General features: G+C 70.2%; 76 protein-coding genes, 3 pseudogenes and 2 riboswitches. Of the genes and pseudogenes, 34 read left to right on the top strand and 45 right to left on the bottom strand.

Translation table 11 applies throughout. The annotated features are described in order from the left end of the window. A partial coding sequence (locus E1193_RS01945; protein ID WP_243707222.1) for an AMP-binding protein occupies positions 1 to 368 on the bottom strand: 368 nt, incomplete at its 3' end. A 1-nt stretch (position 369) separates the two neighbouring features. After that, a complete protein-coding gene (locus E1193_RS01950) occupies positions 370 to 5,886 on the bottom strand; it encodes a non-ribosomal peptide synthetase/MFS transporter (protein WP_132179600.1) in 5,517 nt (1,838 codons plus the stop codon). Positions 5,887 to 6,025: 139 nt separating this feature from the next. Here E1193_RS01950 and E1193_RS01955 point away from each other — a divergent pair, with 139 nt between their 5' ends. Next, positions 6,026 to 8,941, top strand: a complete 2,916-nt coding sequence (locus E1193_RS01955) for a condensation domain-containing protein (RefSeq protein WP_132179602.1) — start codon at positions 6,026 to 6,028, stop codon at positions 8,939 to 8,941. 37 nt (positions 8,942 to 8,978) lie between these two features. Here the strand turns inward: E1193_RS01955 and E1193_RS01960 are convergent, their stop codons facing one another. The 8 genes from E1193_RS01960 to E1193_RS01995 all read right to left on the bottom strand — a co-directional run bounded on the left by E1193_RS01960 (position 8,979) and on the right by E1193_RS01995 (position 17,311). Continuing rightward, positions 8,979 to 11,372, bottom strand: a complete 2,394-nt coding sequence (locus tag E1193_RS01960; protein WP_132179604.1) for an excinuclease ABC subunit UvrA — start codon at positions 11,370 to 11,372, stop codon at positions 8,979 to 8,981. 168 nt (positions 11,373 to 11,540) lie between these two features. Beyond that, a complete protein-coding gene (locus E1193_RS01965; protein ID WP_132179606.1) occupies positions 11,541 to 11,951 on the bottom strand; it encodes a VOC family protein in 411 nt (136 codons plus the stop codon). Between the two features lie 5 nt (positions 11,952 to 11,956). Further along, on the bottom strand, positions 11,957 to 12,406 hold the full coding sequence (locus tag E1193_RS01970) for a helix-turn-helix transcriptional regulator (protein ID WP_132179608.1): 450 nt from the start codon (positions 12,404 to 12,406) through the stop codon (positions 11,957 to 11,959). A gap of 198 nt (positions 12,407 to 12,604) precedes the next feature. Beyond that, positions 12,605 to 13,048 carry an SRPBCC domain-containing protein gene (locus E1193_RS01975; protein WP_132179610.1) on the bottom strand — a complete coding sequence of 148 codons (444 nt, stop codon included), beginning with the start codon at positions 13,046 to 13,048 and terminating at the stop codon, positions 12,605 to 12,607. 32 nt (positions 13,049 to 13,080) lie between these two features. Further along, positions 13,081 to 13,431 (bottom strand): metalloregulator ArsR/SmtB family transcription factor, encoded by a 351-nt coding sequence (locus tag E1193_RS01980; protein WP_132179612.1) that lies wholly within the window; start codon positions 13,429 to 13,431, stop codon positions 13,081 to 13,083. Further along, positions 13,428 to 13,889 carry an SRPBCC family protein gene (locus tag E1193_RS01985; protein ID WP_132179614.1) on the bottom strand — a complete coding sequence of 154 codons (462 nt, stop codon included), beginning with the start codon at positions 13,887 to 13,889 and terminating at the stop codon, positions 13,428 to 13,430. The genes E1193_RS01980 and E1193_RS01985 overlap by 4 nt, the downstream gene beginning before the upstream one ends. 96 nt (positions 13,890 to 13,985) lie before the next feature. Then, complete coding sequence (locus tag E1193_RS01990) at positions 13,986 to 16,544, bottom strand: FtsX-like permease family protein (protein WP_132179616.1); 2,559 nt, start codon at positions 16,542 to 16,544, stop codon at positions 13,986 to 13,988. Beyond that, a complete protein-coding gene (locus tag E1193_RS01995) occupies positions 16,541 to 17,311 on the bottom strand; it encodes an ABC transporter ATP-binding protein (protein WP_243707223.1) in 771 nt (256 codons plus the stop codon). The genes E1193_RS01990 and E1193_RS01995 overlap by 4 nt, the downstream gene beginning before the upstream one ends. A 145-nt stretch (positions 17,312 to 17,456) precedes the next feature. Between E1193_RS01995 and E1193_RS02000 the strand changes: the two genes are divergently transcribed. Next, complete coding sequence (locus tag E1193_RS02000) at positions 17,457 to 18,671, top strand: histidine kinase (protein ID WP_132179618.1); 1,215 nt, start codon at positions 17,457 to 17,459, stop codon at positions 18,669 to 18,671. After that, positions 18,668 to 19,312, top strand: a complete 645-nt coding sequence (locus E1193_RS02005) for a response regulator transcription factor (RefSeq protein WP_132179620.1) — start codon at positions 18,668 to 18,670, stop codon at positions 19,310 to 19,312. Before E1193_RS02000 ends, E1193_RS02005 begins: the two co-directional genes overlap by 4 nt. 114 nt (positions 19,313 to 19,426) lie before the next feature. Here E1193_RS02005 and E1193_RS02010 read toward each other — a convergent pair whose 3' ends face one another. From E1193_RS02010 to E1193_RS02020, 4 genes and pseudogenes are all read right to left on the bottom strand, one after another. Continuing rightward, positions 19,427 to 20,269, bottom strand: a complete 843-nt coding sequence (locus tag E1193_RS02010) for a methyltransferase domain-containing protein (protein ID WP_132179622.1) — start codon at positions 20,267 to 20,269, stop codon at positions 19,427 to 19,429. A gap of 462 nt (positions 20,270 to 20,731) precedes the next feature. Beyond that, positions 20,732 to 21,778, bottom strand: a complete 1,047-nt coding sequence (locus E1193_RS02015) for a glycosyl hydrolase 53 family protein (RefSeq protein WP_243707232.1) — start codon at positions 21,776 to 21,778, stop codon at positions 20,732 to 20,734. Then, positions 21,770 to 22,231, bottom strand: a pseudogene (locus tag E1193_RS32375) (carbohydrate-binding protein); the annotation flags it as partial. The pseudogene E1193_RS32375 and the gene E1193_RS02015, both read right to left, overlap by 9 nt. A 388-nt stretch (positions 22,232 to 22,619) precedes the next feature. After that, positions 22,620 to 23,618 (bottom strand): PaaX family transcriptional regulator C-terminal domain-containing protein, encoded by a 999-nt coding sequence (locus E1193_RS02020; protein WP_347877004.1) that lies wholly within the window; start codon positions 23,616 to 23,618, stop codon positions 22,620 to 22,622. A gap of 710 nt (positions 23,619 to 24,328) precedes the next feature. Between E1193_RS02020 and E1193_RS02025 the strand changes: the two genes are divergently transcribed. From E1193_RS02025 to E1193_RS02040, 4 genes are read left to right on the top strand one after another with little or no spacing between them, the layout of a single operon-like run. After that, a complete protein-coding gene (locus E1193_RS02025; protein WP_165945588.1) occupies positions 24,329 to 25,453 on the top strand; it encodes an extracellular solute-binding protein in 1,125 nt (374 codons plus the stop codon). A 2-nt stretch (positions 25,454 to 25,455) separates the two neighbouring features. Beyond that, positions 25,456 to 26,412 carry a sugar ABC transporter permease gene (locus E1193_RS02030; protein ID WP_132179628.1) on the top strand — a complete coding sequence of 319 codons (957 nt, stop codon included), beginning with the start codon at positions 25,456 to 25,458 and terminating at the stop codon, positions 26,410 to 26,412. Continuing rightward, positions 26,409 to 27,245: a carbohydrate ABC transporter permease gene (locus tag E1193_RS02035; protein WP_132179630.1), complete on the top strand. Its 837-nt coding sequence runs from the start codon at positions 26,409 to 26,411 to the stop codon at positions 27,243 to 27,245. The genes E1193_RS02030 and E1193_RS02035 overlap by 4 nt, the downstream gene beginning before the upstream one ends. Continuing rightward, a complete protein-coding gene (locus E1193_RS02040) occupies positions 27,242 to 27,823 on the top strand; it encodes a hypothetical protein (protein WP_132179632.1) in 582 nt (193 codons plus the stop codon). Before E1193_RS02035 ends, E1193_RS02040 begins: the two co-directional genes overlap by 4 nt. 50 nt (positions 27,824 to 27,873) lie before the next feature. Here the strand turns inward: E1193_RS02040 and E1193_RS02045 are convergent, their stop codons facing one another. Then, complete coding sequence (locus E1193_RS02045) at positions 27,874 to 30,615, bottom strand: Tat pathway signal sequence domain protein (RefSeq protein ID WP_132179634.1); 2,742 nt, start codon at positions 30,613 to 30,615, stop codon at positions 27,874 to 27,876. A gap of 213 nt (positions 30,616 to 30,828) precedes the next feature. Here E1193_RS02045 and E1193_RS02050 point away from each other — a divergent pair, with 213 nt between their 5' ends. Together E1193_RS02050 and E1193_RS02055 are read left to right on the top strand one after the other, a co-directional pair. After that, a complete protein-coding gene (locus E1193_RS02050) occupies positions 30,829 to 32,727 on the top strand; it encodes a DUF2264 domain-containing protein (protein ID WP_207922509.1) in 1,899 nt (632 codons plus the stop codon). A gap of 66 nt (positions 32,728 to 32,793) precedes the next feature. Next, positions 32,794 to 33,861 carry a LacI family DNA-binding transcriptional regulator gene (locus tag E1193_RS02055; protein WP_132179725.1) on the top strand — a complete coding sequence of 356 codons (1,068 nt, stop codon included), beginning with the start codon at positions 32,794 to 32,796 and terminating at the stop codon, positions 33,859 to 33,861. Between the two features lie 18 nt (positions 33,862 to 33,879). Here E1193_RS02055 and E1193_RS02060 read toward each other — a convergent pair whose 3' ends face one another. Genes E1193_RS02060 through E1193_RS02070 form a run of 3 tightly spaced genes read right to left on the bottom strand, consistent with a single transcriptional unit; the run spans position 33,880 to position 37,425 of the window. Next, on the bottom strand, positions 33,880 to 35,520 hold the full coding sequence (locus E1193_RS02060; protein ID WP_132179638.1) for an extracellular solute-binding protein: 1,641 nt from the start codon (positions 35,518 to 35,520) through the stop codon (positions 33,880 to 33,882). Between the two features lie 28 nt (positions 35,521 to 35,548). Then, entirely contained in the window at positions 35,549 to 36,427 is an 879-nt protein-coding gene (locus tag E1193_RS02065) for a carbohydrate ABC transporter permease (RefSeq protein ID WP_132179640.1), read from the bottom strand. After that, on the bottom strand, positions 36,424 to 37,425 hold the full coding sequence (locus tag E1193_RS02070) for an ABC transporter permease subunit (protein ID WP_243707224.1): 1,002 nt from the start codon (positions 37,423 to 37,425) through the stop codon (positions 36,424 to 36,426). Before E1193_RS02070 ends, E1193_RS02065 begins: the two co-directional genes overlap by 4 nt. 169 nt (positions 37,426 to 37,594) lie before the next feature. Between E1193_RS02070 and E1193_RS02075 the strand changes: the two genes are divergently transcribed. Continuing rightward, positions 37,595 to 38,602, top strand: a complete 1,008-nt coding sequence (locus E1193_RS02075) for a hydroxyacid dehydrogenase (protein ID WP_243707225.1) — start codon at positions 37,595 to 37,597, stop codon at positions 38,600 to 38,602. 362 nt (positions 38,603 to 38,964) lie between these two features. Here the strand turns inward: E1193_RS02075 and E1193_RS02080 are convergent, their stop codons facing one another. From E1193_RS02080 to E1193_RS02100, 5 genes are all read right to left on the bottom strand, one after another. Continuing rightward, the gene (locus E1193_RS02080) at positions 38,965 to 39,855 is read right to left on the bottom strand and encodes a sulfotransferase domain-containing protein (protein ID WP_132179642.1); all 891 of its coding nucleotides are present in this window, start codon (positions 39,853 to 39,855) and stop codon (positions 38,965 to 38,967) included. A gap of 271 nt (positions 39,856 to 40,126) precedes the next feature. Further along, positions 40,127 to 40,969 (bottom strand): ATP-binding cassette domain-containing protein, encoded by an 843-nt coding sequence (locus tag E1193_RS02085; RefSeq protein ID WP_132179644.1) that lies wholly within the window; start codon positions 40,967 to 40,969, stop codon positions 40,127 to 40,129. Then, complete coding sequence (gene cbiQ / locus E1193_RS02090) at positions 40,966 to 41,709, bottom strand: cobalt ECF transporter T component CbiQ (RefSeq protein ID WP_132179646.1); 744 nt, start codon at positions 41,707 to 41,709, stop codon at positions 40,966 to 40,968. Before cbiQ ends, E1193_RS02085 begins: the two co-directional genes overlap by 4 nt. Next, complete coding sequence (locus E1193_RS02095) at positions 41,710 to 42,030, bottom strand: energy-coupling factor ABC transporter substrate-binding protein (RefSeq protein ID WP_132179648.1); 321 nt, start codon at positions 42,028 to 42,030, stop codon at positions 41,710 to 41,712. Further along, the gene (locus E1193_RS02100; RefSeq protein ID WP_132179650.1) at positions 42,027 to 42,710 is read right to left on the bottom strand and encodes an energy-coupling factor ABC transporter permease; all 684 of its coding nucleotides are present in this window, start codon (positions 42,708 to 42,710) and stop codon (positions 42,027 to 42,029) included. The genes E1193_RS02095 and E1193_RS02100 overlap by 4 nt, the downstream gene beginning before the upstream one ends. Before the next feature lie 28 nt (positions 42,711 to 42,738). Next, a riboswitch (cobalamin riboswitch) is annotated at positions 42,739 to 42,911 on the bottom strand. 327 nt (positions 42,912 to 43,238) lie between these two features. After that, positions 43,239 to 43,456: riboswitch (cobalamin riboswitch) on the top strand. A 118-nt stretch (positions 43,457 to 43,574) separates the two neighbouring features. Here E1193_RS02100 and E1193_RS02105 point away from each other — a divergent pair. The 4 genes from E1193_RS02105 to E1193_RS02120 all read left to right on the top strand — a co-directional run bounded on the left by E1193_RS02105 (position 43,575) and on the right by E1193_RS02120 (position 48,934). Next, complete coding sequence (locus E1193_RS02105) at positions 43,575 to 45,965, top strand: ribonucleoside-diphosphate reductase subunit alpha (RefSeq protein WP_132179652.1); 2,391 nt, start codon at positions 43,575 to 43,577, stop codon at positions 45,963 to 45,965. A 44-nt stretch (positions 45,966 to 46,009) separates the two neighbouring features. Beyond that, positions 46,010 to 47,005 (top strand): ribonucleotide-diphosphate reductase subunit beta, encoded by a 996-nt coding sequence (locus E1193_RS02110; protein WP_132179731.1) that lies wholly within the window; start codon positions 46,010 to 46,012, stop codon positions 47,003 to 47,005. A gap of 103 nt (positions 47,006 to 47,108) precedes the next feature. Then, a complete protein-coding gene (locus E1193_RS02115) occupies positions 47,109 to 48,275 on the top strand; it encodes a sensor histidine kinase (RefSeq protein ID WP_132179654.1) in 1,167 nt (388 codons plus the stop codon). Further along, a complete protein-coding gene (locus tag E1193_RS02120) occupies positions 48,272 to 48,934 on the top strand; it encodes a response regulator transcription factor (RefSeq protein ID WP_132179656.1) in 663 nt (220 codons plus the stop codon). The genes E1193_RS02115 and E1193_RS02120 overlap by 4 nt, the downstream gene beginning before the upstream one ends. A gap of 79 nt (positions 48,935 to 49,013) precedes the next feature. Here E1193_RS02120 and E1193_RS02125 read toward each other — a convergent pair whose 3' ends face one another. Further along, positions 49,014 to 49,430: a DUF6223 family protein gene (locus tag E1193_RS02125; RefSeq protein ID WP_132179658.1), complete on the bottom strand. Its 417-nt coding sequence runs from the start codon at positions 49,428 to 49,430 to the stop codon at positions 49,014 to 49,016. Positions 49,431 to 49,764: 334 nt separating this feature from the next. On the opposite strand from E1193_RS02125, the gene E1193_RS02130 reads away from it, so the two are divergent. Further along, positions 49,765 to 50,739 (top strand): hypothetical protein, encoded by a 975-nt coding sequence (locus E1193_RS02130; RefSeq protein ID WP_132179660.1) that lies wholly within the window; start codon positions 49,765 to 49,767, stop codon positions 50,737 to 50,739. 25 nt (positions 50,740 to 50,764) lie between these two features. On the opposite strand, the gene E1193_RS02135 is transcribed toward E1193_RS02130, so the two are convergent. Both E1193_RS02135 and E1193_RS32795 read right to left on the bottom strand, forming a co-directional pair. Then, complete coding sequence (locus tag E1193_RS02135) at positions 50,765 to 51,271, bottom strand: MerR family transcriptional regulator (protein WP_243707226.1); 507 nt, start codon at positions 51,269 to 51,271, stop codon at positions 50,765 to 50,767. Further along, positions 51,249 to 51,440, bottom strand: coding sequence for a hypothetical protein (locus tag E1193_RS32795; protein WP_243707234.1), 192 nt, complete (start codon positions 51,438 to 51,440; stop codon positions 51,249 to 51,251). Before E1193_RS32795 ends, E1193_RS02135 begins: the two co-directional genes overlap by 23 nt. On the opposite strand from E1193_RS32795, the gene E1193_RS02140 reads away from it, so the two are divergent. The 3 genes from E1193_RS02140 (at position 51,369) to ctaD (ending at position 55,831) form a co-directional block, all read left to right on the top strand. Continuing rightward, on the top strand, positions 51,369 to 53,030 hold the full coding sequence (locus E1193_RS02140; protein WP_243707233.1) for an erythromycin esterase family protein: 1,662 nt from the start codon (positions 51,369 to 51,371) through the stop codon (positions 53,028 to 53,030). The genes E1193_RS32795 and E1193_RS02140 overlap by 72 nt on opposite strands. Positions 53,031 to 53,388: 358 nt before the next feature. Further along, positions 53,389 to 53,580, top strand: a complete 192-nt coding sequence (locus E1193_RS02145) for a hypothetical protein (protein ID WP_132179664.1) — start codon at positions 53,389 to 53,391, stop codon at positions 53,578 to 53,580. A gap of 247 nt (positions 53,581 to 53,827) precedes the next feature. Beyond that, entirely contained in the window at positions 53,828 to 55,831 is a 2,004-nt protein-coding gene (gene ctaD, locus E1193_RS02150) for a cytochrome c oxidase subunit I (protein ID WP_132179666.1), read from the top strand. Between the two features lie 125 nt (positions 55,832 to 55,956). Here ctaD and E1193_RS02155 read toward each other — a convergent pair whose 3' ends face one another. The 3 genes from E1193_RS02155 to E1193_RS02165 all read right to left on the bottom strand — a co-directional run bounded on the left by E1193_RS02155 (position 55,957) and on the right by E1193_RS02165 (position 59,552). After that, entirely contained in the window at positions 55,957 to 57,213 is a 1,257-nt protein-coding gene (locus E1193_RS02155) for a cellulose binding domain-containing protein (RefSeq protein ID WP_132179668.1), read from the bottom strand. 11 nt (positions 57,214 to 57,224) lie between these two features. Further along, positions 57,225 to 58,694, bottom strand: coding sequence for an RICIN domain-containing protein (locus E1193_RS02160; protein ID WP_132179670.1), 1,470 nt, complete (start codon positions 58,692 to 58,694; stop codon positions 57,225 to 57,227). A gap of 273 nt (positions 58,695 to 58,967) precedes the next feature. Then, a complete protein-coding gene (locus E1193_RS02165) occupies positions 58,968 to 59,552 on the bottom strand; it encodes a LysE/ArgO family amino acid transporter (protein WP_132179735.1) in 585 nt (194 codons plus the stop codon). Between the two features lie 78 nt (positions 59,553 to 59,630). Here E1193_RS02165 and E1193_RS02170 point away from each other — a divergent pair, with 78 nt between their 5' ends. Then, positions 59,631 to 60,515 carry a LysR family transcriptional regulator ArgP gene (locus E1193_RS02170; RefSeq protein WP_132179672.1) on the top strand — a complete coding sequence of 295 codons (885 nt, stop codon included), beginning with the start codon at positions 59,631 to 59,633 and terminating at the stop codon, positions 60,513 to 60,515. A gap of 55 nt (positions 60,516 to 60,570) precedes the next feature. Here E1193_RS02170 and E1193_RS02175 read toward each other — a convergent pair whose 3' ends face one another. The 3 genes from E1193_RS02175 to E1193_RS02180 all read right to left on the bottom strand — a co-directional run bounded on the left by E1193_RS02175 (position 60,571) and on the right by E1193_RS02180 (position 64,592). Then, positions 60,571 to 62,106 (bottom strand): family 43 glycosylhydrolase, encoded by a 1,536-nt coding sequence (locus E1193_RS02175; RefSeq protein WP_243707227.1) that lies wholly within the window; start codon positions 62,104 to 62,106, stop codon positions 60,571 to 60,573. A gap of 432 nt (positions 62,107 to 62,538) precedes the next feature. Next, complete coding sequence (locus tag E1193_RS31655; protein WP_165945589.1) at positions 62,539 to 62,694, bottom strand: hypothetical protein; 156 nt, start codon at positions 62,692 to 62,694, stop codon at positions 62,539 to 62,541. 296 nt (positions 62,695 to 62,990) lie between these two features. Continuing rightward, positions 62,991 to 64,592, bottom strand: a complete 1,602-nt coding sequence (locus E1193_RS02180; RefSeq protein ID WP_132179674.1) for a DHA2 family efflux MFS transporter permease subunit — start codon at positions 64,590 to 64,592, stop codon at positions 62,991 to 62,993. A gap of 540 nt (positions 64,593 to 65,132) precedes the next feature. Between E1193_RS02180 and E1193_RS31660 the strand changes: the two genes are divergently transcribed. Beyond that, positions 65,133 to 65,306 carry a hypothetical protein gene (locus tag E1193_RS31660; RefSeq protein ID WP_165945590.1) on the top strand — a complete coding sequence of 58 codons (174 nt, stop codon included), beginning with the start codon at positions 65,133 to 65,135 and terminating at the stop codon, positions 65,304 to 65,306. A gap of 311 nt (positions 65,307 to 65,617) precedes the next feature. Here the strand turns inward: E1193_RS31660 and E1193_RS02190 are convergent, their stop codons facing one another. Continuing rightward, a complete protein-coding gene (locus E1193_RS02190) occupies positions 65,618 to 66,226 on the bottom strand; it encodes a class I SAM-dependent methyltransferase (RefSeq protein WP_132179676.1) in 609 nt (202 codons plus the stop codon). Positions 66,227 to 66,546: 320 nt separating this feature from the next. Here E1193_RS02190 and E1193_RS02195 point away from each other — a divergent pair, with 320 nt between their 5' ends. The 4 genes and pseudogenes from E1193_RS02195 to E1193_RS02210 form a co-directional block, all read left to right on the top strand. After that, positions 66,547 to 67,845, top strand: a complete 1,299-nt coding sequence (locus E1193_RS02195) for an extracellular solute-binding protein (protein ID WP_132179678.1) — start codon at positions 66,547 to 66,549, stop codon at positions 67,843 to 67,845. After that, the gene (locus tag E1193_RS02200; protein WP_132179680.1) at positions 67,842 to 68,735 is read left to right on the top strand and encodes a sugar ABC transporter permease; all 894 of its coding nucleotides are present in this window, start codon (positions 67,842 to 67,844) and stop codon (positions 68,733 to 68,735) included. The genes E1193_RS02195 and E1193_RS02200 overlap by 4 nt, the downstream gene beginning before the upstream one ends. Further along, complete coding sequence (locus E1193_RS02205; protein WP_132179682.1) at positions 68,732 to 69,559, top strand: carbohydrate ABC transporter permease; 828 nt, start codon at positions 68,732 to 68,734, stop codon at positions 69,557 to 69,559. The genes E1193_RS02200 and E1193_RS02205 overlap by 4 nt, the downstream gene beginning before the upstream one ends. 398 nt (positions 69,560 to 69,957) lie before the next feature. After that, positions 69,958 to 70,236 (top strand): annotated as a pseudogene (locus E1193_RS02210) (RICIN domain-containing protein); the annotation flags it as partial. A 138-nt stretch (positions 70,237 to 70,374) separates the two neighbouring features. Here the strand turns inward: E1193_RS02210 and E1193_RS02215 are convergent. After that, entirely contained in the window at positions 70,375 to 71,250 is an 876-nt protein-coding gene (locus tag E1193_RS02215) for an NAD(P)-binding domain-containing protein (RefSeq protein WP_132179686.1), read from the bottom strand. A 121-nt stretch (positions 71,251 to 71,371) separates the two neighbouring features. Here E1193_RS02215 and E1193_RS02220 point away from each other — a divergent pair, with 121 nt between their 5' ends. Then, entirely contained in the window at positions 71,372 to 71,788 is a 417-nt protein-coding gene (locus E1193_RS02220; RefSeq protein WP_132179688.1) for a helix-turn-helix domain-containing protein, read from the top strand. On the opposite strand, the gene E1193_RS02225 is transcribed toward E1193_RS02220, so the two are convergent. Beyond that, the gene (locus tag E1193_RS02225) at positions 71,776 to 72,630 is read right to left on the bottom strand and encodes a slipin family protein (protein WP_132179690.1); all 855 of its coding nucleotides are present in this window, start codon (positions 72,628 to 72,630) and stop codon (positions 71,776 to 71,778) included. The genes E1193_RS02220 and E1193_RS02225 overlap by 13 nt on opposite strands. Before the next feature lie 245 nt (positions 72,631 to 72,875). Between E1193_RS02225 and E1193_RS02230 the strand changes: the two genes are divergently transcribed. Next, positions 72,876 to 74,516 (top strand): hypothetical protein, encoded by a 1,641-nt coding sequence (locus E1193_RS02230; RefSeq protein ID WP_132179692.1) that lies wholly within the window; start codon positions 72,876 to 72,878, stop codon positions 74,514 to 74,516. A gap of 36 nt (positions 74,517 to 74,552) precedes the next feature. Here E1193_RS02230 and E1193_RS02235 read toward each other — a convergent pair whose 3' ends face one another. Together E1193_RS02235 and E1193_RS02240 are read right to left on the bottom strand one after the other, a co-directional pair. Beyond that, positions 74,553 to 74,939, bottom strand: coding sequence for a VOC family protein (locus tag E1193_RS02235; RefSeq protein WP_132179694.1), 387 nt, complete (start codon positions 74,937 to 74,939; stop codon positions 74,553 to 74,555). 104 nt (positions 74,940 to 75,043) lie between these two features. After that, positions 75,044 to 75,304, bottom strand: coding sequence for a hypothetical protein (locus E1193_RS02240; protein ID WP_132179696.1), 261 nt, complete (start codon positions 75,302 to 75,304; stop codon positions 75,044 to 75,046). Positions 75,305 to 76,197: 893 nt separating this feature from the next. Here E1193_RS02240 and E1193_RS02245 point away from each other — a divergent pair. Then, positions 76,198 to 76,713 carry a phosphoesterase PA-phosphatase gene (locus E1193_RS02245; RefSeq protein ID WP_347877005.1) on the top strand — a complete coding sequence of 172 codons (516 nt, stop codon included), beginning with the start codon at positions 76,198 to 76,200 and terminating at the stop codon, positions 76,711 to 76,713. Here the strand turns inward: E1193_RS02245 and E1193_RS33635 are convergent. Continuing rightward, positions 76,702 to 77,100, bottom strand: coding sequence for a helix-turn-helix transcriptional regulator (locus E1193_RS33635; RefSeq protein ID WP_132179700.1), 399 nt, complete (start codon positions 77,098 to 77,100; stop codon positions 76,702 to 76,704). The two genes, E1193_RS02245 and E1193_RS33635, sit on opposite strands and share 12 nt — an antisense overlap. A 645-nt stretch (positions 77,101 to 77,745) precedes the next feature. Here E1193_RS33635 and E1193_RS02255 point away from each other — a divergent pair. Both E1193_RS02255 and E1193_RS02260 read left to right on the top strand, forming a co-directional pair. Next, on the top strand, positions 77,746 to 78,351 hold the full coding sequence (locus E1193_RS02255) for an N-acetyltransferase (protein ID WP_243707229.1): 606 nt from the start codon (positions 77,746 to 77,748) through the stop codon (positions 78,349 to 78,351). Between the two features lie 124 nt (positions 78,352 to 78,475). Continuing rightward, a complete protein-coding gene (locus tag E1193_RS02260) occupies positions 78,476 to 79,033 on the top strand; it encodes a DUF4232 domain-containing protein (protein WP_132179702.1) in 558 nt (185 codons plus the stop codon). A gap of 142 nt (positions 79,034 to 79,175) precedes the next feature. Here E1193_RS02260 and E1193_RS02265 read toward each other — a convergent pair whose 3' ends face one another. Next, the gene (locus E1193_RS02265) at positions 79,176 to 80,324 is read right to left on the bottom strand and encodes a GyrI-like domain-containing protein (protein WP_132179704.1); all 1,149 of its coding nucleotides are present in this window, start codon (positions 80,322 to 80,324) and stop codon (positions 79,176 to 79,178) included. A gap of 584 nt (positions 80,325 to 80,908) precedes the next feature. Between E1193_RS02265 and E1193_RS02270 the strand changes: the two genes are divergently transcribed. Beyond that, entirely contained in the window at positions 80,909 to 81,268 is a 360-nt protein-coding gene (locus E1193_RS02270) for a hypothetical protein (RefSeq protein WP_132179706.1), read from the top strand. A 164-nt stretch (positions 81,269 to 81,432) separates the two neighbouring features. Then, a complete protein-coding gene (locus E1193_RS02275; protein WP_132179708.1) occupies positions 81,433 to 83,355 on the top strand; it encodes a glycosyl hydrolase 53 family protein in 1,923 nt (640 codons plus the stop codon). A 613-nt stretch (positions 83,356 to 83,968) separates the two neighbouring features. Here E1193_RS02275 and E1193_RS02280 read toward each other — a convergent pair. Together E1193_RS02280 and E1193_RS02285 are read right to left on the bottom strand one after the other, a co-directional pair. After that, positions 83,969 to 84,730, bottom strand: coding sequence for an isocitrate lyase/phosphoenolpyruvate mutase family protein (locus E1193_RS02280; RefSeq protein ID WP_132179710.1), 762 nt, complete (start codon positions 84,728 to 84,730; stop codon positions 83,969 to 83,971). 211 nt (positions 84,731 to 84,941) lie between these two features. Beyond that, complete coding sequence (locus tag E1193_RS02285; protein ID WP_132179712.1) at positions 84,942 to 85,787, bottom strand: maleylpyruvate isomerase N-terminal domain-containing protein; 846 nt, start codon at positions 85,785 to 85,787, stop codon at positions 84,942 to 84,944. 115 nt (positions 85,788 to 85,902) lie between these two features. Between E1193_RS02285 and E1193_RS02290 the strand changes: the two genes are divergently transcribed. Further along, complete coding sequence (locus E1193_RS02290) at positions 85,903 to 86,841, top strand: hypothetical protein (RefSeq protein WP_132179715.1); 939 nt, start codon at positions 85,903 to 85,905, stop codon at positions 86,839 to 86,841. Between the two features lie 117 nt (positions 86,842 to 86,958). Here the strand turns inward: E1193_RS02290 and E1193_RS02295 are convergent, their stop codons facing one another. The 4 genes and pseudogenes from E1193_RS02295 to E1193_RS02310 all read right to left on the bottom strand — a co-directional run. Next, positions 86,959 to 87,759 (bottom strand): helix-turn-helix transcriptional regulator, encoded by an 801-nt coding sequence (locus tag E1193_RS02295; protein ID WP_165945592.1) that lies wholly within the window; start codon positions 87,757 to 87,759, stop codon positions 86,959 to 86,961. Between the two features lie 734 nt (positions 87,760 to 88,493). Next, positions 88,494 to 89,093: a copper resistance CopC family protein gene (locus E1193_RS02300; RefSeq protein ID WP_132179717.1), complete on the bottom strand. Its 600-nt coding sequence runs from the start codon at positions 89,091 to 89,093 to the stop codon at positions 88,494 to 88,496. Next, entirely contained in the window at positions 89,083 to 89,670 is a 588-nt protein-coding gene (locus tag E1193_RS02305; protein ID WP_132179719.1) for a hypothetical protein, read from the bottom strand. Before E1193_RS02305 ends, E1193_RS02300 begins: the two co-directional genes overlap by 11 nt. A gap of 386 nt (positions 89,671 to 90,056) precedes the next feature. Continuing rightward, positions 90,057 to 90,557 (bottom strand): annotated as a pseudogene (locus E1193_RS02310) (phosphotransferase); the annotation flags it as partial. 214 nt (positions 90,558 to 90,771) lie between these two features. Between E1193_RS02310 and E1193_RS02315 the strand changes: the two are divergent. Continuing rightward, positions 90,772 to 92,262 (top strand): cellulose binding domain-containing protein, encoded by a 1,491-nt coding sequence (locus tag E1193_RS02315; RefSeq protein WP_243707230.1) that lies wholly within the window; start codon positions 90,772 to 90,774, stop codon positions 92,260 to 92,262. Between the two features lie 799 nt (positions 92,263 to 93,061). After that, positions 93,062 to 93,544: RICIN domain-containing protein (locus E1193_RS02320; protein WP_243707231.1), on the top strand; the 483-nt coding region annotated here is incomplete at its 3' end.

Genomic DNA, 93,544 nt, shown 5'->3' on the forward strand with positions numbered 1-93,544 from the left:
TCGCCGTGCACCACGGCGGTAGCCGCGCAGTGGGTCAGCGCGTACCCGAGCTGCCCGGCGGCGAGCTGGTCGGACAGCGGCACGGCGACGCCGCCGGCCCGCAGCACCCCGCAGTACGCCACGGCGAACCGGGTCCAGTCGCGGGCGCCGAACAGCAGGCCGATCCGGTCGCCGTGGCCCAGGCCCCGGTGCCGCAGCGCGGCGGCGACGGCGGTCGCGCCGGCGGCCCACTGGGCGAAGGTCAGCGTCGCCACACCGTGCACCTCGACCGCGACCTGGTCGGGGTGCAGGCCGGCGCGCCAGTCGAGCAGCTCGGGCACGGTGCGGAGCGGGGGCGTGGCCCCGCCGGTGGTCGTCGCGGCGGTCATGTCAGGCGGCCTTCCGTCCGGCGGTGGCGGCCGACGGCCGACGGCCACCGGCGACCCGGGCCCGGCGTTCCTCGATGCCGACCAGGTCGTCCGGCGGCGCGTCGGGCACCTCGTCGTCGAACCGGGCGAGGGTCGGCGTGAGCAGCGACACCAGCGCCGTCAGCGTGATGCACACCCCGAACAGCACGTACAGCAGGCCGTGGCCACGGCCCGGACCGACGCCGATCACCGCGCCGACCGTGGCGGCCAGCGCGCCGTCGGGCAGCAACACCGGCTCGGCGACCCGGGCGGCGAACGGGGCCACGACGCCCCAGCCCAGCGGCAGGGTCGACTGGGCGACCATCTGGTTGAGCGCGAAGACCCGGCCGTGGACGCGCGCCGGCACCTTGGTCTGGATGATCGTGTGGTAGACGCCGTTGACGATGCCGAGGGCCAGGTACATGCCGAACGCGCCCGCACCGATGAGCAGCAGGTTCGGTCGCAGCCCGGTGAGCACGGCGGCCACCCCGATGCCGCAGGTGCCCACCAGCACCGCCCGCATCCGGCGCCGGCGGGGGCCGCCCCAGAGCAGCATCACCAGGCCGCCGACGGCCGCGCCGACCCCGCCGGCGAGCGCGACCCGGGCCACCTCGTCCAGGTCGGCGAAGCCGAGCACCAGCGGGGAGAGCAGGAACAACACCGGGAACAGGAAGAAGTTCAGCGCCGCGAAGAACGCCAGCATGGCGCGGAACTCCCGGCGGCGCAGCGAGTAGCGAAGGCCGGCGACAATCTCGGCGCCGATGCCCTCGCGCCGTCGCAGCGCCAGTGTGCGCGGGAACCGCACGGCCGCCAGGACACCGATGGCGAGCAGGTACGACACCACGTCGATGAGCAGGATGCCACGCAGCCCGACGGCCTGTAGCAGGGCCACGGCCAGCAGCGGCACGGTGAACTGGGTGAGGCCGACGGCGGTCTGGGTGAGCCCGTTGGCGTGGCCGAGGTAGCGCTTGGGCACCAGTTGCGGCACCGCCGAGACGAACGCGAGGCGCTGGAACGCCAGCGCCACCGACAGCCACGCCGTCAGCGGGTAGAAGTGCCACACCTCGGCCCGGTCGGCCAGCACGAGTCCGGCCATCACCGCGTTGGCGCCGCCGGCGGCGGCGTTGGCCAGCAGCAGGACGCGTCGCCGGCTGGAGCGGTCGACCAGCGCCCCGGCCAGCGGCGCGACGAGCAGGCCGGGCAGCAAGCCGAGCACGGCGAACAGCGCGAACCGGGCGAGCGACCCGGTCTGGGTGTAGATCCACAGTGGGATCGCGAAGGTGGTCAGTGCGGTGCCCAGGCCGGAGACGATCTGCCCGGCGGCAACCAGCCCGAAACGGCGCATGCTGGGCGGCGGCGCGGCGTCCGCCGGGGTGTCGGTGCCCGGTGGCGGAGGGCCGGCGGGCCGGCGGGAGACGGCGGCGAGCTGCCAGGCGGGCCGGGTGGCGTCCGGGTCGGTCGGCGCGGGTGGCGGCGCGTCGAGCCGCCGGTGCACGTCGGTGACGATCTCCGCCAGTTCGGCGGCCCGGTACTTGAGGAAGTAGTGCCCGCCCTCGTCGACCACCGCCAGCGCGGTGCGGTCGGTGAGGAAGTGCCACTCCCGGTACCGTTCCTCGTGGTAGTCGGTGCTGCGGTCTCGTTCGCCGACCACCGAGATGACGGGAGCGCGCAGCGGGGTGACCCGCTGGCGTGTCAGCTCGGTGAAGTAGTCCTCGGAGACCTCGGCGTCGTGCCGCATCGCCCGGATCAGGAACCGGACCTCGTCGGGCGCGAGCGACCCGACGGCGGTGCCCTGCGCCTGCAGCCAGGTGCGGTAGATGCGGTCGCTGCGGAGACGTTCGGCCAGTCGCAGCCGCAGCAGCGGGCCGAGCAGCCCGCCGGCCGGTCGGGCGAACGGGAAGACCGCGCCGAGGTACACCGCCAGCAGGTCCCGGCCGGCGGCCTCCAGCCGGCGGGCGACCTCCACGGCCAGCGCGCCGCCGGGGCCGCAGTGTCCGTAGAGGATCAGCGGGCCCGACACCCGGGCCAGGATCTCCGCGACGACGTCGGCGGCGACGTCGGCGATGGGCGCGGGCTCGTCGGCGAGGCCGATGTCGTGGCCGGGCATTGCCACCGACAGCAGCCGGTACCCGGCCGGCAGCGCGTCGGCCAGCGGTTGGTACACCACGGCGCTGCCCCCGCCGTACGGGACGCAGACCAGGGTGGCGACCCGGTCGGCGGGGGATGCCGGCGGGGTCAGTTCGTGCAGCAGCCCGCCGGGACCGTCGCCGGTCCCGGCGACGAGGGCAGCCAGCTCGCGTACGGTGCGGTGGCGGAAGAGGTCCATCACGCTGACCGCCGGCGCGTCGGCGCCGACCACGGCGGGCAGTTCTCGGCGTAGCCGGGCCACCACCTGGGTGGCCAGCAGCGAGTGCCCGCCCAGGTCGAAGAAGTCGTCGGTGGCGCCGAGGTCAGCCACCCCCAGCACGGCCTGCCAGATGCCGGCCACCAGGTTCTCCACCAGCCCGGCCGGGGCCACCCGCTCGCCGCGCGGCGGCGCGTCGGTCGGCTCGGGCAGGGCCCGCCGGTCCACCTTGCCGTGCTCCTGCAACGGCAGCCGGTCCAGAAGCATCCAGCGGGTCGGCACCATGTGCTCGGGCAGCCGGTCGGCGAGGCGGCGGCGCAGGCGCGCCGGGTCCAGGCCGTCCGTGCCGGGCGCCGACTCCAGATAGGCCACCAGCCGGTCGTCGCGCAGCAGCACCGCCGCCTGCCGTACGCCGTCGCAGTCCCGCAGGGTGGCTTCGATCTCCCCCAGCTCGACCCGGTAGCCGCGGATCTTCACCTGGTGGTCGCGGCGGCCGAGGAAGACCAGCTCACCGTCGGCGTTCCACCGGCCCAGATCCCCCGTGCGGTAGAGACGGGCGCCCGAGGGCCCGTACGGGTCGGGCACGAAGCGCTCGGCGGTGAGACCGGGCCGGTTCAGGTAGCCGCGCGCGAGTCGGTCGCCGCCGAGGTACAGCTCACCGGGCACCCCGACCGGCACCGGGCGCATCCGCTCGTCGAGCACGTACACGCGGGCGTGCGGCAGGGGCCGGCCGACCGGCACCGGGCCGGTGCGCGGTCCGTCGGCGACCACCTCACAGGTGGCGACGCCGACGGTGGCCTCGGTGGGACCGTAGTGGTTGAAGATCCGTGCCGGGCCGGCGGCGAGCGGAGCGACGCGCTCCAGGTCGGACGTCTCGCCGCCGAGGATCAGCGCGCGGGCGGGCAGCAGCTCGGCCGGCTCGGCGTCGGCGGTGAGCGCCGCCAGGTGCGACGGGGTGATCTTCAGGTAGTCGATACGCTCCACGCTCAGCCGCTCGGCCAGATCGGCGCCGGTGCAGCGGCGGGGCAGCAGGTGTACCGCTCCGCCGGTGGCCAGCGCCAGGTAGAACAGGGTGACGCTGAAGTCGAACGACATCGACTGCAGCAGCCCGTACCGGGCGGCCGGGACGATCGCGAACCGGTCGGCCACCCCGTCGAGGTAGCGCAGCACCTGCCGATGCGCCACGGCGACGCCCTTCGGCGTGCCGGTGGAGCCGGAGGTGTAGATGACGTAGGCGAGGTTCTCGCCGGTCGCCCCGCTCTCCGGTGGGGTGTCGGGCACCGCCGCGGCCGCGACGGCGAGCTCGCCGAGGCAGGCGACCGGGGCGTCGGTGGGCAGCCGGTCCCGTAGCTCCGCGCTGGTGAGCACCACCGTCGGGCGGGCGTCGGCGAGCATCCCGGCCAGCCGGGCGGCGGGTTGCTCCGGGTCCAGCGGCAGGTACGCGCCGCCGGCGCGGAGCACCCCGAGCAGCGTCGCGGCCAGGTCGACGGACTGCTCCAGCAGGACCCCGACCAGCCGTTCCGGACCGACTCCCCGGGCGCGCAGCAGGTGGGCCAGTTGGTTCGCCCGCCGGTCCAGCTCCCGGTAGGTGAGCGTGTCCGGCCCGCAGACCACGGCCGGCGCGTCGGGCGTGGCGGTGACGAAGGGTGTGATGAGGTCGGCCAGCGTGTCCGCCGAGCGGGTGACGCCGGCGCCGGCGGCCGGGTGGTCGGCATCGCCCCGCCCCGGCCGGCCGAGGGCGAGTACCCGGTCCCGCTCGGCGGGGCCGAGCAGGTCCAGGTCGACGACGGGCAGGTCCGGCCGGGCGACCGCGGCGCGCAGCAGCGTCTCGAGACTGCCGGTCAGCCGGCGAACGGTGGCCGCGTCGAACAGGTCGGTCTGGTAGACGACCATGCCGCGCAGTCCGTCCGTGGTCTCGCTGACGTAGAGCGACAGGTCGAACCGGGCGCTGGCGGCGTCGGTACCGATGCCCTCGGCGTGCAGGCCGACGGGCCAGCGGTCGCCGCCGCGGTCGTAGTTCTGGAGGGTGAACAGCACCTGGAACACCGGGGAGCGGCTGACGTCGCGGGCGACGTGGAGTTCCTTGACCAGTCGATCGAACGGGATCTCCTGGTGGGCCAGAGCCCGGACCACGATGGTGCGGGTGCGCCGCAGCAGGGCCGCGAAGCTGGGCTCGGTGGCCGGGGCGTCGGCGGTCGCCGCGACCGGGGAGAGGTCGGCGCGCAGCGCGAGGGTGTTGACGAAGAGACCGACGAGGTTCTCCAGCTCCGGCACCACCCGGCCGGCGACCGGAGACCCGATGGCGAAGTCGCGCTGCCCGCCGTACCGGAACAGCACGGCCTGCAGGCCGGTGAGCAGGGTCATGTAGAGGGTGGCCCGGTTGGCGCGGCTGAGCCGGCGCAGGCCGTCGGTGAGCTCGGCGTCGAGGGTGAATCGGTAGGTGTCACCGGCGTAGGACTGCACGGCCGGCCGGGGCCGGTCGGTGGGCAACTCCAGCGGCGGCACGCCGGCCAAGGCACGGGTCCAGGACGCGAAGCCGTCGCCGGTGGCCGGGCCGTCGAGCCGGTTCCGCTGCCAGGTGGCGTAGTCGACGTAGTCGAGGGCCGGAGCCGGGGGTGGGACGTCGCCGTCGCGCAGCGCGGCGTAGGTGGCCGCGACCTCGCCGAGGAGCAGGTTCAGTGACCAGCCGTCACTGACGATGTGGTGCGTCGCGAGGTGTACGAGGTGCTCCTCGTCGCCGAGCCGCACGACGAGGGCGCGCAGCAACGGGGCGTGGCCGAGGTCGAAGGGGGTGGCGACGGAGGCGGACACCAGCGCGCGGGCGGCGGACTCCGACGGGGCGGTGGTGACGGTGACCGGCACCCGCACCCGCGGGAGCACGTGCACGACGGGTTCTCCGTTCGCGTTCTCGGTGAACCGCATGCGCAGGCTGTCGTGCCGGTCGGCGGTGGCGTCGAGGGCGGCGCGCAGCAGGTCGACGTCCAGCGGCCCGCGCAGCCGGGTGGTCGAGTAGATGACGTACGCGGCGGTGCCGGGAGTGAACTGCTCGGTGAACCAGATCCGCTCCTGACCGAACGACAGGCAGGGTTCTGCGGGGAGCCGGGGCGCGGTCGACGCGAGGGCGGGGCTCTGCGACGGTACGTCAACGTTGGTCACGCGTGCCTTCTCGCTGCGGTGACGGACGGGAGCCAGTAGTGTGCACGCCGCGACCAGGGCAACGGATCGGCTGATCGGTCCACTGTGGAAGACATGATCGAGCGATCCGGCCGTGCAGCGGTCCGTCGTACGGTCGGGAATGCGATTCACCGACGTGGTGGCACCCGCCGAGTGGGCGTCCGGGGCCCTCGTGCCCGCCGAGTTCACCGGCGCCGGGGCCGGGACGGCACCGTTGACCTGGGCACAGCAGGTGCTGTGGCGGTCGTTCACCCGGTTCGGTTCCAACCACCGCTTCCTCAACCTGCGGCGTACCGTGGCGGTGTCGGCGCGGGCCGGCGTGGACGTGGCCGCCGCGGCACGCGCGGTGGGCGAGTTGGTCGGTCGCCACGGCGCGCTGCGCACCCGGCTGCGGGTAGGCGACGGCGAGCCGCGCCAGGACACGGCGGCGGCCGGGGTGCTGCCGCTGCTGGTGCACGCCGGGGCCGGTGACGGGTCCGGTGCCGCCAGGGAGGCCGCCGGCCGCCTCGGCGACGTCGCGTTCGACCACGCCGAACAGTGGCCGCTGCGGGTCGCGCTGGTCACGGTTGACGACCGGGTACGGCAGGTCGTGGTGGTGTTCAGCCACACCACCGTGGACGCGCACGCCGCCGAGGTCGTGCTCCGCGACCTGCGGCTGATCCTCCTCCGGGGCACCCTGCCCACGCCACCCGGCCCGCAGTCGGCGGAGGTCGCCCGCCGCCAGCACGGGGCTGACCGGCGCCGCTCGGAGCGGGCCGTGGCGTACTGGCTGCGGGAGTTTCCGCGCCTACCTCGCCAGCAGTGGACCCCGATCGGGCCAGGGCTCGACCCCCCGCTGCGCCGGGGTGTGCTGGTCTCCTCCGCCATCGACACCGCCGCCCGGCTGATCGCCGCCCGGCAGCGGGTCAGCGTGTCGGCGGTGCTGCTGGCAGGGTTCACGGCGGTGGCCGCCCGCGACTCGCGCCGCGAGCTGTGCGGCCTGTTCCCGATGGCCCACAACCGGTTCCGCGCCGAGTACGCCGACGCGGTCGCCAACCTCGGCCAGATCGGTTTCTGCGTGCTGGACCTGACCGGGCGGCCCGACTTCGGCGAGCTGGTGTCCCGCGTGTGGGCCGCGTCCCTGGACGGCCTGCGGCACGCCTACTACGACCCGTCGGCGCTGCGCCACGCCCTCACGGCCCGGGGCGTCGACGTCGACTCGGCGTTCCTGCCGCACCACTACTTCAACGACGTCCGGCTGTCCTCCGGCGGCGTCGGCCCGGTGCCCCGGGCGACCCCGGGTGAGCTGCGGGCCGCCATGCAGCGCAGCACCTTCTCCTGGGCCGCCGGCCTGCACAAGGCGTCCTGGCACCTGCTGACCCACGTGGTCGACGAGCCGGCCGGGGTCGGAGTCACACTCACCGCCGACACCCGCCACCTTCCGATGGATGCCGTCGAGCCGTTCCTGCGCGGGCTGGAGGAGTTGCTGGTCGAGGCGGCCTTCGAGGCGGTACCGTGGCCGTGGTCGTCCGCCCGCACGGTTCTTCCGGCTGCCGGCGGGCCGGTCGCTCCGGGCGTCACGGAAGTCCCCGACGTCCCAAGGGCCCCGGCAGTCCCTAACGTCCCGGGCGTCCCGGGCGTCGAGCAGGTGGCGCACGCGCCGTTCCACGGCGGACGCGCCGCGAGCGCACCACTGACCTGGGGGCAGCGCGCCATGTGGCGCACCGTCGAGGAGTTCGACTCCCCCGCCGCGTACCGGGTGCTGGGTCTTTCCCGCACCCTGACGGTCGCCGCACGGGCCGACGTCACGGTGCCCCGGGCGCTGCGCGCCGTCGGCGCGCTGGTCACCCGGCACGAGTCGCTGCGTACCCGGCTCCGCCTCCGCGACCGCGAGCTGCACCAGGAGGCGACAGCGACGGGCCTGCTGCCGGTCCTCGTCCACGCCGTGGCCCACCCCGCCGGCGACCCGGACGGCCACCGTGCCGCGGCCGCCCTGGCCGCCCGGCTACGCGAGCCACGCTTCGACCACGTCGCCGAGTGGCCGCTGCGCGTCGCGCTGGTCACGGTCGACGACCGGGTACGGCAGGTCGTCGCGGTATTCAGCCACTCCGTCGTGGACCTGCACGCCACCGACACCGTACTGCGTGACCTGCGGGTGCTCCTGCTGCGCGGCACGCTGGACACGCCGCCCGGGCTCCAGTCGCTGGACCTCGCCGAGCGGGAACGCCACGTCGAGGCACGGCGCTCGCAGCGGGCGGTGGTGTACTGGGCCCGGCAGCTGGCCGGCCTCACCGGGAGCCTGGCCGACCCGCTGCGGCCCCTGGCGGAGGCCCGCCACCTGCGCGCTTCGCTGGTGTCCGCGGCGCTGCACCACGCGTCCGTGCTGGTGGCGGCCCGACACCGGGTCAGCACCTCCGATGCCCTGCTGGCGGCGACCGCCGCCGTGCTGGACGCGGGCAGCGGGCGGGACGCCTGCGGGATCGTCGTCATGGCCAACAACCGCTTCCAGCCCGGTCACGACCGCGCCGTCGGCACCCTGAACCAGATCGGGTTGTGCCGGGTGGGCCTGACCGGCCGGCCCGGCTTCGCCGAGCTGCTGTCCCGCGCCCGGCGCGCGGCCCTGGACGCCTACCGGCACGCCTACTACGACCCGGCCGCCTGGGAGCGCGCGGTCACCGAGCGGGGCCACGACCACCGGACCTTCCTGGCCCCGTTCTGCTATCTCAACGACGCCCGGCTGTCCCGGCCCGTCCGCCCCCCGACGGCCGGCCCGGACGAGGCCGGTGTGCGGGCCATGGTGGCCGACAGCGTCTTCCGGTGGCTGCCGGAGCTGGCGGAGTTCCCCTGGCGCTGCCGCCTCCAGGTACGCGACGCCCCCGGCGCGATCGAGCTGGTCGTCACCGCTGACACCCGGTACCTGCCGGCGGAGCGGGCCGAGGGGTTGCTGCGCGGCGTCGAGGCGCTGCTGGTCGAGACGGCCTTCGGCGACGTGCCCTGGCCCTGGTCCCCGGGTACGGCCAGCCACGGCGCCGCCGGGGCCACCGGGTCGGCCCGGTGAGGCGTGCGATCCGGTCGCGGACCGACGAGCGGCTCGGTCAGGTGCCGACGTAGGCCGCTAGGTGCTCGCCGGTGAGGGTGGAGCGGGCGGCGACCAGATCGGCCGGGGTGCCCTCGAAGACGATCCGGCCGCCGTCGTGGCCGGCCCCGGGGCCGAGATCGATGATCCAGTCGGCGTGCGCCATGACCGCCTGGTGGTGCTCGACGACGATGACCGACTTGCCGGCGTCGACCAGTCGGTCGAGCAGGCCGAGCAACTGCTCGACGTCGGCGAGGTGGAGACCCGCGGTCGGCTCGTCGAGGAGGTAGACACCGCCCGTGGCGGCCATGTTGGTTGCCAGCTTGAGTCGCTGCCGCTCGCCGCCGGAGAGCGTGGTGAGCGGCTGGCCGAGGCCGAGGTAGCCGAGCCCGACGTCGGCGAGCCGGCCGAGGATGGCGGACGCGGCCGGCGTGCGCGCCTCGCCCGCACCGAAGAACCCCGCGGCCTCGGTCACCGACATCGCGAGCACCTCGCTGATGTCGCGACCGCCGAGCTTGTACTCCAGCACCGCCGCCTGGAACCGCTTCCCCTCGCACTCCTCGCAGACCGTGGCGACACCGGCCATCATCCCCAGATCCGTGTAGCTGACACCGGCGCCGGTGCAGACGGGGCAGGCACCTTCGGAGTTGGCGCTGAACAACGCCGGCCGCACGCCGTTGGCCTTCGCGAACGCCTTACGGATCGGGTCGAGCAATCCGGTGTACGTCGCCGGGTTGCTTCGACGCGAGCCCCGGATCGCACCCTGGTCGATCGACACCACACCCGCGCCGGCGGGGATCGACCCGTGCACCAACGAGCTCTTGCCGGAGCCGGCGACGCCGGTGACGACGACGAGCACCCCGAGCGGGATGTCGACGTCAACGTCGCACAGATTGTGCGTGTCCGCGCCACGGACTTCCAGGGCGCCGGTGGGCTTGCGTACGGTCTCCTTGAGGGTGGCCCGGTCGTCGAGGTGGCGGCCGGTGAGGGTGCCGCTCGCCCGCAGCCCTCCGACGGTGCCCTCGAAGCAGACCGTGCCGCCCACCGCGCCGGCGCCGGGGCCGAGGTCGACGACGTGGTCGGCGATAGCGATCGTCTCGGGTTTGTGCTCCACGACGAGCACCGTGTTGCCCTTGTCGCGCAGCCGCAGCAGCAGGTTGTTCATTCGCTGGATGTCGTGGGGGTGCAGGCCGATGCTGGGCTCGTCGAAGACGTAGGTGACGTCGGTGAGCGAGGAGCCGAGGTGGCGGATCATCTTGGTGCGCTGTGCCTCGCCGCCGGACAGCGTGGCCGACGGCCGGTCGAGCGAGAGGTAGCCCAGCCCGATCTCGACGAACGAGTCGAGGGTCCGCCGCAGCGTGGCGAGCAGCGGCGCCACCGACGGCTCGTCGAGGCCGCGCACCCATTCGGCCAGGTCGCTGATCTGCATCGCGCAGACGTCGGCGATGTTGACGCCGCTGATCCGCGACGACCGGGCGGCCTCGCTGAGCCGGGTGCCGCCGCACTCCGGGCAGGCGGTGAAGGTGACCGCCCGGTCCACGAACGCCCGGATGTGCGGCTGCATCGCCTCCCGGTCCTTGGCCAGGAACGACTTCTGTATCTTGGGGATCAGCCCTTCGTAGGTGAGGTTGACGCCGTCGACCTTCACCTTGACCGGCTCCTTGTAGAGGAAGTCGTGGAGCTCCCTCCTGGTGTACTCGCGGATCGGCTTGTTCGGGTCGACGAAGCCCGACTCGGCATAGACGCGCACCGTCCAGAAGCTGTCCGACTTCCAGCCGGGGATCGTGAACGCGCCCTCGGCGAGCGACTTGGATTCGTCGTAGAGCTGGGTGAGGTCGATGTCGGAGATCGCGCCCCGGCCCTCGCAGCGCGGACACATGCCGCCGGTGATGCTGAAGCTGCGCCGCTCCTTCACGGTCTTCCCGGCGCGCTCCAGGGTGACCGCACCCGCTCCGCTGATCGAGGCGACGTTGAACGAGAACGCCTGGGGTCCGCCGACGTGCGGCTGCCCGAGCCGGCTGAAGAGGATGCGCAGCAGCGCGTTGGCGTCGGTGGCGGTGCCGACCGTGGATCGGGGGTCGCCACCGATCCTCTCCTGGTCGACGATGATCGCAGTCGTCAGCCCCTCGAGGACGTCGACGTCGGGTCTTGCCAGCGTCGGCATGAAGCCCTGCACGAAGGCGCTGTAGGTCTCGTTGATCATCCGCTGCGACTCCGCGGCGATGGTGCTGAACACCAGCGAGCTCTTGCCCGAGCCGGAGACGCCGGTGAACACCGTCAGCCGGCGCTTCGGAATCTCGACGCTGATGTCCTTGAGATTGTTCACCCGCGCGCCGTGCACGCGGATCAGATCGTGGCTGTCGGCACCGTACGGCGCAGACAACCGCGGGTCGGGCCTCGTGGCGATGCTCATCGTGTCTCCATCTGGGCTACCCGGGCCGCTTCGAGTCTCCGTCGGCGTCGCCTGGCTCGATCTGACCAGCTTCGCGCGGCACGTCGGGTTCGCGCGGCACGTCGGGCTCGCCGGCACGCCTTCGCTGGACGTCTTCTGCGCAGGTCATGGCCGCGGCCGCCGGACCGCTCAGCGCAGCTCCTGGATGCGGACCAGGTTACCCGCGGGATCGCGGAAGGCGCAGTCGCGGATGCCGTACGGCTGCTCGGTCGGCTCCTGGACGACCTCGGCGTCGCCGGCCTGCACCTTCTCGAAAGTGCCGTCCAGGTCCCGGGTGGCCAGCAGGATCCAGCCGTAGGTGCCCTTGGCCATCATCTCGACGATGGTGCGGCGCTCGTCCTCGGTCACGCCGGGGTCGGCGGCCGGCGGCGCCAGGAGGATGGAGGTGTCGGGCTGGCCGACGGGGCCGACGGTGATCCAGCGCATCGTGCCCTGTCCGACGTCGTTGCGGACCTCGAAGCCGAGGGTGTCGCGGTAGAAGGCCAGGGACGCCTCCGGGTCGTCATGCGGGAGGAAGCTGGTGTGAATGGTGATGTCCATGGCGATCAGGCTAGGGGCGACCGCACGACCCGCGCTTCTTGATTCCTGACCGGTCTGGTCACCTGTTTCGCCACGCACGCCGGCATCCCCGCCGTAGTCGCTGCGGCACGGCGCCGGAAGACGCTGGGCGGCACGCCGACCAGCTCGGTGAAGCGTGTGCTGAAGGTGCCCAGCGAGGCGCAGCCGACCGCGAAACAGACCTCGGTGACGCTGAGGTCGCCGCGACGTAGCAGCGCCGTCGCGCGCTCGATGCGCCGCGTCATCAGATAGGCGTACGGCGACTCGCCGTACGCGAGCCGGAACCGACGGCTGAGGTGCCCGGCGGACATGTTCACGCCGCGGGCGAGCGCCTCCACGTCCAACGGCTGCGCGTACTCCCGGTCGATCCGGTCGCGCACGCGGCGCAACCGAACGAGGTCGCGCAGGTGCTGCGCCTCGGCGGTTCTGCTGGTCACCCGCGACATGGTGCCATCTCGCCCCGACATCGCCCTCCCGTGACATGCCGTGCCGCGTCCGTGGCGGACCGGCCACCAGCGTCCTGGCTCGTTGATCGGCCAGGGCGCTGGTGGCCTACCGCGGCGGACCCCACCCGACCGGCTGTCTTCCCGGCGTTGCCGGCGCACGGAGTCCCGTTGCGGTGCCCGGCGGGCGCATCAGTGCCAGTCGTCGATCCAGACGTCCCGGGGCGCCGGAGCGCCCTCGCCGGTTTCCACCAACGACTTCAGGCTCATCAGGTACGTGGCCCACTTGGTGCTGCAGTGGTGCATGAACTCCACCGGCTCCCGCCAGCCCCGGTGCGTGAACAGCACGATCGTGTAGTCGCCGTCCTGGCGGAGATCCCAGTCGATCGTGGTCCCGATCCACTCCTCGGGACCGTCGACCACCCGCCACGACACCCGTTCGGACGGCCGCAGCTCGACGACCTCCATGTCGAAGCCCCCGACCGGGAACCGGAACTCGAGGACACCGCCGAGGTCGCCGCTCCCCTTCGTGTCGTCGGTCCACCAGCCGGTGAGGCCCTCGACGGTCGTCAGCGCGTCGTACACCTTCTCCGGCGTCGGGGTCTTAGCCCCGATCCTGTGCAGGATATCCACCATCTCGACTCTCCCTGGTCTCGCCTGTCTCGTGGTCAGTCCTGTCGGGTGCGCTGGATCGCCTCGGCGATCCGCTTGATCCGCTGCAGCCGGGCGTCCCACGCCAGCCCCACCGACGACAGCTGGGCCGCCGCGCGGGCGAGCTGGGCCTCGTCCACCCGGTACCGCTTCTCCCGGCCAGCCGGCGTCGCTCGGACCAGGCCGACCCGGTCGAGGACGCCGAGGTGCTTGGCCACCGCCTGACGGGTGACCGGCATCTGCTGGCTCAGCGTGGTCGCGGTGCCGTCGCCCTCGATGAGCAGCAGATCGAGCATTCTCCGCCGGGTCGGGTCCCCGATCGCGGACCAGAGGTCGTCGTCGACCTTCTCGGCGAGCGCGGCGCTCATTGCCGCACCCCCAGCGTCGCGACGTACGGCGCCAGCCGCGGCAGGTAGAAGTCCCAGCCGGTGTCGTGCTCCCGGTACTGCTGCTCCAGGACAGCGACCTCCCAGCCCATCTCACGGAAGCCGGTCTCGGTCATCCTGAGCAGCGTCCCGCGGCCCGACGGGGTCAGGTCGAAGGTGACCAGCAGCGAGTTGCCCTCCGCCGCGACCTCGTCGGCCGGGTGCGTCCACCGGAACGAGAACGACCGCGGCGGTCGCGCGTCGACGACGGTGAACGGCACCACTGCCCCGCCGGCGTCGCGGTCACCGAACACGATCTCCCCGACCGACCCGGGCGTCTGGTCGTACCGCGCGTCGTCCGGCCACCACTGCCTGAGGTGGTCGGGACTGCTCACCACCTCGAAGACGATCTCGGGCGACGCCTCGACGTAGATCTCGCGCTCGATGGTTCCGAACTCCATGACACCCTCCCGCAACGTTTGGTTGCGCATGACCGTACCCCCGGGGGTCGACCTTGCGCAACCAAACGTTGCGCTTCCGCGGAAACGTCCCGCCGCTCAGCCGTCCGTGGCGAGCCCCTCCATCGGGCTGATCCGTGCGGCGCGGCGGGCCGGGAGCAGTCCGGCCAACCCGGTGAGCGTCGTCAGGACCGCCACGGTGACGGCGAGCTGACCGAAGGGGATCTCCACCGGTACGGTGCTGTCGAAGGTCTTGATCGACATCGCGGCGTACGGCAGCCCGAGCACGACGCCGATCGTGGCGCCCAGCGCGCCGTACAGCGCCGCCTCGGTGGTCAGCATGACGGTGAGCCCTCGGCGGGACATGCCGACCGCCCGCAACAGCCCGGACTCGCGGACCCGCTCCACCACGGACAACGCGGTGGTGATACCCACCCCGACGACCGCCACGACCACCGTAAGGCTGATCAGTGCCAGGAGAACCACGATCAACGCGTTGGTCTTCTCGCGCGTCTGGTCCCTCTGGTCGGCGAGCACCGACAACCGGAGGCCCTGGTCGGCGGGGCTGATGGCCTCCAGCGCCTGGTAGGCGGCGGTGCGGCCCGGCTCGCCGGGGCGTGTCGCATTGGCCAGCAGCCCGGTGGGGCCGGGTGGGACACCGAGCTGGTCCAGGTCGGTCGGGCTGACGATGATCCCGGTCGCCAGCGGGGTGGCGTCGAGGATCTCGGTGACCCGGACGTCGAGCGTGCGCTGGCCCGTCGTGATGGTGACGGAGTCGCCGGGCCGCACCCCGGCCGCCCGCGCCACCGCCCGGTCCAGCGCGGCGTGCCAGGCGTCGACGGTCTTCGGCGCAGTGGCCTCGGCCTCCACCCGGCGCGACTCCGGAGCGGTTCGCGGCTCCGGCTGCGGCCCTCGGGTCGCGAGTTGACGCAGGTCGAGATCGGTGGCCAGGACGTCGGACTTCGACGTGCCGATCCGGACCGTGGCGGTGCGGTACGGCACGACGGCGGTCAGTTCCGGCCGGGTTCGGGCCTTCTGGATCACGCTGTCCGGCACGACGGCGCCGTCGTCGGCGATCAGGTTGAAGTCCCCGGGGGCCATCGAGGTGGCCTGCCGGTCCGTGGCTGCCTGCGTGGTGGCGCCGATGACCAGGGTGAGGGCGATGAGGGTAACGCCGAGCGCGACGACGGTGCTGACGGCCGCGGCGCGACGCGACGCGGCACCCACGCCACTGGCCGCCAACCGGCCGATCGCTCCCCATTTCCGCAGCGGCCAGCTCACCACCGCGAGCACCGGCCGCACCACCACCGGCCCGAGCGTGAGGAGGGCCAGGAACGCCAGGGCGAACGAGCAGAGCACCAGCAGCAGCACCGTCGAGTCCCGGCCGGCGCTGTCGCTGCCGCCGAGGAGGGTCGCGGCGACAGCGGCGCTGAGGACGGCCCCGCCGGCGAAGAGCCCGCCGATGACGGCGCGGACGCCACCGATCCCCCGCCCGCCGGCGGTCGTGCTCGCCGTCCGCAGCGCTTCCAACGGCGCGACGCGGGCCGCCGCGAACGCGGGCGCGAGCACGGTGAGTACCGTCATCAGCACCGTGCCGGCCACCACCGCGAGGGCGGTGCCGACCGGAAAGCCGGGCCGGGGAACGTCGATGCCGAAACTGCGCAGCACCAGGGGCGCGAGCAGTCCCAGCGCCGAGGCGGCGAGCACGCCGAGCACCGCGGCTACCAGCCCGGTGAGGGCCCCTTCGGCGGCGAGGGCCCTGGCCAGTGCGCGGCGGTCCGCGCCGACGGCCCGCAGGAGCGCCAGTTGGCGCAGGCGCTGGGCGAAGACGATGCGGAAGGTGGACGCGGTCACGAGCGCGGCGGCGATGATGGCGAGCGCCACGAACAGCGACATGGCGACGAAGACGGCGTCGATGTCGGCCAGCGCGGCCTCCTGCTCGCTGGCGCGGGCCTGGGCACCCGTCATGATGCTGTCGCTCGCGTCGGCGCCGACCAGCGCCGCCAGGTCCGTCCGCACGGCGTCGACGGACACCCCGGGCGCGACGCGCACGTCGATCTGCGTCCAGCGGTCCGTCACGGCCAACCGGGCGGCGAAGACGTCCGTGGTGTACGCGGTGTCCCAGCCGTCGTCAGCGGTCTCCACCAGGCCGGTGACGGTCGCCCGCACGGTCTCGCGCCCGGCGTCGGGGTCGCTGCTGTCCGGGGCATCAAGCCGCAGGTTCACCACTGCCCCGACGGGCAGCTTCAGCCGGTCGGCGGTCCGCCGGCTGACCGCCAGCTCGTCAGGCGCGCTCGGATACCTGCCCTCCGTCAGGCGCACCTTTGCCATCGGTCCGCTGCCCGGGTCGGCGTTGATTTGGAGGTAGGCGGACGAGATCCGCTCCAGTTGGACGTAGCCGTCCACGCGGCCGACCGCCTCGGCCACGCCGGGCACCGCACGGACCTTCTGGAGCGTGTCGAGTGTCGGCGTGGCCCCCACGACCAGGTTCGTCGCCGCGGGGGTCTGGCTGAGCCGGTCCACGACCACCTGCCGCGCCACCTGATGCGCCAGGACCGTGCCGAAGACGGCGCAGGCCGCGATGGTCAGGGCCAGGCCGGTCAGCAGCGCCCGGGCGGGGCGACGCGCCAGGGCACTCAGTTGGGTACGCAGAATCATGCGGGCACCGCCAGCCGGCGCAGGGCGTCGGTCACCGACCGCGGGTCCGGGTCGTCAATCTCGCCGGCGATCCGGCCGTCGGCCAGCACGACCACCCGGTCGGCGTACGCCGCGGCGCTCGGATCATGGGTGACCATCACGACGGTGTGACCGAACTGCCGGACGGACCGGCGCAGCAGTTCGAGCACCTCCGCGCCGGTCCGGGAGTCCAGAGCACCGGTCGGTTCGTCGGCGAAGACCACGTCGGGCTCGGCGACCAGCGCACGGGCCAGCGCCACGCGCTGCTGCTGCCCGCCGGACAGCTCGCTGGGCCGGTGACCCAGCCGGTCACCCAGGCCCAGCACGGTGACGAGGTCGTCGAAGCGGGCCGGGTCCGGCCGTCGCCCGGCCAGGTCGAGCGGAAGCGTGATGTTCTGCCGCGCGGTCAGCTGCGGCAGGAGGTTGAACGACTGGAAGACGAACCCGATCCGCTCCCGGCGAACCCGGGTGAGCACCCGGTCGGGCAGGACCGTCAGGTCCGTGCCGCCGAGCAGCGCCTGCCCCGACGTGGCCTGGTCGAGCCCGGCCAGACAGTGCATGAGCGTGGACTTCCCGGACCCGGACGGGCCCATGATGGCGGTGAACCGGGCTTGGGCAAAACTGACCGTGACGCCATCCAGCGCCCGCACCGCCGTCTCCCCGCTGCCGTACACCTTCACCAGATCGACCGCGGCGACGGCGCTGCCGGGCCGGACCGGGGATATATTCTTGAATGGTTCGGTCTGCACTATTCCTCCACGTTCTCGGAGTGTTCGCCAGTAGCCTGCCGGCCGATGCGCCGCACCCACATCCGCCAGTGGTCAGGACCCGGCCCGTCCCCCTCTGCCTTTTGGCTGATCCGCAAGCCGACGCACGATGTACGCTGACCCGGCGATGGCACGTGACGACGGCAGGACCTGGCTGTTCTGGCTGACCCGACTGGTGATGCTGCTGGTCGGCGCGGCTCTGATTCGGCACGACGTCGAGCAGCCGCTGACGCTGACGCCCGCCTCCGTGCTGCTCGCCGCGGCCGCCACCCTGGTGTGGGTGCCGCGCCACCAGCACCACGCCCGGCGCCTGACGACCTCGGCCCTGCTGCTGTTCGCCGGCTCGCTGGCGGTCACCGCGCTCTCGCTACTGCCCGGCCTGCGGGGGCTGGACGGCTACTGGGGTGGCGCCGAGGAACTGGGTCTCCTGCTGTCCCTGCTCGTGGTGACCCGCCGAGGGGCCGGGCGGCTCACGCTGGTGGCGGTCGTCGCCGGCGTGGCGGCAATCGCGGCCCAGCCGCTGCGGATCGTGCCCAAACTGGAGCTGCCGGACCCCTTCCACCACAGCGTCGACTACGGCGTGATCGCCGCAGCCGTGGTCGGCGTGGGCAGCTACCTGCGTTCCCTGGACACCGAGCGCAAACGCCGACTCTCCGACGTGCTCCTCCACCAGCGGGCAGAGTTCGCGCGCGACCTGCACGATTTCATCGCCCACCACGTCACCGGCATCGTCGTGCAGGCCCAGGGCGCTCGTCTGATCGTCCAGCAGGACCCGGAGCGGGCCGTCCAGGCGTTGACCCACATCGAACAGGCCGGCGCGGAAACCATGACGGCCATGCGGCGGATGGTCGGCGTGCTGCGCAGCTACGACGACGGGCACCGCCCCGACACCGCCAGCCAGGACGACAACCAGGTGACGCCGATCACCCCGCTGGCCCGCACCGCAGACCTGGCCCCGCTGCTCGAACGGTTCACCGCCTCGGGCGGCCCGCCGGTCCGGCTACACCTGGACGGGACACTGGACGGGCTTCCGGCGGACGCCGACTCCTCCGCCTACCGGATCATCCTGGAGGCGCTGACCAATGTACGCCGGCACGCCCCCGACGCCAGCGCGGTCGACGTGTCCCTGCACCGCACCCCGGACTGGCTCCTGGTGCAGGTCACCGACGACGCCCCGACGGCGACGTCGCGCCGGCCCGGACGGAAGCCCGGCGGTTTCGGCCTCATCGGGCTCACCGAGCGGGCCAGGGCGCTCGGCGGCCGGCTCCACGCCGGGCCGGGCACGACGGGAGGGTGGACCGTGGAGGCAGCGTTGCCGCTGCACACCCGGCCGGGCACATGACCATCCGGGTACTGGTCGCCGACGACCAGGCGATGGTCCGCACCGGCTTCGGCATGATCATCAGTGCCCAGCCGGACATGGAACTCGTCGGCGAGGCCGCCGACGGCGTCGAGGCCGTCGCCCTCGCCCGCAAGTTGCGCCCCGACGTGGCACTGCTGGACATCCGCATGCCACGCATGGACGGACTCGACGCGCTGCGGCTGCTCACCGGCCCCGGCGTCGCCGACCCGATCCGGGTCGTCGTGGTCACCACCTTCGACCTCGACGAGTACGTCCACACCGCGCTGCGCCACGGGGCGTGCGGCTTCCTCCTCAAGGACTCGGGCCCGGCGTTGCTCGTCGAGGCGATCCGCGCGGCCGCATCCGGCGACGCCATGATCAGCCCATCGATCACCGTACGGCTGCTCGCCCACGTCAACCGGTCCACGCTGGGCAACCGTGACACCGGCACGCTGTCGCCCCGCGAACTCGACGTGGTGAAACTCGTCGCCCGCGGCATGACCAACGCCGAGATCGCCGCACAGCTGTTCATCTCCATCGGCACAGTCAAGACACATCTTGCCAGCGTGCAGGCCAAGCTACCGGCCCGAAACCGAGTGGAGATCGCCGCGTGGGCGTGGGAGCGGCATCTCGTCGGGTAGCCGGGTGGCCCGAGACCTCGATCCGGCGTCACGTCCCCTCGTGCGGTGGCTCGCCCGCCCACAGGCTGTTCGTCTCCGGCAGGGTCCGGCGCGCTGCCCGTTCCGCCTTGGCGGTCAGCTGCTCGGGACGCCGGCCCGGGGCACCGCGACGGTCATCCGGACCGCGGTGGTCAGGGTCAGCCCGCCGCCCGGCACCCGAGCGGGCTCGAGGGCCCGGGCCGCGTCGGCGGTCGCGGCGTCGAGACGGTCGGCCGGGATGTGCCGCAGCAGCGCGCGTCCGCCGTGCGACCACATCCACTCCGTCCAGTGGTCGATGTCGCGAAACCGGCTCTCGACCCGGTGTTCGCCGATGGTGGCGACGGTGAGTCCGACGGCGGCCAGGGTCGCGGTGATCGCCTGCTGGTCGGCGAACGGGTCGGCCGCCGGCGCCGGGCGCTGCCAGTCCGGTGGCAGGTGCGCGGCCAGGGCGTCCATGGCAGCCACGAAGGCCGGATCATGGGCGGCGAAGGTGCTGATCGCCAACCGGCCGGAGGGCCGCAGTAACCGCCCGTACGCCCGCAGGGCCTGCTCGGGCTCGGGCAGCAGGAAGACGACCAGCCCAGCCAGGACCGCGTCGAAGCTGCCGGGCGGGAAGTCGGGCCGTTGGGCGTCGCCGACCCGGACGTCGACGTGGGTCAGGCCGGCGCGCGTGACGTCCTCGGCGGTGAGCGCGACCATGGCCGGCGCCAGGTCGATGCCCGTGACACGACCGGTCGGGCCGGTGGCGTCCGCCGCCGGGAAGAGGACGGCTCCCCGGCCGCACCCGACGTCGAGCACTCGGTCACCGGGTCGGATGCCGGCACGGCGGACGAGTTCGGCGCCGAACGGACCGAAGAAGGACACGCCGGTTCGGTCGTAGTGCGCAGCGGCCTGTTCGAACACCTCGGCGGCCGAGTTCGGCTGAACACTGCTCGTCATCGACGCTCCCCTGCTCATGGTCGCGCCCGCCGGGCCGCCGCCGGTCGCGGACCGGCCACCCTCGGGTCGACTGCTGCGGCTCCGGAAACTGGTCATGAAAATCCTACCCGGTACTGCCGGGTGCTCCTCGGACGAGCAGGACGGGCGTCCGGTGGCGGCGCGGGCTGAGGTGAACGAATGATGGCACCGCCCGGTGGGGCGGCGCCATCATCGGGAGGTGGGTCGAACGACCTCCACGGTGGACCGGTGGGGCTGACTCGTCGCTACGGGCTGACGCAGCGGGGTGACCGACGGGCTGGTCGGCGGCGTCGTGGTCGTGGGTGGGCTGGTGGGCGCACCGGGCGGCGTGAGCGGGCACAACGCACGGAGCGCGACCGTCGTCACGACCGCCGCCCGCCTCAACAGCCGACGCGGACGAACCGTGGGCCGGTCGCGCACGGGCCGCCGCCGGCCCGGGGGTGGCTACGGCAGCCAGCGGATGTTGGGGTTGAGGCGGCCGTTGCGGTCGAAGACCGCCATGTTGTCCCACTCGTTGCCGGAGTTGTTGATGTCAGTGGGGTTCCAGCCGTTGCCGGGCACCGCGTACCAGGTGGGCTCCCAGTAGAAGATGCCGATGGCGCCGGCGTTGCGTGCGGTGGTCTGCACCGCGGCGAAGTTGGCCTGTTGCCCGGCCGGCGTGGTCGCGTAGCCCGAGCAGCCGCTGGTGACCACGTTTTGGGTGCTGTCGGCGTTGGCCGTGGTGTACGGGTACGCGGTCTCGGCGATGATGACCGGCTTGCCGTACCGGGACCGCATGTCGGACACCACGTTGGCCATGTTCGACAGGCTGCCGTGCCAGAAGCAGTAGTACGACAGTGCGGTGATGTCCCACTGGACGCTCTGGGCCCGGATGCCGTCGTAGAACCACCGGGCGCCGTCCTCCACCCTCGCGGTGTGGATCACCACCTGGGTGCCGCTGTTACACGCCTTCGTCGCGTTGTACCCGGCCTTGAGCAACCGCCCCAGGTTGGTGAAGTTGCTGTTGACCACCCGGCCGTCATCCCACAACATCCCCGTGTTGATCTCGTTACCGATCTGCACACTGTCCGGCACGGTGCCCTGCGCCTTCAGACTGGTGCACACGTCGTACGTGTAGTCGTAGACGTCCGTGGTCAACTGGTTGATCCCGTGGCTGGCCCACGCCGCCGGCTTGAACTGCTTACCCGGATCCGCCCACGTGTCCGAGTAGTGGAAGTCCACCATCAGCTTCAGGCCCTTGGCCTTCACCGTCCGGGCGTACTGCAACACCTTGTCCTTGTTGTTGTAGCCACTACGTGGGTTGTTCCAGATCCGCAACCGCACATAGTTGACGCCCACGCTCTTGAGAATGTCCAACGCGTCGCCCTGGGTACCGTCGGCGTAGTAGTGCCGCGCGCCCAGATCGAGGGCCCGCTGCCCGGTCGACACGTCCGCACCCTGCATGATCGAGGTGTCGCCGCCGTCGGTCGTGGTGACCTCGAGGTAGTCGATGTTCGCGAGCCCACCGGCGGTCGTCGCGGCCAGCCGCACGGTGTTGGTTCCCGCGGCCAGCTGGACGCTCAGGCTTTTGGTCGCCCAACTGCTCCACGCGCCGGTGGCCTCGAACCCGAGCCCGGTCTGCACCGGCGCGCCATTGACACTGACATCCGCCGGCCGGCTCGCCGTGGTGCCGTTGGCGAACCGGACAGCCAGGTTCGCGGCGCCCGCCGCGGGAGCGTTCACCGTGAACGTGACAGCGGCGCCGACGGCGTTGGGCGTGTCGCAGAAGCCGCTGCCGGAGTAGCCGGAGTGGTTGGAGGCGACGGTGCCACCGCACACCGCGGGTGATGACTCCGCCTCGTAGCGGCTCGTCGCGGCGTGCGCGCTGAGCGCCAACACGACAGCGGTGCCGGACAGAGCCGTTGTCACCGCCATGACTGCCGAAATTCTCGTCAACGGCTTCATCGATGCTCCCTGGAGGTGTCCATGGCGAGGTCCGTTCTCGGGGTCAAGGGGTCCCCGCCCGCGGCGCGACGGCCGGGGCGGGTGGCCGGCATCCGGGGGGTGACGGAACAGCCACGCCGATGCAGCCGATCGCCGTCGAGCCAGATGCCTGCCGTGAGCCGTGGCACGAGGCGCTTCCGGTGGGTGGCCCTGACGGCCACAGGTATCACATATCCTGTCCGGCGGACGTGCGACTGTCAATCGACGGATGTCCACATGATGTGGTCGGCGGCCAGCCGCACAACGGCTCGGCGGCGAGACGCCAGCACCGTGGCCGGCGCTGGCGTGGGTCACCCCGGCACCACCAGAGCGACGTCGAACCCGTCGGGCCGTACGCGGCGGACGCGGGTCAGAGCCGCGCGAGGGCCGCCGCGCTTCCGAGGGCCCCGGCCCGCAACTCGGCGACGGTGTGCGCCCGGATCTCAGGGTGCGGTCCGTCGGCGACCCGGGCGGCGACGGCTCGTACGTGCTCCTGAGCCGGTTCGGCCAGCCCGTCGTACACCGCCACGAACAACTCCCGGGCGCGGGCGCGCGGCCAACCGGACGGCATCAGTTCGACCGGGAGCAGGGGGTCGAGCACCGGAAAGCGGCGGTAGGTGTCCATCACCTCGGTGCGGGCGCGCACCGCCCTGGCGCCGGTGACCCTGCCGGCGGCCATCCGGGGCAACAGGGCGGCCCAGCGCCGGATGAAGGTTCGGTACCGCGCGGCGATGCCCGCGACATCCCAGGCGTCGACCGGGCTGCGGGAGGTCTCCGTCTCCAGTTCGACGTGCCGCGCGCGGAACACGCTCATCGTGCCGAGCGCCACCGCTGCCAGCGCGGCACGCGCCTCCGCCGTCATCGCGTGCGGCGACACCCAGACCCCGTCGTAGAGCGGGGCGTATCCCCGCCACCGCAGGCCATCCCGGAGCGCGCGCCGCTGGGCGCCCTCCTCCTGCGGAATGGAGAAGGCGACCAGGGTCCACGCCCCGTCCCAGCACTCAGGATCCGCGGCGAACGCCGCGATCTCGCCACCTCCGACCGAGAGGTTGGCGGCGGCGGGTTGCGTCAGCCGGTACGAACTGTGTCGCCCCTGCCGACTACCTTCGAGCACCCCCCGCCGGGCCAGCCTGCTGATGGCCGTGCGAGCGGCGCCACTGGTCACGCCGAACTCGCCGAGCAGGGCCACGATCGCCGCGGAGGGCAACCAGGCGCGGGCGCTCACGGTGTAGTCCGCGATCAGGGTCACCGCCAGCCCCTGGGGTGAGCCCGCCTGCCGGCGTGGCAGCCGCACCGATCCGGCAGGCACGTCGGGGAAGATCTCCTCGATGTCGAAGGGACTGACCACGGCGCACACTCCGGCGGGCATCGGGGGCACAGGGTGGCACTGACTGTAGTAGGCAGGGTCGCCTCGCGGCACGGCAGTCTCATTAGGATCGACCATTGTCGAAGCCGGCGACGCGGACGCATCTCCACGGCACTCCCCCGGGCCACTGCTCGCATCGACCAGGCTCTTGACGCCGGTCCCGCAGGCGTGGCACTTTCAGATCACCAGCACATAGAGAACGATGCCTGTTCACCCACGTCGGTAACCGCTATGGTGTGCGCGCCGCGTACGCCGAAGGAGACCACATGACGGCATAGACCCTGGCCGGCCAAACCTACTGAGGCCGGTCAGCGAAATCCGGCCGCGGCTTCAGGATTCGCACCGCGAGTCGTCGAACGCACCCTCGTCAGTTGCTTTCGCTCGACCGCGGAGCGCTGGGGCACACCCGGCCGGGGCCGTCCCGCGTGGAGCACCTTCGGCCACGCGCGCGTCGAGGAGGACGCGGGTCGCCGACCGGGCAGCTCGTCAGGGCGACAGAGGTCCACGGCACACCGCCACGGAGCGCCGGACGGGCGCACCGCTTATAGCAGACGGAGGACCAGATGCATTTTTTGAAACGATTCATAACTGTCGCGGCCGTTGCGTCACTAGCACTGACCGGGGCTGCCTGTGGTGACGACGGGGGCGACTCGACCGAATCCGGTCCCGTCACCTTGCGGTACTCATGGTGGGGCAACGCCGACCGTGCCGCGATGATGCAGAAGGCGATCGACCTCTTCCAGACCAAGAACCCGAACATCAAGATTACGCCCAGCTTCCAGGAGTACGAGGCGTACTGGCAGAAGATGGCGACGGAGACCGCCGGCAACAACGCGCCCGACGTTTTCCAGATGGACTTCTCCTACCTGCGCGAGTACGCCGACCGCAACGCCCTGAACGACCTGAAGAAGCAGGAGGGCGACGCACTCAAGCTCGACGACCTCCTCGAAGGACTCAAGGGCGCGGGCGAGGTCAACGGCGGCCTGTACGGCGTACCGGTGGGTGGCAACACCTGGGGTTACATGTACAACCCGGCGGTGCTCGCGCAGGCCGGCGTGCCGGAGCCGAAACCCGGCTGGACCTGGAACGACTATCGGGCCTCGCTCGCGAGGATCACCCAGGCCACCAAGGGCAAGGTCCACGGCGCGGCCAACTACATCGGCAGCTACTACAACCTGGAGTTGCAGCTGCGGCAGGAGGGCGGGCTGCTGTACACGGAGGACGGCAAGATCGGCTTCGACAAGGCCCGGCTGGCGAAGTTCTTCAACGAGGGCAGGGCCCTCGTTGACGCCAAGGCCGTGCTGCCGATCGAGAAGAGCGTCCAAATCAAGCCGCAGCACGCGCTGGAGCTCGACCTGATCGCCAGCGAGCTGGGCTGGGACAACTTCATGGCCCGGTACGCGGCGAGCACCAAGGCGCAGCTCAGGCTGGGGCCGGTGCCGTCGGACAACCCGAACTCGCAGGGCCAGTACCTCAAGCCCGCCATGCTGCTCAGCGTCTCGAAGAAGACCAAGCACGCGGAGGCGTCCGCCAAGCTCATCTCCTTCATGATCAATGACCCCGAGGTCGGCAAGATCTTCGGCGCCAACCGCGGCCTGCCGGCCACCAACGCGCAGCGCGCCGCGGCCCAGCTGGAGGGCCCGCTCGCCACCGTCGCCGCGTACGAAGAGGGCCTCAAGGACCAGCTCACCAAGGCGCCGCCCGCGCCGCCCAAGGGCGCCGGCACCCTGGAGCAGGCGTTCATCCGGATCTCCGAGGAACTCCAGTACGGACGGATCAGCGTCGACGACGCGGTCAACCAGTTCTTCACCGAGGTCGAAGAGACCCTCGAGTCCTGACGATGACAACGACCACGTCGACCCAGCGTCGCGAGGTCGGCAGCACCGAGCCGGCGGGCCCCCGTAAGCGGGCCCGCCGGTCCGGTGACGGCGTGGCGGGTTACCTCTTCCTCTCGCCGTGGATCATCGGGATCCTGCTGCTGACCCTCGGCCCGATGGTGACCTCGCTGTACCTGTCGTTCACCGACTACGACCTCTTCAACCCCCCGCAGTGGATCGGCCTCGACAACTACCAGCGGATGTTCGACGACGCCCGGTGGCTCAAGTCGGTGCGCGTCACCGCGCTGTACGTGGCGCTCGCCGTGCCGATCAAGCTTGCCTGCGCGCTGGCCGTCGCCATGTTGCTGAACAACGAACGCCGTGGGCGGGCCTTCTACCGGGCGGCGTTCTACGGCCCCTCGCTGATCGGCGCGAGCGTCAGCCTGGCGATCGTCTGGAAGGCGATGTTCAGCGACGACGCCGTGGTCGACCAGCTGCTGCGCGCGGTCGGCGTCAACACCGGCGGCTGGGCCGGCAACCCCGACTTCTCGCTGCTCATGCTCGTCCTGCTGGCTGCCTGGCAGCTGGGCGCTCCGATGGTCATCTTCCTCGCCGGGCTGAAGCAGGTGCCGCGGGAGCTGTACGAGGCGGCCGAGGTGGACGGTGCCGGGGCGTGGCGGCGGTTCCGCAACATCACGCTGCCGATGATCTCCCCGGTGATCTTCTTCAACCTGCTGCTGGAGACCATCAACGCGTTCCAGGTCTTCACGTCCGCGTACATCGTCGGCGGGCCCAACGGCCAGCCGGCCGGCACGACGCTGTTCTACACCATCTACCTCTTCGACCGCGGCTTCGGCGACTACCGCATGGGGTACGCCTCGGCCATGGCCTGGATGCTGCTGGCCGGGGTCGGGCTGGTGACGCTCTTCCTCTTCCGCACCGCACGCGGCTGGGTGTACTACTCGGGGGACAAACGATGAGACCGAAGCTGTCCACCGTCGCATGGCACGTCGGCGCCATCGCGTTGCTCGCCGTCGTGCTCTACCCGATCGTGTGGGTCACGGCGGCGACCTTCAAGCCCACCGAGGACATCATCGGCAGTCTCCAACTGCTGCCCACCCGGATCACGACGATCAACTACGAGCGGGCGGTCGAGGGCATCGCCGGCATCAGCGTGGTGCGCTTCTTCTGGAACTCGACCGTCCTGGCGGTGCTGTCCGTCGTGGGCACGGTGGCGTCCTCAGCCATGGCCGCGTACGCGTTCGCCCGGCTGCGGTTCCGCGGGCGTACCCTCATGTTCGGCCTCATGATCGCCACCTTGCTGCTGCCGTTCCACGTGCTCATCATCCCGCAGTACGTGGTCTTCCAGAAGCTCGGCCTCGTCGACACGTACGCGCCGCTGCTGCTGGGCAAGTTCCTCGCCACCGAGGCGTTCTTCGTGTTCCTCATGGTGCAGTTCATGCGGGGGATCCCGTACGAGCTGGACGAGTCCGCGAAGATAGACGGCGCCGGCCACTGGGCGGTCTTCTGGAACATCCTGCTGCCGCTGTCACGCCCCGCCATCATCACCACGGCCATCTTCACGTTCATCTGGACCTGGAACGACTTCTTCGGCCCTCTCATCTACCTCAGCACTCCAGAGAAGTATCCGCTGCCGTTGGCGCTCCAACTCTTCATCGACGAGACCGCCGGCTCCGACTTCGGCGCGCTCATGGCGATGTCGATGCTCGCGCTGGTACCCGTGATCCTGTTCTTCCTGTTCTTCCAGCGGTTCCTCGTCGAGGGCGTCTCCACGTCGGGCCTCAAGGGATGAGGCGGTTCGCGCTCTTCGGGGAGTGCCTGACGGCCGGGTTGCTGGTCGCGCTGGCGATCCTCCCGGTCGTCACGCTGCTGCCCGCGCTGGCGGCCGGTTGCGCGCACATCCGGGCGCACGTCGATGGCGAGAGCACCGCGATCCGGACGTTCTTCACCCGCGCCGGCGCGGCGTACCGGGGCAGCCTGGGCCTGTCGCTCGGCGTCGTGGCCGGTTACGCGGTCCTGGCCGGCGACGTGCTCATCCTCCGCCGCGCCGGCGTGCCCGGCGGCGGCCTCGTCGCCGCCGCCTGCGTCGTCGCCGCCGCGGCGCTGTCGGTGATCGTCCTCCGCGCCGCAGCCGCATGGTCGCCGGGCGCACAGTGGGCGCAGCTGGTACGCCAGGCCGCCCGCCGCGCCGTCACCGGTGATCCGTCCGGCTCCCTGCTCCTGGTCATGGCGCTCGGCGTGCTCGTCGTCGTCACCTGGCAACTGCTGCCGCTCGTGCTGCCGATGCTCGGCTGCCTGCTCATGGCGGCCGTGGCGGTCGAACGCCGCCACGGCCGCCCAGACTCCGCACTGGGCCAGGCCCCCGTGTGATCCCGAGGTGTCCCACCGGCACGTCATGAGCTGGTCCTGGGCCGCCTTCGTCAGCGCAGGTGCTCGCCGACCAGCGCCAGGCACTGGATCGCGGCGAGGGCGTACTGGGCGCTGGCGTTCGTGGACACGAAGCTGTTCTCGTCGACCGGCTTGAGCACGGCTGGCCCCTCGATCCGCGTGGAGCGGAAGCCGAAATTCCGCGGGTAGCCGGCGTGGCCGGTGTAGAACTCCTGCCAGGCGCGGGCCGCCAGGGTCGCGTCACCGGTCTTCGCGGCGGCGTACGCGGTGAGCCGCGAGTGCGCCTGGCGAAGGTTGAGGTTGCCCAACGACTGTCCGACCTCGGCAGTCTGCTCGGCGGCGGTGCCGTTGTAGAGCCGGCAGTACTGAAGCCAGGCGTTGGTGAACTCGGGCATGTCGGCCAGGCTGATCAGTTCGCTGCAGATCTCGACGAGGCCGAACACCGCGCCGAGCGACCCGACCGACACCGCCGGCGCGGCGGGGGCGAACTTCCCGGTCTCCAGGTCGTAGCGACCGCTGCCCTGGATGAAGCCGTTGGGCATGGCGGCGATGGTGCGCGCGGTGTTGAGCAGTTTCGTCTGGGCGATCGGGTCACCGCCGCGTTCCCATTCGGTGAGCCAGGCCGCGGCCAGGCCACTCCAGTCGGTGCCCGTGCTGATCGACAGCGCGCGCGGGTCCGGCTCGTAGGGCTCGGTGCGGATCTTGCGGATGGGGTCGAGGACCAGAAAGGTCCGATCGGAGTCGACCAGGTCGCGCATCAGGTCACCGACGCGTTCGTCGGCGGTGAGGAAGTAGTAGAAGCGCCGGTACGCCGCGGAGCTGATCCGCAGCTGTTTGGCGCTGTCGGCCCAGTGCAGCACACCGTGGCGGGTGCCGAGGTCCTGGTACTTGCCGAGATGGTAGACATCGACCTCGCCGGTGTGCCGGGTCATGGCCTCGGCGAAGCGGAACACCTCGGCCCGCCCGGAGCGCAGGTACTGGTACCACAGCCACAGGTCGGGCGAGAGCTCGGAGTTGGCCCAGGCGTATCCCCCGACGTCGTACCGCCAGACGTGCCGGTCGCCGTCGTAGCTGTGCATGATGTCGCCGTAGTTCCAGAACCCGTACCACGAGCGCTGCTCCACCTGGTTGCGGTGGTAGTCGAACAGGAAGTCGAGGCGGTCCTCGATCTCGCGGCGGGCCGGGGTGCTGCGGTCGACGGGGCTCCAGTCGCCGAAGACGCCGGCGGCGTGCAGGCTGGCCGGCGGGGCGGCGAGCAGCGGTGGCGTCTGAGCGGCGTCGGCGAGCTGGGCCAGCCGTTCGGCGGACGGCGTGCCGGCCAGCGCCCAGAACGACAGTTCGGTGGTGCGTGCCACGCCGAACGGCCTACCGAAGCCAGGCTCGTAGTCCTCGTACGTGATCTCCAGGCCTTCGAGCTGCTCGGGATAGGTGTCCTGGCCCATCCCGTCGTGGTAGAAGCGCAGGTCCATCGGCGGGGCGTCGGGCGACCAGAGCCAGACGGTCACCTCGGCGGTGTCGCCGGCGGCGCCTCGGATGTCGAGCTGGGTTGGGTGCAGTTGCCAGAAGTCCTTCATGCCGAACGCGAGACCGCCGGAGACGCCGCCGACGTAGCCGAGACCGGCGGCGCGGCGGCCGGTGTCGACCTGGATCCAACCGTGCCCGGCGCTGGTCCGTTTGCGGATGTCGAAACAGCCGTCGGAGAGCTGCCGGAGGCTGTAGTCGCCCCAGGCCGGAATCAGGTGCAGCCGGCTCGACACGCGGGTGTCCCAGGTGGACACGTTCGGCGTAGGGCGGCCGGCGATCTGCGCCTGCCGTACCGCCGCGCCGGGGTCGCGCCGCAGGCCGGTGATGCCGCGGACCGCCTCGCCCAGCACCCCGTCGCCGTCCCCGGCGAAGCGGATGTGCCGGTCGTGGAGCTGGTCGGTCATCGGCACCTCGAAGCGGATGCCGAGGCCGCTGATGAAGTCCTTCTTCTCGTCCCCGTCGAAGACGAACGTGTGCACCATCCGGATGCCGTCACTGCCCGCGAAGAAATACAGCCGCACCGTGAACGGCAACCAGCTGCTGCGGCCACGGAAAACCCGGTGCCGTCCCTCGATACGCACGACCGCACGCACCGGACCGCGCTGTTCGACGGTCACCGTCCGGACCTCGCCGGTGAACCGCTCGGTGCGGACGACGGCCGGGGCATCGTCGGCGTTGTCCCTGCGCAGGCACACGAGCGTGCCGTTCGCGGCGACGGTGCGGCCGGCGCGGACGATCGACGGCACCAGCACGTAACCACTGCGAGCGATCGTGCACTGGACCACGCCGGTGTCCACCTGTATCGCCTTGGCGGTCTCGGTGACCCGTAGTGGCTTGGCCGGCTCGGCGGCCGTGCCGGGGCGCAGCAGGTACGCCTCGGCGGGCGGAACCTCGGTGCCGATCGCGTGGGCGGTCCACTTGACCGAGCCGTCCGGCCAGAAGCCGATCGGCCAGGACTGCACCGGCACCGCCGCGCCCCCGGCGGTGGTCAGGGCCAACTCCTGCCCGCGATTCAGCGTGCCGCGCTTCCAGGGCACGCCCCAGGTCGCGCCGACGAGCGCCGGGGGCGTGCCGCCTTCGAGCCAGCGCAGCGGCACGGCGTCCGGCTCGGCGGCAGCGGCCCTGGCGACGCTGGGTGCGGTGGCGGGCCCCGCCGGCGCCGCGGCAGCAGGCCGGGATAGGGGTAGTTGGGAAGCGGCGCCGACGATGGCGGCGCCCGTCAGGAGACTGCGTCTGGGCAGCTGGGACATAGCGCACTCCACGTGGTCGGGTGCCGCGGTCGAAGGCCGGCTATGGAAACGCTTACCATCTCGTGCAGATAATCAGACGCGTCGATAGGGTGTCAAGACCTCGCGTCGCCGAACGCGTTCCTGTTGGCAGCCACGTTGATCGTCGCGGTGAGGTGCCATATGCTCCAGCACATCAGTACAAACGTTTTAACCAGGCTCCCACCTGTCGATGGTTTGTCATCGCCGTACACCGGGTGGACCAGGGCGCACTGGGAGGCGGTGGCCGACCACCTGCTGGACGCGGTCGCGCCCCACGCGGTGCCGGGTTTCGCCCAGTACCGGCTCCCGGGCCGGCCCGGGAGTGCCGGCCTGACCAGTGACGGCCTGGAGGGATACGCGCGGACGTTCCTGCTCGCCGCCTTCCGTATCGCCGGTGCGGGCGGCGACGTGCCGGCAGAACTCATCGAGCGGTACGCGGACGGCCTCGCCCACGGCACGGACCCCGGTGACCGGTACGCATGGCCGGCGCCGGCCGACTGTTCCCAGCAGATCGTGGAGGCGGCCTCGATCGCGTTGGCGTTGCACGAGACCCGCCGCTGGCTGTTCGACCGACTCGACAGTCAGGTGCGGGAGCGGGTGGTCGACTGGCTCGCCGGCTTCGCGGGCAGGCGGACGTGGCAGAGCAACTGGGTGCTGTTCCCCGTCGTGATCCAGCAGTTCCTGGCCGGCGTCGGCGGGCCGCACGAGCCGGCCGAGATCGCAGCTGGGCTCGACCAGATCGAGCAGTGGTACGTCGGGGACGGCTGGTACACCGACGGCGCCGGGCGGTGCTTCGACTACTACGCCGGTTGGGCGATGCACCTGTACCCCCTGATGTGGGCACGGATGTCCGGCGACCGGGAGCGCGGCTCCCGGTACCGGGAGCGGCTGCACGCCTTCCTGGAGCAGTACCAGCACATGTTCGCCCGCGACGGCGCACCGGTGCACCAGGGCCGGTCGCTGTGCTACCGGTACGCCGCCGTCGCCCCGCTGTGGCTGGGCGAGGTGATGGACGTCAGCCCGCTGCCCGCCGGGCGCACCCGCCGGATCGCCAGCGGCGTGCTGCGACACTTCGTCGAGCGGGGTGTGCCGGACGAGCGCGGGCTGCTGGGCCTTGGCTGGTACGACCACTTCCTCCCGACCGTCCAGCACTACTCCGGGCCGGCCTCGCCGTACTGGGCCAGCAAGGGTTTCCTCGGCCTGCTGCTGCCCGCGGACCATCCGGCCTGGACGGCACGGGAGAGTGCCGCGCCGATCGACGACGGCGACCGGGCCGTCGCGATGCCCGGACCCGGCTGGCTACTGCACGCCACCCAGCACGACGGCCTCGTCAGGGTGGTCAACCACGGCAGCGACCGGGCCCGCCACCTCGCGGCCGACGGGTTGGAGGACCCGCACTACACCCGCTTCGGGTACGCCTCGCACACCGCCCCGGAGGCCGGCGAGGACGCCCGCGTGCGGGCGGTGGACGGTCACCTCGCCGTTGTGGCCCCGGACGGCACGGTCTCACGTCGCCGCCGGATCGAGCCGATCGCCGTGTTCGACCGGTTCGCCGCCTCCGCCTACGAGGACGGACTGCCGGTCGGTCCGGTGCGGGTGGAGACCGCGTCGATCGTGCGCGGGCCGTGGGAGGTGCGCGTGCACCGGGTGACCGCACCGCCGGGCTGCGGGGTACGCGAGGGCGGGTACGCGCTGGCCGACGACCACCCGCCGGCCGACCAGATCGGGCCCGGGTGGGCACGCGTGCGGCGGCCGGACGGGCTGGCCAGCATCGTGGTCGCCCTGCACGGTCTCCGCGAGGCCGCCGTGGCGAGATCGGTCGAGTCGAACGCGTACGGCGCGTGCTCCGCCACCCCGTACCTGACGGCGCCCGAACACCCGGGCGGCAGCGCCTTGTACGTCTCGCTGGTGGCGCTCACCGGCGACCGCGTCGTTCCGGACGCGCTCCGGGAGTCGGTCGTGGCGGCCGTCGACGGGGACCGGGTCGGCGTGCGGTTTCCGGACGGGGAACGGGTCGAGGTGGTGATGGGCGCCGCGCCGGCCTATGCCCGCTATCCGGTGGCCGGCGCGTCGGTGCACTGGTCGCCGGCTTGACACTGCCCAACGCGGAGCCGATTATTTCTGTAACCGTTTTCTGAAAAACAGTCCCTCGGGGTGGCGATGGCGCGGCGGGCGAGCGAAGCTGCGGAAGGCCGGCGGCGGTCCACGATACGCGAGGTCGCCGACCGGGCCGGGGTCTCCGTGGCGACCGTCTCCCGGATCCTGACCGGCAGCTACCCCGCCGCCCCGTCGACACGGGCGCGGGTGATGCGGGCGGTCAAGGAACTGGACTACGTGGCCAACGCGCACGCCCGGGCACTGGCCGGCACCCCGAACAAGAGCGTCGCGATCGTGCTCAACTCGGTGATCTCGCCCCACTACGCCCACGTGGCCCAGGGCGTCGAGGCACAGGCCGCCGCCGAGGGCCGGTTGTGCCTGATCGGCACCACCGGCGGCGACCCGGAGCGCGAACTCGCCATGGTGAAGTTCATGCGGGAACAGCACGCCGAGGCGGTCATCCTGGTCGGCAACGTGGTGGCCGACGAGAGTTACCGGGAGCGGATGGGCCGGTACGCGCGCGCCCTGGCCGCGATCGGCTCCCGGCTGGTGCTGTGCGGGCGCCCGTCGCTCGGCCCCGACGTGCCCGCGGTCGTCGTGGAGTACGACCACGCGGGTGGCGCGTTCGCGGCCACCAGCCACCTCCTGTCCGCAGGGCACCGGCGGATCCTGTGTCTGGGCTACCGCGCCGGCTACACCACGGTCGAGGGGCGACTGGCCGGATACCGGCGGGCGTTGGCCGCGCACCGCGTGCCGCACGACCCCAGCCTGGAGGTCGAGGGCACGATGGAGTGGCACGAGGGCTATCGGATGATGACGGAACGGCTGGCCGCCGGGGCCCGCGACTTCACCGCCGTCTTCGCCGTCAACGACCTCATCGCCGGTGGCGCCTACCGGGCACTCGCCGAGCATGGACTACGGGTGCCCCACGACGTGTCGATGGTCGGCTTCGACGACCTGCCGCCCTCGCTCGACCTCAACCTGACCACCGTGCACCTGCCCCACGAGGAGGTCGGGCGCACCGCCGTGCGCCTCGCGCTGGAGCACGAGGCACGCGGCGGCGCACCGCCACACGTCACCCTCGGCACGCACCTGGTCGTACGCGACTCGGTCCGCCCGCTTGTCTCGTGACGACGCCGCCCGCGCGGTTCACGTGGCCGCGGCGTACTCGACGGCAAACTCCTCGGCGAGCTTGTCGCCGCCGGCCTGCCTCCACTGGGTGACCGCGTCCTTCCAGGCGGACACCGGCTTGCGGCCGAAGACGATGGCCGACACGGCGTCGCCGACGATCCGGTTCAGCTCGGCTGCCTTTGTGCTCTGCGTCGCCGACCGCAGACCGACCGCGGGGTCGGCCACGCTCTTCGGCAGCACCGCCTTCTCCCACTCGTGCACGGCACGGGCCGCCTCGGGCTGCCCCGGCAGGTACAGCACGGCCGGCGCGACCCCGATGTACTTGACTGGCAGGTTGGTGTTGTTCTCCGCGCCGGCCAGCGCGGTGGGCACGATGCCGCTGGCGTTCTTGGTGTAGTGCACTCCTTCGACGCCGTAGTTGGCCAGTTCGTACTCCGCGGTGCCGAACGGCGCGCTGAGGTAGTTGCAGACGCGTAGGAGCAGCTTGATCCGGTCGGGGCTGGCCTTCTTGAAGGCCACGTGGCCGAAGAAGCCGGTGCCGCGCCAGGGCGTCGGGTCCGGTCCGTACGGCCGGCCGAGGTCGAGCTGGAACCGGCCGTTGATCTTGGCAAGGGTGTTGGGGGCCACGGAGCCGAACCCGTCGGTGAGCGACAAGACGGTGCCGCTGTGCCAGAACGTCTGCAGGTCGGTGGCGCTGAGCGTGAGGCTGTCCGGATGGTAGGCACCGGCCTCGGCCAGGCGGCGCATGACTCCGATCGCCTCCTCGAACTGCCCGGTGGTGAGCGTGCTGACGAACTTCCCACCGTCCACCCGCCACTGGTTGGGCGCGCCGAGCGAACCGGCATGGTAGGTGATCGCCCCGACACCCCCGAACAGGGATTTGGAGCCCCCGATGCCCCACCGCCGGCCGCCGGTGACCTTCCGCATCGCGGCGACGTACCCCTCGGTGTCCCACTGGACCGGCACGTCGGCCTGGTTGAGGGCGGTACGGTTGACGAACAGGCTGTTGCCCGGCGCCGGCCGCTCCAGCGGCACGCCGTAGATCCGGCCGTTGATACGGCCCATGGCCTTCCAGGCGCGCGTCGGGATGTTGGCGAGGTTCGGGTAATCCCGTACCGCGTCGCCGCCGACCAGGTCGGAGATGTCGGCGCACTGCGCCTGGATGAACTCGGCCGCACGGGGTAGCGCCAGTTGGCTGAACATGATGATGTCCGGCAGGTCGTCGCCGGAGGCCATCAGCGTGGTCATCTTCTGGCTGTACTCGGCGTCGGGGACGACCACGATCTTCAGGTTGACGTTGAGCGCCTTGTTGACCGCCTGCCAGAACTGGTTGGCCTCCGCCGGTTTGGGCGGGGCGCCGTAGGTGATGACCATCGCGGTGATCTCGGAGCCGTCGCCGACGGTGTCGTTCACCGACCTGGCCACCTGCTGCGGGTAGGTCAGGTACAAGGGCTGCACGCCCTGGTCGTCTCCGGGCGCGTCCGGCGGCGGGCCGGAGAACGGCACGTGCGCGGGCCAGGGCACCAGATCCTTGCCCGCGTTGCCGACATCGCGTTTGGCGCCGTCACCACAACCGGTGAGCAGCGGTCCGGCGACACCGGCCAGCGCGCCCGCGCCGGCCAGCCTCAGCAACGACCGCCGGGGAAGATGAACAGCCATGCGGTCCCTCCTCTCTAGAGGGTGTCAGTCATGCCTTGAGGGCCCCGGTGAGGACACCCTTGACGAAGTAACGCTGCAGGAACGGATAAACGAGCACGATGGGCGCGGTGGCGAGCACGACCACCGCCATCTGTGTCGACTGTGGCGCGGCGGTCGCCACCGCCTCCCCGGTCATGTCGGCTCCACCGGTCACGTACTGCCGCAGGACCGTGCCGATCGGCCACTTCGACTGGTCGTTGAAGTAGATGATCGCCTCGAAAAACCGGTTCCAGTACGCCACCGCGTAGAACAAACCGATGACCGCCAGCACCGCCTTGGACAGGGGCAGCACCACCCGCCACAGGATGGCCAGGTCCCCGGCGCCGTCGATGCGCGCCGCCTCCAGCAACTCGGCCGGAATCGACTGGAAGAAGCCGCGCATCACGACCAGATTGAAGACGTTCACCAGGAACGGCAGGATCAGCGCGGCGTACTGGTCGAACAGTCCGGTGGTACGCACCACCAGGAACAGCGGGATCATTCCCGGCGGGAAGAGAAAGGTGAACAGGATCAGCAGCAGGACCGGCCTGCTCCCGTAGACGCCCGGCCGGCTGAGCGCGTACGCCAGGAAGACCGTGCAGGTCAGGCTCAACGCCGTGCCGACGAACGTGACACCCGCGCTCACCAGCAGGGCGCGCGTCACGACGCCGCCGTCGAGGATCTCCGCGTACGCGTCGAAGGTGATCCGCTGCGGCCACACCACCCAGCCGCCGTTGGCGATCACGTCCTGCGGCGCGGCGAGGCTGGTCGCCACGACAGTCCAGAGCGGGAACAGCACCAGCAGCACGACCACGGCGAGCGCGAACGCCTTCGCCGCCCGGATGGCCGGCCCGGGTCGCCCCTGCCAGGCCGGGTACGAATGCTTCATCGCTGGTACACCCCCTGCTCGCCGAGCCGGTGCGCGACCTTGTTCGCCGTGTAGACGAGCGCGACGCCGATGACGCCCTTGAACAGGCCGGCCGCGGCCGCGTAGCCGAACTCGCCGTTGGCGAAGCCGGTGAAGTACACGAACGTGTCGAGCACCTCCCCCACCTCCGGGCCGACCGCCTGCCGTTGCAGGAAGAACTGCTCGAAGCCGACGTCCAGGAACTCGCCGAGCCGCAGCACGACCAGCAGCACGAGGACCGGCCGGATGCCCGGCAGCGTCACGTGCCACAGCCGCCGCCACCAGCCGGCACCGTCCAACGCCGACGCCTCGTACTGTTGCTCGTCCACCTGCGACAACGCGGCGAGGAAGATGATGGTGGCCCAGCCGCACTCCTTCCAGAGCACCTGCGCGACGACCAGCGGCTTGTACGCGTCCGGGTTGCCGATGACATGGATGGAGCCCAGGCCCAGATCGCCGAGCCATCCGTTGACCACGCCGGCGCCGCCGAGCATGTGCTGGAACAACGCCACGACGATCACCCAGGACAGGAAGTGCGGCAGGTACACCACACTCTGCACGAACCGCCTGACGACGTCACCGACCAGGCTGTGCAGCAGCAGCGCCAGGGCCAGCGGCGCGGGGAAGAAGAAGACGAGCTGGAGCGCGGCGATCACCACGGTGTTGCGGACAGCGTTCCAGAAGCCCGGATCGCCGAACATCTGCTGGAAGTTCGCCAGCCCGACCCATTCGCTGCCCGCGATGCCCAGGAACGGCACATAGTCCAGGAAGGCCAGCGTGTTGCCGAACAGCGCTCCATAGTGGAAGACCACGAAGTAGGCCACGCCGGGGACCATCAACAGCAGCAGCAGTCGATCCCGCCGGATCCGCTGGCGATGGCCCCGCCGCGCCCCGGGTCGGACGCCCCGGTCACCGCGGCCCGCGGGGGCCGTGGGACGCCGCCCGACGTCGGACGACCGCTGTGCATCGATCGCGCTCACGTCGGCGGCCCCTCCCGTGACCGTGACCTTCGTCATCGGCCGTACCAAGGTGGGACGAAGATAAAGCGCTTACGTGTGCGAGTCAACCACTGGACCTTGTCCGCTCTCGATACGTAGGCTCTTCCACGGGTAACCGTTTACATCGACGAGCTCGACCGGAGGTCGGTCCGTGCCGGAACGCCGTGTCGCGCTGCTCGCCATGCAGCCCTGGGCGCTGCCCGACCTCTTCCCGCCGGACCTGCTGAACCGGCTGCGGGCACTGGTGCGGCTCCCGTCGGACACCGCCCTCACGTCGTTCCAGACGGTGGAGGCCACCGCCGCGCTGCGCGACGTGGACGTCCTGGTGACCGGCTGGGGCTGCCCGCGTATCGACGACGCCGTGCTGGCCGCGGCGCCGCGACTCGGTGCCGTCATCCACGCCGCCGGCTCGGTGAAGGGACACGTCGACCCGGTGGTGTTCGCCCGGGGCATCGCCGTCTCGTCGGCCGCGCAGGCGAACGCGGTGCCGGTCGCCGAATACACAGTCGCCGCTCTGGTCTTCGGCGCCAAACGGGTGCTTTCCCGCGCCCACTGGTTCGCCCACGACCGCACCGCCGGTGACTGGCGCTCCGGCGCCGACACCGGGCTCTACCGGCGCACGGTCGGAGTCATCGGCGCCTCTCGCACCGGCCGGCTCGTCCTGGATCGGCTGCGGAGCTACGACGTGCGACTACTCCTGGCCGACCCGTACCTCACCGCCCAACAGGCCCGCGCCCTCGGCGCCGAGCTGGTCGACACCGACGAGCTGTGCCGGCGCGCCGACCTGGTCAGCCTCCACGCGCCGGCACTGCCACAGACCCGCCACCTGCTCGACGCCCGGCGGCTTGCCCTGCTCCGGGACGGCGCCGTGCTGATCAACACCGGCCGGGGGTCGCTGGTGGACACCGCCGCCCTCACGGCCCACTGCGTCACGGGCCGCATCGAGGCCGTGCTCGACGTCACCGACCCCGAACCGCTGCCGATCGACCATCCGCTCCTGCGCCTACCCAACGTGCTGGTCACCCCGCACCTGGCCGGATCGCAGGGACACGAGCTGCGGCGCGTGGGCGAGTTCGCGGTGGCAGAGGTCGGGCGCCTGGTCCGCGGCGAGCCGCTGCTCGGCACCATCCACAGCGCGGATCTGCACCGAATCGCGTAGCCAGGCGATTCCGCCGGGTTCCCGCGCGCCGACAGCTTTGCAAGGTCGCCCTCGGCCACATAGGTCAAGGGCAGTCCGCTCCTCGTCGAGCATCTGCCCTCGATGTCCTCGGGTGCGCTGCTCAACCACGCGAGAGTCGTCGGTTGTCATTCGTCAGTGCTCGGCAATAAACCCCGGGTCTCCGCAAGTGTTACTGACCGAACGGTGGATGCAGCGGGGCCAGCCCATCACCGCGCAGACTCCTCGTGGCGGGGACGATTGGCTGTGCCCAGCCACGCACGAATGGACGTGTCCAGCGGCGACAAGGCCACCGACGAGGTCTTGGCCTGGCAGTGAAGGCCCGCCACGCCTACTGCGCTGATCTATGGCTGCCGATGCAGCCACGCCAAGAGGTCTGGTGGGGCCAGCTGCGCAGTGCGTTCGTGGTAGCTGTTGAGCTCCTCGGCACTGAGCACGTCGCGGCCGGCACCCGAGCGGCCCGCGCGGAAGAAGGCGCGATGGTCTTTGAGCACGCCACCGCTGTCCGGTGCCAGATCGCTGGCCCGCTGCCTCATCCGGTCGAAGCTGGCGGCCCGCACCAGCTCCGGCCACAGGCCGGCGGGCACACCGATGTCCAGCCAGGCCGCGATGCGCTGCATCTCGGCACCCAGGTCGCTACGCAGGTCGTCATAGTGCACCAGCAGTACGTTCGGCTCATGACGGCGTTGCCAGGCGTCCCGCAGGTGCCACATCACGCCGGGCAGCGAGTCCAGCGCCTGGCGCGGATCGGGGTCGCCTGCGATCCAGTCCAGCAGCCACGGATGCAGTGGCCTCCGCACCGGTTCCGGTTCGCTTGGCGGCGGCGCGCCGGTGAGCTGACGCAGGCGGCCACGGTCGATGTTGTCGCCCTGGTGGTACAGCGACACGGCCATGTCCAGAGGGTGGCGCGCCACCACGATGAATGCCACTCGCGCGTCGAACGGTACACCGTCGAGCGGGGTGTGGGTCTTGATGAAGCGTCGATGCTGCTGGGCCGCGAGATGGTCGTAGACCTGCTGCTGAGGAACGACCAGCCAGTCCAGCCAAGGCGACAGGTGCGGCAGTGCCGCTGGCAGGTCGGCGGTCCGAAGGACCAGCAGGGCGCAGATCATCTGCATCCAGGTGGTGCCGCTCTTGGAGCGGGTGCTGATAACGATGTCGCCGGGCCGGAACGCGAAGTCGAGCCAACGGGCGCTGTCCTCGTCGGCGGAGCGATAACGCACTGGGGTAGGCATTTCCAGCAGCCTAGAGAGTCGACACAACAGGCACCGCTCAATATCCGCCTGCCGAAAATCAGCGCCATCGGTCGCGAGTCCGGCTAGCGTCCGGGCGGGTCGCTCGCGGCCATCCGGGCAGACCGGCGACACCCCCATCCAGCGCCGCCTCGCCGGACGCGACCTGCTCAACGAGTGGACCGCCCCGATCGGCTCCGCCGTCTTCGCGATCCCGCCCGGCTGCCCCGAGGGCGGCTGGATCGGCGTGCTCGGGTGGTGCCGGTGCCGGTGGTCAGGTTGCCCGCTCCGGTTCGCCGGTGAGCAGTGCGGCGAGTTCGGCGGCGGTACGGGGCCGGCTTCCGGCCAGGCCGGGGGTCCGGTCGAGGAGCCGGTGCACCAGGGGGGCCCAGGCGGGCGACAGGTACGCCGCTGCGAGCAGGCCCGGGTCGGCCAGTCCTTCGGCTGCCGGCACGGTGCGCACACCACCGCCGGTGACCACAGCCACCGTGTCCGCCCAGCGGAAGGCGAGGTCGACGTCGTGGGTGGACAGCACCACCGTCGTGCCGCCGGCGTACAGGTCGTCCAGGGTGCGCAACAACTCCTCCACGCCGACCGGATCGAGCCCGGCGGTCGGCTCGTCGAGGATGAGCAGCCGGGGTCGCATCGCGACCGCGCCGGCGATGGCCACCCGCTTGCGCTGGCCGTAGGAGAGCAGGTGGGTGGGGCGGTCGGCGACCGAGGTCACGCCGAGCGCCGCGAGCGCCTGGTCGCAGCGCTGCCGGACCTGTTCGGGGGGCAGCCCGAGGTTGACCGGTCCGAAGGAGACGTCCTGCCGGACACTGGCGGAGAAGAGCTGGTCGTCCGGGTCCTGCACCACCAGTTGCACCTGCTGGCGGACCGCCCGCAGGCCGGCCCGCGTGTGCCGCACCCGGCTGCCGGCGACGGCGACATGGCCGGAGCGGGGCGTCAACGAACCGGCCGCCAGCCGGAACAGGGTCGTCTTGCCGCCGCCGTTGGGCCCGACCACGGCCAGCCGCCGGCCCGCCTCGACGCGGAAATCGGCGCCGGTCAGGACCGGTCGGTCCGGCTGGTAGGCGAAGTGCACCCCGGAGAACTCCAGCAGCGGGCCGGTCACGAGGCTGCCCTTACAAGGACGGTGGCAGCGACGATCGTCACCAGCAACCCCACGGTCGACGCCACGAACGACGGCGACACCCGCAGCGCCTCCACCTGCACCGCGAGCGATCCGGTGTAGCCCCGCAACGCCACCCCCTCCTCCAGCCTGCGCGCCCGGTGGAAGGCCCGGACGAACACCGCGCCCGCCTGCCCGGCAAGCGACCGGTAGGCGGTGTGCCAGGTCCGGAACCCGAGCCGCGCCGCCTGCGCCTCGCGGACCGCACGCGCGCTGTCCATGAGCAGGAACAGCATCCGGTACGTCAGCGCGGCGACCTCGGTGACCGCCGGGGGGATCCCCAGCCGGTGCAGCCGGGGCAGCACGTCGGACAGCGGCGTGGTGGCGCTGAACAGCAGCAGGCAGGCCAGCGCCGCCACCGACCGGCCGGCGGTCTGCGCCGCCAGCGCGGGACCGGCCGGATCGACGGACAACCGCGCCGGCGCCGGCATCGTCACCAACAGCGGCACCGTCGAGGTCGCCACGAACAGCAGCGGCACCCGTGCCGCCCGCAGCACCACGGCCGGCGACACCCGGGCGGGCCCGACCAGCAGCACCGCGGCCACCGCGCCGGACAGCGCCGCGCCCGGCCACGGGGGCAGACTCACCGCGCAGACCAGCAGCCCGAGGGCCAGTAACGCCTTCTCGGCCGGGTGCCGCGAACGCCACCGTCCGGTGTGCGCCGCGACGTCGAGGGCGAACATCTACTCGCGGGGCTGCTCGGCTGCGGCGTCCCGCTGCCGCTGCCGGGTCCGGGCAACTCCGAAGTAGTAGCCGAGGAACCCCGCGCCCAGCGCGGCCTGGAGCGCGAACAGCGCCGACTCCACCTCGCCCGACGGGGGTTCGTAGATCGGGGCGAACCAGGGCTCGTAGTCCGGGTGGTCGTCCACGATGGCCTGCTCGGCGAGCGCGTCCGACCCGGCGAAGGGTTCCTTCCCCGCTCCGAGTCCGAGCGCCAGCGGCGTCACCGCCAGGGCAAGCACCGCCAGCAGCAGCAGAACGTTGACCCGGGAGAAGCGCTTCATGCCCGCACCTCGTCCGTCGGCCTCGACAGCACACCGAGCCGGCGCAGGTCGTCTCCGCTGGTACGGGTCAGCAGGCGGATCACCAGCACCGACAGCAGCCCCTCACTGACGGCCAACGGGAGCTGGGTCACGGCGAAGATCCCGCCGAACTTCGCCAGCGCGCCGGCGAACCCGGTCGACGGGTCCGGGAACGCCAGTGCCAGCTGGGCGCTGGTGACGCAGTAGGTGGCCAAATCGCCGAGCGCAGCGGCGGCGAAGACCGCGACGTCCAGACCGCCGCCGGCCCGGCGGATCAGCGCGTAGAGCCCGTACGCCACCCAGGGCCCGACGACCGCCATCGAGAAGACGTTGGCGCCGAGGGTGCTCAGCCCGCCGTGGGCCAGCAGCACCGCCTGGAACAGCAGCACGATGCCGCCCAGCACGCTCATCACCGGTGGTCGGAACAGCACCGCCCCCAACCCGGTGCCGGTCGGGTGCGAGCATGAGCCCGTCACCGACGGGATCTTCAAGGCGGACAGCACGAACGTGAACGCGCCCGCCGCTCCGAGCAGCAGTTTCGTCTCCGGATCCTGCCGGACCTGCCGGACCAGGGCCCGGCTGCCGTGGACAACGAACGGTGCGGACACCGCGAACCACGCCGCGGCCTGCACCGGGGGTAGATACCCCTCGGCGATATGCATCGACGACCTTCCTCTCCAGCACCTCGTGGATGAGATCACCTGTCAAGGCCGGTCTCCTGGCTTCCGGATCAACGCTCGCTCCGGCCTTCCCAGGCCCGGATGGGCCCAGTGGCGTCGTCGGAGATCGCTACCCGGTCACAGTGGCGAGGGCCGCGCCGGTTCCTCACCGGCTTCCCGTGCACCTTGACGGCGAGAGGCTATCGGGCGGTCATCCCCGGGGCAAGCGGCCATGGTGATCCCGGGATGCCGCCGCCCGGTGGTGGCCGCCTCGCAGCCCTGATGAGAGCGGGTCGGCGGACCGTCGGAAGCATAGATCTGCCAGGCCCTCGGGACCGCCAACCGACCGTTCCGGGAGCCGACGGGGACCGGCTGCTGCCCCGCTGTCCCGTCCGGCTGACAGTGGCACCAGGAAGTGCGCCGACCCCGCCTCATCCTGGGTTGAGACACCCGCGACGCCGACGACCGGTGAGACGAAGCCGACACACCGACACGACATCTGGTGTTGTCTGATCGACGGCGGGGGCATATATGGTGTCCCACGCAGCTGGTTCGGTCGCCCCGGTGGGACGGCCGAGGCAAGAGGGAACCCGGTGCGAGTCCGGGACTGCCCCGCAGCGGTGAGTGGGAACGACCGCCGTCACCACGCACTGGGCCCCACCGGGCCTGGGAAGCGACGGCCAGTAGGCGACCGGCGACCCCGGTCTGGCCCACGAGTCCGAAGACCTGCCAGCGCGCCGTGCGCGTTCGCGGACGGCGGTCGGAGGTCGCGCGGGACGACCGACGCCAGCACGAGCCTGCCTTGCCGGCGGTCCGTTGGCGTTCTCCCATGCCCGAAGACCATCGGAGACAGTGCGAGGAGAGGCCATGACGGTCGGGCAGGAAAGGCCGGCGTCCGGTGTGGGCACACCGGAGCAGCGCCGCCAGGTGATGCAGGTGCGCAAGCGCAACGGCGACAGCGAGCCGGTGGACGTCAACAAGATCGTCAAAGCGGTCGAGCGATGGGTTGCCGACCTGGACGAGGTGGACCCGCTGCGGGTGGCCACCAAGACGATCAGCGGCCTCTACGACGGGGCGACCACCGCCGAGTTGGACAAGCTGTCGATCCAGACGGCGGCGGAGCTGATCGGCGAGGAGCCGCAGTACTCGAAGCTGGCGGCGCGGCTGCTGTCCGCGTACGTGGACAAGGAGGTCCGCGGGCAGGGCGTGGCGAGCTTCAGCCAGTCCATCCGGTACGCCCACGGCCTGGGCCTGATCGGCGACGACACCGCCGCGTTCGTGACCCGCAACGCGCGCAAGCTGGACGACGCCGTGGACCCGACGGCTGACCTGCGGTTCGAGTACTTCGGGCTGCGCACCGTCGCCGACCGGTACCTGCTGCGCCACCCCGAGTCCCGGCTGGTGGTGGAGACGCCACAGTACTGGCTGCTGCGGGTTTCCTGCGGCTTGTCCGAGACGCCGGCCGAGGCGATCGGGTTCTACCGGCTGATGTCGTCGCTGGCGTACCTGCCCAGTTCTCCGACGTTGTTCAACTCCGGCACCCGGCACACCCAGATGTCGTCGTGCTTCCTGGTCGACTCGCCCCGCGACGAACTGGACTCGATCTACGAGCGGTACCACCAGGTGGCGAAGCTGTCGAAGTTCTCCGGCGGCATCGGCATCTCCTGGTCGCGGATACGCGGTCGGGGCGCGTTGATCCGCGGTACGAACGGCCGGTCCAACGGCATCGTGCCGTTCCTCAGGACCCTCGACGCCGGCGTCGCGGCGGTCAACCAGGGCGGCCGGCGCAAGGGCGCCGCCTGCGTCTACCTGGAGCCGTGGCACCCGGACATCGAGGAGTTCCTCGAACTGCGGGACAACACCGGCGAGGAGTCCCGACGTACCCACAACCTGAACCTCGCCAACTGGATCCCGGACGAGTTCATGCGCCGGGTCGAGGCGGACGGCGACTGGTCGCTCATCGACCCGTCCGACGCGCCGGAGTTGCCCGACCTCTACGGCGAGGAGTTCGACGCCGCCTACCGGGTCGCGGAGAAGAAGGCCATCCGGACGGTCAAGGCCCGGGACCTGTACGGGCGGATGATGCGCACGCTCGCGCAGACCGGCAACGGGTGGATGACGTTCAAGGACCCGTCGAACCGGCTGTCCAACCAGACCGGCGTCCCGGGCAACACGATCCACCTGTCCAACCTGTGCACGGAGATCCTTGAGGTGAACAGCGACACCGAGACCGCGGTGTGCAACCTCGGCTCGGTCAACCTCGGCGCCCACGTCACCGCCGACGGTGTCGACTGGGAGCGGCTGCGGTCGACGGTCCGCACCGCGGTGCTGTTCCTCGACCGGGTGATCGACATCAACTACTACCCGGCCGAGCAGGCCGCGGCGTCGAACCCCCGCTGGCGACCGGTCGGGCTCGGCCTGATGGGTTTGCAGGACGCGTTCTTCGCCCTGCGCCTGCCGTTCGACTCCCCTGCCGCGAAGGAACTGTCCACCCGGGTGCAGGAGGAGATCTTCCTGACCGCCCTGGAGACATCGGCCGGGCTGGCCGAGCGGTTCGGCCCGCACCCGGCGTACGCCGAGACCCGCGCCGCCCGCGGTGAGCTGCACCCGGACCTGTGGGGCGTCGAACCCACGCAGCGTGAGCGGTGGACGGCGCTGCGATCGACGATCGCGGCACACGGCCTGCGCAACTCACTGCTGGTCGCGATCGCCCCGACCGCGACGATCGCCTCGATCGCCGGCTGCTACGAGTGCATCGAGCCGCAGGTGTCCAACCTGTTCAAGCGCGAGACGATGTCCGGCGAGTTCCTCCAGATCAACACGTATCTGGTCGGTGAGCTGAAGGCGCGCGGGCTGTGGACGCCGGCGATCCGGGACCAGATCAAGCGCGCCGAGGGGTCGGTGCGGGGAATCGCTGACCTGCCAGCCGACGTGCGGGAACTGTTCCGCACCGCGTGGGAACTTCCCCAGCGGGCGCTCATCGACCTCGCCGCCGCCCGCGCGCCGTACGTCGACCAGTCGCAGTCGCTGAACCTGTTCCTGGGCGCGCCGACCATCGGCAAGCTGTCGTCGATGTACCTCTATGCCTGGAAGTCCGGGCTGAAGACCACCTACTACCTGCGTTCGCGTCCCGCGACGCGAATCCAGCAGGCCACCGTCGCGGTCGCCCCGGCACTCGAGCCGCTCGTCGCCGCCGGCGACGACGAGGCGCTGGCCTGTTCCCTGGAAAACCCCGAGAGCTGCGAGGCCTGCCAGTGACCACGACCCACGAACCCCGCACCGTCGGTGCCGGTGAGCGGCACATGCTGCTCCACCCCGGCATGGACCTGACCCTGCGGCCGATGCGCTACCCGCACTTCTTCGACCGGTTCAAGGACGCCATCCGCAACACCTGGACCGTCGAAGAGGTCGACCTGCACTCCGACCTCGCCGACCTGGCCAAGCTCTCCCCCGCCGAGCAGCATCTGGTCTCCCGGCTGGTCGCGTTCTTCGCCACCGGCGACACCATCGTCGCCAACAACCTCGTGCTCAACCTCTACCAGCACGTCAACTCCCCCGAGGGCCGGCTGTACCTGTCCCGGCAGCTCTTCGAGGAGGCCGTGCACGTCCAGTTCTACCTGAACCTGCTCGACACCTACGTGCCCGACGAGAGGGAACGCTTCGCCGCGTTCGCCGCCATCGAGAACATCCCCTCCATCCGGCGCAAGGCCGAGTTCTGCTTCCGCTGGATCGACTCCATCTACGAGCTACGTGAGCTGAAGACCCGCGAGGATCGCAGAGCGTTCCTGCTCAACCTGATCTGCTTCGCCGCGTGCATCGAGGGCCTGTTCTTCTACGGCGCCTTCGCCTACGTCTACTTCCTGCGCTCCCGGGGCCTGCTCAACGGCCTCGCCTCCGGCACCAACTGGGTGTTCCGCGACGAATCCATGCACATGGCGTTCGCCTTCGACGTGGTGGACACCGTGCGGCGCGAGGAACCGGACCTGTTCGACGACGAGATGGCCGGCCAGGTGCGCGACATGCTCGCCGAGGCTGTCGAGTGCGAGGCGCAGTTCGCCGAGGACCTGCTCGAGCAGGGCGTCTCCGGGCTGTCCCTGACGGACATGCGCCAGTACCTGCAGCACGTGGCCGACCGCCGGCTCGCCCAGCTCGGCATCGCGCCGCTGTACGGCTCGACGAACCCGTTCGCGTTCATGGAGTTGCAGGACGTCCAGGAACTGTCGAACTTCTTCGAGCGGCGCGTGTCGGCGTACCAGGTGGGTGTCACCGGCAGCGTCACCTTCGACGACGACTTCTGACCGACGGTCGGGGGTGGACGTCGGCTCCGGCCCGCGCCCGAGCGGGCCGGAGCCGGGGGCCGTCCACGACCACCCCGACGCGCGGAAGACTAGGCTTCGGCGCATGGTGAGCTGGCGGTGGCACGGCCGGGCAGCGGACACCGCCCTGGTGCTGGTGGTCGGCCTGGTGGCCCTCACCGGCCTGATGGTGCAGTCGCGTGGCGTCGACACCGCCGCCGACTGGGCGGCGCTGCTGACCGTGCTGGCATCCTCCGGCGCGCTGTACCTGCGCCGCCGCCATCCGGTGGCGGTGGGCGTGGTGGCGCTGGCCGCCGTCGGCGCGTACGGAGCGCTGCTGCACCGGCCCGGGCCGATCATGCTGGTGTTCGTCGTGGCGCTCTACACCGTCGTCGACGAGGGGCACCTCACGGCCGCCATCGGGCTCGGTGTCGCCTCGGTGGTCGCCTTCGCCGTCGCGGACAGCTACAACCGGACAGCCGACAGCCTGAACGGAGCGACCCTGCTGCACGCCGGTTGGCTCGTCGCGGTCATCGTCGGCGTGACCCGCAACCGCCGGGCCTACCTCGCCGAGGCGCAGGCCCGGGTGCTGGCCGCCGAGCAGAGCAAGGAGGAGGAGGCCCGGCGCCGGGCCACCGAGGAGCGGCTGCGCATCGCCCGTGAGCTGCACGACGTGCTCGGTCACCACCTCTCGCTGATCAACGTGCAGGCCAGCGCCGCGCTGCACCGCCCGGACCCCACCCGGTCCGAGCAGGCGCTGATCGCGATCAAGCAGACGAGCAAGGAGACGCTGCGCGAGTTGCGCACGACGCTCGGGATCCTGCGGCGGGAGGACGAAACGCCGCCCGCGCCCGGTCTGAACCGCCTGTACGAGCTGGTGGCCACGGCCGGGCGGTCCGGGCTGGAGGTTCGCACGGAGCTGGCCGAAATCCGGCCGCTGCCACCGGAGGTCGAGGTGGCGGCGTACCGGATCGTCCAGGAGGCGCTCACCAACGTGACCCGGCACGCCGGTGCGACCGCCGCCGTGATCCGGGTCCGACCCGACGGCGACGACGTCCTGGTGGAGATCGAGGACGACGGCACCGGCGCACCGGGCAGCCCCGGCAACGGGATCATCGGCATGGACGAGCGAGCCCGGGCGCTGGGTGGTTTGCTGACCACCGGTCCCCGCCCCGACGGCGGCTTCCGGGTACGCGCCCGCCTCCCGCTCCGGCCCGCCCCGGTGCCGGCGGGAGCACCTGCACCACGATCGCAGCCGGGGGACGCGGCATGATCCGGGTGCTACTCGCCGACGACCAGACCCTGGTACGCGCCGGATTCCGGTCCATCCTTGCCGGTGAGGACGGCATCGAGGTGGTCGGCGAGGCCGCCAACGGCGCCGAGGCGGTGCGGCTCGCCCGGCAACTACGGCCGGACGTCGTCCTCATGGACATCCGGATGCCCGGGATGGACGGCCTGGCCGCCACCCCGGAGATCACCGTCAACCCCGATGTCCGCGTGATCATCCTGACCACCTTCGACCTGGACGACTACGTCTACGCCGCGCTGCGGGCCGGCGCGAGCGGCTTCCTGGTCAAGGACACCGAGCCGGCGGAGCTGATCCACGGGGTGCGGGTGGTGGCACGCGGGGACGCGCTCATCGCGCCGTCGATCACCCGCCGGCTCATCTCGGAGTTCACCGCCCGCGTCCCACATCCGGACCCGGGGCCGCGACTGAGCGCGCTCACCGGACGGGAGCGTGAGGTGATGGCGCTCGTCGCCGCCGGCCTGTCCAACGACGAGATCGCGGCACGGCTGGTGTTGAGCCCCGCCACCGCGAAGACGCACGTCAGCCGGATCATGACCAAGACCCGGGTCCGGGACCGGGCCCAGTTGGTGATCCTCGCGTACGAGTCCGGCCTGACCGTTCCCGGCTGGCTCGCCCACTCCTGACAGCAGCCTGCGGCGTACGCCCCACCGGGTCGCCACGACCCTCGGGTCGTTCACGGGCACGACCCGCGCCAGGGCCAGGTCAGCCGGTGTGGCGGGAGCGCGCCAGAGCCAGCCCACCGAGGACCACAGCGACCAGCCCCACCGCCCCGGCCACGATGCCCCCGCCCAGGCCGTTGCCGGTGCCCAGACCACCTTCGGCGGTGGCCACGACCAGGCCACCGACAGCCATGCTGATCACTCCCAGCACCAGGGCCGCGACACCCCCGCGTCGACGGTCGCCGGTGCCGAGACGCCCGGCGGAGCGGGCCAGAGCCAGCCCGCCGAGGACCACGCCGACCAGCGCCACCACGCCGGCCACGATGCCTCCGACGCGCCCCGGGCTCATGCTGTGGACACTGGCGGCGGCCGGCTGGACCGAGGCGTGCGCGGCCGGCGGTGAGCCCAGTACGAACCCGCCGACCAGCGCGGCGGCGACGAACACGTGACGGATGGACATCGAGGTTCCCTTCTGTGGCGTGACGAGTACAGCCGGGAGCCTATGTACCGGCATGGTCACGGGTCGTCATGCCGGAGTTGCCGATCGGCCTACCACCCTGGTGGTACGCCTGGTGGCCGCGTACCACTGCGGTTGCGCCGGGCGCACCGGTGCGGGGCCGGGACGTACGAGCCGCGGCCGCCGCGACTCGCGACCGGTGGCCTGCGTGCCTGGGCGCCGCCGCCCTGCCATCCTGGTGCGGTGGCGTCAGGAACCGGTGCCGGCGGACGCGAACAGGCACGGCAGTAGCCTGCGGAGGCTGCCGCTGCCGCACCAACCGATGACAGGGGTTGCCATGACCGGTCGAGCAGCGGCGTTTCTCGTCGGGCTCTCGTTGGCGGTGGCCGGCTGCGCCGGCACGGCACCGCCCGGCGATGCCGTGGCTGCGTCGCGACGTTCCGCTGGGCCGCCGACAGTCCACCCGAGCTGGGAGTCATGCGCCACCGCCACCTCCGGGCAGGAGGCCGACCCGGACAAGAGCATGGCGGCGCTCTCGTTGCCGGTTCTGGGCGACGGGTTCCAGCCGGTGACCGCGGTCGTCTGCCGGGCCGGGCCGCAACAGCGCTCCACCGGCGGCTCGGACCTGGTCGCCGTCGAGGAGCGTGCGCACGACGTGGCCGCGCTGGTGGCGGCCCTTCGGCTGCCGGACGACACGTCGCCGGTGGACGCCTGCACCCTGGAGATGCCGTTCGTGCCGTGGCTGGCGCTGCTGGACACGCACGGTCGCTGGGTACGCCCCGGCGTGCCGACCGACCCCTGCGGGAAGCCCCGCCCGGAGTTCCGCGCCGCCTACGAGCAGCTGCCGACCCGGCACGTCACCACGCGGGTGCTGCGCGAGCTGAAGTCGGATTCGGCCGCCGCCAGCGGGTGCGGCCAGCAGTGGTCGGACATGGTGTGGGCGACGGGCCAGCACGGCGGCGGACAGGACACCACCCCCGGCCCGCTGCCCGCCGGCGACGCGAAGGTTCGGGTCTGCGTCTATCGGGTTCCCGAAGGCGAGCGGGGCGGCGGAAAGCCCGCCGGTGAATTCGAGTCGGGTCGCGAGCTGCCCGCCGCACGGTGGACGGAAATCAGGCGTGAACTGTCCACTGCCGGACCAGCCGCCGAATGCGCCACGCCGGGCAGCCGATTCGCGGTGCTGCACCTGCCCGCCGGGTTCGTCTACGTGCAGGCCGACGGCTGCCGGCGGGTGCTGATCGAAAGCGGCAACGGCCCGGGCGCCATCCGCCAGGGCACGGCCAAGCTGGCGTCCCTGCTCTTCGGCCGGTGACAACCGACAGCCCGCACGGCGCCCCTCACCCCGACGAACGCACGTGGTCACCGCGGCAGCCAGGACTTGTGGGAGGCTCCGGGATCCGGTCGACGGACTCGCAGAGTCTGCCGCCGGATTGCATCTCGGCCAGACAGGCGCGTAGCTCGGCCGTTCGGCGTTCGGCCTCGGCGACCAGCTCGGCGGCCACCCGGCCCCAGTCCTGCGATCGGGGGTCAGGTGGCAGATCGGCGAAGAGATCGGCGATCTCGCGGACGGTGAGGCCGACTCGTTGGGCCAGTTTCGCGACCTTGATTCGGCAGGGTGCGGATTCGTCGAAACGACGTTGGTTTCCGCCGTCGCGCTGGGCGGTGATGACACCGGTTTTCTCGTAGAACCGAACGGCCGACGGCGCGACATCGGCATCGCGGGCGACGTCACCGACGGTGAAAACGGCTTCGAGTGCGGGGATGACGGCATGACTCACGTCACGAGCGTGCCATGCACCGAGACTTGACCTCAACATATGTTCAACCGGCAGCGTGACTGGCATGACCGATCAGAGAACCGCAATGGACGCAAACCGGCCAGAGCCGCTCCGTCTCGTCGTCGTGGTGGCCAGCATCCGTGACGACAGGATCGGCCGCGTCGTGGGCGACTGGGTGATGGAACAGCTCCCTGGGGATGTTCGCGCCCAAATGGTGGATCTCGCCGATCTCCACCTGCCACCTGACTCGGAACTGCAGCCAGGCGGCGGGCAATCGACGCCGGTGTCGGATCTGATGGCCGCCGCGGACGGCTTCGTGATCGTCACCCCCGAGTACAACCACTCCTACCCTGCGAGTCTCAAGCGCTTCGTGGACTGGCACTATGCCGAGTGGCAGTTCAAGGCTGCCACGGTGGTGCCGTATGGCGTACAGGGTGGGCTGCTCGCCGGCGAGTACCTTCGTCCGGTCTTCGCCGAACTCTCCGTGGTCACCACCCGTCGGATGGTCGCGCTCCGCGCGCCATGGGCGTACCTGACGGAAGGCCGCTATGTCGCGCCCAGCGGAGAAGACGACGCGGTACAGGATGCCGTCCGCGAGTTGACCTGGTGGGCCGGCGCGCTGCGGGACGCCCGGCGGCGACGCCCGTTCGGCAGCGTCGGCGACACCGAAAAGACCGCAGACACGACGGCGGTCTCCTGGGTGGCGGCACAGCCCGAGACCGTCGCCCCCGAGGCTGTCGCCGACCTCGCCGCAAACGCCCTCGTCGTCGGGCTCGGCACCAGCACCCGCGAAGCACACGAGACCTTCCAGATCGTGGACCACACCACCCGGGCGCTGATCGACCACGGTTTCCGGATCCTGGCGGTGCTCGACAACCAGCGCGTGGGTGACCTCTACGACCGCTACGTGCGCGGTGAGGACATCGACATCGACTCCTCGCTGCGGCAGGCCTGGGGTCCCTGGCAGACGAGCGAGATGCGGGACGCCCTCACCTGGCTCCGGCACCGCAACGCGAGCCAGCCCGACGATCCGGTACGGGTGATCGCAGTCGGCGGTGCGGGGATGCTACCGAGCGACTACGACCGCGTCCTGGACCTGATCGCGGCCATCGCCCCGGCCGAGGTGCCACCGGTCCGTGAGCTTCTCGACGTCATTCGCACCGCTCACGAGAGTGGCGAGCACGTGCAGCGAGCCCGGGGCACCCATCCCGGCACTCCCTTCGTGGAACTCGCGCGCACGGCGCGGGCGATCGCCGGGCGGCTCGACGGCGGGGCGGAACGCGACGAGGCCGTGCGGCTGCTCGATGGGATCGTCGAGCACCACGCGAACGCGATCGGGTTGGGACACGACGTGGAACGCGAGGAGAGAGCCGCCGCCGAACGAATCCTGGAACGGCACCGACGCACCGGCGATCGGATCGTCCTCTGGGAGGGCAGCGCCCACGTCGCCGCGCACCGCGGTGTCATGCTCGGCTCCCATCTGCGGGAAGCCCTCGGAGAGCAGTACGTCGCCGTTCACGTCACGTTCGGCCACGGTCTGGTCGGCGCCATCGAGATTCCGTCGCCGGCCCCCGGTTCACTCGAGGACCTCATGTTGGCCGCCGGTGGCGAGCGGACGATGATCCTGGACGCTGAGGTCCCGGCCGACGTGGCCGCCCGACTCGGCGCGCCGTGGCGGACGAGGCTGATCTCCGGGATGTACGACCCCGATCACGACGCCGAGCACTACTACGACCTGCCCTCGCTGCGAGACAGCTTCGACGCCGTCGTCTTCGTCCGCACCGTCACCCCGACTCGGCCGCTACCTCCTGGCCCCACGGCCTGACCGTCACGTCGCCTGCCGGCCCGGCGTAACCCTCTGTTGGGCCGGCAGGTTCCAGCCGAGGTGCGCCGGGCAGGCGGTCCTGCGGGGCGCGACGCGGGGGTGAGTCCTCGGGCGTGTCGGCCTCGATCGGGTGGCGTCCGCCAGCGCGCCCCTGCGGGCACTCGACGGTACGTACCGTCGGTGTGAGGCGGCGGAGAGGCTGGCCGCCGTCTCCAGCCCGGCCATGTCGCATCCCTGGTCCACCGGGCCCACCCCCGCCCGCCTGGTGATCAGGCGCCCCCACGAGGAAGGTCTGCGGATGACAGCGTCGGGCCGCAGGAGCAGTGTCACGGGCACGAGGGCTCGCCTGGTCCGTTCGTTGGGGGTCGCGGTCCCGGCCGTACTGGCGATTCTGGTCCTCCGGAGCGCCCGTCGCCACGCGATGGCCAGCACCGGCAGCACCGCCGACATCGACGACTGGTATCCGGTGGACGAGCCGGGCGACCGGCTGTCTCTCGAACCGCAGGCGTTGTCTGCGGGAGAGACCGCCGTCGCAGACACCAGCCGGTAGGGCGACTGCCGTGGCGAGCCGGTGACCAGCGGTGCCCACGGGCCGGCGCGGATCCGGAGGGTCGCGCCGGAACCCGATCGCCCTGCCGATCCGGACCAGATCCTCCTGCGGGTCGCCGCCGATCCGACGGCACGGGTCAGCTACATCCGACTCGCCGGACCCATTTGTGCCGGTACTGTGGCATTACTCCGTTTAATAGCAGAAGGGGCATTCGCCCTATCTCCGACACCACAACGAGGCGAGCGAGATGTCGAAGCGGACGGCGCAGCCGGAGCGAGACCACGGGCCGGCGGTGCTCGTTCCGGCCATGTCCGGCGGCTATCCGGGGCCGCTGCGGCGGCCGGTGCCCGGCGCATCGCTGATCAAGTTCCTGGCCACCACCGATCACAAGCAGATCGGGCTGCTGTACCTGCTCACGTCGTTCGGGTTCTTCGTCGCCGCCGGGGTGCAGGCGATGCTGATCCGCGCCGAGTTGGCCCGCCCGGGGCTGCAGTTGCTCTCCGCCGAGCAGTACAACCAGTTGTTCACCTCGCACGGCGCCGTGATGCTGCTGCTGTTCGCCACCCCGGCGGCGTTCGGGTTCGCCAACTACATCGTGCCGATCCAGATCGGCGCACCCGATGTCTCGTTCCCCCGGCTCAACGCCCTCGCGTACTGGCTGTACCTCTTCGGCGGGCTGATGGTCATGGGCGGGTTCATGACGCCGAGCGGCTCGGCCGACTTCGGCTGGACCGCCTACACCCCGCTGAGCAGCGTCGAGCACTCGCCGGGCGTCGGCGCGAACATGTGGGTCGTCGGGCTAGCCGTCTCCGGTCTGGGCACGATCCTCGGCGCGGTCAACCTGATCACCACGATCCTGACCCTGCGCGCCCCCGGCATGACCATGTTCCGGATGCCGATCTTCACCTGGAACATGCTGGTCACCAGCCTCCTGGTGATCCTGGTCTTCCCCCTGCTCGCCGCCGCCCTGCTGGCGCTGATGGCCGACCGGCTGCTCAACGCCCACGTCTACGACGCGGCCACCGGCGGGCCGATGCTCTGGCAGCACCTGTTCTGGTTCTTCGGCCACCCCGAGGTGTACATCATCGCGCTGCCGTTCTTCGGCATCGTCACCGAGATCATCCCGGTCTTCTCCCGCAAGCCGTTGTTCGGCTACAAGGGTATGGTCGCCGCCACGATCTTCATCGCCGGCTACTCCATGATCGTCTGGGCGCATCACATGTTCGCCACGGGACAGGTGCTGTTGCCGTTCTTCGCCGCCACCACCTTTCTCATCGCCGTGCCGACCGGGGTGAAGTACTTCAACTGGCTCGGCACTCTGTGGAAGGGGCAACTGACGTTCGAGACGCCGATGCTGTTCTCGATCGGCTTCCTCGTCACCTTCCTGCTCGGCGGGCTGACCGGCGTGCTGCTGGCGAGCCCACCGGTGGACTTCCACATCCATGACAGCTACTTCGTCGTCGCGCACTTCCACTACGTCGTGTTCGGCACGGTGGTCTTCGCCCTCTTCGCCGGCATCTACTTCTGGTTTCCCAAGATGACCGGCCGGCTCATGGACGAACGCCTCGGCAAGATGCACTTCTGGACGATGTTCGTCGGCTTCCACGGCACCTTCCTGATCCACCACTGGCTCGGAACGCAGGGCATGCCCCGCCGCTACGCCGACTACCAGCCCCAGGACGGCTTCACCTGGATGCACATGCTCTCCAGCGTCTCGTCGTTCGTGCTCGGCGCGTCCACGCTGTTCTTCATCTGGAACGCCTGGAAGTCCTGGCGATACGGCGCCAGGGTGGCCGTCCAGGATCCGTGGGGCTTCGGCAACTCCCTGGAGTGGGCCACCAGTTGCCCACCCCCGCTGCGCAACTTCGACTCGATGCTGCGCATCCGCTCGGAACGGCCCGCCTTCGACGCGAAGTACGGATCGCACGTCGCGGACCTCGGCCGCGACCTGCCACAACGCGACGTCAAACCCCGGCAGACACTGCGCGAGGAACTACACCACGAGGAAGAGGTTCCTGAGTCGCCCAGCGCGCAGGGCGCGTACGGTCCTCGCGAGGCGACCGACTACCGACCCGCCCCGGAGTCCGGCGCCCGCCCGGTGGAGGTGCCCGACCCCGACGACATCCGACGGCCCAGCTTCGACCAGACCGACGAACCCGACCGCGATCCGTGGGGTGGACAACGCAGCCCCACGGATCCCGACGACCGATGGCGACGTCCAGACGGCGACGCCGGCACCGAAGGGCGATAGCACCCGACGGGCGACGCCGCCATCGGCCGCTGCCGGGTGCGGGCCGACGTGAACCCGCAGGCGAACGGCCGAGACGGTGATCGGATGAGCTCCGCCGGGACGGGTGCCCGTCCCGGCGGATCCCGTCATCTCAGGTAGGCGGCGAGGCCGAGTTGCTGGTTGCGCAGCGCGGTGGACACGACGCCGGCGATCTGACGGGCGCCCGCAGCCTCGAAGTGGGTGTGGTCGTTGCAGAAGAACGCGCCCACCGCACCCCGGGTGTAGTCGCCGTTGTTCGGGCACAGGCCGAGCCTGTTGTAGAGCGTGTAGCTCAACCGGTGCAGGTCGATGACCGGCACGTTGCCGTTCGCGGCGGCCGCGTCGAACGTCTCGGTCAGGAAGCCCCGGTTGCCGACCGCCGTGTTCCCGTTGCACCTGATCGCGGCGACGGGCGTGAGAAAGACCGGGTGGGCGCCACGCTCGCGGGCCGCCCGGGCCATGACCCCCAGCAGTTCCTTGTACCGGGCCGACCCCACGTGCCGGGGGCAGGTGCTCGTCCCGTCGTTGATGCCGAACTGGATGAACAGGTAGTCGCCCGCCTTCATGCCGGTCGACCGGTCGAGCATGGCCCGCCAGCGGCTCGAATAGGTGGCCGGGCTGACGATGCACTCACCGGCGGAGTTCTTGTTGCTGGTGACGTTCGGGTCGTACAGCCAGGTTTGGATGCTGCGGCCACCGACCGCGCTGTTGACCACCGTGACACCGCTGGTGAAGTACGGCGCGAACTGGCCACCCCAACCGGCCGGGCAGGTAGCGCCGCCGGACGGGTTGGCCATGGTGGAGTCGCCGGCCAACCACACGGTCACCCGGCCCGACGGCGGAGAGCTGCTGGGCGACGCGGGTGGGCTGCTCGGCGACGCGGGTGGGCTGCTCGGCGACGCGGGTGGGGTCGACGGCCCGGCGCACGGCGACACGGTGGGCGTGGGCGTGCCCCCGCACACCGTGCCGTTGAGCGCGAACGTCGACGGCACCGGGTTCGTCGTCGTCCAGGAGCCGTTGAACCCGAAGTTCACCGTCGCGTTGGTCGGGATGGCGCCGTTGTGGCCGGCGTTCGTGGCCGCCACAGCGGTTCCGCTCTGGGTGACCGTGGCGTTCCACGCCTGGGTGACGCCCTGGCCCGTGGCGAAGGCCCAGGTGAGCGTCCAGCCGGTGATCGCGTCGCCGTAGTTGGTGATGGTGACGTCGGCACCGAAGCCGCCCTGCCACTGGTTGGTCACCCGGTAGTCGACCCGGCATCCGGGTGCGGCCGCGGCCGCCAGCGAACCGGTCACGACGTAGCCGCCGGCCAGGGTCACCAGCACGGTCACGATCAGTGCCGCGGTACGTCGTATCGACACTCGCATAGCCGTTCCCCTCACCCTGCGACCAGTTGCCAGTGCTGGTGCATGCGGCCGTTGTCGCTCCACTGCGCCAGAGCGGCGCCCTCGGCTGTGGACCCGCCCGGCACCTCGAGCACCTTGCCGCTGTTACGGTTGACGAGCTTGCTGAACCCGCCCCCGGCGTCCACGATCTGCCAGTGCTGGTTGGTGCCGCCGTTGTCGCGGTACTGGATGACCGCCGCGCCGTCGCTTGTGGATCTGGCGTTCACGTCGAGCACCTTGCCGCTGGCGACGTTGACCAGCTGGCTGAAGCCGCTGCCGGCGTCCACGACCTGCCAGCGTTGGCCGGTAGCGCCGGTGTCGGTGGCCTGGACCGCCGCCGCGCCGTCGGCGGTGGAGTTGTCGCTGATCGCCAGCACCTTTCCGGTGCCGCGATTGACCACTTTGTACTGACGGGTGGGCACGGTCGTGCCGAGGCGGGCGGCGACGATCGGGGTGAGTCGGTCGGCGATCATCCGGTGACCGAGGTCGTTGGGGTGCACGGCGTCGCCGAGCCCCTCGGCGGTCAGCCAGCCGTCGGTGTTGATGAAGTGGACGTTGCTGTCACCGGAGTTGTTTACCGCCCGCACGGCGGCCTGTGTCTCCGTCACGTACCGGCCGCGGAAGGTCTTCAGCGCGAGGATCGCCGCGTTGGGATACTTCGCGCGGATGTTGCGGATGAAGGTTGTGTACGAGGCCTGGAACGTAGCGCCCGACACGCTGTGCCCGACGTCGTTCGTGCCGAGGTTGACGACCACCGCGTCGGCCCGGTAGCGGGAGAAGTCCCACGGGGTCGAGCTGCCGGCGTCGAGGTTGAAGTACCGTCTTTCCATTCCCCAGCAACCGTCCGGCGCGGCAACCAGGCAGGCTCCGCCAATGGCGATCTGGGTGTGTTCCACGCCGAGGCGTTCCCCGACCAGCCACGCGTAGTCCGTCAGGGCCAGTTTGGAACTGCCCGTGCCCGCGGTGATCGAGTCGCCGACGAACTCGACCAGCTTCGGCGCCACCGGGAGCGCGTACGTACGGGCGCCAGCGTCCAGCGTCAGCCCGGTGAACACGGCGTCGCCGTTGTACGAGCCGGCCCGCTGCCGATAGGACACGACCAGCGTGTGGTTGCCGGCGCGCAGCGGGGTGGGGGTCAGGTTCACCGTCCCGCTGACATTGCGGTAGTGAACGAAGGGGCCGCCGTCGATGCTGGCCCAGAACTCCACCGCGTTTCGTTGCTTGAGCCGCACGGTCGTGCCGGTGAAGCCGGTGCGCAGGTACGCCCCGGCCCAGTTCGACGCGAACGCGGCGGTCGAGCTGCGGTCCCAGCGGCCGATGAAGGAGATGTTCGGGTCCGACGTGGACCCGTCCCCAGGCGCGGCGTGGGCGGGGGCCACCGCCGCGACCGCCGCGGCGGCCGTGACCGCCAGGGCGACCACGGTGGTGGTGATGGTACGGAACAGGCGTTTCGATGACCGCATGTGATCGTCCTCCCGATGCCCTCCGGAAACCAGCCGGAAAGCGCTTGCCGTACGATAAATAGCGACGCCGATCGATGTCGATCGGATGGTCGCCGGGCGGTCGATTCGTTGCGCCGGACGGCATTCGCGCGCTGGGTCGACCTGCGAGCGGTCGGCGGCACGCACCGACGATGACCGCCCCACCCGGACCGACCCCGACGCGGACGGTTCGGGCGGGCCGCGTCATGCCAGCAGCTCGCCCGAACGCTACGTCCGCCACAGTCGAACGTGGTTTCACCCGACTGCCAGCGACACCCCGAGCGCCGTCATCACCGTGGCGACCGCCCCGTCCACGACCCGCCACGCCGCCGGACGGGCGAGCAACGGCGCCAACCGGCGGGCACCGAGCCCCAGACCGGCGAACCACAGCAGGCTCGCCGTCGCCGCTCCGGCTCCGAACGCCCACCGGTTCGGGTCATGGTGGGCAACCGTTCCGAGCAGCACCACCGTGTCGAGGTAGACGTGCGGGTTGAGGAACGTGAATGCCAGGCAGGCCAGCACCGTCGCGCGCAGGGTGGCCGGCGGGCGGTCGAGCGGGGTGAGGGCGGCGGGTCGCAGGGCCCGGCGCGCCGCCAGCACCGCGTACCCGAGCAGGAACGCCGCACCGCCCCACCGCACCGCGGCCAGCACGGCGGGCGCGTCCGTCAGGACCGCGCCCAGGCCGGCGATGCCGGCGGCCATCAGCGCCGCGTCGGCGACCACGCAGATCGCCACGACGGGCAGGACGTGTTCGCGGCGCAGCCCCTGGCGCAACACGAAGGCGTTCTGCGCCCCGATCGCGACGATCAGCGCGAGGGAGAAGCCGAAACCGGCAAGCATCGAACCCACGTTCTCCACGCTAGGACGGCCTTGCTCTGCACTCCAGCTAAAGTTACTTCAGTAGCATTAGAATGCCTTATGGCGCTCGACCCGGTGCAACTCGCGACGTTCCAGTCGGTGATAGAACACGGCAGCTTCGACGCCGCGGCGCGGGCCCTGCACGTCACCCCATCCGCGGTCAGCCAACGCATCAAGGCGTTGGAGGAGGTGGTCGGGCAGGTGCTCGTACGCCGGGCCCGTCCGTGCGTGCCGACGGACGCCGGCCGACCACTGGTGCGCCTCGGCGGCCAGATGGCGCTGCTGGAACACGAGGCCCTCAATGCCGCACGCGGCGCGCTCAGCGGTCACGCCCGCACCCGAGTGGCCGTCGTCGTCAACGCGGACTCCCTCGCCGGCTGGTTCCTGCCGGCGCTGACCGCCCTGCCGGACGTGATCTTCGAGCTGCACACCGACGACGAGGGGCACACGGCCGATCTGCTGCGCGACGGCACCGTGATGGCCGCGGTCACCACCGAACGGGTCGCCGTGCAGGGCTGCCGCGTGCGACGACTCGGCGCCATGCGCTACCTCGCCGTCGCCGCACCCGCCAACCACACGGCGTGGTTCGCCGGGCGTGACCGCGCGGCGGCGTTCGCCACCGCACCCATGATCCGCTTCAACCGCAAGGACACCCTGCAGCACCGCTTCGCCCGCACGATCACCCGACACGAGGTCGACCCGCCGACGCACTGGGTGCCAGCGTCGGCGAGCTTCACCGAGGCGATCCGCCTCGGCCTCGGCTGGGGCCTCGTGCCCGAGGCGGTTGCCCGCGCCGACATCGCCGCTGGCCGCCTCGTCGAGCTGACCGGCGGCAGCCACCATCTCGACGTGCCGTTGTACTGGCAGTACTGGCGCCTGGAGTCGCCGGTGCTCTCGGCGCTGACAGCGGCGGTCCGGACAACCGCCGCTGCCGCCCTGCGCTAGAGGCACCGGAGCGCGCTCTGGCTGACTCCTGTCGTCGGTCCGGCCTGTTCCGCCCCTACCCCTGTTCGCCGGAGGGGGCGGTGAGGGTTACGCCGAGCCGGGCCGGGACGCCGAAGTTGGGCGTGCCGTCGGCGTTCCAGGTGAACTTCTGCGCCCGGGTGGAGCGGTTCATGTCGCAGCCGCCGCTGGCGGAGCTGTTGGCGTGGTAGACGATCCAGTCTTCGGTGCCGTCCGGGGACTTGAAGAAGCCGTTGTGGCCGGGTGCGTAGACGCCGTTCGCGTCGTTGCGTAGGAACACCGGGTTCGGGTGCTTGGTCCAATGCCCCGGGTTCATCGGATCACTGCCGGTGAGGGTCAGCAGGCCGAGCTTGTAGTCGGGTCCCCAGCAGGCGCTGGCGGAGTAAACGATCATGACCCGTCCGTTGTGGTACAGCGGTTCGGGCCCTTCGTTGACCGGATGGGTCTGCCGCTCCCAGCTCAGCGTCGGCGAGCTGAGCCGCACCCGGGAGCCGGTCACCGTCCATGGGTTGCTCAGCCGCTGGATGAAGTTGCTCTGCCCGGCACCGGCACCGCCGTACGTACCCATCAGATAGAGGTTGCCGTTGGCCTGCAACACGCTGGCGTCCAACTGCCAGTCGTTGCCCAGGTCCGCCTTGAACGTGTAGGGGCCCATCGGGTCGGTGCCGGCGCTCTCCAGCACGTGCAGGCGCTGCGTCGGGTTGAAGTCGGCCACGTTCTGCCCGGCCACGTAGTACAGGTACCAACGTTGGCCGTTCGGGCCGTTGAGCAGGTGGAACTCCGGCGCCCACATGTTGCAACAGCCGTTGGCCCGTCCGGCCAGGTTGAACACCACCTGGTCAGCGGCGCCGACCAGGCCGCCGAGCGTACGCGACCGGCGCATCGTGATCGTCGAGTTCCAGGTCGTCGTGGCCAGGTAGTAGTAGCCGTTGTGGTACTGCAACCACGGGTCGGGCCCGTTCAGCTTGATCGGGTTCGTGAACGTGTTCGGCGACGGCGTCCCGGTCGGCCCGCCGCCGGCCACGTTGACGAGTTGCCACTGCTGGTTGATGCCGCCGTTGTCGGTGTACTGCGAAATCCGCGCACCGTCGACGGTGGACCGTTCCCACACGTCGAGCGCCTTGCCGCTGTTCCGGTTGATCAGTTTGACGAAGCCGCCTGTGGTGTCCAGCACCGAGAACTGCTGGTTCGTTCCGTTCAGGTCGCTCCACTGCACGATGTTGGCGCCGTCGGCCGTGGAGAAGTTGTAGATGTCGAGAACCTTGCCACTGTGCCGGGCGCGAAGGCGGTGGTACCCGCCACCGGAGCTGACGAACTGGAACTGTTGGCTCGCCTGGCTGCCACGGGTGGTCTGCACCAGCCCCGCGCCATCGGCGGTGGATCCCCCACTGATGCTCAACGCGAGACCGCTGTGCCGCGACACGATCTGGTACCAGGCATTCGGATCGATGGTCACCGCGTACGCGTCGCCGTGGCCCACCACGACGGCCGACGCCACGGCGACGGTGCCGACCACAGCCATTGTGATGGTGCGCCACAACCGCCGACGCCCGACCGCGCCAAGTCTGCTCATCAAAGGTTCCTTCCTCCGTAGGGAGAGTTTCGGGCGAAGCATTGAGTTAGCGTTAACAATCAACCGCGGCGTGACGTTGATTCGCTGCGGGTCTGGCAGGTGCGGAGGCGCCGAAGAGCCGTCTCCGGCTCGCGGGCGCACCGTGACTGACCGGAGGGCCCATGGTGGGCAGGGAGCACCACGGTTCCCGCGAGACCGACATCGGGCCGCAGTCTGGCACCGGGATGCAGCGTCGTTGGCGACGCCAACATCCGCGTCCCGCGACGCGAGGTTTTCCTCGGGAGTGTCCATTGGAGACACCGCGTTCACGGCTGCCCGAAGCCGTGAGCGCGAAAGCCAGTGTTCGAACCTTGTCACGCGTGGCGCCCTTGCAACGCTGCAAGTAGGATGCAGCGACACTCCTCACTATGCAAGAGCAGCACCTCGCCGACCTCACGGATGGCCGAGCTCGCCCGTGTCGAACCGGAACCCGCCGAGCGGGCGGCGTCTCGACAGCTGGGCCCGGGCCAGCCCGGCGAGGTGGAAGCGGCGTACCAGGGCCGCCCGGTTGGTGACGCCGACCTCGCTGAACAGGTGGGACGGGTGCATCTCCAGCGCTCAGCGCGGGGGTTCCCGGCAGACGCGCGGCGGGTGGGTCAAGGGTGGGCGGCGTCGGCGCCGGACCGCAGCCGGGGCTGCCGGCTCCGGTCCAAGACGTCCAGCAGCCGAGCCGTCGCCGCGGCCACGGAGTGCGGTTCGCGGCACTGCGTTTCGGACGCCAGCCGCAGTGCCGTGGCGCATTCGGCGGCCGCCAGGCTCCCGATCGGTCGTCGGAGCGCCTTGACGGGACGCCTTGTGCGCCGGGGCCGCCGGAACGTGTCCGGCGGCCCCGGCGCTCGTGGTCATCAGTGGACGACGACCGGCGTCCTCGGGTGGCCCCCGGGCTGGTCGTCCAGCAGGTGCGACCGCTCACGCCGGCGGGGCAGGAACGCCGCCGGGATGATCGTCACGAGCGCCAGCGCGAACGCCACCCAGAACGTCGTGGCGAACGAGTTGGCGGCGAAGTCGAGCCCGCGTTCGATGAGTGACGGGTCGACCGGGAACTGCTGGAGCAGTTCCGGCCGCTGCTGCGCGGCGATGGCCAGCCCCGCCTCACTGATCGGTTCGCCGCTCGGATCGGTCGCGCCGGGAATCGGCCGGGACCCGTTCAGCTCGTTGGTGAGGATCACCGACATCACCGCGGCGCCGACGGAGCCGCCGATCTGCTGGAGGATGTTCACCAGCGTGGAGCCGCGAGCCACGTCCTGGCCGCTCAGCGTCTTCAGCGCCGAGGTCATGATCGGCATCATCGTGCCGCCCATGCCCAGGCCCATCACGAACAGCGAGCCGCAGAGCAGCACGTACGAGGTGTTCGGGTCGACCTGCGTGAAGGTGAACAGCCCGGCGACGATCAGCAGCAGCGCGAACGGCACCGTCCGGCCGACCGGCACCTTGTCGGCCAGCACCCCGGCGATCGGCATGGTCACCATCGCGCCGATACCCTGCGGCGCCATCAGCAGGCCGGCGGCCAGGGTGGACTCGCCGCGCACCTGCAGGAAGTAGCTCGGGAACAGCAGGCCGGCGCCCATGAAGGCGATGATGAAGACGAACATGGTCACTGCCGCGACGGTCAGCCTGCGGTTGCGGAACAGTCGCAGGTCCAGCAGTGGGTGCTGCGGCTTGAAGGAGTAGACGACGAACGCCAGTACCAGCGCGGCGCCGATCAGCATGGGCGCCCAGACCGTCGGGTCGGCGAAGGTGCCGGTCTCCGGCAGCGAGGAGACGCCGTAGAGGAACAGGGCGAGCCCCGGCGAGAGCATCAGCATGCCGAGGAAGTCGAACGACTCCGACGGCTCGGGGTTGTCCTTCGGCAGGGCCAACTGCGCGTAGATGAGCGCGATGACGCCGATCGGCAGGTTGATCAGGAAGATCCAGTGCCAGCTCGCCACGTCGATCAGCCAACCGCCGAGGATCGGGCCGCCGATCGGGCCGAGCAGCATCGGGATGCCGAGGACGGCCATCAGCCGGCCGATCCGGTGCGGCCCGGCCGCCCGCGTCATGATCGTCATGCCGAGCGGCATGAGCATGCCGCCGCCGAGGCCCTGCAACACGCGGAACGCGATCAGCTCCCCGATGGTGTCGGCGGTGGCGCACAGGCCGGACCCGATCGTGAACAGCGCCAGGGCGATCATGTAGAGGCGTTTGGTGCCGAACCGGTCGGCGGCCCACCCGCTGAGCGGGATGACCGTGGCCAGCGCGAGCGTGTAGCCGGTCATCGTCCAGGCGACGCGGGCGTAGGACGCGCCGAACTCGCTCTGGAATGTCGGCAGCGCGACGCTGACGACCGTCACGTCGAGGATCGACATGATCGCGCCGAGCACCACAACGCCCGCCACCTTGAGAACTGCGGCGTCGAGCTTGTCCGATGACGCGACAGGCTGTGGGGTCGCGGCAGATTGCTGCGTCACGAAGTCTCCTGAAGGGAATGGCCGGGTAACCGGGTCAGCGGTGGTGCCGGCACGACGCCTGCCGGGACAGGCGTGGCGTGCGGAGGGGGAAGCCCGCAGCGCAGACTAGTCGCCGCCGCCGACACTCCGCCTCCGGGTTTAGCGGACAGCAGATGGATTGAGGAGTGTTCCTCATCACGGCGCCGCGTCAGCCTCGATTACCGGTCCGGGCTCGGGTTGTGCTCGCACAGTTCCTCCCGATCGCGCGCCACGCCGGGCCTGGCTCGATTCACGCGCTCGCCGACCCGATCCGGCCCAGGTCCGCCAATGCCAGTTCGATGCGGCCGGCCTCGGGCGCGCGGGGCTTACCTCCGACGGCCACGACTCAGCGACGCGATACGGTCGCACGCTGCGAGTCGGACAGCATCCAATGTGGTCAGACCAGAGCACGAGCCCACGGCTGGGCTGCCCGTTCGGCGGAGCCGCCACGTCACGGCGGAGCGTTGCCCTGCTGTTCGCGGCGCCCGCCGCCGCGTTGGACGTGCACATCGTGACGTCGACGTGCTCGACAACATCCTCGACGCGGTCGAGTCGGCCGCCGCCGGTCGGTCGGCGGGCCAGCCCGATGCCGGACGCGACGATCGCCAAGCACCGGCCGCCGGTAGCATCCCCGGGCTCGGCGGCGTGTACGCCGGCCCGGACGGAGCCTGGGTGCTTCCGGGCCGCGTCTCCTGAAATCGTGACGCGCGAAGACCCCGGGCGGGGCGGCGGAAGCCGAGCGGCGGCGAGGCATGGCCTCGCCGCCGCTCGTGCCGGAGCAAATCCCGGGTCAGAGCGACGCCCATCGTGTCCGCCCCGCCGACGAGGACGACTGGATCGCGCTGCGCCGAGCCCTGGACACCGCGATCGAGCGCTGCCACCAGGATCCAAACACCTCCCTGGCCAGGTCGGTCGTCACCGCGCCAGGGCCGGAAACGCGCGCAACCCAGGACGACAGCGACGGGGCGATCGCCGGCCGGCCCCGCCCCTGGTCCAGCCGACTCAGCTCACCCATCGGTCGCGATTGCCGCGACGGCGGCGTGCGGCCGTTGGGTGCCTTCGCTGGGCCGCTGCAGGCGCTCAACCTCCGTGAAGCCGGCTCGCGCCAGTCGCTCCGAGAACTCCTCAACGGGCCAGCGATAGGCGGTCACGACCTTGTGGTCGAAGGCGGCGACCTCGTCACCTACGAAGATACCAAGCACCAACGTTCCGGCCGGGGCCACTACTCGCCGGAACTCAGCGAGCACGCCGTCGAGATCTTGCGGCGGCGAATGGATCAACGAACCCCAGGCCAGGATGCCGGCGATCGAGTGGTTGGCGACGGCGAGATCTTTCATCGACCCGATTTGGTAGCTACCGCTCGGGTGGGCTGCCTGGGCATGGGCGATGAACTCGGGGACTATGTCGATTCCCGTCGCGTTGACGCCCAGCCTACGAAGGTAATCGGTGATATGGCCCGGCCCGCAGCCCAGATCGAGCACCGCGCCAGGTCGGCCCGCCAGGTGTCGCCCGATGAAGGCGAGGTCGTCGGCGTGTACCTGCTGGCTTGTACCGAACAGCTCGACGTAGAGCTCCGCGATTGACGCATATGCCTGCCGGACCTGCACCATGTTCACCACGCGACTGTACGGCTCTCGGACGACAGAGCAGGCCGGGGCCAGCGCGGGAACGTGCGTCGACTGTCGGACCTCTTCGTCGCCAGAACCGTTACGGTAACCAATGTTTGGTCCTGTTGACATGGTGGCCGGTCGTCCAGTTAGCTGGCCCAAGGGTTAGTGGAAACGTATCGACGCTCGTCCGACCCGTCGCCACTCGGGGTGCGGGCCCGTGGGAGCCGTGCTCAGCGAGCCGCACCTCGCCCCTCCCTTTTCTCGCTCGCTACCACGGTCGCCCCAGGCCGGCCAGTCCGCTCACCGTTCCACGAGGAGGCAGCACGATGTTCACCTCTCGCATACGCGCGGGCACTATTGCCGTACTCGCCGCCGCATCGCTGGTCCTGGCCGCCTGCGGCGCCGACTCCGACGACAGCGCTGGCGACGGCAATACCCTCCGGCTCTGGCACTACGAGGGCCCGAACAGCGCGATGGGCATCGCCTGGGCCGAGGCGATCAAGCAGTTCGAGGCATCTCACCCGGGCGTCAAGGTGCAGTTCGAGGCGAAGGGCTTCGAACAGATCCGGCAGAGCGCCAACATGATCCTCAACTCGGACCAGGCGCCCGACATCATGGAGTACAACAAGGGCAACGCGAGCGCCGGCCTGCTCGCGACCCAGGGGCTGCTCACCGACCTCAGCGAGGAGGCGGGCAAGCGCGGCTGGGACAAGATCGGTCCCAGCCTGCAGACCACCTCGCGGTACGACGACAAGGGTATTATGGGCGACGGCAACTGGTACGGTGTGCCCAACTACGCCGAGTACGTGATGGTCTACTACAACAAGGACCTCTTCGCGAAGCACAAGGTGCAGGTGCCCACGACGCTCGCCGAGTTCGAGGCGGCGATGGACGCGTTCGTGAAGGCCGGCGTCACCCCGCTGTCGGTCGGCGGCGCCGAGTACCCGGCGCAGCAAATCCTTTACGAGCTCGCCCTCACCAAGGCGGACCGCTCTTTTGTGGACAGCTTCCAGCTCTACAAGGGCAAGGTCGACTTCAAGGGACCGGAGTTCACCCACGCGGCCACCACGTTCGCCGACTGGGTGAAGAAGGGGTACATCGCGGAGAACTCGGCCGGCATCAAGGCCGAGGACATGGGCGTGGCGTTCACGCAGGGCAAGTTTCCGATGGTCATTTCCGGCAGCTGGTGGTACGGCCGGTTCGTCGCCGAGGCGAAGTTCCAGTGGGGCACGTTCCTCTTCCCCGGCAACACGCTGCATCCCGGCTCCGGCGGCAACCTGTGGGTCGTACCGAAGAACGCGAAGAACAAGAGCCTCGCGTACGACTTCATCGACATCACGATGAAGCCGGAGATCCAGAACCTGCTCGGCAACTCCGGCGGCGTGCCGGTGCTGGCCGATCCGGCGGCGATCACCGACGCCAAGAGCAAGGAGCTGATCGACAACTTCAGCAAGGTCTCGTCGACGGACGGCCTGGCGTTCTACCCGGACTGGCCGGCGCCCGGCTACTACGACGTGCTCGTGGCCGGCGTCCAGCACCTGATCAACGGGACGAAGAGCCCGGAGGCGGTGCTCGACGAGATCGCCAAACCGTACGACGATAACCTCGCCAGCCTCGGCAAATGAGATCCCATCGGGGGTACGCCGCCTTCCTGATCCCCGGCGCGCTCCTCTCGCTGCTGGTCATCGTCGTGCCGCTGGTGATGAACGTGGGCATCAGCTTCACCCGGTGGTCGGGAGTGGGTACCCCCGAGTGGATCGGGCTGGACAACTACACGCGGCTGCTGGAGGACGACAACTTCCGGACGTCTTTCCGCAACATCGTTTTCCTGATCGTGGCGATGGCGGTCGTCCCGACGCTGGTCGGGCTGGTCCTCGCGGCCGTCCTCTTCGACTACGTGACCAAGCAGATCGGCCCGCGAACGGCGAGCGCGCTCCGCTCCGGGTTCTACCTGCCGCAGGTGCTCCCCGTCGCGGTGACGGGAATCGTGTGGGGCTGGATCCTCCACCCCAGCTTCGGCGCTCTCAACGCGATCCTCACGAACACGGGACTTGACGCCCTCGCCAAGAACTGGCTGGGCGACCCAGCCTTCGCGCTGTACAGCGTCATGGTCGTCATGATCTGGTTCCAGGTCGGCTACCCGGTCGTGATGTTCATGTCCGGGCTGCAGCGCGTCGACCCGGAGCTCTACGAGGCGGCCGCCATCGACGGCGCCGGCTGGCGGCGGCGGTTCACCAGCATTGCCATCCACCAGATCAAACCTGAGATCTACGTGGTACTGGTGACCACGACGATCGCCGCCCTGAAGATCTTCGGGCAGATCTTCGTGCTCACCCGCGGCGGGCCGGGCAACGCCACGCTCGTGCCGGCGTACTTCGCCTACCAGAACTTCTTCGAGAAGGCCCAGGTCGGGTACGGCTCGGCGATCGCCACCGTGCTGACCCTGCTCATCGTGGTGCTGTCGGTGGTGTTCCTGCGCATCCAGGCCCGGGACGAGCGGCGGGACCTCGCATGAGGCGGGGATTGGGACTGAGGTCCGCCGTGCTGGCCGTGCTCACGGTGCTGGTGTTGCTCGTGCTCGCGCCGTTCGCGCTGGTCGCGATCAACGCGGTGAAGAGCCCAGAGGAGTACGCCACCAACGGTCCGCTCTCCCTACCAGGCGGCTTGTACCTCAGGGGCATCACCGACTTCTGGATCCGGGTCGACTTCGGCGAGAAGCTTGTCAACAGCTTCCTGATCGCCGGTTCGGTGGCGGTGCTCGCGGTCATCGTGTCGGTGCTCAACGCCTACGCGCTGGGCATCGGGCGGGTGCCTGGCCGTTCCGCGTTCCTGGTCTTCTTCCTGCTGGCCAACCTCCTGCCCCAGGAGGCGCTGGTCTACCCGCTCTACTATCTGTCTAAAGAGGTCGGTCTCTACAACTCGCAGCTCGCCCTGATCATCATCTTCACGGCGATCCAGAGCGCGTTCGGCACCTACCTGCTGTCGTCGGTCTACGCCGTCTTCCCCCGCGAGATGCTCGAGGCGGCCGCGGTCGACGGCGCCGGCAAGGTACGGACACTGTGGAGGATCGTGGTGCCGATCAGCTGGCCGAGCCTGTCGGTTCTGTTCACGTTCTTCTTCATCTGGACCTGGAACGAGTTTTTCCTCCCCCTTGTCTTCCTCATCTCCAACGACAAGCAGACCGTGCCGGTTGCGCTCGGCGTCCTCCAAGGCGACCGGCTGATGGATGCCACCACGACGAGCGCCTCGGCGCTGCTCGGCATCCTGCCGGCGATCCTGTTCTTCCTCATCTTCCAGCGGACCCTGTCCCGCGGCATCATGTCAGGGGCCATCAAGTAACCAACCCCTGGCGCCCCGCACCAGAGCGCCGAGTACGGCGACCGGCACCAGTGACCGTAACCCGCGAGGCCACACAGACCGTGTGAGTTCCCACCACAATGATCCATGGTCCCCTCATCCCTTGCCCGCCGCCGCAGCGCCGGCGTACGGGGCGCGGGCGCCTCGGCCGAGACCTGTACGCCGGCGCCCGGCCGTCGAATCCGGCCGCGGAGTGGTGCGGTGTGAGGGGCTCACCCGCGGCCGCGCCGACCCGGACCGGCACGGCTGCCGGGTCACCCTCTCGACCAGGGACGCGACAACCTCTTGACCTGGGGGCCGGTCGCCGTTAAGACTGCCCAGCACCGCATCGCCCGTAGGGTGCAGCCCCCGCCGGTCGCGCGTTCACCCACACCGACAACGGCTACTACCGCGTCGTGCCGACCCACGCGACCGGCAGCTGCCTCGTCGTCGCGGGGGCCGCCACCGCCGACGGCGCCAACGTCCAACAGAACGCCTGCAGCGGTACGTGCAGCCGGTGGCGGGTGCAGCCGCTCGCTGACGGCTCGGTGCGCCTGGTCGCCCGCCACAGCGGCAGGGCCCTAGATTTGGCCGGTTGCGCCCTACCCGACGGCACCAACGTCCAGCAGTGGAGCTGGCTGGACAACATCTGCCAGCGCTTCCACCTGATGCCCGTCTAGAAAGGGCGCCCCCGGGCACCTACCGCCGCCCCTGGAACGGTAGGTGCCCGGGAGTGGACGCCCTTCATCCCCTCACCACAGCCGATCGACCGAAGTGACAGCAGGCGAGCGTGATCCCACGCCCGTGCGGGGGAACGCTCAGCCCGGATGCTTGATGCTCTCGATGATCCGGGCGAAGCCCTCGTTTCCGTGGCCCGCATCGATCTGGCGTTGGATGAGCCGCTGGACCATGGCGACCACCTCGGTGCTGATGCCCTGGCCGGCGCTGGCGGCCAGGAGGTCACCAAGGCTGGAGAACTGGAGGCTCTGCTGCCCTTCGACGGTGTAGTCCCCGCCGTCGATGACTGCGGCGAACTCTCCGAGGGCGCCGGTCATGGCGGTCAGCCACGGTGTGGCCATGGCAGCGAACTCGCCCGCCGACACGCCGGCCGGCGCGACCATGGCCACGCCGTGCATGAATCCGGCGAACATGACGTACATGCCGGCGAGCAGGGCGAGGTCGTAGAGGGACGCCAGACCGGCATCCTCACCGAAGTAGGTACTGCTTCCCCACAGGTCGAGCAGTGGCTTGTACTGGTAGAAGACATCGGCCGATCCGCTGTAGAGGATCGATGACCCGGGCTGGCCGATCATGTGCGGAACAGCCATGATGCCGCCGTCCAGATATGCGACCCCGGCGGCGGCAGCCCAGGCGGCCAACTGCCGTGACTGAGCCGGCATCGTCGTGGTTACGTTGATCAGGGTTCGTCCGGCCAGCTCGCCGGAGAGCGGGTCAAGCACCTCGTGAACCGACGCGTGGTCCAGCAGGCACGCGATAACCAGTCGGCCGGCCCGGACCGCCTCGCCGGCCGTGGCGACGGCTTCCGCGCCCTGTGCGACGAGGTCGTCCGCCTTTCCCGGTGAGCGGTTCCAGACCGTCGTCGCGTATCCGGCCTTCACCAGGGCCCCGGCGAGAGCGCCACCCATCGCCCCCAACCCGAGAACGCTCACCTGGACGCTGTTGTCGGCTGTCATCCTGCGCTCCTTTTTCGTCTTCGTCGCTCGGCTAGATCCTCTCGACCGCCGGTAGGGTTGACCAGTACCGACTAATTAGTCAGGTACTCACCTGTGGGTAAGCGCCCCTTGGAGGACGCGGATGGCAGCGTCAGCACGGCGTGGCCCCTACTTCTGCGGCATTGATGCGGCGATGGACGTGGTCGCCGGAAAGTGGAAGTCGCTGATCCTCTGGGAGCTGCACCACTACGGGACACGCCGGTTCGCCGAACTCCGACGCGGTCTCCCGGGCGTCAGCGAGAAGATGCTGATTCAGCACCTGCGGGAGATGGAGGAGGACGGGCTCGTGCATCGTGAGGTATACCGCGAGGTGCCCCCGAAGGTCGAGTACTCCCTGACTGAGCACGGCGTCTCGCTCAATGCCGCCCTGAGCCCCTTGGGGCAGTGGGGCGCCGAACGTATCCGGCGGATCGGCGCCGAGAAGGTACCCGTCACCTCTGCTGAAGCCGTGCAGCCGGAGCCCACCCCCGCGCGATCGGCAAACGTCTACGTGCGCTGACCGGTGTCGCGACGGTGCCCGTCGCCGGTCGACGCGACCGTGGGCTCCCCGGCGACCTGGCGCTCCTCGGCAGGGGTGGCACGGGCGAACCGGTCGAAGAAACGCAGCAGTTCCACCGGGAACGGCATCACCAGGGTACTGTTCTTCTCCGCCGCCACGTCCGCCACGGTCTGCAGCAGCCGAAGCTGGTACGCCCCGGGAGTGTCGGCCATCGCCCGCGACGCGTCGGCGAGCCGCCGGGACGCCTGGAACTCGCCGTCGGCGGCGATCACCCGGGCCCGCCGGTCCCGCTCGGCCTCCGCCTGGCGGGACATCGAGCGCTTCATGCCCTCCGGCAGCGCGACGTCCTTGACCTCGACCCGCTCGATGTTCAACCCCCACGGCTCCTCGGTCGGCGCGTCGATGACCGACTTGAGGTCGGCGTTGACCTTGTCCCGATCGCCGAGCAGGGTGTCCAGGTCGACCTTGCCGATCACCGACCGCAGCGCCGTCTGCGAGATCTGGAGCACGGCCGCCGGGTACTGGCGTACGTTCACCAGGGCCTTGACCGGATCCACCACCCGGTAGTAGACCACCGCGTCCACGGTGAGCGTCACGTTGTCCCGCGTGATCGCGCCCTGCGCCGGCACGTCGATCACCGTCGTCTGCATGCTGACCCGCACCATGCGGTCGGCGACCGGAATGATCAGCCGCAGACCGGGCTCGCGGACCGGCGCCACGACCCGGCCGAACCGGAACACGACACCACGCTGGTACTGCTGCACGATCCGGATGCTCAGCGCGCCGAGCAACGCAAGTACGGCGAGCACGATCAACACGCCGACCACCACGCCAACCTCCACGGCACCCCCTCACGAGTCGCGCGAGCCTTCCCGCTTCCGGGGCAGTTAGTCCTGATCGGGTCACCTGGGAAACCGCAGGCCCGCTCTGGCAGGTGCGGCGACACCTGAATGTTCGGCTGCTGCGCGGGTACTCGCGGGTGATCTTGTGACCGGGCGGGATTGCGGCCGGGCGGGATTGCGGCCGGGCGGGATGAGGACGGATGCGCGGCGTTCCGGCCATTCGGCGCGGCTGGGGAGGAGGAAGGGTGCGTCCCGAGTGGGTACGTCTGCTGTGGCTGCTGATGCTGACGGCGGTACCGGCGGCGACCGTGGCGGGCGTACTGGTGGCGGTCGACTTCACCTCGGCGCTCGGTCTGGCGCCCCAGGCCAGTGCGATCTCGCCGTACGCCTCGTTCTTCGACCTGCGCTGGGTGCTGGTGTACCACAACTCCTGGGCGATGTTCACCGTCCTGTTGCCGGGTGTCATCGTGCTCCGAGGGCTGTTCGCCGCCGCGCTGATCGCGCTGGCCTGGCCGGCGGAGCGCCCACGGCCGTCGTTTCGCCAGCTGTCCCGTCGTAATCTGGTCTACTCGGCGGTAGCGCACCTGGTTCTCCTGCCGTGGGCGGCGATGGCCGTGGTCGCCGCCGAGGTGTCCCTGGCCTGGTTCCAGCTCATGGAGCTGTTTCCGCTGTTGATCCTGGCGCCGTGGCTGCAGCGGGGCGGCATCGTGCCCGGTTGGTGGCGCGGCCTGCCGTCGGCCGGCTTGGTCGGCTGGTCGCTGCTCAACTTCGTGACCCTCTCGGTGGGCGCCGTGCTCGTCTGGTCCGTGCCGGACGGGTGGACGGTGCCGGCGGCCGGCGCGACCGGCGTGGTCAACGGACTGCTCTGGCAGCGCAAGGTGCGGGCCGCGGTGCTGCCCGAACGGGTACGGTGGAGCCGCGTTCCGGTTGTCCCGCTGGTCGTCGCCTTGACCCTGGCCCCGCTGTTCTTCTTCGACGAGATCGAGGCCGGGGGCGCCCGTGGCGCCGCCCAGGCGACCGCGCCCATTCAGCGCCTACCGGAGTTCGGGGACCTCCGGCACACGGTGATCTTTCTCGGTGGTTACGACTCCGATTACCGCGGCGAGCCGGAGAAGGCCGAACCACCCGTGGTGCGCTTCTCGTACCGGGGCACCGATGAGCAAGGCCGACCGCTGCCCTATGCGCCGATCGACACGCACCAGTCCCTGCCTGCCAGCGCCCACCTGCTCGCCGAGCAGGTGGAGCGGTTGTACACGCGTACCGGTCAGCCGGTGGCACTGGTCGGGCAGAGCGAGGGAGCGCTGGTCGTCCGCTACTACCTGGAGCGCATGCGGCACCCGGCGGTCGACTCGGCGGTCATGCTCAGCCACGTTCTGCGGGCGGGCCGGGTCTACTACCCACCGCCGCACGTCGGCACTGGCTGGGGCATCGCGACGGGTTGGCAACTGCGGGGCATGTTCGCGCTGATCGGCGTCGGCGCCACCCTACGGGACGATCCCGAGGAGCCGTTCATCCGCTCGCTGCAGGACGATGCACCGTTCTACCGCAACGAGATGCTCTGCCCGGTGCGGGGCGTACGGCTGATCGCGATCCTGCCGTTGAGCGACGCCATCGCGGTCCCGGCGGAACTCAACGCCGAGATTCCCGTGGTCGAGGTGGTCGGTCTGCACGGTCAGTTGCTCCAACAACCGCGCGTGCTGGCCATGGTGGCCGACCACATCACCGGCAAACCCGTTCCCGACGAGACCCGCTGGGAATACACGATCCTCGAAGGGGTCGCCGGGGCGTGGCAGGCACCACCCCTACCGCTGGCGCTCAACCCGGCGTGGCACGCCGAGGGCCAGCCCGACCGGGCCTTGCGCCGCCAGCCCTGCCCGCCGACCTGAGCCCAACCCGAGGCGAGGCCCTGGCTTGGGCCGTCGTCACCCAGGCGCGCCGCGCTCGGCAGGGCTGGTGTTCATGCAGAACTCGTTGCCCTCCGGGTCGGCGAGCACGACCCAGCCCTGCCCTCGACCCCGCCGGTCAGCGATCAGCGTGGCGCCGAGGGCAATGACCCGGTCGACCTCCTCGTCTCGGGTGCGGTCGATCGGCTGCAGGTCCAGGTGTAGCCGGTTCTTGCCGGTCCTCGCCTCCGGCCCGCGGGTAAACAACAGGCCGGGATGTCCCGGCGCGGACGGCAGCACGGCGCACTCGTCGTGGCCGGGACGGTCCTCGTCGTCGGTTGGCCACCCGGTCACGGCACCGTAGAACCGCGACAGTGGGTACGGATCGGCACAGTCGATCGAGATCCAGCGGATGGAAGAAGTCACTGATCCTCCAGTAAGGACGAGCCTCGGATATGTGTGTTCGGAACGCGCCCTGTCGAGATACCCGGCATCATGGGGCGGACCCGGTATGGGTGAGCGCGGCACACCTACCCCGAATCCGGTGCAGCGACGAGCTGAGCCGCGGTGCCCGTCACCACCTCGGCCGACAACGCGACAGAGATCAACGCGAGCCGCCGCGCCTCCGCCTCCACGTCAGCCTGAACCGCCGTTGACGACTGCGGCCGCAGGCCTGGATCGGCCATGTCCGGCCCTGGGCGGCACGATGCCAATCGTCGCACCGCGACCAGGATCGCTGCGGCCTCGCCGGCGGCGGCAGCGGCAGCGGTACATGACAGCGGCCTGCTCACGCTCCAGCCCGTCAAACGAGACACTGCGGTCCGGACCGCTCAGCCGTGCACCGAGGTAGGTCGCAAGCAGCTCGGCCATGCTCCTGGTCGACGCCGCACGAGTCCATGGACCTCGACCGCATCGCCGTCGCCCCAACCCCACCGGCGACGTCCGAGAGCTGCTCCCTCACGTCGGCGATTCCCGCACCCACGTGCCGCAGGCCGATATGCATCAGCTCATGCAAGATTGTCTGGACCTGGAGCACAGGCGAGGTGTCCGCACCATAGAGGACGTAATCAGTCTCCGCGGTCGCTATCCACAGACCGCAGGGTGACTGCACGTCGATGCTCATGGCCGCAAGCTGAATTCGGCGTCCGCGCGCTTCCATCAAGGCTGACACCAGCGCGTCGACGGTCAGCGGTGTCGGCAGTTCGATGTCCAGCCGACGCAACAGATGGTGTACCCGACGCTTCTCGCGCCACATGGCCTGCCACTCCCCGTGCGGGTCCCGGACGTCCTCGGTGCCGGCCGCTCGCAGCCTTCACCTGATCGCGCACCAATTCTCCCGGCTGACCCACCCCCAAGGTCCAGCAGCGCAGGGACGCAGCATAACCAGGCAGACACCGCCGAGGAGAGCCCTACAAGATCTGTTTCGTGGAACTTCCACGAAACAGGTCCCGCCAAAGACGGTCATCACCTGGCGCTATGGTCCGCATGGGTGTCGTAAGCTGCCCCGATTCGTGAAAGCTGCGCCATCGCGCCCGCCAGGCACCAGCCACCGGCAGGGCGCGGGTTGGTTCCGGGCACAATGTCGAGCGTGCAAGCCACCGCCCCAGCTCCCAACCACTCCCCCGCCGACCGCGCCGCCCGGGTGGTGACCGAACTGCTCGCACCTGTGCCTCTGGCAGCAGTCATGCCGATCATCATCGGCGTCCACGCCACGGCGTCCATCGCCGCCGGCCTCGGCTGGGCCCTCGTCGGAACGCTGTTCTGCGCCGTTATCCCCAACAGCCTCATCTGGTGGGGGGTGCGCCGAGGACGCCTGACGGATCACCACATCAGGGTCCGACAGCAGCGCAGGACCCCGCTGATCTACGGTTTGCTGTCCGTCCTCGTCGGACTCACCGTCATGATCAGTTTTGCAGCCCCCCGTTCTGTCACCGCGATGGTGGTCGTGATGTTCGTCCTCGGTTTGGTGGTGACGCTCGCCAACCTCGTGTGGAAAATGAGCATCCACGCGGCGGTGGCAGCGGGCTCCGCGGCGGTGCTGGCGGTCGAGTTCGGTCCTGCGCTCCTCGCAGTCGCGCTGCTGGTGCCCCTTGTCGCATGGTCACGCGTGCGACTGCGCGAGCACAGCACCAGCCAGGTGATTGTTGGCGCTTTTGTGGGTGCTCTCGTCTCGCTCCCGACGTATCTCCTACTTCGCTGAACCCTCGGCGGCGCCCGACTGCCGGCCCCCCTCCAGTTGCACCACCTGCTCAACTATCTTGCGCAGCGTTGCCCGAGGTAGGCCCGGGGGCAGCCGGCGCGCAGCCCATGTGATCGTCTCCAGGTCCGGGTCATCGTCGTCAGCTCCGAAGAAGTAATTCGGATCGACCTGGAAGAACCTCGCCAGCTGCCTGATGGTCGCCATCGTCGGGTTGTCCCGCGCTCCACTAAGGAGGTATCGGATATAACCGGCAGACAGGTCAGTTGCTCGTGCGACCTCGTCTGGGGTGTACGGCGCATCCGTTCGCGGATTCTTGTGCTGCGCCAACAGCCGGCGCAACCGGTTCGAGAAGGACGCCGATCCGCTCGAATTGCCCGAATGGGCCATCCCTACCCCCAGCTGACGTCCTCCATGCGCGACTCAGCGAGGCGAAGCCGGCTCACAACCATAGTTGCGGCTGTTGCGGCTGCGTGATTGACTGGCTACGCCCGGCCACGCTGGCAGTGACACCGTAGCGGACAACTTCGGTCTCGCAATAGGTGTCCCTGGCCTCAACATAGGCCCGAAGTGCCGCTGTGCGCCGGGCATTGATCGCGGCCCGGGGGACGAAAACGGGGGATACGCAAGGCCTTGTCCTCACCCGCGCAACGTCGCGCTGGGAGGACCGCCGGCGAGGGGGCAACAGGCCGGTTCGGCCTGCGCATCAGGGGGGCTCGTCACCCGCCGCGATTCCGTGGGCGGTGCCCCCCGAGCGCGAGTGCACCGCGGGGGCACCGACCACTTCACGACGACAACCCGCGCCAGACGTCGCTGACCAACGCCTCCACGTCGTCACGCCTGCGGCTGGCGAACCCGGCGCAGCATGTGCTGTCCTGCCCCTCGACGGTCGCGCTGTCCAGCCGTGCCCTGAACCACCTGGCCGACCTCATCCGCGCCGAACGCGCCCGGCGTCGGGGGCCGGTGGTGGCGCCTCGATGCCGGCCGGCAGTCCATCCTCGTCCTGCACCACACCGACACCGCCCGCCACCCGCGGTGAAACCGCTCAATAAACGCATGTGCGGCGGCAGCAGCGCACTCTACCCTCCGGGCGTGAACCTTCGAGAAGAACTCCCCCGCGACAGAAAGATCGTGCGGGACGTCCACATGGGCGCGTTCGGTGACCACGGCACCGTCGTCGCCGACCTCGTGGACGCCCTGCGCGACACCATTGCCACCTGCAATGGCCTCTCGCTTGTCGCCGAGCACGCAGGCCAGGTCATTGGACACATCATGTTCACCCGCAGCGTGCTCGATGCCCCACGACGTCTGGTTGAGGTGCAGGTGCTCAGCCCGTTGGCGGTGACCCCGGAGTACCAGAAACAGGGCGTCGGCTCGGCACTGATCAACGAGGGGATCAAGACCGTGGCGGAGCGGCAGGCCCCGCTCGTCTTCCTGGAGGGCGATCCGGGCTACTACGCTCGGTTCGGCTTCTTGCCCGGCGGTGATCACGGCTTCCGCAAGCCGTCCCTGCGCATCCCCGACGCCGCCTTCCAGGTCATCCGCCTTCCACGGTATGAATCATGGATGACCGGGACGCTGGTCTACTCAGAGCCGTTCTGGCGCCACGACGCAGTTGGCCTACGCGAACCACACGCATAACCGGGCCACGAGGCCAACCGCAGCCCACGGAGGGACGAGGGGCGGCAGGCCGACCTCGCGCTGGCAACCGTCCAACGCCCCCGCCGTTCAGGATGAAAGGGGTTCAATACTGAAGAATCGTCGGATGCGCACATCAACCGGCTCCTGTCTGCTTGCCGCGTCCACCGTGTTTCTGCTCACCGCCTGTGACGCGGAGCCGGTACCCATTCCGCCCCCACCACCGACCCCCGGCGTCAGCAGCGGGCCGGAATGCCTGACGTCCGGCGTGGCATTGACGGCGGGGCAGGTGGAGGCCGCCTCCGGCCTGCGCGCAATGAGGGTGACGATGGTGAACTGCGGCAAAATGCCCTACGCGGTGAACGGCCACCCGGCGCTACGTGTGCTCGACGCCGACCGGAAGCCGCTGACGCTCACCATCGCCGAGGGCACCTCGAATATCTCACGGATCGACGGCTTCGACGATGCACCGCAGCCCGGGACACTGGCCCCAGGCGGCGAGGCGACGGCAGTCCTGGTCTGGCGGAACACGGTAACGGACTCGTCCGTGCCCGCGACCACCGGCGTTCACATCGAGGTGGCTCCGGCCGCTGGCCAGCCAACGCAGTTGCTGACCCCGCAAGCCGGCGTCGACCTCGGGACAACCGGCACCATCGCCACCAGCCCCTGGGTCGTCGCTTCGTAGCCCGGCATGCTCAGCATGGAATGGGTGGTCACTCGACGCTGCGGCCGGGTCCGGCCCGTGAATGCCTCGACGGCTGGGTGGTACAGAGCGGCCGAGCGCACGGCCGGGCCGTACCCGACTGCGCCTACCTCCAGCCTGGTGGTTACAGGCGGGCCACGGGTTGACGGAGGATCGTCCGCAGCTTCGCCGGCTCGCTCTTTCGCGGGTCGCCGAGATAGATCTCGTGGTGCGGCCCGTTGAACGTGAGGCCGTTGGCCGGCATGAACTCGTGGTGGAGGCGCTCGAGCACCGGACCCTCGTCGTCGTACGGCCCGACGTGCAGCACCTGCACGGACAACCCCTCGGCGTACCGCTCGAACCGTATCGTGTCCGCTGCCGGCAGGTGTTTCCTGGTGGCGGCCAGCCGGATCGCCTCGTCCACCATGGCAGCAGTGATCCAATCAGGCTGGGTGATCATCATGGTCCATCGCCACTCACTCTTGGCCCGGGTCAGGAACACGGACGGATCATCCGCTGACCACAGGCCCTCCAGCGGAGCAACAACGTAGTCCCGGCCGAGCCGCTGCTTGCTGGCGAACTTCAGCGTGTACGAAACGGCGTACAACGCCGTGACGGCATCCTGGTAGGACTCTGCCGTATTGGGATCACCCTCCCCGTCGACCATCAGGTACGGCAGCGGGGGCACGTCCACGAGCTGGAAGCTGCCGGCGCGGGGCGCGTAGAGGTCCTTACGGTCCCGCTTGATGTCCGACTTCGTCATGGCCCTCTCCAGGATTCCTATCGTGGTGGCGATCCAGTCCTGCTCGGCTCGCAGCTGGGTGGCGCCGTAGTCGAAGATGGCGGCCACGAAGTCCGCGACCGGCTCCTGCGCTGCCCGGGTTGCCTGGATCGCAGCGAGGCGCTCCGTCAACCTGGCTTCCCGCTCGCGCAACGCGTCGATGACCTCCCGCCCGGGGAGTACCGAGCTGTTGGCCAGACCGACAAGCACTGATGGGTGAGCCGGGCGCAGCTCTGAGAGCGCTCGTCGGGTCGCCTCTGCCAGCACTCGCAAGCCGGCGGGCGTGGCGGCATAGACGCGGCGGCCTTTTGCCGTGCCGTCCGGTCGGGTACTTGAGACCAGGTCGCGTGACTCCAGCCGACCAAGGACGTAATAGATCGACGAAAAGCCCAGCGCCGCCCATTCCCGGATGCCCCGAGCATCGATGACCGCCTCCAGTTCGTAGCCGTGCCGGGGCCTCTCGGCCACCAGGCCGAGCACGGTCAGCTCCGCATCGGTCAACGAGAGGGACATGGCCGCTATTCTAGCACTAGAATAGCGGCGGGCTCGCTCGGGGTCCCCGCCTCCCGACCGGCCCTCAGCGCCTGGCTGCACCACCAGTCGCTTCCGACCAACCACCCCGGACGCGATCCCTCCGTCCATTGCCGACAGCGGCACCTCACGTCGCCGGCCACGGGCCAACGATCCCTCGCAGGTGTTCCGTCGGTGGCCTCGTGCGCCTGGCGGGCACGGATGTCAGCCCGTGCGCGATGGGCTGGCAGCGCTTTCCGAACTCCGGTTTGCGGGTGACCCAACCTGGCGTTTCATCGATTGACAGTTATCGGTCCGTGCGGCACGCTACGTGCTACGTGTGCCCAGGGGCTAACGACGGCCGCTGAGTCAGCGTCCTCGTTCACTCCGGGCGTCTGGCGTCCGAATTGGTTCCGGGAGAACGGCCTGTCGGGCGCCAGGTGACGAGCCATGAAAGGTAACGCTCTATGCGGAGGCGGACTTCCGATTCCTCGCCCGGAAGAACAACATGACGCTGCACCCGGCCACACGGCACCGATCTGCACGCCCAGCTCCCTGGTCACGCAGACCGCTTCGGAGGTTGCCCCATGTCCACACCGGTTAGCCAGCACAGTGACCCGCGCCAGGCAGCAGTGTCACCGGGAGGGTCGGCGGTCATCATCGACACTGGCGTGGGGTACGCGCCCGCGGCCTACGACCGCGTCGCCCGCCAGCTCGTGATCGTCGCAGTCAACACCGGAGCCGCACAGACGCTGACCTTCGACCTGTCCCGCTGTGCTCAGGTGACCGGCGGGACAGGCGGCGTGGTGCCGAGGTGGTCCGCCGTCCCGGCCGGCAGTGACCGGTACACGAACCGCCAGGACATCCGATCGAGCAAGAGGGTACTCCGGGTTCCCTTCGCCGCCGCCTCGGTCCAGACACTTCAGGTCGACAACGTCGTGGTCTGACCTGACGTCGGCGCCCCGCGAGTGTTCGGGTTGTCGGCCGGCGCACCGACCGGGTAACCGCGCATCCGACAACCGGCGAGACAGGTGGTCGACGGACGCGACCAAGTCCGTACCGACCGGGAGCAGGGTTTTCACGCCAGAGCCCGTACGGGTTAGGAGAAAACATGAGGACAAGGCACCCCGCCCGCAGCGCCGTGGGCATCACCGCACTCACGACACTGGTGAGCACGGCGATACTCGCGGCGCCCACCCCGGCACAGGCGGTCTTCGGGACCGCGGACATCAAGCCGATCGAGAGCAACATCGCCGCCAAGTACTGGGCCTCGGCGACGGCGAGCAGCGACTCGTCCACCGCCCGGCTGGCCATCGACGGCGACCCGACGACGTCCTGGTACGCGGACCGCCGCAGCGCCCCCCATCGGCTGACCGTCGACCTTGGCGGCGCCTACGACAACCTCCGCAAGGTCAAGGTGATCTTCCCGGACCGGGACGCGGTGCACCGGTACGTCGTCGAGGCATCATCCGACGGGCGCCGGTGGGGAACGATCGCCAACAATTCCCGCAACCAGGTCGCGTCACGGGGGGCGGTGCACCTGTTCACCCGCCCGGGAACGCGCTTCGTCCGGCTCACGTTCACCGACGTGTCGGGCCGCGCCAACGTCGGTGTCAGCGAGATCCAGGTCTTCAACTACCTACGCGACGATCTCATCCTCGGCGCCGACATGTCCTGGGTGGACGACTTCCAGACCCGGCAGTACTGGGTCGACCCCCTGGCCGCCGACAAGGGGGCCGGGCCGCACCTGCTCGACGTCTCCAAGGATCGCGGCATGGAGTACGCCCGACTGCGAATCTTCAACGAGCCCAGGAACGAGAGCAACGGAGAACCGACGCCGATCCCCCGTCAGGGCCCGGAGCGCTCCCTCGATTCAGCGCGGTGGATCAAGCAACGGGACATGGGCCTCGGCATCGACTTCCACTACGCGGACTCATGGGCCGACCCGAGCAAGCAACCCAAACCGCGCGCCTGGGCCGAGTTGGAGTTCGACGATCTCAACCAGGCGGTGTACGACTTCTCCGCCGACTACCTCCGTCGGTTGATCCAGCAGGGCACCACGCCGGACAAGGTCGCCGTCGGCAATGAGATCATCAACGGCTTCATGTACGGCAGCGAGGCGGCCCTCATCGGCACCACCAATCCGCCGTACTTCGCCAACCAGGCCGACATCTACCAGTCGAAGCCCGGCGGTGGCCTGCTGTGGCGGTACTGGGGGTCGACGAACCCGGTCGAGCAGCAGCTCTACAACGAGGCGTGGGATCGGTTCACCACCCTGGCCGCCTCCGGGATCAAGGCCGTCCGCGACACGTCACCCACCTCGAAGGTGGAAATCCATGTGATCGTCGGGACCGACCGGCTCGCCAAGACCATGGAGTTCTGGCACCAGTTCCTCACCCGGGTGAAGGCGAAGGGTCAGAACCCGGACGTACTGGCCATCTCGTACTACTCGGAGTGGCACGGTACGCCGGAGGCGCTGGAGCGGAACCTGCACACCATGGCGACCACGTACCCCGACTACGAGGTCGAGGTCGCGGAGACCTCCTACCCCGCGTCCGGCGGTGGCGGCGCGCCGATGCCCAACTCGCCCTTCCCGCGTACCGTCCAGGGCCAGGCAGACGCGATCCAGCGGGTTTTCCAGGCCGCCAACGACGTGGTGAACAACCAGGGCATCGGCGTGCTGGTCTGGGAACCGGCGGGCTGGCAGACGATGTTCCGGGCCGTTCCCGAGCTGACGAACACGTGGGAGCCACACGCGTCCATCAACGTGTTCAACGCCAGCCAGGCCAAGCACATCGTCGAAGACACCGTCTACACCACCACGGTGGCCAAGGGCACCCCGGTGCTGCCGCCTTCCGTCCGCGTGCTCACCACCGCCAACAACACCGTCACCAGCCTCCCCGTCCGCTGGCAGGCGCTGCCGGCCGGGGCGACCGACACGCCGGGTGAGGTGATCGTCAGCGGCATGACCGAGGTGGGTCCGGTCACCGCGGTCATCGACGTCGTCCATCCAGGCCGGGTCAGGAACGGCTGACGACCGGAAGCCGCCACCGACCATCGGTCGGGCAGTCGGCAACCGCTGGGCGATGGGCAGGTGCTGCACGTCGCCCAGCGGTGGTCACCGCGGCGCCGATGACCGACAACGCGATCGGCGTACGGAAACGTGCCACGCCCCGCCGTCTCCACGGCCAACCTGGTCCGGCGGCTGACCGCCGCCACGACCGCCTGGCCGATGCAACCCCCAGGAGCGGATGTTCTAGCCTTCGGCCCAAGGCCCGCAGCGGATGCCGGCTGCGGAACCGCCCTTCTCGAAGCTGGGATCTTGAGCGGCGAGCACCGCGTCGCGTGCTTCTCCACAGCCTGTCCAGGAGGGACGCCTCATCACCGCCGGGGTTCGCCAGCGGCGACATTCCGAGCACCAGCCTGCTCGACCCTGCTGGTGACGAACGATCATCGGCGAAGACACAGCCGGTTACGTCTTCCGCAACGTGCGCACCGCGATGCGGGCGCTGCGGAAGTGCTTGGTTTGGCACACCGTCGGCCTGGCCCTCGTCCTGGCGGACGGCCGACCGGACCGGAAGTAACTCTGCGATGTCGGCTGGGAAGCACCGCAGGGCATTCCTTCAGCATCCGAGCAGTTGCCACCGTCAGCCCAGCAGCTCCTGGATGGTGGCTTTGAGGTTGGCCATGGCCGCACGGTGGAAGCGGGGCCCGTAGGACACTCGTGCCACGCCCACTTCCCGGAGCGTGACCAGGTCCAGGTGTTCGCCGGTGTTGCCGTTGACCGGGCCGGGTATCTCCCTGACGAGGGTGGCGATGTCGCGCCTGTGGCGCACCCCGATGGGGTAGATGCAGTCCGCACCGGCCTCCCGGTAGAGCCGGCCCCGACGTACCGCCTCGGTCAACCGATCAGGCTCAGGTGTCCCGCTGGTGGAAAGGAAGGTGTCGACGCGGGCGTTGATGACGATCGGGACACCGGCATCGTCCGCAGCGGAGCGCACCGCGGCGAGCCATTGGGCCTGCGCGCCGGCCTCGACGAGGCCACCCGCGCGGTGGTCGGTGTCCTCCAGGTTGCAGCCGACCGCGCCGATGCCCAGCAACCGGTCCACCAGGTCACGCGGCCGCATGCCGTATCCCGCCTCGGCATCCACGGTGACGGGGACCGACACCGCCCGCGCGACCCACCCGGCCGCAGCGAACATCTCCTGCCATGGCGCCCGCTCGCCGTCGGCGTGACCGAGCATCGCCGAGATCGCAGCGCTGGCAGTAGCGATCGCGGGAAACCCTGCCTCGGCCACGACCGTCGCACTGGCCGCATCCCAGACATTCGGCAGCACGAGCATCTCTCCGCCGTGGAGCTCGCGGAGCCTCTCGGCGCGAGCCTTCAGATCTGCCAGATCTCCGGCCATCATGATCCTCCATCCGAAAGCACGGCAGGAAGTGTCAAGCTACCGCACAAGATCCGGCCGTAGAGCTCGGTGTAGATGTCCGGGGTGACCAGCCCGGGTTGTCCCCACACGTCCGTCGGATCGGCCCGTCGCTCCGGATGGGCGTGCCACCGCTGGCAGACCCGCAGGTGGATCAGCGGAGCCGTTTCGGGTGAAACCGGGCCGGGCAGGGTCAGGGCGGCGGACGCATGGTCCGCATGAAGACGGGTAGCAACCAGGGCCGCCGGCCGCTCACGGACACCTTGCGGGTGAGCATGGCTCGGAAGCGGTGTACCCGACCGAACAGGACCAGGGTGAAGACGGTCGGATCAAAGGCGATCCGGACGTCCGGCCGGGGGTCGGGCGTTTCCACGGTCACCCGGCCGGCGACCAGGGCCAGGGTGACCTCGGGGCCGAACATGTGCCGGATGGTGACCGAGATGCGTCCCGGGTGCACCGGACCGTCGCGGTCCAGCAGCCTGCCGTAGCCATGGCGGGTCATTCCGACCAGGAAGTGGTCGACGAAGAGCGCGGCGTCTGCGGGGTCGATGACCCAGGGCACCCGCAGTGCGCGGGCGATGTCCCAGGCGTGGATGTTCATCTCGTTGAGCAGGTGGGCCAGCAGTCCGATGACCGGCAGCCGCGCACCACCGAGCCACGACACCTCGTGCTCCGGGCCGGTCCCTTCGGCTACCCGGAGAATCTCCTCGACGTCGGTGCGCAGGCGGGCGGCCAGGACCGGCATCCGCCGTTCGGTGTAGTCCCGCAGCACCTGGGCGTTCATCAACGAAATGGTGTCCACGGTGATGTCTTCACGCAGGGTGAGCAGGGCGGGCACCGGCAGGTCGGGCGGGGTGTTCCTGACGAGGGCCAGGCCCATCGCGGCCGCGCCGGCCAGATGCGCCATCGTGTCGGCCGCACTCCACCGCGCGGTGACGAGCCGGTCGGTTGGAGCCTTCTCGACGAGGTCAAGCAGCCGCCCCAGGACGGCGGGCACGGAGTTACGGACGCGATGCCACTGGTGCGGAGTGACCGACATACCTCCACGATGGAGGATACCGAGGCTCCGGCACTGTTCCAGATTGCCGTCTTGCCACCGTCGATTCGGCAATCCGGGAGAAGGTAGACCAGGAACTGGTACCCATACTCCATCCATGACGCTTACTGGAAGAGGGCACGGGGTAGGTGTCACCGCGCCGGCCCGCCCACGCGCACCAGGGCGGGTCGTCCTGGGCAGCGTCGCGGCGGGGATGCTGCTCGCGGTGCTGTGGTCGTACGAGCTGGTCGACCACGTTATCGGCGACAACGTCGCCAAGACCCTGCTGGGCCACGACGCGAAGGCCACCGCCATCGGCGGCACCGTCGCGGGCCTGGTCTTCGCATTCGTCTCCGGTCTAGCCGGTACGTTCACAGCGTGCAACATCGCCATGGCCGCCGCCGTGGGGCCGATGAGCCAGGCCGGAGGCGCCGACGCGACGCGGGCCGGACTGCGGGGCCTGCTGCGGCCGGTCGGGTGGCTCACCGCGGGAATGGTGGCGGTCTCCGCGGTGTACGGCTTCGTCGGCGTGCTACTCGGCGATCGGCTGCCCCAACTCTCCACCGATCTGGTCGGTCGGCTGCCGGTGCGCCTGATCCAGTCTATGGTCGTGTTCGGCGTGATCGGGCTGGTCTTCGTCTACCTCGGCCTGGCCGCGCTCGGCACGCTACCTGACCCGTTCGCGCACCGCCCGGCCACCCGGGTCGTGGTGCTCGGCGCGCTGGTCGGCGGGTTCCTCATCGGTCGGCCCTATCCGCTGTTCGACAAGCTGTTCCACTGGACGGTTGACAGCGGCAACCCGTTCTACGGGGCGGGCGCGTTCGTGCTTCAGTCGCTCGGCAACATCGCGATCGTCGCAGCGCTGTTCGCCCTGCTCATCGTGCTTACTCGGGGCCGCTTCATCCACTGGTTGGCCGCCACTCCGGCCCGCACCGCCGCAGTAACCGGCGCTTTGCTGATCACGCTGGGCGTGTTCATGGTCGTCTACTGGGATGTGCGGCTGCCTGCCATGTTCGACTACGGTTGGTTCCCCACCATGCCGTACAACATTCGGTAGCACCGGCGCTGCCCGTCCCACCCGGTAAGCACCTTCCCCCCGGCGGTGACACCCCTGTGCGGCACGGGCACCGTCCGCCCGGAGGCACGAAGCCCGGTCCGGGCCCCGGCCTGGCCTCTACAGCGCCCGTGCCGAGTACCGCTCCAGTCGGGCAGAGCTGTGCCGGCGCCGGCTGCCGTGGGTGTTGCTGTCCAGTTCCGGCAGCGCGACGAGGATCGGCAGGTCGAAGACTCCGGGGGGCTGCAGTTCCAGGTCAATGGTGAGGTCAGCACCGGCGGCCACGGTGAACGCGCCGTGCGAGCCGACCGCCACAGGCCGGCGCATGGACGGCCGGGTGGTGATGTCGTCGGGGTCGATCGCTGCGGCACGCAGATACCACTCCCCCTCCGGAACGTCGCGCAGCAGGTATTCGCCGGATGCCTCCAGGATGTCGCAGGAGGTCGGTAGTCCCTGCACGATGGGGCTGTCGAAGACCCCGACGTACACCTTGACCGGGACGTCAACCGGTGGGAGGACGATCCGCCCGCCGATGGTGGCCCGGCGGTGGGGCCCGACCGTCCGGGTGTGGAACAACTGCGGGATTCCGTGCGCTGCGAGCCAGCGGTACCGGGCCGGAGAGATGCCCACGCTGCGGGTGAACCGGCTGATGAAGGCGCCCGGGCTGTTGTAGCCGACGGCGTAGGCGATGTCGGTGACGCTCATCTCGGTTTCCAGCAGCAGGTGCTTTGCCTTGAAGATCCTGATCGCAGCCAGGAAACGCCCCGGCGAAGTGCCCGTTCTGGACCGAAACAACCGCGAGAAGTGAAAACGACTGAGAAAGGCCGAATCAGCCATCGCTTCGAGTGAGAGAGGTTCGTGGTAGCGATCCCACATGATCGCGATCGCCCGGTCGAGGCCGTGCACGCGAATCAGCTCCATCCGGTGAACGGTGTGCCATTCCGGTCCGCCGACCACGCGATGCGTCTGCGCATCGGCGGCCGCGGGTGCGCCATCCTCCGCAATGCATGAAATCGCCCCACCCTTGGTCCACGGCGTCGGCGACCAGACACAGCGGGACAGGTGTTCGGACCGACGGCGGAACTTAGATGAATGCGCAGATCACCAACGCCACGACGCTGCAAACAAAGGCTGTCTGACCCCTTTCAGTCGACCCTCGCGTTGGGTATCCGAACAGCTTCGAGGCGTTACGACGATACCATGCACCGAGATCGTTCAATGCATGGAACTCCCGTCCTCTGAATAGCCACCAGATGGGCGTTGCGGGTGATCCGGTGGTTGTGAGGATTTATCGGGCAGGTCGTCTCCCGCAACCAAGTGAACAGACCGGCCCATCGCAGTGATCGACCTCGAGAGCGTCCGACGACGACGGGATTCGGCCTTTATCGGGGGCGATTGTTCGAATTGCTCGCCGGCGCGCATGCCGTCCGGACAATATCCTTGAGCCTGCTTTGGTGAGCACCGCGGCGGACAGATCATCAATGCGGCTTCGTGCCTGACAGCGTCGACGACCCGGGCATGGACTCCCACGAGAACGAGGGTGGGAGAATCGCTCGTTTCTGCGCATCCCCTGACAGCGAGAACAATCGGCATGGACGGATGTCGTCGCCGCTGCTCTCCGTTGCCCGACCTCCCCGCATGTCCTGGCCGCCCGGTCAGGTCCGTGGGTCGGCGCGCAGGGACATCGCCCGCCCGTCCCGCGGTCGCAGCCACAGCAGGGCGAGTATCACGGCCAGCACCACGCCATCGACGAACAGCAGCGCCGCGCTGAAGGGGTCGATGCGGTGTGCGTGTGCGGCCACTGCGTCCGTGCTGGCCCGGAGGGCGGCGGCGCCCAGCGGGGCCGGCGGGACGCCGGTACCCACGCTGAAGCGGTGGACCCCGGTGTCCGTCGTGCCGTCGGTGAAGGTGACGTGGTATGCCACCGTGTAGTCGCCGGCGGCCCCGATGCGCAACGGCAGCCGCAGCCGGGTGGATCCGGCGCGGCGCGGCTCGCCGTCGGAAACCGTCCTGCCCGCGTCGTCGAGCACCGCTACGTGCGACTGCTCCTCGTCGATGCTTCCGCCGAAGCCCAACGTCACCTCGGCCGGCGCGGTGCTGAGCACCGCGCCGGCCGACGGGTCGGCCGATTCCGGCCCGCTGTTCGCCTGGGCCGAGCCGGGGCTGAGCGCGAGTAACCCGACGAGCGTCGCGAGCAGGCCGACGAGCGCCGCCCGCCGACGGGAGACGGGCAGCGGGGTCAGCTCACGCGGCATGGGCCACGAGCGGCCGGCCGTCGCGGCGCCCCGTGCAGCTGCACGTCATCATGTCCTGCTCACGCCGGGAGGGACGCAGGTGCAGGTACATGGCGATGATCATCGGGACGAAGACGATCGAGTTGTAGAACAGGTGAAGCTCGACCCGCGGCAGCACCAGTTGGAGAATGCTGGTGGCCACCTTCTGCCCGAAGAACGCGGTGCCGGCCTGCGCCTGCCACAGCAACAGGAAGTGCTCGATGTGGTGCCAGAACTGGATGGCCAGAGCCACGGTCCACCAGGTGCTCGCCCGGCCGACGAAACCACGGCGTAGCGCGAAGAGGAAGACCAGCATCACGATGGCGTAGCCGTAGTGCAGCCACTCCGAGGAGACCAGCCAGGGAAAAAACTGTCCAAGCACGCCCCGCGCCTGCGGTCGCGGCATGCCCAGCGCCCAGATCTGGTATGCCTGCACCAGGTGCTCGGCCCAGTGCGCCAGCACGATGACGAGGAAGCCGTTCAGTGCTGCCTTGTGGTGGGCCCCGTTGAGCCGCGCGAGCAGCCCTGGGGACGGGGCGTTGGCGAGGGATGAGGTCATCTTTCGCACCTTTCGGAGGACGCGGGGCACGTGCCGTGGGCCGGTGAGGGTGCAGGGAGGCAGCGGTTAGCCGCGAAGATACTCAACCAGGCTGTTCCGCAGTTCCTTCAGGTTGCTCAATCTGCGTCGGGCTTTTGCCTGAGCTGGGTCGCCCATCGGCATCACCCCCAACACTCGGCTCGTCACCGTTGTCGGATTGCCACGACCTACCCGAAGCGTGGCTGATTGCCGAATGGCCACCCGGCTGCGACGAGCCACCAATACTGGCTGTCGAACCTGCCCGCCGTCACCGCGCGCCTGACCTTGTTCCGTTGCGCGTCGCCTACCAGCATGCCGAGGCACCTGCCGAGATCGGACCATGCTGCGGTCTGTTGAAGTACGATCTGTCAGCTTCGGGTATCCAGGCCGTAGCGGTCGAGCGCTGCTCGGATCTGGCTGAGCCACTCGGTGCTTAGCCGGCGCCCGTTGGGGAGTTGGTCGTCTCGATCCCAGCGCCACGCGGTGATCATCGCGAGCACGAGGATCCGGCATTCGCGTAACAGGCCTTGATCGACACCCGGATGGTGCTCGCCGACTTCTTCGGGCGCATGGGCGAGGTCGAACTCGACCGGCCCACGGCAGCACGTCTCGAAGTCTATGAACAGCAGGCCGTTCTTCGTGGCGAGCACGCTGCCGGGGTGCGGCTCGCCGTGCAGCAGCTGCTCGGCTGCGCCGCGCCGGCCGATCACTCGCCGCAGGTTTCGTAACGTGTTGCCGAGGAGTTCCCGGTCCGCGTCGGCGAGGGCCGGGGTGCGGTCGCGGCTCGCCACGAGTTGCTGGGCCTGTCCGACGCGATCCGTGAAGTGCGGCGTGGGGACATCGAGCTTGCGCATGCCGGCATGCAGCCGCCGGAGTGCGTCGAAGCGAGGCGCAGGTGGAGAGAGCCTGAGTGAACATCGACGGCTTGATGACGCCCGCTGACTCGTACCGGCTGCGCGGTCCCGCGTATCGCCTTAAACCCGGTCAGAATCTCCACCAGCTCCCAGCCTGATAAGGCCGAGGTGTTGTCAGCAGCCCTCTAGATCGAGATACTTCGATCGCAGTCGGCCCCGAGGAGAAGCCATGCCTACGTATCCATCCCGCACCAGGATGCTCGTCGCGGTGACCGCGTCGACCCTGCTGGCCGGCACGGCGACCGCCGTCGCAGTGGCTGCGCACGCCGCGGCGGCGGGCTGCGCTGTCAGGTACACGGTCACGTCGCAGTGGACGGGCGGGTTCGGCGCAAACGTCGAGCTCAGAAACCTCGGCGACCCGGTGACGAGTTGGACGTTGACCTGGTCGTTCGATGCCGGCCAGCGAGTGACGCAGGCGTGGAACACCACTCTCACCCAAGACGGATCAGCGGTGACGGCCCGCAGCGTGGCCTGGAACGGCACCCTGTCGACCAACGGCAGCACCACCTTCGGGTTCCTCGGATCATGGAACGACAGCAACCCTCGCCCGGCGAGCTTCGCGCTCAACGGGACGATCTGCACCGGCGGCGTAGCCTCGCCGTCGCCCAGCGCGTCATCGCCCAGCGCGTCACCATCGAGCGGTCCCACGAGCCAGCCGCCCGGCGACGTGCTGACCCGGGTACACACGGCGGGACGCGTCAAGGCCAGTGGCGACACGGTGCAGTACAGCTGGCCCGGCGTCTACTTCGAGGGGCGGTTCCGGGGCACCGGAGTGGGAATCGTGCTGAACGACTCGGCGGCCGACTACGTCGTCCAGGTCGACGGCACGACCGTCGACACCCTCGTGACGCCCGGTAAGACCACCCGATGGGTTACCGGCCTGAGCAACGCCGAGCACACCGTACGCCTCGTGAAGCGCAACGAAAGCCCGTGGAGCAGCAGCGAGTTCGGCGGGTTCGTCGCCGCCCCGGGGGGCGCGCTCCTCACCAAGCCGGCCGCCCGGAGCCGACAGGTCGAGTTCATCGGCGACTCACTGACGGCCGGCTACGGCAACACGTCCACCAGCCGGGACTGCACCGGCGACCAGGTGAACCGCACCACCAACACCGACGTCAGCTACGGCGCGCTGACCGCGCGACGGCTCTCCGCCGACTACCAGATCAACGCGTTCTCCGGCAGAGGCATGGTCCGCAACTACAACGGCAGCGACCCGGGCACCGACTACCGCACCTACTACGACCGGGCCCTGTTGAACGTCGCTGGCGACCTGTGGAACCCCGGCACCTGGCGGCCACAGCTCGTCGTGGTCTACCTCGGCACCAACGACTTCTCGACCGCTCTCAACCCCGGCGAGCCCTGGACCGCGGACAGCCTCGTCGCCGCCTACCGCACCGCCTACAGCGCCTTCCTGCAGAAGCTGCGGACCCGCTACGGCACCAACACCACCATCGTGGCCGTCGGCGCCAGCCCGTTCGCGGACTCCGTGCAGCAGGTGGTGCAGGAGCGCGCCAACGCGGGCGACGGCCGGGTCCGCTACTGGGCCCTCGACGGCACCGGCCTGGACCTTCTCGGTTGCCACTGGCACTACTCCACCCGCGACCACCAGCTCATCGCCGACCGGCTCGGCACGTACATCGGCAGCCTGCCGCTGGGTTGGTAGCCGGCGCGAGCCCGACCAATAGCCCCGGTTGCCTCGGAGTTCTCACCGGCAACCGGGGCGCGGCAACGGTCAGGCCACCGAGCCGAACTCACAGCGCCGTTTGTCAGTCGCCGTCGGGCACCCTGGTCTCCTGGCGCCGCCCGCCAGCGAGTGCGGCCGGCGAGTGCGGCCGGACGGCCCAGTCCGATCGCCAAGAGGAACCGCTCGGCTCGCCGGCCGCAGCCGTGCCCTGCACCTGACGCTCGACGGGACAGGTGCGGCCGAGCATGCCTTCGCGCTCGTCAGTGTGGCGCTGACCGAGCTGACGAAGCGACTCACCGAGCACCGCCGGCATCTGGTGGACATTGCGGGGAGCCTTCTACCCTGCGCTGCCCGGAGAGGGTCAGCCAGGCTCTCACCGAGTTCGCCATCGGTGATCCGACTACCGGGCGCGATGACCGACACTGGCAGACCCGCGCCGCCCGGCGGGGGACGCTCAGGCCGCTTACGCCCCAGTGTCATCTTGACAGACGTCAATGTTAACGCGAACATCGTCTTGTAACACGATTTTAGCTTCACCTTGACGCACCGCGGCGAGCTGGGCGTTTCACGTGGACACCCGTCGTTACGGGACACCCGGTCACGCGGGACTCGGAGGACGTGAAGCGCGCCCAAGCAGGGCCTTCCGCTGACATCGTGGACGATCTCCGTTCCGCGCCCGACCGAAGACCAACGGAGGAAGTTGATGATTCTGGCAGGCGAGGTGGCGGTGATGCGATCACGGTGGCGTGGTTGGCGGTCGTTGTCGGTGGTGGGTGTCGTGGCGCTGCTGGCGGGTGCTGGTGTGGTGGCGGGGTTGCCGGCGGCGTGGGCGGCGACGGTGGACACGGGTGCCACATACGTGTTCGTAAACCGGCACAGCGGCAAGGCCATGGATTTGTACGACTGGTCGACGGCGGACAACGCGCCGGTGAACCAGTGGACCCGCAATGACCTCGCGGTGCAGCAGTGGCAGTTCGTGGATGCGGGTGGTGGCTACTACAAGGTCCGGTCGCGACACAGCGGAAAGGTGTTGGATCTGCCGGGCGCGGCGGACGGCACTCGGGTCTTGCAGAACAGCGACAGCGGGGCAACGACCCAGCATTTCCAGTTGCAGGACTCGGCGGGTGGGTTCGTACGGTTCGTCAACCGGTCCAGCGGCAAAGTCATCGATGTGTGGAACCGGTCGACCGCCGACGGTGGCATGTTGGCGGGCTACCAGAACCTCGACGGGACCAACCAGCAGTGGCAACTGATCCGCCTC

Origin of the sequence: Micromonospora sp. KC606, assembly GCF_004348675.1 — a bacterium.
Taxonomy (GTDB): domain Bacteria; phylum Actinomycetota; class Actinomycetes; order Mycobacteriales; family Micromonosporaceae; genus Micromonospora.

Excerpts from the sequence above, each read along its gene's own strand:
- E1193_RS01955 (WP_132179602.1), top strand. The coding sequence starts at position 6,026 with ATGCGATTCACCGACGTGGTGGCACCCGCCGAGTGGGCGTCCGGGGCC.
- E1193_RS01960 (WP_132179604.1), bottom strand. The coding sequence starts at position 11,372 with ATGAGCATCGCCACGAGGCCCGACCCGCGGTTGTCTGCGCCGTACGGT.
- E1193_RS01965 (WP_132179606.1), bottom strand. The coding sequence starts at position 11,951 with ATGGACATCACCATTCACACCAGCTTCCTCCCGCATGACGACCCGGAG.
- E1193_RS01975 (WP_132179610.1), bottom strand. The coding sequence starts at position 13,048 with ATGGTGGATATCCTGCACAGGATCGGGGCTAAGACCCCGACGCCGGAG.
- E1193_RS01980 (WP_132179612.1), bottom strand. The coding sequence starts at position 13,431 with ATGAGCGCCGCGCTCGCCGAGAAGGTCGACGACGACCTCTGGTCCGCG.
- E1193_RS01985 (WP_132179614.1), bottom strand. The coding sequence starts at position 13,889 with ATGGAGTTCGGAACCATCGAGCGCGAGATCTACGTCGAGGCGTCGCCC.
- E1193_RS01990 (WP_132179616.1), bottom strand. The coding sequence starts at position 16,544 with ATGATTCTGCGTACCCAACTGAGTGCCCTGGCGCGTCGCCCCGCCCGG.
- E1193_RS02000 (WP_132179618.1), top strand. The coding sequence starts at position 17,457 with ATGGCACGTGACGACGGCAGGACCTGGCTGTTCTGGCTGACCCGACTG.
- E1193_RS02005 (WP_132179620.1), top strand. The coding sequence starts at position 18,668 with ATGACCATCCGGGTACTGGTCGCCGACGACCAGGCGATGGTCCGCACC.
- E1193_RS02010 (WP_132179622.1), bottom strand. The coding sequence starts at position 20,269 with ATGACGAGCAGTGTTCAGCCGAACTCGGCCGCCGAGGTGTTCGAACAG.
- E1193_RS02020 (WP_347877004.1), bottom strand. The coding sequence starts at position 23,618 with ATGCCCGCCGGAGTGTGCGCCGTGGTCAGTCCCTTCGACATCGAGGAG.
- E1193_RS02025 (WP_165945588.1), top strand. The coding sequence starts at position 24,329 with ATGATGCAGAAGGCGATCGACCTCTTCCAGACCAAGAACCCGAACATC.
- E1193_RS02030 (WP_132179628.1), top strand. The coding sequence starts at position 25,456 with ATGACAACGACCACGTCGACCCAGCGTCGCGAGGTCGGCAGCACCGAG.
- E1193_RS02035 (WP_132179630.1), top strand. The coding sequence starts at position 26,409 with ATGAGACCGAAGCTGTCCACCGTCGCATGGCACGTCGGCGCCATCGCG.
- E1193_RS02040 (WP_132179632.1), top strand. The coding sequence starts at position 27,242 with ATGAGGCGGTTCGCGCTCTTCGGGGAGTGCCTGACGGCCGGGTTGCTG.
- E1193_RS02045 (WP_132179634.1), bottom strand. The coding sequence starts at position 30,615 with ATGTCCCAGCTGCCCAGACGCAGTCTCCTGACGGGCGCCGCCATCGTC.
- E1193_RS02055 (WP_132179725.1), top strand. The coding sequence starts at position 32,794 with ATGGCGCGGCGGGCGAGCGAAGCTGCGGAAGGCCGGCGGCGGTCCACG.
- E1193_RS02060 (WP_132179638.1), bottom strand. The coding sequence starts at position 35,520 with ATGGCTGTTCATCTTCCCCGGCGGTCGTTGCTGAGGCTGGCCGGCGCG.
- E1193_RS02065 (WP_132179640.1), bottom strand. The coding sequence starts at position 36,427 with ATGAAGCATTCGTACCCGGCCTGGCAGGGGCGACCCGGGCCGGCCATC.
- E1193_RS02080 (WP_132179642.1), bottom strand. The coding sequence starts at position 39,855 with ATGCCTACCCCAGTGCGTTATCGCTCCGCCGACGAGGACAGCGCCCGT.
- cbiQ (WP_132179646.1), bottom strand. The coding sequence starts at position 41,709 with ATGTTCGCCCTCGACGTCGCGGCGCACACCGGACGGTGGCGTTCGCGG.
- E1193_RS02095 (WP_132179648.1), bottom strand. The coding sequence starts at position 42,030 with ATGAAGCGCTTCTCCCGGGTCAACGTTCTGCTGCTGCTGGCGGTGCTT.
- E1193_RS02100 (WP_132179650.1), bottom strand. The coding sequence starts at position 42,710 with ATGCATATCGCCGAGGGGTATCTACCCCCGGTGCAGGCCGCGGCGTGG.
- E1193_RS02105 (WP_132179652.1), top strand. The coding sequence starts at position 43,575 with ATGACGGTCGGGCAGGAAAGGCCGGCGTCCGGTGTGGGCACACCGGAG.
- E1193_RS02110 (WP_132179731.1), top strand. The coding sequence starts at position 46,010 with ATGCTGCTCCACCCCGGCATGGACCTGACCCTGCGGCCGATGCGCTAC.
- E1193_RS02115 (WP_132179654.1), top strand. The coding sequence starts at position 47,109 with ATGGTGAGCTGGCGGTGGCACGGCCGGGCAGCGGACACCGCCCTGGTG.
- E1193_RS02120 (WP_132179656.1), top strand. The coding sequence starts at position 48,272 with ATGATCCGGGTGCTACTCGCCGACGACCAGACCCTGGTACGCGCCGGA.
- E1193_RS02125 (WP_132179658.1), bottom strand. The coding sequence starts at position 49,430 with ATGTCCATCCGTCACGTGTTCGTCGCCGCCGCGCTGGTCGGCGGGTTC.
- E1193_RS02130 (WP_132179660.1), top strand. The coding sequence starts at position 49,765 with ATGACCGGTCGAGCAGCGGCGTTTCTCGTCGGGCTCTCGTTGGCGGTG.
- E1193_RS02135 (WP_243707226.1), bottom strand. The coding sequence starts at position 51,271 with ATGCCAGTCACGCTGCCGGTTGAACATATGTTGAGGTCAAGTCTCGGT.
- ctaD (WP_132179666.1), top strand. The coding sequence starts at position 53,828 with ATGTCGAAGCGGACGGCGCAGCCGGAGCGAGACCACGGGCCGGCGGTG.
- E1193_RS02155 (WP_132179668.1), bottom strand. The coding sequence starts at position 57,213 with ATGCGAGTGTCGATACGACGTACCGCGGCACTGATCGTGACCGTGCTG.
- E1193_RS02160 (WP_132179670.1), bottom strand. The coding sequence starts at position 58,694 with ATGCGGTCATCGAAACGCCTGTTCCGTACCATCACCACCACCGTGGTC.
- E1193_RS02165 (WP_132179735.1), bottom strand. The coding sequence starts at position 59,552 with ATGCTTGCCGGTTTCGGCTTCTCCCTCGCGCTGATCGTCGCGATCGGG.
- E1193_RS02170 (WP_132179672.1), top strand. The coding sequence starts at position 59,631 with ATGGCGCTCGACCCGGTGCAACTCGCGACGTTCCAGTCGGTGATAGAA.
- E1193_RS02175 (WP_243707227.1), bottom strand. The coding sequence starts at position 62,106 with ATGAGCAGACTTGGCGCGGTCGGGCGTCGGCGGTTGTGGCGCACCATC.
- E1193_RS31655 (WP_165945589.1), bottom strand. The coding sequence starts at position 62,694 with ATGCACCCGTCCCACCTGTTCAGCGAGGTCGGCGTCACCAACCGGGCG.
- E1193_RS02195 (WP_132179678.1), top strand. The coding sequence starts at position 66,547 with ATGTTCACCTCTCGCATACGCGCGGGCACTATTGCCGTACTCGCCGCC.
- E1193_RS02200 (WP_132179680.1), top strand. The coding sequence starts at position 67,842 with ATGAGATCCCATCGGGGGTACGCCGCCTTCCTGATCCCCGGCGCGCTC.
- E1193_RS02205 (WP_132179682.1), top strand. The coding sequence starts at position 68,732 with ATGAGGCGGGGATTGGGACTGAGGTCCGCCGTGCTGGCCGTGCTCACG.
- E1193_RS02215 (WP_132179686.1), bottom strand. The coding sequence starts at position 71,250 with ATGACAGCCGACAACAGCGTCCAGGTGAGCGTTCTCGGGTTGGGGGCG.
- E1193_RS02220 (WP_132179688.1), top strand. The coding sequence starts at position 71,372 with ATGGCAGCGTCAGCACGGCGTGGCCCCTACTTCTGCGGCATTGATGCG.
- E1193_RS02245 (WP_347877005.1), top strand. The coding sequence starts at position 76,198 with ATGCCGATCATCATCGGCGTCCACGCCACGGCGTCCATCGCCGCCGGC.
- E1193_RS33635 (WP_132179700.1), bottom strand. The coding sequence starts at position 77,100 with ATGGCCCATTCGGGCAATTCGAGCGGATCGGCGTCCTTCTCGAACCGG.
- E1193_RS02260 (WP_132179702.1), top strand. The coding sequence starts at position 78,476 with ATGCGCACATCAACCGGCTCCTGTCTGCTTGCCGCGTCCACCGTGTTT.
- E1193_RS02265 (WP_132179704.1), bottom strand. The coding sequence starts at position 80,324 with ATGTCCCTCTCGTTGACCGATGCGGAGCTGACCGTGCTCGGCCTGGTG.
- E1193_RS02270 (WP_132179706.1), top strand. The coding sequence starts at position 80,909 with ATGTCCACACCGGTTAGCCAGCACAGTGACCCGCGCCAGGCAGCAGTG.
- E1193_RS02275 (WP_132179708.1), top strand. The coding sequence starts at position 81,433 with ATGAGGACAAGGCACCCCGCCCGCAGCGCCGTGGGCATCACCGCACTC.
- E1193_RS02280 (WP_132179710.1), bottom strand. The coding sequence starts at position 84,730 with ATGGCCGGAGATCTGGCAGATCTGAAGGCTCGCGCCGAGAGGCTCCGC.
- E1193_RS02285 (WP_132179712.1), bottom strand. The coding sequence starts at position 85,787 with ATGTCGGTCACTCCGCACCAGTGGCATCGCGTCCGTAACTCCGTGCCC.
- E1193_RS02290 (WP_132179715.1), top strand. The coding sequence starts at position 85,903 with ATGACGCTTACTGGAAGAGGGCACGGGGTAGGTGTCACCGCGCCGGCC.
- E1193_RS02295 (WP_165945592.1), bottom strand. The coding sequence starts at position 87,759 with ATGGAGCTGATTCGCGTGCACGGCCTCGACCGGGCGATCGCGATCATG.
- E1193_RS02300 (WP_132179717.1), bottom strand. The coding sequence starts at position 89,093 with ATGCCGCGTGAGCTGACCCCGCTGCCCGTCTCCCGTCGGCGGGCGGCG.
- E1193_RS02305 (WP_132179719.1), bottom strand. The coding sequence starts at position 89,670 with ATGACCTCATCCCTCGCCAACGCCCCGTCCCCAGGGCTGCTCGCGCGG.
- E1193_RS02315 (WP_243707230.1), top strand. The coding sequence starts at position 90,772 with ATGCCTACGTATCCATCCCGCACCAGGATGCTCGTCGCGGTGACCGCG.